The sequence below is a fragment of the Rhizobium favelukesii genome, assembly GCF_000577275.2.
Lineage (GTDB): Bacteria > Pseudomonadota > Alphaproteobacteria > Rhizobiales > Rhizobiaceae > Rhizobium > Rhizobium favelukesii.
In genome coordinates, this window is the sequence record NZ_HG916852.1 from 288,816 (window position 1) to 399,998 (window position 111,183).

Genomic DNA, 111,183 nt, shown 5'->3' on the forward strand with positions numbered 1-111,183 from the left:
CCGCCGTCTTCTAGACAATGCCAAGAAGCTCTGAGTTGGCGCAATTCCGCTGGTGTTATGGTCGTCGCGTTGCAAGGGCGGTCAAACCCGTCTCCGCGCACTGAAAGAAAGTTCTCGCGCGAGCCAGCTTCACGCTCGGTTCGATATCAGGCTTGCCGAGAAGCAGACCCTGCAACTGTTCGCAGCCTTCCTCGATAACGATCTGGCGCTGGAGTTCCGTTTCGACACCTTCGGTCACGACCTGAATCCCCAGGCTGTGACCAAGGCCGATGATGGCACGTACGATGGAACGGGCGGCCGCATCGTGCTCGAGGATGCCTGTGAAGCTCCGGTCCACCTTGATCTTGTCGAAGGGCAGGGCACGCAGGTTCGAAAGTGACGAGAAGCCCGTTCCGAAGTCGTCCATGACGATGCGTGCCAAGCCCGTGCAGACGCATCAGCGTTGCGATGACATTGCTTCGGTCGCGCACGAATGCAGCCTCGGTCATTTCCGGCTCCAGCCTGTGAGGCGCCAGATCTCCTCGAGGATTGCTGCGACCCGTTCGCAGAGGTTCGGAAGCATGAACTGCACCGGCGAGACGTTGACGGCGATCGACAGCGGCTGCGGCCAGCGCGCCGCTTCGGTACAGGCCTGGCGCAGCACCCATTCACCCAGCTGCACGATCACGCCGCTTTCCTAGGCAATGCTGATGAAAACCTCGGGCTCACTCATGCCGTGCCCCAGCCGGTTCCACCGCATCAGCGCTTCATAGCCGTTGATTGAGCCGGTTCTGCTGTCGAGAATCGGCTGGTCATTCACGGATAGCTGGCTGCGCGTCGTCGCGTGCCGCAACTCGGCCTCGATCTGCCGACGGGCGCGGACAGCCCCGTCCATCTCCGCGTCGAGGAAGCAGGCCTTGCTGCGACCAGCATGCTTGGCGCGGTAAAGTGCAGTGTCGGCATTGTCGCTCAGCTGCTGTGCGGTGCTCCCATCCGTGGGATAGATCGCAATGCCGACGCTGGCGCCGACGGCCGTCGGATCGCGGGCGATGTCCATTTCGGCCGCCAGACCGCCAAGGATGAGATCGGCGAGCCTGCGCGCCGCGTCCGGCTGCTGCTTGCCCGTCTGGATGATCGCAAACTCGTTGCCGCCCAGACGGGCAACGGTATCGCCTTCGCCTGCCACGCGCTGCAGGATCGCCGAGGCCTTGCAGAGGATCCGGTCGCCTTCGGCGTGTCCAAAGATGTCGTTGACGGCATTGAAACGGTCGAGGTCCAAACAGAAAACGGCAATCTGCGTGCGCTTGCGCTGTGCCAATTGAAGCGCATGCCGGATACGTGTGTCGAATAGCGAGCGGTTCGGCAATCCGGTCAAAACATCGTGCTGCGCCAGATGTTCGATCATTTTCTCGGCGCGCTTGCGCTCGGTCAGATCGCGAAGCACGAGAACCTCGCAGTTGCGTCCGCGGTAGACCATACGGGGGGCCATGGTTTCCACCGGAATCTCGCGTTCGTCCCTGGTGGTCAGCAGCGTTTCCTGATGGGAGATCGTTGCACGCCCATCCATGCTCATCAGCAAGGAGGTCGCATCAGTCCCGACCAATTCGACCAGTTGCCAGCCTGACATTTCCTGGAAGCGCTCATTGGCGTCGACGATTCTCCCTTCGCGCAGGATGAACAGTCCTTTCGACGCGTTTGCAAGGCCTCGGAGATCGGTCAGATGGCTCTCCAGGAACGCTCCGACGAGCGCAACCAGGATCAGGGCTGTCGATACTGCCATGATGATTGCGGCGAGTGTCTTTGGCTCAACAACCGTTGCCGTCACGTCTCGCCCAGCCTGCGGAACGAGAGCTATAGTGCTCATGGATGTGAAATGCATCGCGGCGATGGCGAGCACCATGGCGATCGCCGACACGCGCAGTCGCTTCGCGCCGGTCAGTTTCTTGAAAGAGAGAAAGGCAAGGCTGGAAAGCACGGCACCTATCGAGAGAGCAACGAGTGTTGTAGACGATGTCGACCTGTGCCTCGATCGCCTCCATCCCCGTCAGGTGCATCGACCCGATGCCCAGCGCCATCAAGACTCCACCCGAGACGAAAGAATAATCGCTCGCTTCCTCGGAGGCGACAAGAATCGCCAACCAGGAAACGCATATGGCGAACACGACGGAGAGCGCCGTCAGGCCGAGCCCGGAGGTGATCGTAAAGCCACCATCGTAGGCGAGCATTGAGATGAAATGTGTGGCCCAGATGCCGACGCCGCAGGCAAATGCCGAAGCCATGATCCAGTTTCGTTGCTGCCCAAGATCGCATTCACGGGCGCGAGACAGAAGCAGTATCGAGGCAAGGTTGCCGATTAGGCAAACGACGACGGCGGCAATGATCACGCGCCAGTCATGGTTGTCGCCAATGCAGGTGACCACAGAGAACATATCTCACTTCGAACAACGATTGGCGACAGATTATTTAGGCTCTCCTGGATTACTGTAAATTGTATCTGCGATTTCATACCCTCATCTTCCGGTATCCCTGAGCTTTGTTCTTTTTCAACCGACACTTTTTTGCCCGGTCTTTTTCGCCTCGAAAGCGATCGACCTTTGGTCTATCGTCCCGCGGAATTTCGAAAGGAGTCGGAAATGACCGAGGTTATGCCAGTGCTTTCGCGCGCGGACCAGAATTTGCCATCAAGCCTCGACAAGCTGTTCGAACTCTTGCGGATCAAATCCATCTCAACCGACCCGGCCTACAGGGCCGAGTGCCGCAAGGCGGCCGAATGGCTGGTTTCCTATCTCAAGACGCTTGGGTTCGATGCTTCTGTGCGCGACACGCCCGGTCATCCCATGGTTGTCGCCCATCACGCCGCTGCGAGCGCCGACGCGCCGCATGTGCTGTTTTATGGTCACTACGACGTGCAGCCGGTCGATCCCATCGAACTCTGGGAGAACGACCCTTTCGAGCCGTCGATCAAAGATCTCGGCAACGGCCGGAAGATCCTCACCGGTCGCGGTACCGCCGACGACAAGGGCCAGTTGATGACCTTCGTCGAGGCCTGCCGTGCATATAAGGAAATCAATGGTGGGTTGCCCTGCCGCATCACCATCCTCTTCGAGGGCGAAGAGGAATCGGGTTCGCCTTCGCTGAAGCCATTCCTTGACGCCAACGCCGTGGAATTGAAGGCGGACTACGCACTCGTTTGCGACACCGGCATGTGGGATCGTGATACACCGGCGATTGCCGCAGCGCTTCGTGGTCTTGTCGGGGAGGAGGTCGTCTTAACCGCGGCCGATCGCGATCTGCATTCCGGCCTCTTCGGCGGTGCGGCGGCAAACCCGATTCACATCCTGACTGCCGCGCTTGCCGGGCTGCATGATGAAACCGGCCGCATCACCCTTGAAGGCTTCTATGACGGCGTCGAGGAAACCCCGGCCAATATCAAGGCATCCTGGGAAACTCTCGGCAAGACGGCGGAGACCTTCCTCGGCGAGGTCGGTCTGTCGATCCCCTCTGGCGAAAAGGGCCGGTCGGTCCTTGAGCTGACATGGGCGCGTCCGACCGCCGAGATCAACGGCATCTGGGGCGGCTATACGGGCGAGGGCTTCAAGACGGTGATTGCAGCCAAGGCCTCTGCCAAGGTTTCCTTTCGCCTCGTCGGCGCGCAGGATCCGGATGCTGTCCGGGAAAGCTTCCGCCGCTACATCAGCTCGAAAGTCCCCGCGGATTGCTCGGTCGAGTTCCATCCGCATGGCGGCTCGCCGGCCATCCACCTCTCCTACGATTCTCCGGTGCTGACGAAGGCCAAGAATGCGCTTTCTGACGAGTGGCCGAAGCCTGCCATTGTGATCGGCATGGGCGGATCGATCCCGATCGTCGGCGACTTCCAGAAGATGCTCGGCATGGAGTCGTTGCTCGTCGGCTTCGGTCTCAGCGACGACCGCATCCACTCGCCGAACGAGAAGTACGAACTCGTCTCCTACCATAAGGGTATCCGCTCCTGGATTCGAATCCTGGACGCGCTGGCCAAGTAACGGGCTGGAAAGGCGTTCTCATTCGAACGCCAGAAAAACAAAAAGGCCGGAACAAACCGGCCTTTCGTCATCCGCTCCACTTCGATGCCAGTACATCCGTGGTCAAGGGGGAAGCGAATGTTGCAGCCAAGGTGATCTGGAAAGGTTAACGATTGGTTAACGGCAGCCACGGCCAGATCGATGGAAGCGGCAACGTTGCTTGCGCGCACAGCTTTCCATCAGCTGCAATATGTTGGCCATCATGTCGCAATGCGGCGGCCGTATTTCAAGTAGGGCAATGCATTTCGAGGCTTTCTCTCGTTCAAGTCGGGTTCATCCGAGCGAACTACAAATCATTGAAAGAAAAAGGTGATTGAGGTGAGATCGGCGCGAGGCGGCGAATGCCTAAACCATGCGCGAGATACGCTGGCACCCTTTCGGAAAACGCGGGCAGCACGGTTGCCTGCGTCGTCAAAGGAGTTGAAACGTGAAGTCCATACTGATGCAGGCCGCCGCGGCGGCCGCGCTTTTACTCGCACCGGCGATTGCTGAGGCAGCCGAGGGATTTGCGACAGCCACCGTCAACATGCGCGCCGGACCGAGCACGCAATATCCCGCCGTAACTGTGATTCCCGCCGGCGAATCGGTAGAGATCCATGGTTGCCTCGCGGATGTGCCGTGGTGCGATGTGGAATTCCATGGCGGTCGTGGCTGGGTCGCCGGTCGCTATGTCCAGGCACTCTATCAGAGCCGGCGCGTCTACGTCGGGCCAGAATACTACCGCCCCCTCGGAATTCCGACCGTGGTCTTCAGCGTCGGAAACTACTGGGATCGCAACTACCGCAATCGCGATTTCTATCGCGACCGCGATCGTTGGCGCCGTAACCCCGTCTATGATCGCCCGCCGGCTGTCGTTCGCCCAGTACGCCCCCCGGAATTCGACCGAAATCCTGCACCCGGTCGCCCACGGCCTGATTTTGACCGGGGACCCGACCCGCGGCCGGACTTCGGTCGCGGCCCGGATCGCAGGCCCGACGGAAGCCGCAGGCCGGACCGTCGCCCGGAGCAAGGCTTATCACCTGCTCGGCAACCAGATTTCGACCGCGGCCCCGGCCGTCAGGATTTTCAGGGACGGCCCAATGACAATCGTCGGGACTTCCAGCGACCGCCGCAGCGAAACGATGACGCAAATCAGCGTCGCGGCGGCGATGGCCGTCGTGGGCCGCCTCCTTGCCAGCCGGGTGATCCGGCCTGCGGCAACCAACAGTGATGAATCCGGGCGGTTGCAAGGCCGCCCTTCTTGCAGCCGACATGAGAAGGCCCGGCGCTCTGGGAGAGACGCCGGGCCTGATCGCGATCGGCACGTTTGAGGGGAGACGGCCGACCCGTAGCGAAACGTGTAGGGCGTGTTTCGCTACGGAATTAATTCACTAGTTCGCTAATAGTTCCCTGCTACCAGAGAGAAACGGAGTTCTGCCGATAGACGAGCAGCTCGCGCATCTCTGCGAACGGGCCGTGCAGCATCTTCAGGCGGCTTTCTTCCATCTTTGTCAGCCGGTAGCGGCGCGCAAACTCATGCACGCTCCAGACTTCGCGCAGCTTGAATTCTTCGATATTGCTAATGTCGATGCTCATAAATGCCTACATTTGCGCGCTCTGCGCTAATCCTAGGCGCAATTCGACGTGCTATATGTCAGATTTGTGACGGTAGCAACGAATGGCAGCTATGCCATAAAAGCGTGGCTTGATAAGCTAAATGAAGCAATGCCCGGGCCGAGTGGGCGCCGGGCTTTGCTTATCTTTATCAGCGCCAATCGCCGTCACGTCCACGATCCCATCCGTAGGATCTCTCATAGCGCCAACCATAGCGGGGCGGGGGACCGCGCCATCCATAGCGGCGGTCGTCGCGCCATCCGTAGCGCGGCGGCGGCGGCCGGTTCCAGTTCGGTCGGCAATTTCCCCACCGAGTGAGATGATAGCCGCGACCGCAAGCATAATCGACAAGTACCGTATTCTCGGCCGCAGCGCCGTTTACCGGCGCGACCGGCATCGCTTCAGCCGCGGAAACACCAAATCCACAAATGGCGATCGCGGCTGCAATCATTCTCATACGCATCTCTGCACCTCTGTTATGCAAGTCCCTTGCACGTGGATTAGAGAGCTCGTTGGGTGAACGGGGGCTGAACCAAATTTGACATTGTTGGGGCAATCGTTGGCCCCGTTCTAACCACGTCTTAACCACCCCTTAAATCGCCGCATTTAAAGTTCAACCGACTGGAGAACCGTTTGGCAAAACGCGGTTTCTGCGATGTTGCAGCTTAGAGCGAAGATGGGGTGCACCGGGTACTAGATGGCGGGCGGAGGCAAATCACGCGACAGGATCGAACCGTCTTTCAGCGGCCGCGACGACCGCGACGATGATGACGATTTCTCGCTCGATGCCGACGACCGTGTGGTGCGTGGACGCTCGAGCAAGCGGGTGGCTCCAAAATCGTCTCGCACACGGCAGCCCGAGAGACGCAAGCGCGGCCGCGGGGAACGCGAAGGTGGAAGCTTCTTCGGCTTCATCCGTCGTATTGTCTACTGGTGTATCGTTTTTGGCATCTGGGCCGGCATCGGCATTACCGGCCTCGTCGTCTACTACGGATCGCGCATGCCAAGCGCCAGCACCTGGGCCATTCCCGAGCGCCCCCGAACGTCAAGATCACTGCGGTCGATGGCAGCGTCATCGCCAATCGCGGCACGACAGGCGGCGAAGCGATCGCGCTCGAAGACATGTCGCCATACATTCCCGAAGCGATCGTGGCCATCGAAGACCGCCGCTTCTATTCGCATTTCGGCGTCGACCCGCTTGGCCTCGCACGCGCCTTCGTCACCAACCTGACGACCGGGCACATGGTCCAGGGCGGCTCGACGCTGACGCAGCAGCTTGCAAAGAACCTCTTCCTGTCACCGGACCGCACGCTCGAGCGCAAGGTGCAGGAAGTCCTGCTCGCGCTTTGGCTCGAGCAGAAATATACCAAGGATCAGATCCTTGCCATGTATCTTAATCGCGTCTTTTTCGGATCGAACGCCTATGGCGTCGAAGCTGCCTCGCGCCGCTACTTCAACAAGTCCGCACGTGATGTGAACCTTGGCGAAGCCGCTCTGCTAGCTGGCCTTGTTAAGGCGCCGTCGCGCCTTTCGCCGGCGCGCGATCCGCAAGCGGCGAACGCCCGTGCGCAGGTCGTGCTGCAGACGATGCGGGATCAGGGCTACATCACCGATGACGAAGTGAAGACCGCGATGTCGCAAACGCCGGCCAAGGCGAAGCGCTATTGGTCGGGCGCCGGGCACTATGTGGCGGATATGGTCATGGACCAGCTGCCCGGCCTGATTGGCGACGTCAAGGAGGACATCGTCGTCGATACGACGATCGACAAGACGCTGGAGAAGCGGGCCGAGCAGTCGCTGAACGACGTGTTGGGCAAGGATGGTGCCAAGCTCGACGCCTCGCAGGCTGCGTTGGTCTCACTCGACGGGACCGGCGCTATCCGCGCGCTCGTCGGCGGCAGGGACTATGCCGACAGCCAGTTCAATCGTGCGGTCACGGCCAAGCGGCAGCCGGGTTCATCCTTCAAGCCTTTCGTGTATGCGGCGGCGCTGGAAAAGGGCCTGACGCCGTTCTCCGTATTCAATGACGCGCCGATCCGCATCGGCGATTGGACGCCCGAGAACTACGAGAAGAAGTATAATGGCGAAGTGACACTTGCGACGGCCCTTGCAAAGTCGCTGAACACCGTCGCCGCCCAGCTCGTCATGTATGATGGGCCGGACCAGGTCATCAAGCTGGCACACCGTCTCGGCATCGAATCGGAACTGCAGCCCAATGCCTCTATTGCGCTCGGCACGTCGGAAGTGTCGTTGACCGAGCTCACAGGCGCCTATGCAGCGTTCATGAACGGCGGCTATAAGGCAACGCCGCACGTGATCCGGCGCGTGACGACGGCTGACGGCAGCAAGGTGCTGTATGAGAACACCTACGACAACCCGCCCCGTGTGCTGTCGGAAGCCATTGCCGCCAACATGAATACGATGATGATGGGCGTCATCAACCAGGGAACGGGAAAAAGTGCCAAGCTTTCCGGTTGGCAGGCAGCCGGCAAGACCGGCACCACCCAGAATTCCCGCGACGCGCTGTTCGTTGGCTTCACCAGCAACCTGACCACCGGCGTGTGGTTCGGCAATGACGATGGCAAGCCGATGAAGAAGGTGACAGGCGGCGGGCTGCCGGCCAAGGCATGGCAGGAGTTCATGGTCGCAGCCCACAAAGGTCTGTCGCCGGCACCGCTGTTCGGCAACGGGCAGTTTATGGCAGACCCGGCCAATTCTGGCTTCGGCGATCAGCCGGTGGCGTCTGCCGAGCCCGGTGTGGCGCCGCCGCTTGAGGAGCCGACGACGATTGGCAGCATCCTTTCTGGTGTCTTTGGCGAATCGGCCGATGTGAGCGGGCGTTATCCACAGGCGCCCGACCGGCCAAAACGGCAGCCGATGGCCCCGACCCATGGCGGCCCGATCCCTCCCGCCGATGTCGCTCAGGATGGTGGCTACGGGGACGGCGATGCCCTTCCGCCGGGCGATATTGGCGAGCCTGAACCATCGCCGGGCGGTCGTCCGAGACGGACGACTCTCCTCGACCTGATTATGGGACAATAGTCAACGAGTTTTGGCCAGGAAAACGCGATCGTCCTATGCCCGTCAAAATTAATTGTTGGGCGCTTGTTTTGCCGGTTTTCTGGCTGGTTCTCGCCTTGCAGTCCCGAAAACCGCTCCTTATATACGCGGCATCACCGCAATCACGATTGCGTTAATCTTAAAGACCCATCCCGTAAGGGGCTGTCAGGGAAATGCCTTCTCGGGGTTCCGACAGCTTGCTTCAAGGAGAGAATGACATGGCAAAAGTAATTGGTATCGACCTCGGAACGACAAATTCCTGCGTCGCGGTCATGGACGGCAAAGACGCAAAGGTCATTGAGAATGCGGAAGGTGCGCGTACGACCCCTTCCATGGTGGCATTTTCTGACGATGGCGAACGCCTCGTCGGCCAGCCGGCCAAGCGCCAGGCGGTCACCAACCCCACGAACACCCTCTTCGCAGTAAAGCGCCTGATTGGCCGCCGCTACGAGGATCCGACCGTTGAGAAGGACAAGAGCCTCGTCCCCTTCCATATCGTCAAGGGCGACAATGGCGACGCATGGGTCGAGGCCCAGAGCAAGTCCTATTCTCCGGCACAAATCTCCGCGATGATCCTTCAGAAGATGAAGGAAACCGCCGAATCCTATCTCGGTGAAAAGGTCGAGAAGGCTGTTATCACCGTTCCCGCATACTTCAACGACGCACAGCGCCAGGCAACCAAGGATGCCGGAAAGATCGCTGGCCTCGAAGTTCTGCGCATCATCAACGAGCCGACGGCGGCTGCACTCGCCTACGGTCTCGACAAGAAGGATGGCAAGACGATTGCCGTTTACGATCTTGGTGGCGGTACCTTCGATATCTCGATCCTCGAAATCGGTGACGGCGTCTTCGAAGTGAAGTCGACCAATGGCGATACCTTCCTCGGCGGTGAAGACTTCGACATGCGTCTCGTCGAATATCTCGTTGCCGAGTTCAAGAAGGACAACGGCATCGACCTCAAGGGCGACAAGCTTGCTCTGCAGCGCCTCAAGGAAGCTGCTGAAAAGGCGAAGATCGAACTGTCGTCCGCCCAGCAGACCGAAATCAACCTGCCGTTCATCACGGCTGATGCGACCGGCCCGAAACACCTGACGCTGAAGCTGACGCGCGCCAAGCTCGAAAGCTTGGTTGATGATCTGGTCCAGCGTACGATCGCACCGTGCAAGGCAGCTCTGAAGGATGCAGGTGTCACGCCTGCTGAAATCGATGAAGTCGTTCTCGTTGGCGGCATGAGCCGCATGCCGAAGGTCCAGGAAGTCGTCAAGCAGCTGTTCGGCAAGGAACCCCACAAGGGCGTCAACCCTGACGAAGTCGTGGCACTCGGCGCAGCCATCCAGGCCGGTGTTCTGCAGGGCGACGTCAAGGACGTTCTGCTTCTCGACGTAACCCCGCTGTCCCTCGGTATCGAGACCCTTGGTGGCGTCTTTACGCGTCTGATCGAGCGTAACACCACGATCCCGACGAAGAAGTCGCAGACCTTCTCGACCGCCGACGACAACCAGCAGGCCGTCACCATCCGCGTTTCGCAGGGCGAGCGTGAAATGGCTGCCGACAACAAGCTGCTCGGCCAGTTCGACCTCGTTGGCCTGCCGCCGGCACCGCGTGGCGTTCCGCAGATCGAAGTCACCTTCGATATCGACGCCAACGGCATCGTCCAGGTTTCGGCCAAGGACAAGGGCACCGGCAAGGAACAGCAGATCCGCATCCAGGCCTCGGGTGGTCTCTCCGACGCCGACATCGAGAAGATGGTCAAGGACGCCGAAGCCAATGCTGAAGCCGACAAGAAGCGTCGCGAAGGCGTAGAAGCCAAGAACCAGGCCGAAAGCCTGATTCACTCCACGGAAAAGTCGCTGAAGGATTACGGCGACAAGGTCTCTGAAGCCGACCGCACTGCGATCTCCGACGCGATCGCTGCTCTGAAGTCTGCCGTCGAAGCAACCGAGCCGGATGCTGAAGACATCAAGGCAAAGACCCAGACCCTCATGGAAGTTTCCATGAAGCTCGGTCAGGCGATCTATGAAGCCCAGCAGGCGGAAGCCGGCTCTGCCGACGCTTCGGCGGAAGGCGGCGATGACAATGTCGTCGATGCCGACTACGAAGAAGTCAAGGACGACGACCGCAAGAAGTCCGCTTAAGCGAGGCGAAGCGGTCAAGCTTGAAACTGACATTCCGGCTGTCTTTGCGGCAGCCGGAAATCCATTTCCGGGGTCTAATCCTTAATGGCAAAAGCCGATTTTTACGAAACGCTGGGTGTCGCCAAGACGGCGGACGAAAAAGAGCTGAAAAGCGCCTTCCGCAAACTCGCCATGAAGTACCATCCGGACAAGAATCCGGGCGACCATGACGCTGAGCGCAAGTTCAAGGAGATCAACGAAGCCTACGAGATGCTCAAGGATCCGCAGAAGCGCGCGGCCTATGACCGTTACGGTCACGCAGCCTTCGAACACGGAGGCATGGGCGGTGGTGGCGGTTTTGGCGGCGGCGGATTCTCCGACATTTTCGAGGATATCTTCGGTGAGATGATGGGCGGCGGCCGTCAGCGCCAGCGCTCTTCCGGCGGCCGCGAGCGTGGCGCCGATCTTCGCTACAACATGGAAATTTCGCTGGAGGAGTCCTTCTCCGGCAAGACGGCGCAAATCCGGGTTCCGACATCGATTACCTGCGACGTCTGTTCCGGCTCGGGCGCAAAGCCCGGCACGCAACCGAAGACCTGCGGCACCTGCCAGGGTTCGGGCCGCGTGCGTGCTGCACAGGGCTTCTTCTCGATCGAGCGCACATGCCCGACCTGCCATGGTCGCGGTACGATCATTCCCGATCCCTGCACGAAGTGCCACGGCCAGGGCCGCGTCACCGAAGAGCGGTCGCTCTCCGTGAATATTCCGGCTGGCATCGAAGACGGCACGCGGATTCGCCTGCAGGGCGAAGGCGAAGCTGGCATGCGCGGCGGTCCGGCGGGTGATCTCTATATCTTTCTGTCGGTCAAGCCGCATGAATTCTACCAGCGTGACGGCGCGGACCTCTACTGCACGATCCCGATCTCGATGACGACGGCCGCTCTCGGCGGTACCTTTGACGTAGCGACGCTCGACGGCACGAAGTCACGCGTGACGGTGCCGGAGGGCACGCAGGCTGGCAAGCAATTCCGCCTGAAGGGCAAGGGTATGCCGGTGCTGCGTTCGCCGCAAACGGGCGACCTCTATATCCAGATCCAGATTGAGACGCCGCAGAAACTGACGAAGCGTCAACGTGAACTTCTTCAGGAGTTCGAGCAGCTTTCCTCGAAGGAGAACAATCCGGAATCGACCGGGTTCTTCGCGCGAATGAAGGAATTCTTCGAGAACTGATCAATCATCGATGAAACGTCGCAAAGGCCCGGTTGTTGTAACCGGGCCTTTGTTATTTGCTGTTCCGGCTCGACTATACACGGTTGTTGCGCTGGCTCGACGTTCACATTCAAAATCGCTTTATTATCCTGGATCAACCAAATGATTGGTGGGACATTGAGATAATAAAAGGTTAAATTGGTGAGCCTAGCAACATCGCAGCGCCGGGGGACACTTGGAACGCCGTCTCGCAGCCATCCTCGCAGCAGACATCGTCGGCTACAGCCGATTGATGGGCTCAGACGAATCCGGGACCCTGAGCGCGGTGAAAAACTGCCGCACGGAGCTTCTCAATCCGAAGATTGCGCAGCATCGCGGCCGCGTCGTCAAGCTGACCGGCGATGGCATGCTGGTCGAATTCTCCAGTATCGTGAATGCCGTCGCCTGCGCCGATCAGGTGCAGCGGGAAGCTGCTCAGCGAAACCTGTCGGTCCTGGAGGACAAGCGCATCGAATTTCGCATCGGCATCCATCTGGGCGATGTGATCGTTGAGGAGGGCGATATCTTCGGGGATGGCGTCAATGTTGCCGCCCGACTGGAAACACTGGCTGAACCCGGTGGCATTGCCGTTTCCGCCTCGGTCAGAGACCATGTCGGTTCACGGCTCGACCTGTCCTTCGAGGATCGCGGTGAACACAGGCTCAAGAACATCAAGGAGCCGGTCCGGGTCTATGCGATCTCCCCGCGGCGGGCATTGCCATTGAAGGTGAACAAGGCCGCGTTGACCGCTGCCAGGGAAAAGCACAAGCAGCTCGTTGCCGTGCTGCCTTTCACCAACATGAGCGGCGACGCCGAGCAGGAGTATTTTTCGGACGGCATCACCGAAGACATCATCACCGATCTCTCCAAGGTTTCGAACCTTTACGTCGTCGCGCGCAATACCGCCTTCACCTACAAGGGCAAATCCGTGCAGGTGAAGCAGGTCGCAGCCGAGCTTGGCGTCGATTTCGTTCTCGAGGGGAGCGTGCGCAAGGTCGGGCAGCGTGTCCGCATCACCGGGCAGCTGATCGATGCGAGGAATGGTGGTCACCTGTGGGCCGATCGGTTTGACCGCGATCTGACCGATATCTTTGCCATCCAGGACGAGATCACCCACGCGATCGTCGATCAACTCAAGATCAAGCTGCTGCCCGAGGAGCGGCGAGCGATCGAAGCCGAACCGACATCCAATGTCGAAGCCTATACCTATTATCTGCGCGGCCGGCAGCTTTCCCACACCTGGACAAGACCTTACCTGCTTCTGGCGCGGCGCATGTTTGCAACGGCGGTCGCGCTGGATCCGGAATATGCGCGTGCCTTTGCCGGCATGGCGGATTGCGAGTCGGCGCTGCGCGACTGGCACGCCGGTGAGTATACGCTGCAGGGGATTCTCAGCCTGAGCGCCAAGGCGCTCGCACTCGATCCAAACCTTGCGGAGGCACATGCCTCGCGAGGCTTGGCCTTGCACCAGGACGGCCGAGACGAGGAGGCGCTTGTCGAGTTCGAGAAGGCTCTCGCTTTGGAACCCGATCTCTATGAGGTCAACTTCCATTACGGACGCTTCCTCTTCATGCAGGGCAAGTTCGAGGGCGCGATCACCTTTTTCACCAGGGCAGCCGAGATACGCCCCGACGACTATCTATCGCCGATCCACCTGATGAGCGCCTGTCGGTCGCTTGGGCTGATGGAGGAACGGGAGCATTGGGCGCGCGTATGCATCGAGCGCGCCGAGCAGGCGTTGGAGCGCCATCCGGAAAATTCGGGACCCGCTCATCGTGGAGCGCTTGCGTTGGCTCACCTGGGCGACGCCGAAGGAGCAAAGGAATGGGTTAAGCGTGCCCAGATGATCGATCCAGACGACATTGTTGCGCAATACAACATCGCGTGCGTCTATGCGCTGCTGAACGAATGCGACGCCGCGCTCGACCTGCTGGAAGCGCTACTGCCGCAGTCGTCTTGCTATCACATCCTGTGGTTCAAGCATGATTCGGACCTCGATTCGGTGCGCGATCATCCGCGATTCGAGAAGATGCTGGATGCGATAGCGGCATGTTCGGCCTCGATGGACTTCAAGGAGGCATCGGAATAGCGTCGTCGCCCGGCCGACTGCTCCATAATGAAACAAGCGCGCCCGCGCTTCTGCCTTGCGTTAACGCAGGCAGTGAATGGCGCTTTGCAAAGATACACAAAGCCACCAGTATCTTCCCGGGGATCAACCAAAAAACCGAGGGCAACTTCCATGACGGCAGCAGCCACTTCTTTGTCTTTCCAGTCTGACGATGTCGATGTTCTTGCCGGCGCGCTCTATGCTTGGTGTGCCGAGCGCAACATCAAGCTGCGCAGCCAGCAGGGACTTTCCATCGCCAGCATCGCGATCGATCTCTATCATGCCGGCCATCAGACACAGGACGATCTGCTTGTCGCGCTTCACGAGTGCGAACTGCACTGACTGACTGCAGAACTCAGCCCAAAGCCTCGGCGTAGCTGTCACCGGTCATGATCGACAGGATGGTTTTTACGGCCTCCTTGCCCGCCGTGGAGCGAAGCTTGTCGTAGTGGAGGGCGAGCTCATAGGCTTCGGGACTCAGCCCCGGTCGCGCTAATCCGTCAGTCGGGTTGGCCCCCTCGAACAACTCCGAAATATCCACGCCGAGAAAGACCGCGATCTGGTGAAGTTTGCTTGCAGATACGCGATTGGTGCCTTTCTCGTATTTCTGAATCTGTTGAAAAGTCAGCCCCAGCGCCTCTCCCAGTTCCAGCTGCGATATGCGTCGTTTGGCCCTGAGTGTCCGTACATTTCTGCCGACAATAATATCTACCGGATCTGGCACTGCTGTGTTCCCTTATAATACAATCAAATGCGCTAGTACTATGCCCGCCTTTTGTAATATCGCAACCTGATAGTTGCAAACTTCATCCTGCTTTTGCTGTGGTTTTTGAGCCTGCAGCCATACACTTTCGGCGTAGGCATAGACTGTAACGTGCACGCTATTTCCGATGCCAGTTAAGGGCGGCAAGCGCGTGCGAATGGCAGGTCATTTTACTTGTCGTGACCGTCCACTGATTCTCTCTCGCTTCCATGCCCTGGCAAACTTGACCGAAGCGTCGGCGACTCTTATTTTAGAACGGTTCTAAAATCGAGGTTGTCATGCTGCGCAAGCTTTTGAGGTTATCCAAGCGTTCGTTCGATTCTTTGTCCGAACAGGAAATACTCGCACTCGCGATTGGGTCCGAGGAGGAGGATGCGCGCATCTATCTCGCCTACGCCGACATGTTGCGCAGCAACTATCCCGCGTCTGCGAAAGTCTTCGACGAGATGGCCGAGGTCGAAGACACGCATCGCAAGTCCCTGATTGCAATCTATCGCCAGCGGTTCGGCGAGCGCATCACGCTCATTCGTCGAGAGCATGTGCAAGGGTTTTATGAACGCAAGCCCGACTGGCTGCGGCGCAGCCTTCCGCTGGAAAAGATCCGGAGCGAAGCCGAAGCGATGGAGCGGCAGGCCTATCGCTTCTATGTCGAAGCGGCCCGGCGCGTCACGGATGCGCAGACCCGACAGTTGCTCGGTGACCTCGCATTGGCGGAGCAGGGCCACGAGGACATTACCCGCATGCTGGGCGACAAGCACACGCCTGCGCAGGTCAAGGCGGAGGAAGATCACGCCGCTCGCCGCCAACTGGTGCTCACCTATGTGCAGCCCGGCCTTGCCGGCCTGATGGACGGCTCGGTGTCGACGTTGGCCCCGATCTTCGCAGCCGCCTTTGCCACTCACGACACCTGGCAGACCTTTCTTGTCGGCATGTCGGCATCCGTGGGCGCCGGCATCTCGATGGGCTTCACGGAAGCGGCGCACGACGACGGTAAGATTTCAGGCCGCGGTTCCCCGATCAAACGCGGTATCGCCTGCGGTGTCATGACCGCGCTTGGCGGTCTCGGTCATACACTGCCCTACCTGATACCGAATTTCTGGACCGCAACGACGATGGCCGTGGTCATTGCGATCTTCGAGCTCTGGGCGATTGCCTTCATCCAGAACAGGTACATGGAAACGCCATTCCTGCGCGCCGCACTGCAGGTGGTCGTTGGCGGCAGCCTTGTTCTCGGTGCCGGCATTCTGATCGGCAATGGGTGAGGCGAGGTCCGACGCAGCCGGAGCAATTCGATCCAGTGAATCGATTGCTACACCTAGCGCCTGAGCCTTAGCGAAGCCCGGGATATGGTGCTGCGAAGTTCCCAACGAGTAAAGGCCGGCATCTCGCCAGCCTTTATTCCTCAATCCGATATCGTCTACTTCAGAGCACCGACGAGAACGTCGCGGCCATTTTCGATAGTGACCCAGCGGCCGGCATTGTTGCTCGACTGGCGCTTGATAAAGGAATAGGGGGTGTCGAACCACGGCTTGACGTTGGATGCCAGGTTGTCGAGCACGAAGTCGCCGTTGCTGGTGCGCAGCGTCAGCACAGCATGGCCCTCGCCGTCTGGCTTGCGGACCACCGTGAGAAGAAGATTAGCCGGCGAAACTCCGCGCTGGATAAGGATGCGACGCTTCAACAAGGCGAAATCCTCGCAATCGCCGGCGGTCGTCGGATAGGCCCAGACCTCATCCCTGCCGTAGATTTCCTTGTCGGTCATCGGCGTGATGCTGTGGTTGACCATGGAGTTGACCGAGCGCACCATTCCCCATTTCGCATCCGACATCTCGGCCGGCGAGACATTGCGGTTCGGGCCGCATTCATTGCGATGGGTCTGGCAGAAGTCGTAATGGCCGATCGGTTGGGAAGTGGCAGCGCCAGTGACCATCGAAAGGTTGTTGGTGGAAGCCGGCGTCGCGGCTGTCGACATAGCAAACACGGCCATCATGGCCACGACGAAACCCTTGATCCGCACGCCCGCTCTTCCCTTGCATCGCCCATGTATTGTTAACAAAAAGTTAACGGACGGAGGCTCGGAGAGTCAATCGTTACTTCTGGGGAGGGGGCTGCTACCCACCAACATGGTTAAAATCCGTTAGGATTTGGCACAGCTGGTATCGTTTGGCTTAGCGGATCAGCCCTTTGACCGCAGCAAACATGCGCGCGATGTCCTGGGGTCGCGACAGCCGGTGATCGCCATCACGCACCAAGGTCAGCACGACGTCGTCGGCGGGAAGATGTTCCACGAGCTTCATGGCGTGCTGATAGGGAACGTCGGGATCCTTCATGCCTTGCAGGATATGCACCGGGCAGTGGGTCTCGATGATGCCCTTGAGCACGCTGTTATCGCGCCCGTCCTCCATGAGCGCCCGCGTATAGATGTTCGGCTCCGGGCTGTAGGCCGATTGCTCTTCGAAGTATCCGTGCTCGACCAGCGAGGCTTTCTCTTTCTTCGTGAGGTTCGGTTCGATCAGATCGGAGGTAAAGTCGGGAGCCGGCGCAATCAGTACCATACCGTCCACCTTCGGCCCGTCCTGCCGCTTGGCGAGCTCCTGGGCGAGCCGCAAGGCAATCCATCCGCCCATCGACGATCCGACGATGAGAATGCGTTCGGGTGCTTTATGGAGGATCACGGCAAGCGCTTCCTCCAGCCAGCGCGAGATCGTCCCGTCGGTAAATTTGCCGCCGGATAGACCATGACCGGAATAGTCGAGGCGCAGGCATGCGAGGCCATTTTCCGCTGCGAACTTGTCCAATTCGACCGCCTTGCTGCCGCTCATGTCGGAGCGGTATCCGGATAGCCAGACGAGGGTTGGGCCACCTGCTTGGCCAGATTGGCTTCGCGCGATATATGCGATCTCGCGCGCAGCTTCGCCCTGTCCGACGGTCAGATATTCTTGGTCATGAGTGAGATTTGCCTCAGACATCGCGGAACTCCAGTTGTTTTGGCCTATAAAACAGATTCTTGACAGGCTGACAGCAGATGATTTTTCCGCTAAAGGATGTTACTGACTCCGTTGCAGCGATGGCGAAACTACGTTTGTACGTCCGTTATTGGAGGTGCCAGGCTGCAGCGATCCGAAACAACGCGAGGAGAATACGACCATTCGCAGACCTTTTAAAAACGACGCGCCCGTTAAGGAAGGGCCGCGCTCGAACAGGGAAATTCGCATTCCCAAAGTTCAGCTGATCGATGCTGAAGGACAGAATTTAGGCGTCGTGGCCACAGACCAGGCCCTGAGAATGGCAGAAGAAGCCGGACTCGACCTGGTGGAAATTTCCCCCAATGCTGAACCGCCTGTGTGCAAGATCCTCGATCTGGGCAAGCTGAAATACGCAAACCAGAAGAAGGCGGCTGAGGCGCGCAAGAAGCAGAAGATCGTCGAAGTCAAAGAAATCAAGATGCGCCCGAACATCGACACCCATGACTATGAGGTGAAGATGAAGGCGATGGGCCGCTTCTTTGAGGAAGGCGACAAAGTCAAAGTGACACTGAAGTTCCGCGGCCGTGAAATGGCGCACCAGGAACTCGGCATGAAGCTGCTGCAGCAAGTGAAGGCCGATACGACCGAGTTCGCAAAGGTCGAAGCCGAGCCCAAGCTCGAAGGCCGCCAGATGATGATGGTGCTTGCGCCGAAGTGAAGCGCACGCCACTCTCGTATCAAAGCCGTCCGTGAGGGCGGCTTTTGTATTTTGGGTTGGTGCTTACCCAATCTGACAGGATGTGCTCAACGGCAGGCTCATGGCGGCCGGCTCGATCTGGCTACCTCGCGGCTGGGTGGGCTTGAGGTGAAACTGACGCTCTCCGCCATGCCCGCCCGCCCGCCGGCAATGGCCTAGAAGATTCATCGGCTGCCCCGTTGCACTTTTATGACGCTGCGGTTATAAGCGCGCGTCCGAACTGACCGGCAGGGCATGCCGTGGCAGTTTCGAATGCTTGCGGAACGGTTCGTCACCGGAGCCGCAGATCAACAACAACGCTCCCGCACCTTGTTGCGACGGCCGGTATCGGGCATCGCGAGAAGGCTTCTTTGGTGAAGCAGCCGGGGGTACAGAAACGGAGTAGCAAAATGCCCAAGATGAAGACGAAGTCCTCCGCCAAGAAGCGGTTCAAGATCACCGCGACCGGAAAGGTCAAGGCTGCAGCTGCTGGCAAGCGCCATGGCATGATCAAGCGTACCAACAAGTTCATCCGCGATGCACGTGGCACCATGGTTCTCGCAGAACCGGATGGCCGCAAGGTCGTGAAGAACTACCTGCCGAACGGTCTCTGAGACTATTCCGCGAACGCTTTAGATTAAGGAGATCATGAAATGGCACGTGTAAAAAGAGGCGTTACCGCCCACGCCAAGCACAAGAAGGTTCTGAAGGCCGCCAAGGGCTTTTATGGCCGCCGCAAGAACACCATCCGCGCCGCGAAGGCTGCCGTCGATCGTTCGAAGCAGTACGCTTATCGCGACCGCAAGATCAACAAGCGCAACTTCCGCGCCCTCTGGATCCAGCGCATCAACGCTGCTGTCCGCGAATTCGGCCTGACCTACGGCCGTTTCATCGACGGCCTGAACAAGGCTGGCATCGAAGTCGACCGCAAGGTTCTCTCCGACATGGCTATCCATGAGCCGGAAGCATTCGGTGCACTCGTTGCTGCCTCCAAGAAGGCGCTCGAGTACCTGAAGGACGCTGGTACGAAGAACGAGTTTGAAGCAGCCGTCAACTAAGCCGGCGCCATTCGAACTTTTGTTTCGATGATTTTGAACCCGCGCTGGCAAGGCTTGCGCGGGTTCTTTTGTTTCTACCGAAAGGCTTCGGGAAGGTTCGGCAGAGGCCCAGCAGGGTCCGGTTGGTGATGTGCCGTTCGAGGCCACGGTCGAACTGGGCAAACACACAGGCTTTCTCGGCCGCTTTTTATGGTGTGCCCGGTTGATTGGCCGCGTGCACATGGGTAGTGATCTGCGACGCTTCATCGTGGCAATCCAGCTATCCGATGCATGTTTTCGTGAATTATCGACAAGACTGACGCCCCGTGAGGCAGGAAAAGATGACCGAACTCGAAACCCTGGAAAAGCAACTTCTGTCTGATGTGGCAGCCGCTGCCGACGAGCCGGCGATCGAAGCCGTGCGTGTCGGCGCGCTCGGCAAGAAGGGTTCGGTCTCCGAGCTCCTGAAGACGCTTGGTTCGATGACGCCGCAAGAGCGCCAGACGCGCGGCGCCGCCATCAACGCGCTGAAGAACGCCGTGATGGATGCGATCACGGCCCGCAAGGCGGAGCTCAAGAAGGCAGCGATCGATGCACGCCTGAAGGCAGAAACTGTCGACGTCAGTCTGCCCGTCCGCTCGTCGCCGGCCGAGCGTGGCCGCATCCATCCGATCAGCCAGATCGTCGACGAGATCACCGCGATCTTCGGCGACATGGGCTTCTCGATCGCCGAGGGCCCCGATATCGAGACCGATTACTATAACTTCACGGCACTGAACTTCCCCGAAGGCCATCCGGCCCGCGAGATGCACGACACCTTCTTCTTCAATCCTGATGAGAACGGTGAGCGCAAGGTGTTGCGCACACACACCTCGCCGGTGCAAGTGCGCACCATGGAAGCGCAGAAGCCGCCGATCCGCATCATCATCCCGGGCAAGACCTACCGCCAGGACAGCGATGCCACCCACTCGCCGATGTTCCATCAGGTCGAAGGCCTGGTCGTCGACAAGAAGGCCGACGTTGCCAATATCCGTTGGGTGTTGGAAGAATTCTGCAAGACCTTCTTCGAGGTCGACAGCGTGACGATGCGTTTCCGCCCGTCCTTCTTCCCCTTCACTGAACCGTCCTTCGAGGTCGACATCCAGTGCGACCGCTCCGGCCCGATCGTCAAGTTTGGCGAAGGCACCGACTGGATGGAAATCCTCGGCTGCGGCATGGTGCACCCGAACGTGCTGCGCGCCGGTGGCCTCGATCCAGACGAGTATCAGGGCTTTGCCTGGGGCATGGGTCTCGACCGCATCGCCATGCTGAAGTACGGCATGCCCGACCTGCGCGACTTCTTCAACGCCGACGTCCGCTGGATGACCCATTACGGCTTCCGCCCGCTCGACATGCCGACGCTGTTCGGTGGTCTGAGCGCGTAAGGGAGGATAGAGATTATGAAGTTCACACTTTCCTGGCTGAAGGATCATCTGGAAACGGATGCCACCCTCGATGAAATCTGCACCCGCCTGACCCAGATCGGGCTCGAGGTCGAGGACGTCGACGACAAGGCGGCGTTCAAGCCCTTCGTCATCGCCAAGGTGCTGTCGGCGGAAAGGCATCCGCAGGCCGATCGCTTGAAGGTCCTGTCGGTCGACACAGGCAACGGTGCTCCCGTCCAGGTGGTCTGCGGTGCGCCGAATGCGCGCGCCGGCCTGATCGGCGCCTTCGCGGCACCCGGCACCTATGTTCCAGGCATCGAGGCGATGCTTGCCGTCGGCAACATCCGCGGCGTCGAGAGCCACGGCATGATGTGCTCCGAGAAGGAACTGATGATCTCCGATAATCACGAAGGGATTATCGACCTGCCGGAAGATGCGCCGGTTGGGCAAAGCTATGCGGCTTATGCCCATCTCGATGATCCGGTGATCGAGATCAATCTGACGCCGAACCGTCCGGATTGTACCTCGATCTACGGCATCGCCCGCGATCTGGCAGCCTCCGGCCTCGGTACGCTAAAGACGCGTTCCGTGGCATCCTTCGCCGTCGACGGCGAAACACCGGTCAAGCTGACGCTCGATCTCGACGACGCCAAGCTCTGCCCGGGCTTTGCGCTGCGTCTGGTGCGCGGCGTCAAGAACGGCCCGAGCCCGAAATGGGTGCAGCAGCGGCTGCTCGCCATCGGCCTTCGCCCGATCAATGCGCTTGTCGACATCACCAACTACATGACCTTCGATCAGGGCCGGCCGATGCACGTCTTCGACGCCGCCAAGGTCACGGGTAACCTGACCGTGCGCCGCGCCAAAGAAGGCGAGACCGTCCTCGCCCTCGATCAGCGGGAATACACGCTCAATGCCAACAACGTCGTCATATCAGACGAAGAGGGTATCGAGTCGATCGGCGGCATCATGGGCGGCGAGCATTCCGGCTGCGATGAAAACACCACCGATGTGCTGCTCGAATCCGCGCTCTGGGATCCGATGAACATCGCCAAGTCTGGCCGTGGCCTCGGCATCATCACCGATGCCCGCTATCGCTTCGAGCGCGGCGTCGATCCGGAATACATGGTTCCGGGCCTCGAGCGCACCACCGAACTGGTCCTCGAATTCTGCGGCGGCACTGCCGCCAGGGCAGAGGTCGTCGGCTACAAGGGCTACGAGCCGAAAATCGTCGATTTCCCCTTCTCCGAGGTGAAGCGGCTGACGGGCCTCGACGTTTCCACTGAGGAAAGCACCGAGATCCTGACGCGTCTCGGCTTCAAGGTTACGGGCTCCGGCGAGCGTGTCTCGGTCGCCGTTCCCTCCTGGCGTCCCGATGTCGATGGCAAGGCCGATCTCGTCGAAGAGGTCATGCGCATTCACGGCGTCGATAACATCAAGCCGGCGCCGCTGGAAAGCCATGCGGCCGTCAACGGCAAGATCCTGACGGCGCTGCAGATCCGCACCCGCATCGCCAAGCGTGCACTTGCCTCGCGTGGCATGCTGGAAGCGGTCAACTGGTCCTTCATTTCCGAAGATCAGGCGAAACTCTTCGGCGGCGGCTCGCCGGCGCTCAAGCTTGCCAACCCGATTGCGTCAGACATGTCCGACATGCGCCCCTCGCTGCTGCCGGGCCTGCTCAGCGCCGCCCAGCGCAATGCCGACAAGGGCTTTGGCGACGTCGCCATCTTCGAAGTGTCCGGTACCTATGAGAACGACCGGCCGGAAGGCCAGCGCCGCGTCGCTGGCGGCATCCGCCGCGGGAGCGCATCGCTGGCCGGCGCTGGCCGCATGTGGTCGAACAATGTCAAGGGCGGCGGCAAGCCGGTCGATGTCTTCGATGCAAAGGCCGATGCGCTCGCCGTGATCGAAGCCTGCGGCCTGCCGATGGGCAACATCCAGATCGAACAGGGCGGGCCTGAATGGTACCACCCCGGCCGCTCCGGCACGATCAAGATGGGTCCGAAGGTCGTGCTTGGCTATTTCGGCGAATTCCATCCCTCGACGCTTGAGGCGCTCGATGTTTCCGGCGCGCTGTGCGGCTTCGAAGTCTATGTCGACGCCATGCCCGAGCCGAAGAAGAAAGCGACCCGCACCAAGCCGGCGCTGGAGCTTTCGCCGTTCCAGGCCGTCAAGCGCGACTTCGCCTTCGTCGTCGACAAGGCGGTGGAAGCTGGCGCGATCATCAAGGCTGCGAGCGGTGCTGACCGCAAGCTGGTCACATCAGTCAATGTCTTCGACGTCTTCGAAGGTGCGTCGCTCGGCGACGGCAAGAAGTCGGTGGCAATTGAGGTGCAGATCCAGCCGGTCGAGCGCACGCTGACGGACGAGGATTTCGAGGCGCTGACCGAGAAGATCGTCGCCAGCGTGACAAAGTTCACCGGCGGCGTCCTCAGAGGTTGAGCGCATCGCACTTCGTAAGATCAAACGCCGGCGATCGTCTCGCCGGCGTTTCTATGTGTGCAGATAGTAGAGCTTGTTGACGATCATCCAGCGGCCTTCGATCTTCAGCATCGACAGATAGTCGGTAAAGAGCATTCCGGCGAAATTGTCGCAGACCTTCACGCTCGCCGCATCGCCGACGACGTCAAGCATCTGGATGTCCATGTGCGGCTGCGTTCCGGGTGGTGCCGAGCCTTCGGCGACGATTGCGGCAATGAATTCTTCCCGGTTCAGCCACTCGACGGCGTTTTCGTAGTGCCCGATGATGGCGCATTGCGGATGAAAGGCCTTCCGCAATGCGGCTTCGTTGGCGAAGGTCATGCCTTCGACGTAGAGATGAACGACTGCTTCGATTGCTTGCTGGTCCGACATGCATCACCTCGCCAGAACATGTCCATAGCATAGTGCAGGGACTGCTTGCGGCAAGGTCGCCGAAGGATGCGGCATGCGTTTGAGGCTTCAAACCTTTCGGTTAGAGGTTGGTCATCGCGAGTGATGCCTCCGTGTAGCGCTTGCCGGCGATCTGATCGAGCGGAATGGCGTCGCTCAGCTCAGCCAGTTCGGATGCGCTGAGTGCGATGTCCGCTGCCGCGGCGTTCTGCTCGAGATGATGGAACTTGCGGGCGCCGGGGATCGGCACGACGTCGTCTCCCTGGTGCAGCACCCAGGCGAGGGCAAGCTGCGCGGCCGTCACGCCCTTTTCCTCCGCGAGCGTTTCGAGTTTGGCCACGAGGGCGGCGTTCGCGTCGAAATTGCCGGACTGGAAGCGGGGCAGCTGACGCCGGAAGTCGTCGACGCCGAGATCCTCCGGCTTCTTTATCGAGCCTGTCAGAAAGCCGCGGCCGAGCGGGCTATAGGGCACGAAGCCGATGCCCAGTTCGCGGCAGGTGTCGAGAACGCCGTCTTCGGGATCGCGGGACCAAAGCGAATATTCGCTCTGCAGGGCCGCGATCGGGTGGACCGCATGCGCACGACGGATCGTGGCGCTTCCGGCCTCCGAGAGACCGAGTGCGCGAACCTTGCCTTCCCGCACCAGCTCCGCCATGGCGCCCACAGTGTCTTCGATCGGCACATCAGGATCCACCCGATGCTGGTAGAAGAGGTCGATCGTCTCGACGCCGAGGCGCTTCAGCGAAGCCTCGGCGACCCGCTTCACGTTTTCCGGGCGGCTGTCGAGACCCGTCATTGCGGCCGGTCCCGATTTCTCCGAATCGAGCTTGAAGCCGAACTTGGTGGCGATGACGAAGCGGTCGCGCACCGGCTTCAACGCCCGGCCGAGAAGCTGTTCATTGGTATAGGGACCGTACACTTCGGCCGTATCGAAGAAGGTGATGCCGAGTTCGACGGCGCGGTGCAGCGTCTTGATCGCCTCGTTCTCGTCGCTTGCGCCATAGGCGAAGCTCATGCCCATGCAGCCGAGGCCGACGGCAGAGACGGTCAGATCGTTTCCGAGTTTGCGGGTTTTCATGCGAAGGCTCCCTTGTCGAGCGAAGTTCAAACCGCGGTCGATACCGGCGGTACCGAAGTAACGTAGCGCCCGATCAATCATCAAAAAATACGTGCAATATATAACAGGCTGTTCTAACTGTTGGATCAATGAACCGGACACAGCTTGCCCAACTCGCCGTTCTTGCCGCCGTTTCCGAACGGCGAAGCTTTCGCGCAGCCGCCAAGGAATTGCAGATCGCGCCTTCTGCTGTCAGCCATGCGATCTCAAGCCTTGAAGAAAGCCTCGGCGTCCGGCTGCTGGCGCGAACGACACGCAGCGTGGCGCCGACCGAGGAGGGACGCCTTCTGCTGCAGCGCCTGAAGCCGGCGCTGGACGAGATCGGGATCGCGCTGGAAGCCGTCACCGAGGCCGGCGGAAGACCGGCCGGCAATCTCCGCATCACCGCCCCGCGCTTTGCCTCGGACATCCTTCTTGCGCCGCGGCTCGGCGAGTTCCTGAACCGCTATCCCGACATCACCCTGGAGATCGCCAATGAGGATGGCTTCACCGATATTGTCAGGGAAGGTTTCGATGCCGGGATCCGGCTGGAGGAGAGCCTTGAGGCGGATATGATCGCAGTGCGGGCCTCGCCCAGCCTGACGACGGTGATTGCGGGTTCTCCCGAGTATTTCGGGCGACACCCCAAGCCTCTGCATCCTTCCGATCTCGTCCATCATCGCTGCATCAAGCGGCGCTTCACCAATGGCACGATCTATCGCTGGGAGTTCGAGAAGGATGGGCAGGAACTCGTCGTTGCAGTCGACGGGCCGTTGATCGTCGCCGAGGACAGGCTCGCGTTGATGGCAGCACTGAACGGCGCCGGGCTCGCTTATCTCTTCGATCTGCGTGTCGAGAACGAACTGGCAAGCGGCAAGCTCGTCCGCGTGCTCGAAGACTGGTGTTCACCCTATCCCGGGCCGTTCATCTACTATCCCAGCCGACGCCAGATGCGGCCCGCTCTGCGCGCCTTCATCGACTTCTTCCGGTATATTGGCTGACGCGGGAGTGACGCCACGGGCATTCACTCCCACCTGATCGACAATCAGGCGGCGACCTTCTGGTTTGCGGCTGTTGTTGCAAGCTGCGACAGCGTCTTGTTCGTTGCCGTTTCTTCCTGCAGCGTCTTGTCGAGCAGGGCGACGACATCCTTCTTGCCGAGCGTCTGCGCCCAGGTCTTCAGCGTGCCGTAGCGGGCGATGTCGTATTGCTCCACCGCCTGCGCCGAGGAAATGAGACCTGCATCGATAGCCGCCGACCCTTTGAATTCTTCGATGATCTCTTCGCCTTCGGCAATGATGCCTTGGATAGCCTCGCAGGTCTTGCCCTGAGCGCGCCTGCCGACCAGTTCGAAAACCTCCTGCAGGCGCTCGACATGTCCCTCGGTCTGCTCCCGATGCTTTTCGAAGCCGGCCTTCGGCTCCTTCGATTGGGCCGCACGGGCCATTTTCGGCAACGCGCGCAGAATCTGCCGTTCGGCAAAGTAGATATCTTTCAAGGTAGCGTAGAATAGATCGTCGAGGGTCTTTTCGGGTGGTGCCGATCACCAATTAAGGCAGACTGAGGCGCGTTCAACCAACGGGAGCTGTTCGTGAAGAAACCAGGATCGCTGAAGGGCTTGGAAGAGCTGGGACGCGCGCGCCTTTCGAAGAATTTCTTCATGCGCGACTTCCTGCATTCGGAAATTGCTGATTTCTATCGCATTCCAAACATCCCGGATAATCCGGAGCTGGCGATCGAAGCCGGAAGGCGGCTTTGCGAGGAACTGCTGGAACCGCTGCAGGCGACCTTCGGCCGGTTGCATATCCGCTCCGGCTATCGCTCCGCTGAGGTCAACCAGTTCGGCAATCGCAATAATCTCAACTGCTCGTCAAACGCGGCGACGACCGCTGACCATATCTGGGATGTTCGCGACTTCGATGGCTGCATGGGCGCCACCGCCTGCGTCGTCGTACCGTGGATGGTCGACAACTACAGGAATGAAGAGGACTGGCAGCGGCTCGCCTGGTGGATTCACGACCATCTGCCCTATGCATCGCTCTGTTTCTTTCCGAAGCTCTGGGCTTTCAATATCCAGTGGCACGAGCGGCCACGGCGCGTGATCCAAAGCTATGTCAGACCGCGCGGCATCCTGACCAAGCCCGGCATGGAGAATTGGGAGGGCAGCCACGCGCACTACTATGAGGGCTTTGCACCGCTCAGAAATTGATGCGGTAGCGAATGTGCCCGTCGCTCTCGACGTAGCTGTCGTAAAGCGCCCGCGCTGTCTTGTTCTGCTCGCTCGTGTGCCAGTAGAGGCGCGACCAGCCGTTTTTCCTGCAGAGCGAAACGAGATCGTCCATCAATGCCCGGCCCACGCCCATGCCGCGGGCGTTAGGATCGACAAACAGGTCCTCGAGGTAGCAATCCTTGCCGCGGATCCAGGTGCCTTCGTGCGTCAGGCAGAGCGTGAAGCCCATGACCCGGCCGTCCACGTCAGCTACGCGCATGAAGATCGCGGACGCCGGATCGAAGACCCGGCGCCACGTCGCATCGGTGATGTCGGCATCGACCGTGACTTCATAGAAGGCGAGGTAGCCGGCCCAAAGCTCGCGCCAGCGCGCCTCGTCCTCGGGTCTCGCGTCGCGGATCGTCACGGTCATCGTCCCTCCCGTCAGGCGCCGGCCTTGTCGAGCAGCGCCATGGCGTCGCCAGACAGCGCAAGCGTCGCCGACCGGGTCAGGCTCTCAAGCTGGGACAGGCTGGTAGCACTGGCGATCGGCGCCGTCACGCCCTTCTTTCTGAGCAGCCAGGCAAGCGCAATCTCGGCCGGCTTGGCGCCCGTCTCCACAGCCACCTTGTCGAGCGCTGCGAGGATCCGCAAGCCCTTGTCGTCGAGGTATTGAGCGACGCGGCCTTCGCGGGCACGGCCTTCCGTGTCGGCCTTCGTGCGGTACTTTCCGGAGAGGAAGCCAGCGGCCAGGCTGAAATAGGTGATGACGCCGATGTCTTCCTTGACGCAGAGATCGGCCAGCGGCCCCTCGAAGCTTGCGCGTTCATAGAGATTGTATTCCGGCTGGATGACGTCATAGCGCGGCGCGCCGGACGTCTCGGCCGCATCGAAGGAGGCCCGGAGCTGCGCAGCGTCCAGGTTAGAGCAGCCGATCGCGCGGATCTTGCCCTGCTGCTTCAGCTTGGCGAACGCGCCGAGCGTTTCCTCGTAGGGCGTGTTCTCGTCCGGCCAGTGCGAGAGGTATAGGTCGATATAGTCCGTCCGCAGCCGGCGCAATGAATCCTCGACTGCTTTCAGGATGTAGCTCTCCTTCAGCGTCTTGCCCTGTCCCATGTCGGAGCCGACCTTGGTGATGATGACGGCCTTGTCGCGGGAAACCTTGCCGCGCTTCAGCCACTTGCCGATGATCTCCTCGGAATCGCCGCCCTTGTTGCCGGGCACCCAGGCCGAATAGACATCAGCCGTGTCGATTGTGTTGAGGCCAGCGTCGAAGAAGGCGTCGAGAATGTCAAAGGAGGTCTTCTCATCGGCGGTCCACCCGAAGACGTTGCCGCCGAAGACGATCGGGGCGATCGAAAGGCCAGTTTTTCCAAGACGGCGCATATCCATGGCGCTCTCCTAAAGTGCTGAATTGATTGAAATCGCTGCCGCGGCAGAACACCGCCGGGGATTAACCTAGCGCGGCGAGGGCCAGATGGAAACCAACTCCGCGAATTGTGATCGCGCCATTGCGCCGCAGTCGTCGCCTCACTAAGGTGCCCGAAAATCGAACCAGGAGAGGACCCAGGCTATGCTGCGTTTTGGTATTCTTTCGACCGCGAAGATCGGCCGCGAACTCGTCGTCCCGGCTATCCAGGATGCGGAAAACTGCGTCGTGACGGCTGTTGCCAGCCGCGATCTGGCGAGAGCGCGCGAGATGGCGGATCGTTTCTCCGTTCCCCACGCCTTCGGCTCCTACGAGGAAATGCTGGCCTCCGACAAGATCGACGCCGTCTATATCCCGCTGCCGACGTCGCAGCACGTCGAGTGGACGATCAAGGCCGCCGATGCCGGCAAGCATGTGCTCTGCGAAAAGCCGATCGCGCTCAAGGCCGATGAGATCGACAGCCTGATCGCCGCCCGCGATCGCAACAAGGTCCTGATCACCGAAGCCTACATGGTCACCTATGCGCCGGTCTGGCGGAAGGTGCGCTCGCTGATCGCAGACGGTGCGATCGGCACGCTTCAGCATGTCCAGGGTGCCTTCACCTATTTCAATCGCGACCCCGGCAACATGCGCAACATTCCGGAGCTCGGCGGCGGCGCGCTTCCCGATATTGGCGTCTACCCGACGATCAGCACGCGCTTCTCGACAGGCAAGGAGCCGCTGCGCGTACAGGCGGTCACCCGACGCGACCCGGAGTTCGGTACAGACATCTATTCCAGCGTCAAGGCCGACTTCGGTGACTTCGAACTGAGCTTCTATATCGCCACCCAGCTTGCCAACCGCCAGGTCATGGTGTTCCACGGCACGGATGGCTTTATCGAGGTCAAGTCGCCGTTCAACGCCGACCGCTGGGGCGCCGAGGAGATCGAGCTCACCAACCGCAGCCACAATGAATCAACGATCTTCCGCTTCCCGGATAGCCGGCAATACAAACGCGAAGCCGAAGCGTTTGCGCGTGCAGCCAAGGGCGAGAAGGAAGAGGTCGTGACGCTGGAGAGCTCGAAGCTCAGCCAAAAATTCATCGACGCGATCTACCGCGCCAGCGAGAAGGACGGCTGGGAGATTGTCTGAGGTTTATTCGCGGCGGAGCACAAATCGCAGGTAGCCGACGCAGCTAAAGCCTAGCGAGGTGACCGAGGCAAATGTCATTGCCGCGAGTGGCTGCAGCAATGGCGAAATCGCGATCAGCGCGGCGAACAGACCGTAGTTCAAGAGGACGGCGATCGTCAGGATGGACGCGACACCAGCGTCACTGACGGCCAATCTGCCGCCAGTGGTCACGTTGCTCCAACGCAAGAGAGTGCGCATTACGATGAGCGCAGCGAGCAGGCTGAGAGCACGCGCGATGAAAGGGCTTAGTGCGGCATGCAGCAAGAGGTAGAGTAGAACGTCGGCTGCCGCGCCGACGATCGACAGTGCAAGGAAGCGCCAAAACAACGCACTGCGCGCGCGCTCAGCCATTGATCGCCAGCATACCCGCAATGATAAAGACTGCACCTATCGCGTAGCGTAGCGTCAGGGCTTCGCCGAGAAAAACCTGCGCCAGCAAAGGCACGAAGCAGAACGTCAATCCCATGAAGGAATAGGCCATGGTCAACGGCACGGCCTTGAGGACATAGATCCAGATGATAGTGCCCAGACCGTAGAGGAGAAGCGCCGCGACCAGCACGGGGTTGAGAAACAGCGCGAGCAGATTGCGTACACTAAGTTCGCCGGCGGTCGCACTTGTCATTTTGAACAGGACCTGGCCGGAGGCGATGAGCAACGGCGTGCCGATAAGGCCGACCCAGTTGCTGATTGAAAGGTTGGAGAGCATGAGGCCGTCTTTCAATTCGTAGCTTGCCTGTCTTCCATATAGAAGATGTCACGCCCGATATCGTCGCAGACGAATGTCGGGGGGACCGGGTGAACGGCTCTCAGAAACGAGTGCGTATACGGGAAGAAGTTGAAATGCGGGTTGAACGTGTAGCGATATTCGCGCTCCCGCGGCACGACGATGATGAGCTGTCGCTTGGCAATACGGCGCAGTTCGGCGATGGCTTGCCGATAGTCGAGAATATGCTCGATGACGTGCGTGCAGATCACGGTATCGAATTCGCCATCGGCGAAAGGCAATCTCTCCACCTTGGCGGCCACGTATTCGATGCCGGCAAGCGACGATGCATCATCGATCACGAAATCCACCCCGACGAGCCGGGTAAGGTTTGGATGTGCCGACTGGATGCGGCTCAGCAAGGCTCCGGTGCCGCAGCCGACGTCACATATGCTTCCGCCTTCGATCGATCCCACAATCCGGTCAATGCATGCTGCGGAATTGTCGGTCCCTTCGTGAACACGCGGATGATTGCGGTAGAGTTCGGCATATTCCTCCGCGGAAAGGAATGGCGCCCGTTCGCGAAATCTCGCAAGGTGACTGATATGATCACCCCAGACACGCTTCGCCGCCCAGCGAAAGACGCCGGAGTCCCGCAAAAATGGCGGCAGAACGTCTTCAAGAACGAAGCGAATTCGGTTCGTGGTTTCTCTGTTCATGAAAATTATACCATGTCACGCTGAGCAATCATGCGATGCGAGCCGTCTTTTTGTGTGGGGTAGTCGTACGCTCGGACGTCGTCGATCCGTTGCTTCTGGCCGCGACGTTCAAATAGAAAATGCGCAGCTGTTCTGAACGCGAGCGCGCGACGGAATCGAGAATGAGACCTGCGGTGAAGACCATGAATGAGATCATCATCAGTGCCATGGACAAGACCCAGGTCGGCATCCGATTGACGAGGCCGGTTTGAAAATACTCCATCAGCACGGGTGCCATGAAAGCCATGCTTGCCAGCATGAAAAAACCGCTGATGATGCCAAAGAAGGCGAAGGGACGTGTCTCCTTCATCAGCATCGCGAACATCCAGAGGATCTTGGCGCCGTCCTTGAACGTGGAAAGCTTCGAATGAGAGCCTTCAGGCCGGCGGCCGTAATCCAGCTCCAGTTCGCTGACAGGCAGCTTCAGCCGTGATGCATGAACCGACATTTCCGTCTCGATCTCGAAGCCTGCCGAGACGGCAGGGAAGCTTTTGACAAAACGACGCGAAAAGACGCGATAGCCCGAGAAGATGTCGGTAAAATCCGTGCCGAAGATTGTTCGGTACAGCATGTTGAAGATCTTGTTGCCGAAGGCATGTCCCTGTCTGCCAGCGTCGGCGTGGACGCCGCGTCGCGTGCCCACCACCATGTCGGCGCGCTCGGTCAGCAGCGTCCGGATGAGCTCCTCGGCGTCCTCGGGTGAGTACGTCCCGTCGCCATCCGCCATGATGTAGATGTCGGCGTCGATGTCGGCGAACATGCGCCGGACAACGTGACCTTTGCCCTGCCGCCGTTCGCGCACGACGTGGGCGCCCGCGAGCATCGCGCGGAGCGCGGTACCATCCGTCGAGTTGTTGTCGTAGACATGAACGGGGGCGCCCGGTAGCGCGGACTTGAAGCCCCGGACAACGGCGCCGATGGTGGCGGCCTCGTTATAGCAGGGTAAGAGCACGGCAATATTCAGATTGTCGATACGCGATCCAGTCATGATCACACCCGTGGCGAAGAAATCCGCACAAGAATAGATGCCGGCCGTTAACAAGTAGCTATGAAGCCCGCGAAAGCCGCCTGTCAGCAAGACTTTTACGGTTTCTTGATAGGAGAGCAGTAGGATCTTGCTACTCAAAACGGTGAGATCCGCTTCATGACGAATGTTGCCCAGATGGTCGATGTTTCCACCTCTCCATCGTCGATCGCAAAGCTGCGCGCCTTGATGTCCGGGCTATGGCCGTCGGTGCTTCTTTACAGCGCCCTCCTTGTTGCCGCGATCCTTGCCCTGAAGCTGCCCGGCGCGACCGATTATGTCGGCGCGGACAATGATGACGGCATGCGGCTCGTTGAAGTGCGCGATTTCCTCAACGGGCAGGGCTGGTTCGACCTGATGCAATACCGTATGGGGCTGGGCGACGGCACCCTGATGCACTGGTCCCGCCTGATTGACCTTCCAATCGCGACCCTGATCAGATTTTTCGACTTCTTTCTGCCGCAGGGGCGGGCAGAGGCGCTTGCGCTGGCCGTCTGGCCGCTTTCACTGACCGTCCCCAGCCTGTGGGCCATGGGGCTTGCCGGCCGCCGCGTCGGCGGCGCGTTCGGAATGCACGTCGCGCTGGGACTGACGGCATTTCTGCTGATCCCCAGCAACCGCTTCCTGCCTGGCGCCATCGACCACCACAATGTCCAGTTCGCACTTGTCGCAATTATGACCGCGATGCTACTCGACGAAGACCATCGACCGCTCAGCCATGCGGCCGCCGGATTGGCGGCGGCCACTGCAATTGCGATCGGGGTTGAGACGACGCCCTTCGTGGCGGCAGTGTGTATCGTCGTCGCTGTCTCATGGGCGTGGGAAGGTGAGCCGTTTGCGCACGCGGCCAAGGCTTTCGGGCTTGCATTGGCTCTATCCATCAGCCTGTTTTTCTTTGGCACCGTCCCGCCGCGCCTCTATTCGGCGGTCACCTGCGATAACCTGTCGCTCGGCTATTACAGCCTCGCGGCGATCGGTGGCGGGCTGTTGCTCTTTGCCGCCACTTTCGCAAGCAGAGGAAGGCGGTTGCTGCGTTTTGTCGCTTTGGGCGGGATCGGCGCGCTCGTCCTCGTCTCCGCCATCACGATCGCTCCGCAATGCCTCCATAATCCGCTCGCTGACCTCGATCCCCTTCTTGTCAAGCTCTGGCTGGACGGCGTTGAGGAGGCGCAGTCGATCCTTGCCCTCAATCGGCAGGACCCGTTTACGCTAGGCTTCTACTATGCGACCGGCGTCTTCGCACTTGCCACCTGCGTGTTCCGCCTCGTTTACGGCGACCGGGTGCGGGTCCATCTGGTCCTGCTTTTCCTCCTCACCGTGAGTTGGGCAATCGCCGCTTTTCAGGTGCGCGGGACTATGTTTGCCAATCTTCTCGCAATTCTGCCGCTGACGTCGCTGATTATCGACATGCGCCGGATATCGGCCAGCGACAGCGACGATGTCGCGGCCGCCTTCTGCTACCTTTCCACCGTTCTCATGAGCGTGGCGACGGTTTGGGGGCTCGCAGGAGGGCTGATCGGTATGCAGGTGGAGAACGGCGAAAGCATTCTGAAGGCGGCGCCCGCAAAGCCGTCCTGCTCATCGAAGTCGTCCCTGGCGCCATTGACCGATGTGCCGGTGGGGCTGGTGGTCGCGCCGTCCGACGTGGGTGTCTCGGTTCTCCGCTTTACGGAAAACCGGATCCTGGCAGCGCCGTACCATCGAAACCAGGGTGGCATGCTCACGGAAATGCACATCGGCCTGGCAGAGCCACAGGAAGCCGAGGCTTTCCTGAAGGGAGCTGGCGTCACGGTTCTCGCCTTCTGCGCCGACAATCCGCAGACCAGGGAACTTGCGAAAATGCAGCCGGATGGTCTCTACGCGCAACTCGCGAAAGGCGTCGTTCCGGCTTACCTGAAGCCCATGCCGACGCCCGAGGGCGCGCCTGTTCGGTTCTTTCGCTACGTGCCCATCGGTTCGTAAGATTTACACGAAACGTCGACGATCGCGGATACGATCGAAAGCGTAGAGGCCGAGAAGGCAGATCAGAAGGCCGGCGTCATAGCAGACGATGGCGGCGGCTAGGTCGAGAAAGGATGTCGACGAGACCCCAGCTGCGCCGGCATAGGCGACGCAGACGAGGCAGCCGACCAGCACCATCGAAAAGATCGAGCGCATCGGCGCGGTAACGAAACCCAATGTTGTGGCCGTCAGAGCGATCATCAGCATCTCCTGATTCACTTCAGTATAGCGTGTCTATCTTGTCGAACAATTAATCGAGCGGTTTCTTACCGTTTTCCCCATGTTCGCAATCGGCACAGTTGGGTCCAACGGGCAATCTAAGTCAGCCCGAGAGTGCTGTCGGCGGTGGTGCCGGTGGCATGGACCCGGGAAATCCGCAGCGGCAACAGCGATCCGTCGCGGACGGAGGCAAAGGAAAGAGCCTGCCCCGACGCCATGGTCACGACCAGGTCTCCGCCGATGCCGATTGTGGTCTCCCCGGGGAAAATGGAGAGGTGATCGATTGTCGGCTTTGCTGCTCTGTCAACCTTTGATGTTGAATGAAAAATAGCTTGACCGCCGATTTTCGTTACGGGAAAGCACAAAAAATCGTGCCCCCTTTGGAGGCTGCTCTTTGCTGCCTCATCGGGTAGAACAGGATTATGAGCAACGTCTTTGAGAATGATTCGCCGAGCAATCTTACCGAGTACTCGGTTTCGGAACTTTCCGGCTCGATCAAGCGCACCGTCGAGACTGCCTTCGACCAGGTACGCGTGCGCGGCGAGATTTCCGGATACAGAGGTCCGCACTCTTCCGGGCACGCCTATTTTGCCTTGAAGGATGATCGTGCCCGCATTGACGCCGTCGTCTGGAAGGGCACCTTTTCCAGGCTGAAATTCCGCCCCGAAGAGGGGATGGAGGTGATCGCCACCGGCAAGGTGACGACCTTTCCGGGCTCGTCGAAGTATCAGATTGTCATCGAGACGCTGGAGCCGGCCGGCGCCGGCGCGCTGATGGCGCTGATCGAAGAGCGCAAGCGCAGGCTTGGCGCCGAAGGCCTCTTCGATCAGTCCCGCAAGCGGCGACTGCCGTTCATGCCCAGGGTGATCGGCGTCGTGACCTCGCCGACGGGCGCCGTCATTCGCGACATTCTCCACCGCATATCCGATCGCTTCCCGGTTCATGTCATCGTCTGGCCGGTAAAGGTGCAGGGTGAGGGCTCCGGCGAGGAAGTCGCCAACGCCATCAGAGGCTTCAACAGTTTCGAGCCACGCGGGGAAATGCCGCGTCCGGACGTCCTGATCGTCGCGCGCGGGGGTGGTAGCCTCGAGGATCTCTGGAGCTTCAACGACGAAATCGTGGTGCGCGCCGCCGCCGAGAGTCAGATTCCGGTGATCTCGGCCGTCGGTCACGAAACCGACTGGACGTTGATCGACTATGCCGCCGACGTGCGCGCGCCGACGCCGACCGGTGCGGCCGAGATGGCGGTTCCCGTAAAGGTCGAATTGGAGGCCCAGACGGCGGGGCTCGCGGCGCGCCTGCAGGGTTGCATGAGCCGCCGCATGGATCATCATCGCCAGTCCCTACGGGCCTTGATCCGCGCTCTGCCCTCGCTGGATCAGCTGTTGGCCCTGCCACGTCGCCGGTTTGATGAGGCCGCCGCCGGTCTCGGCCGCGGCCTCGAACTCAACACGATCAACAAGCGCGGCAGCTTGGAGCGGACGGCCGCACATCTGCGGCCCGATGTTCTATCGAACCGCATTGCAGAGCGTCGCCAGTACCTGAACGAACGAATGACGCGTGCCGAGCGGACGATCGAGCGCCTCATCGATCGCTCGAAATCGCGGGTTGGCCGTGCCGATGCAATCTTCACCACGCTGCCGACGCGCCTGAAGACGCAGACCGCTCGCTTGCGCGATCACCTCACCAATCTGTCGCGTCACGCCGACACAGCGGTGAGGCACCAGCTAACGCGGGCACGCGGCGAGCTCACGGCCCAGGACCGCATGCTGCAGTCGTTGTCTTACAAGAACGTGCTGAAGCGTGGTTACGCCGTTATCAGGGACGACGAGAACAGGCCCGTGTCGCAGGCTGCAACGCTCTCATCCGGCATGAGTATTTCGATCGAGTTTGCGGATGGTCACGTTGGCGCGGTGACCACCGAAGGAGGCCCGTCCTCTTCCACGCAGAGGAAGCGGACGGCGAAGCCGCAAGAGGAGCGCGCGCCGCCGAAACAGGGCAGTCTCTTTTAGGTAGCCGCTGGCGTTTCGATTCGGGCGATGACATCATTGAAATGCAACATATGCGTGTTATTCTACCGGTAAATGGGAGGGAGTGACATGAGGCTTGCATCGTTCATGTCGAAAGCCTGTTCGCCGCGCAAAGGCAATCAATCTGGAAACCTGGGCGGAGGGTCGGGCTTGCTCGAGCGCTGTGCCGGACTGGAGAAATTGCTGCGTCAGGTGACCTATAGCGAAGCCGACAAGGCGCGCATGGCGATGCTGATCATCGACCAGGCGTGGAGAAGAGCGATACGGGCCCTTTCGTCATTCTTCGCCGCAACCGGGGCAATCTTCTGAAACGGCCGGGGACCGGCGGTGCGGTCCTGACTGCGAACGGTCGCATCGATTGGGTGGGATCGCTGGAATTGCGTGACGAGCCGATCAACAAAATCGCCATGCAAAACACGGCGCGGGTGATGACCGATGTCGGGGCCGATATCTTGGGCGTCGTGGAGGTCGAAAGCCGGCCTGTCCTTTCCGCTTTCAACAGGCAGGTGTTGCCAGCCGTGGGCGGTACTCCTTCGACCAAGTCATGGTCATCGACGGCAATGATGAGCGTGGGATCGATGTCGGGGTGATGACCCGAAAGAGCTTCCTGCTCGATATCATGCGCAGCCACGTCGATGATCGGGATGCGGCCCGCGATCCGATTTTCTGACGCGATTGCCCTGAATACTACGTGACGACCTCAGCCGGAGCGACGCTGCTCGTCATGGTCAACCATTTTAAGAGCAAAGGCTTCGGCAGCGCCCAGTCCTCGGATGCGCGAGACATCGCCGACAAGCGCATCGCCGAAGGGCTGGAGTATATCGCGCTGATCGGCGACTTGAACGACACGCCCGACAGCGCGCCTCTGGCGCCGCTGAAGGGGAGCACGCTTCGGGATGCTTTTGCTCATCCGGATTTCGACGACGGTGGCTTTCCCGGCACCTTCGGTCTCGGCAATGCTGGAAACAGGGATAGACGACCTGTTTCTGTCGCTGAAGCTTTTGCAGAAAATCGAGCGTGGCGGTGTTTTCGGCAGGGGAGCCTGGCCCGGGAGCCGTCCGAAGCGCTGGGACACCTATCCGCAGCTGAAACACGCGGCATCGGACCATGCTGCAATCTGGGTCGACCTGGACATCTAACGAGGCGTCGCGCAGCCCGAACCATCGGCCGGCGTGCGCGTGGGACATATTCTTCAGCTATTCGAAGGTCGCTAGAAACTTGCGCAGCAGCGCGTCGAGTTCGGCTTTTTCCTCGGCGCTGAAGGCCTGCATCAAACGTTGCTGATTGGCCACGTGGGCGCCGGCGGCGCCCTCCACCGCAACAAGCCCGACCTCGGTCAGGGCGATGAGCACACTTCGCCGATCGTCAGGATTGAGGACGCGTTCGACCAGGCCCGCCTTCTCCAACTGGTCGATCCGGTTCGTCATCGTACCGGAACTGACCATCGTCATCGACAGCAGATCGCCGGGCGAGAGCCGATAGGGCACGCCCGAGCGTCTGAGGGTCGCAAGCACGTCGAAGGCGGAGGAGGAAAGCCCGTGCCGCTGCAACACCTGCTCGACCTCGCGGGCGAGATGCGTCGTCAGCCGTTTCAACCGGCCCATGATGCCCATCGCCTCTGTGTCGAGGTCGGGACGCTCCTTGCGCCATTGCGCAAGTATCTTGTCGACGCGATCCATCCGGCAGCTCGTTCTCCTGAGGAACTGTTATCATCGTGTATCTTGACGTCAAGATAAATGATGATAAGCTCTATTTATCTTGATATAGAGATTCTTGAGATGCAGAAATATCCTGCGCCTCTGTCCGATGTGCTGATCACTGCGTTGGCTCCGACTATCTGGGGCAGCACATATTTCGTGACCACATCCTTTCTTCCGCACGGATATCCGCTGACGGTGGCTTTCCTGCGTGCTTTCCCGGCCGGGCTGCTGCTACTTGCGATCGTGCGGAAACTGCCGCAGGGCGTCTGGTGGTTCCGCGCCTTCGTGCTTGGCGGCCTCAATTTCTCGTTCTTCTGGGCGATGTTGTTTGTGTCGGCCTATCGGTTGCCGGGCGGTGTCGCCGCGACCGTTGGCGCCATTCAGCCGCTTGTCGTCATCCTGCTGTCGCGCCTCTTCCTCGCCAGGCCGATCCAGGCTCTTGCCGTTAGTGCTGGGCTCTTTGGGATGATGGGTGTCGCGCTATTGGTCCTCACGCCGAATGCGGCGCTGGATCCGATTGGCGTTGCTGCCGGTCTCGCCGGCGCGGTCTCGATGGCCTTCGGCACGGTGCTGACGAGGCGTTGGGTGACGCCCGTTTCGAACCTTGCTTTTACTGCATGGCAGCTGACGGCCGGCGGTATCCTGCTCGCGCCCGTCGCATTTCTCTTCGAACCCGCGTTCCCGGCGCCAACTGCGGCCAATATCCTCGGCATAGCCTATCTCGGCCTGATCGGCGCGGCGTTTACCTATCTGCTGTGGTTCCGGGGGCTCGCGCGCATTGAGCCCTCCGCTGCGGCCCCACTGGGTTTCCTAAGCCCGGTCACCGCCACCCTTCTCGGTTGGCTGGGTCTCGGACAAAGCCTGACGCCCGCGCAGCTTTTCGGCTTTGCAATGGTGCTCGCAAGCGTCTGGCTCAGTCAGCGTACGATGTCCGTCAGGCCCATTCGCCCTGACGCATCACCGGAGCGCGCGAGCCGTCCGGCTTAATGCCGTCGATATCGACTTGGCCCGAGCCGATCATCCAGTCGATGTGGATCAGGCTCGAGTTGCCTCCTTGAGCCTTAATCTGTTCCTGTGTCAGGCTGGCGCCATCGATGAAGCACTTCGAGTAGCACTGGCCGAGCGCGATGTGGCACGAGGCGTTTTCGTCGAACAGCGTGTTGTAGAAGAGAATGCCGCTGGCCGAGATCGGCGACGAATGCGGCACCAGTGCCACCTCGCCGAGCCGGCGCGCACCCTCGTCGGTGTCCAGCACCTTGTTCAGCACTTCCTCGCCGCGCGAGGCCTTCGCCTCGACGATTCGGCCGCCTTCAAAGCGGACCTGGATATTGTCGATCAGCGTGCCCTGATGCGACAACGGCTTGGTGCTCGAGACGTGGCCCTCGACGCGCAGCGCATGCGGCGTCGTGAAGACTTCCTCGGTCGGGATATTCGGATTGCAGGTAATGCCGTTCTTGGCAACAGACGAGCCGCCATGCCACTCGTGACCGTCAGCGAGGCCGACCGTCAAATCGGTGCCGGGACCTGTGAAATGCAGCGAGGCGAAGCGTGCACCATTCAGCCAGCTTGAGCGTTTGGCAAGGTTGGCGTTGTGCTCGGCCCACGCGGCGATCGGGTCTTCGACGTCGACGCGCGATGCGGCGAAGATCGCCTTGGCGAGCTTGGCGACCGCAATCGCCTCCGGATCGTCGGGAAAGACGAGCGCTGCCCAGGACGGGTTGGGATAGGATACGATGTTCCAGTTGATGTCGAAATTCGAGATCTTTTCCAGCGCGGGCTTGTAGGCGGCAGAGTTCGCCCGGTTGGCACGGCCCACCTTGGCGGGATCCTGCTCAGACAGCAGCATCGGGTTGTCGCCGGAAACGGCAAGGCGGGCGGCACCCTTGGCATAGGCCTTCGCCATACCATCGTAAAGCCAGTCGGAGGCGCGGTCGAAGCTCTGGTCGTTGCCGTACCGATAGCGTGCGAGTGTCACTTCCTCGTCGGAATAGAATACCGTCACCAGGCCAGCGCCCGCCATATAGGCATGCTTCGTGATCAGACGGACAAGGGGGAGGGCGACCACAGGAGCTGTGATTACCAGATCCTGACCCGTCTGCAGCTGCAGGCCGACCTTGATGGCCACTTCCGCAAGCTTCTCAAGCTTTGCCGGATCCACGGAGGTCTGGCTTTGGGGCATAAAATTCATGATCGGTCACTCCTCGAACGAAACGGACTGACCGGTAGACTTAGACCCCTTTGCGGCGAAATTGAAGCTCCCTTGTCAGCCGATGGTTGCTCGTTGCCGCCATCGGTTTTGTTGGGACTAGGCCGCCGACCCGGATGGTTGCTGCAGCAGGGCCGCGTCGTGACGTTTCAGAAAGGCCATCAGCCGGTCAGCGTAGTCAGGCGCAACCGCGACCTTGACGCTCGGCCGGTCGGAGAGTGCTGCTCGCCAGGCCTGTACGCGTGATAGGCCGGCGAAAATACCGCTGTCACCGATTGTGTCGAACACGTCGAAGTAGCGGAAAATCGGCGCAAATACGGCATCGACCAGACTGAAGCTGGCGCCCGCGAAATAGGGGCCGCTGTTCAGTTCCGCTTCAATGGTCGCGAATTTCGACGCGACGACTTTCCGTTTGGCCTCGAGCTGCGCTCGATCCTGTGTCGTCTCATAGACCCAGAGATCGGACAGGATCGAAGAGCCGAACTCCATCCAGCCGCGGTGGCGGGCGCGAGTGATGGCATCCGCCAGGTGAAGGCGAGGCCCGTCTTGGGTCTCTTCCAGATATTCGCAAATCACGCTGCTCTCGAAGAGTATCTCTTGGCTGCCGTCGCTGTTGCGAACGCAAAGCAGAGGCACCTTGCCGAGCGGCGAAATCTCGAGAAACCAGTCGGGCTTGTCTGCGAGATCGATGTTGATCCGCTCGAAGGGGACTCCCTTCTCCGCAAGCGCGATCGCGGCGCGCTGTACGTAAGGGCAGAGATGATGGCTGACAAGCAAAAGAACGGAACCGGACGGTTCGGTGCGCAAAGGATCCATGGCGCAGTCTCCATTGTAGATGTAAGTGCATGTAATGTTTCTTGCGTCGCAGTTCAAGATAAATGTAAATGCATCTATGCATGAAGAACGAGATAAAGTGAGTCCGTCGGACGCCGCGATCAATGCCTGGATCAGGCTTATGCGTGCGCAGCAACGGCTGCTCGGCCGGATCGAAGCGGATCTCAAGTCGGCCGGATTGCCCTCGCTTGGTTGGTACGATGTGCTCTGGGAATTGGTGCGGTCGCCGCAAGGCAGATTGCGACCGTTCGAGATCGAAGAGCGCACGCTGCTTGCCCAGTACAATCTCTCGCGCCTGATCGATCGCCTTGAGAAAGAAGGCCTGGTCCAGCGCGAAACCTTCGATCAGGATGGGCGCGGGCGGTGGGTGGTTGTCACCGAAAGCGGCCGCGCGCTGCAGAAGCGCATGTGGCAGGTCTATGCCAAGGCCATCGAAGACAATCTCGGTTCGAAGTTGAGCGAGGCCGATGCCGTCGCGCTTGCGTCTCTGCTGGCACGCTTCAGCTGAGTTCAGGCGATGAGAGGTGCGGCCGAGGCCTTCAGCGTCCTCAACGCGTCCTTCGGATCGAGCCGAACCTGCAGCCCGCGCTGTCCGCCATTGATGTAGACCTGCGTTTCGACAAGTGCCGCCTCTTCGATCGCGGTCGGGACGAACTTCCGCTGCCCGAAAGGGCTGATGCCGCCGACGTGGTAGCCTGTCAGGCGCTCGGCATCGGCGGGCTTCATCATGTTGGCGGACTTGCCGCCGAAGACGTTTGCCACCTTCTTCATACTGACCTCGCGATTGGAGGGAACGACAACGCAGACTGCCTTGCCGTCGACCTCCGCCATTAGCGTCTTCAACACGCGATGCGGCTCCTCGCCAAGCGCCTCGGCAGCCTGCAGGCCGACACGCTCTGCATTCGGGTCGTAGTCATAGGTGTGAACCGTAAAGGTAACCCCTGCCTTGCTGAGGACTTGTGTGGCGCGCGTCGTTTTGGACATCGATCACGCCTCGAAGAAGCTGCCGTAGATCTCGGGCTTGAAGCCGATCAGCAGCCTGCCGTGCGCCTCGATAACGGGACGCTTGATCATTGACGGCTGCGCCAGCATCAACGCGATCGCCTTGCCCTCGTCGAGATTGTCGCGGTCGGCCTCCGGCAGCTTGCGAAAGGTCGTGCCTGCGCGGTTGAGCACGGTCTCCCAGCCTGCGTCCTTCGTCCATGCTTGCAGATGCGCGCGATCGATTCCGACTGCCTTGTAGTCGTGAAACTGGTAGGCGATATCGTGCTCCTCCAGCCAGTTGCGCGCCTTCTTCATCGTGTCGCAGTTCTTGATGCCGTAGATCGTGACGGTCACTTAGTCCTCCAGCGTTCCGGGTTTGCGCATCGCCTTGCTGGCGGTCTTGCAAGCAATCTTCATCAGGTCGGCGCGGCGGCGAACGAGCCGTTCGGAACTGCGCGTAACGATCAGCCCGGCCTGCGGCGCCCGAATCTCGATGCTGCCATCAGCCATACCGGGCCGGGTGATCAACGTGGCAAGAATGTCGCCTTCGACAACCTGCTCGCCGATGTTGCGGTGGAACAGAACCGTACCGGCCTCCGGCGCACGGACCATCTCGATATTGTCGAGCGGTACCGCTGGTCCTTCGAAGGCGGGCAGTGAAACAGCGGCGTCGATGGCGCCGCGGCTTGCCAGAAACGTCCAAAGCCCCTCGGCATCCTTCATCGCCATCCCGGGATAGACATCGCGGCGGCCGCGAAGCTCGACGGTCACAGACAGCTTGCCGGGCAGGCGCGATCGCTTCTCCGGCGTCTCGTACTTCCAGGCAAAACCGACGGCTTCTTCAAACGCCGAACTCTCGCCATCCGATAGAAGAACCGCCTCCATCTCCATCGCCGATGCGAGATCGGCCGCCTCCGGCCAGAAAGCCTCATCGATATAAGCATATTGCAGCGACTCATCATCGCAATGCAGATCGATCACCAGATCGCATCCAAGCGCCATGTGCAGCAACTGGCGTTTCAGTTTGTCGACTGCCGCAAGACGCTCGAGCTTCTCAAGAAGCCCGTCGCGATCCTTCACCGAAATCAGCGGAAATTCCCGATTGAAGTTGGTGCGCGATCCAAGATCGAAGCGGCCCTGAAGTTCGCCGAAATGAGACTGGGCCGCACCGATCGGGTTGGCATGCGGGACGACGATAATGTCGCTCTTGATCTGGCCGGCACTTTCGGACTGGCGCAAACTTTCGCACAGATAATGCACCAAAGCGGTGCCAGGCAGTTCGTCGGCGTGCAGGGCTGCCTGAATATAAACCTTCGGCGCCGCGGGATCGCTGCCCTTGAAGCGAAGAACGGGAAGCCGCCATTCGATACCCGCCGTGTCGCCCGCAATGATGATTTCGGACGTATTCATATCGCTCTCCCCGTCATGCCGTCGTCGCAGGAGCTTTAAGCGACTCTCATAGCCCTCGGCAAGTCGTTATCCTCGCACCTGCAGCGGCCAACGATCGACATACTCGTAGCCACGTTCGCGCGGACGATTGCGGAGCAGTACGAATTCGCGCGGCGACGACCACGGGTCTCAGCAGAGCGACGCGCGGCATCTCGTCGCTGTCGTAGAGTAGTGTGGCATGAGGATGAAGGTTGCGAGTTATTCTGGCGTCTTCGCCGAGATTGTGCATCTCGATGCCGATCTGCACATGCAGTTACCGCAGCAGCTCGCGGTCACCGTTGCCGCTGGGGACGATGGCGTTTCGTGGAGACGTCCTGAAGGTCGCGACATGATCAAATGACAGTTCGAACTGGCAGGCGTCGATGGCACTGGCGGCCCGACGGCTGCGAAGATCACCGCATCTGAAATCCGCGTGCTCTAGTCCACGTTAGCGAGACATGCAGAAGCTCGGTTGGATGCGGTGATGCGAAGGGAAGGTGAGCCAGCTGGAGCCGCCTTTGGGCCTCCAGGGATTCACTGAGCGATTGCCCGTCCGGCAAAATCGCAAAGAAACGTTTCTCATTGTCGAAGCGTGATGCGCGCGGGCTGATTTTCGGGGAAGTCGAAGGATGCCTGTCGGCTCTGTTCGTGCATGACCAGCTACCGGGGCATCTGCCCGCCTTTCGTTCTCCAGGGAATGCAGGGATCGTAATACCTGATCTTGAAATGAAGAAAAGAAAAAGAGCATTGAATCATGATTCGCGGCATGGCGTTTGGTGCCGCGCAAGAAACGGGTTGAATTCAGCGCTCGGCTACACGATTTTCAGGGTGATCCAGCATGGAGGCAGTGACCATGAAACAGGCAACGCACCACTATCTGATCTTCGAAACCGCCGCCGGCTTTTGCGGTCTTGCCTGGAGCGATGTCGGCGTCACGCGTTTCCAATTGCCGACGTCGAGCGCCGAGGCGACGGAGCGCCTTCTCCTGCGTCGCATCCCAGGCGCCGAACCCACAGCGCCACCTCCTGCAGTCACCGAGGCGGTGGCGGCGGTAAAGCGCTATTTCCACGGAGAGCCGACGGATTTCTCGGCCATCAAGCTTGACCTCACTGGCCAGGACGCCTTCTTCAAACAGATCTACGATGCCGCCCGGCAGGTCGGCTGGGGTCACACGACCACCTATGGCGCACTCGCAAAGCAACTCGGCGCGGGGCCGGAGGCGGCGCGCGATGTCGGCCAGGCGATGGCGAAAAATCCGGTGGCGTTGATCATCCCTTGCCATCGTGTTCTTGCGGCCGGAAACAAGATCGGCGGCTTTTCCGCACCGGGAGGTTCGTCGTCCAAGCAGAAGATGCTCGAACTCGAGGGCGTCAGCCTGGCGCCGCCGAAACCGGCGCAGCAATCCCTCGATTTATGATAGGGTTTGGAGGTCGCATAAGGCGATTGCGACCGGTAATCGTTGCCACTCGATGGTTAAACGGCTTATAACCAATTGAAATTGCTTGCAAATATTTCGTGGCGTCGAGAAAGACCCGACACCGAGGCCGTCAAAAAGTTAGGCTTATGATTTTAAAGGGAAAATGGCCGAAAAACTATTTTTGAGGTGTCGCCGACTATCAGAGCCTATTGACCCTTGGGATAGAATTTTTGACCGGCCATCGCTTCGCCGTTGGCGATAAAAAGTACCGTCGCGTCACATAGCAGACCCGCTATGCCATCCATCGAGGAAAATCTTTCCGCTGACGACGAAGAACCGTATCCCGGATCCGTCAGAAATTCTGGCTCTTGAATTCAAAGGAGAATTTCGGCGATCCGCGATTTGCTCGGTTTCAAAGACGATCGATATCGGTTGGTCTATTTTCCTCGGAGTTCTCCGCAGAAGCGGCGTCTCCAGCCTGCCAAAAAGACCGTCAGCGATGGTGAAGTCCGTCGCCGTCAGTAGTGTGGCTCTCGCGCCGGTTGCGATACGGCGCAATATTCGCAGATTGAACGACGCCGCTTCAAGCGATCGCAGCTCGGCTTCCGACCGGATCACGGCAAGCGTCGCCGGCGACCTGCCGGGCGTCAGTCGCGCGATATGGACAGCCCCGCGAGAAGCGGACCGTACGCGGCGAGCCTGCGGGATACGAACTCCGTGAAGAGCCGCACGCGCTTCGTCTTGCGTGTCTCCCCCTGTGTGAGAAGCCAGAGCGTTCCGTACATGTGCAGGTCGGTGCCCGGCACCCTCACCAGTAGGGGGTCGGCATCTCCGAAGAAGCACGGCAGTGTCGTGATCCCGAGCCCTTGCCGTACAGCAACGATCTGCGCCTCGGCGTCCGTGGTCCTGAATGGAACCCCCGTGGTGCGAACGTCACCCTCGCTGGCCCAATCCGGAATTCCATGAATGCTTATGACGATCCACCGGATGGGATCAGGCGCGCCCACACGCCATGCGGCTAGTCGATCGCAGGACATGTAGACGCCGCCGAACAGCTCCGGTCCCTTCAGGCCGTGAAGATTGAGCGGCAGGGTTTTGCGGTCGTAGACGACGCGGATCGCCACGTCGGCCTCTCGGTTGGTCAGATTTGCCAGCTCGCCGGACGACAAGATTTCCATCTCGATGTCCGGATGCAGACGCGCGAAATCGGCGAAGTCCGGCATGAGCAGGTGTGTCGCGAGGGGCGGAGCCAACGTCACCCGCAGAAGCCCGCGCACGCTCTGGTCGCGCCCGAAGACGCGCGTCTCCAGCTGGTGCGACGACGCTTCCATCTGGTTCGCGAGCTCGAGGACCTCCTCGCCCGCAGCCGTCAGGCGGTACCCCGAAGGCAGCTTTTCGAACATCTGCGCCCCGAGGCGTTCCTCGAGCTGTGCGATGCGTCGCAGCACGGTCGAGTGATACACCCCGAGGCCCTCGGCGGCGGCTCGGACCGAGCCCCCGCGCGCGACGGCAAGAAAGTAGCGAACGTCATCCCAGTCGATCATGGTGCAATCCCGCACCGTGCGGTGCGCCTTCCAAAGCCCGTATCTAACACATCGAACAGCAGTACTGGCGGTCATCATAGCCTATGTCGACGAGTGCTGCCCAATTCCGAACGGCGGACACCGATCGTCGCGGCTGGCGTCAGTCGTCCAGCCGGATCGATTTCGCACCACCGATGTGCGCGCTTCCGCACTCAACAACTGACGCCCGCGGACCCATTTCGAAGTTCTCGGAGGCAGACGCTGTCCGATACGACGAAAGGAGAAGTCATGGGAAAGCTTGAGGGTAAGGTTGCTGTCATCACGGGTGGATCGAGCGGCATGGCGCTGGCGAGCGCCAAGCGGTTCGTTGAAGAAGGCGCCTATGTTTTCATCACGGGCCGGAGACAGGAGCCGCTCGATGAGGCCGTCAAGCTGATCGGCCGGAACGTGACCGGCGTGCGCGGCGACGCGTCCAATCTCGACGACCTCGACCGCCTGTTCGATACAGTCAACCGGGAAAAGGGCAAGATCGACATCCTGTACGCGAGCGCCGGCATGGGCGAAGCCGTCCCCCTGGGCGAGATTACCGAGCAGCACTTCGATGCGGCCTTCGGCCTGAATGCGCGCGGCACGCTGTTTACGGTTCAGAAGGCGTTGCCGCTGTTCAACGATGGTGGATCGATCTTCATGACCGGGTCAATTGCTTCGATCAAAGGGTTTCCTGGTTTCAGCGTGTATGCGGCGAGCAAGGCGACGTTGCTCGCATTCGCACGCGGGTGGCTCAACGAACTGAAGGGCAGGAAAATCCGGGTGAACGTGCTGAGCCCGGGGCAGATCGCCACACCCATTCAGGAGCAACTCTTCGACGAGGAGACGAAGCGGTATTTCGAATCCCTGGTCCCGCGGGGAAAGATGGGTGGTCCTGAGGAAATTGCGACGGTCGCGCTGTTTCTTGCTTCAGACGATTCGAGCTTCGTGAATGGGGTGGAATTGTATGTCGACGGCGGCACCTCGGCCATCTGAATCGCGCCGGATCGCGGGAAGCGGCTGACCGTCCGGCCGCGCGGAAGTCGTTCACGGCAGGACGTCTACGCGTCAATTCAGGAATTCGAACCGATGACGCGCATCGCTTGGGGTGGTGGTCCGAAGATCTCGCGAAGGTCGCCATGCAGCGAAACGGATAACCCAGCGCCGTTGAGGGCCGGGGAATCAATATCAACACGGATCGGAGAAGTATTATGAGCTATGCGATTGTAGGATTCGGTGCGGTAGGCCAGGCTCTCGCCCACGCCTTCGCCCGTAAAAACATCGACGTGACCGTCGCGAGCCGCCGGCCGCCCGAGGCGTTGGCGCCGCAGGCTCGGGCGATTGGACCCAGGGTCGTCGCCAAGTCGCTGCGGGACGCAGTCGAGGCCGACACGATCATCTTGGCGGTCCCGTTCGGGGAGCATCGTGAGCTTGCGAAGGCCCTGCCGAGCTGGGAAGGCAAGACAGTCATCGACGCGACGAACGCGTTTGGAGTTCTCCTTGAAGAGCTGGACGGCCTCCCGTCCTCCGCCTTCGTCGCGAAGGCGTTCACCGGCGCCAAGCTCGTGAAAGGTTTCAATCACCTGGTTGCGGCCAGCCTGGCTGCCGATCCGATCGTCGAGGGCGGGCACCGGGTCGTCTTTCTGTCGAGCGACGACGAGGACGCGATCGCTCCCGTGGCGGCCTTGGCCAAACAACTCGGGTTCGCACCCGTCAAGCTGGGAAAGCTCAACGAGGGTGGCGCGCTGGTGCACGCACGCGGCCGCACTTGGGGCCAGCTCATCTTCCAGGATTTGTTCAAGAAGGAGCAGTAGTCGATCTACGACCGTGTGATCGACGCCAAGAACTGGTCACGCGCGCTAACTTCTTCGAGCAGCGCGCGACCGAATATTTGAAGGCCGCAAAGTCGCGAAGGTTGGGGTGGGCCTGACGGTCGAAGCTTCCTCCGGGAAATCCCGGACGATGTCTTCGGATCGCTCCGCGGCGATGACGATGGCTCGCTGCGAGAAGATTGATGGTCTCAATCTGTCGCCGATCAGGCTCAGACAGTCGGGACCGTTCCACCGTCAACGACATATTCGGTGCCCGTTATTGAACCGGCGCGATCTGACACGAGGAACGCGATCAAATCCGCCACCTCTTTCGGCTTTGCCGGACGTCCAAGAGGGATGCCGCCAAGCGATTTCATGATGATCTGCTTGCCGCCTTCATAGTCCGTGCCCTCGTGCTCCGCGAGCCGTTTCGCCAAGTTCACCGCCGCCTCAGTCTCGATCCAGCCCGGTGACACACGCACCACACGGATGCCCTTGGGCGTGACCTCTTTCGACAAACTCTTGCTGTAGGTCGAAAGCGCCGCCTTTGCGGCCGCATAGGCGGTCGTGGATTCCGGTAGCGGCAGTTCGCGCTGGATTGAGGTGACGTGAATAATAACGCCCGATCCCCGTTCGATCATCGATGGCAACAGCGCGCGATCGATCCGAACGGCCGCCATCAGATTCTGATCCAACGCCTTTGACCATTGATAGTCATCGAGCGCAGCGAAACCGCCGCCTGGCGCGCTCGACCCGCCGAGCACGTTGACGATGATATCGATCCCGCCAAGTTGCTCCGTGACCGCCTTCGCAACAGCAGAGCATCCATCGGCCGTCGAAAGGTCAGCGGCCACGAAATGGACGCCATCGGACGAGGTTTCGGGGATCGAACGCGCGGTCGTCAGGACCCTGACACCAGCGTCGAGAAGCACCGACACCACCGCTTCGCCGAGGCCCTTTGTGCCGCCCGTTACCAGCGCCCGACGACCTTCAAGTTCTAGGCTGAAGCTCATGGGATGATCTCCAGCGATGCGATCTTGTCGCCGTCAAGCTCGAAAAAATAGCGGAGATCAACTGGGCTTCCGGGGAAGTTTCCGACCAAGTGGCTGGCGATGACGGTCTTTCCATCCTTGTCTTCGGATGCGAACGGCTCGCTCGTATATTGATACTTCGTCGTGGAATTCTCCTTCCACTGCTTGACGGTAACGCGGCCGATGTAGACCTGGCCTTCGTCTTTCACGACGGCATCTTCAGTGAAACACCGTGCGACGGCCTCACGATCAGCTTTGTCCGCGTCCGCGGTGAAATAGTCGGCGATCGGTTTTGCTAGGTCGATAGACATGATTGTTCTCCTTCTCGGAATGACCAGATCGCCCTGGGCGATGCGAATTGATCCCTCAGAAGATTGGGTTTAAGCTTCCCAAATGACAAGAACGCACGAAAAAGTAGGGTACTTACCAGAAAGTAAGGGCGATGGCCTAACACCAACCTCGGCAGCCCATGGGGTCGAACAGGCGCTCAAGATTCTCGAAGGCCGCTGGAAGCTCGTGATCCTCTTCCACTTGTTCGGCGGCAAGCTGCTGAGGTTTTCGGATCTGGAACGCGCCATTCCGGCCATCTCGCAGAAGATGCTGATCCAGCAGCTTCGACAGATGGAGAAGGACGGCATTGTTCGCCGTATCGTGCATCACCAGGTGCCGCCGAAGGTCGAATATGGTCTTACGGCCTGGGGACAGGCGCTGTGTCCGGCGCTCGACGCGCTGCTGACGTGGGCCGCCGAGCGCGAGTTCGCTGATGACACCAAAGATCTGGATGGCACTGCGTCTCGTTGAGAGACTCGTGCAGGCATTCTATTGGATCGATGATGTTGTCCACTTATCGCCGATCATGCAGATTCCGAGGCAATCCGCCCCCGCATTCCGAAATAATGCCGCCCCCCAATTCCGAGAATTAACCGCCCCCTTGTTCCGAGATGATGCCGCCCTCTGATTGGGGTGTTTGTCGGGGTGTTCTGCTGGTGAGACGTTCGTCCTTTCAGTTGCCTGAGAGGAAGGAACGCGATGCCAGCGGAGAGACTGAAGATGCGGCGTGTCCGCGAGATACTGAGATACAGATTTGAGGAAGGCCTTGGCCACAAGTCGATTGCGGTGCGCGTTGGTGCGGCGCCGTCGACGGTGCGTGAGACGCTGCGCCGTGTGGACATTGCTGGGCTTTCCTGGCCGTTGGGCGAGGACGTCAGCGATGCGATGTTGGAAGCGGCTCTCTACAAGGCTGCCGGCACGAAGACCGGTCATCGCCGCAGCGCTGAGCCGGATTGGGCTCTTGTTCACCGGGAACTGAAGCGCAAGCATGTGACGCTGCAGATCCTCTGGGACGAGTATATCGGCCTTCATCCCGAGGGATATCGCTACAGCCGTTACTGTGATTTGTATCGCGGCTGGGCGCTGAAGCTGCCGGTGACAACGCGCCAAAACCATGCGGCCGGCGAAAAGCTGTTCGTCGATTATGCCGGCGACACGGTCACGGTGGTCGTCGACAGATTGTCGGGAAAGACGCGGCAAGCCCACCTGTTCGTCGCAGTGCTCGGCGCATCGAGCCTTTCATTTGCACATGCTCGCTGGAGCGAAACGTTGCCCGACTGGATCGAATGTCACCTGCTTGCGCTTGAGGCGTTCGGTGGCGCACCGGCGTTGCTGGTTCCCGACAACGCCAAGGTCGCCGTCATCAAGGCCTGCCATTTTGATCCGCAGGTCAATCGCACCTATGCCGGGATGGCGGCTCATTACGGAAGCGCTGTTCTTCCGGCACGACCGCGCCGCCCGCGCGACAAGGAGCGGACATCACGATGCACCTTGTTGGATTTGTTGAGCGCCAATCAACCGGGGTTGGCGGCTACCATAGCGACCGCCGACGCCTTTTGCGAGTCTGACGTTGCCTGGAGGCTCATACAGGTAACGATGGTTGGTAGCGTAGCGGTGGCGCTTGAGAACGCCATCGCGTCCGAGTTGGTGGACGGTTGTGGTGCTGACGCCAAGCTGGCGGGCGACTTCCTCGCCGGTAAGCATGCCGCTCTCGCGCAACCGTTCGAACCGGGTCTTCAGCCCATAGGCTCGACGAACGAGCATGACCTTCTTCAGCGTAAAAGGCTCACCGCGCCAGTTACGATGCCCGAGCGTATTGAGACGACTGGCAATCTGCTGGTCGTTGTCGGTCTCCAGCAGTTCGTTGATCAACGCTACGACCGCTTCCGGGGTCTTGCGGATCACTGCCATGGGCCGGGGACGAGCGACTGCCAGGCTTTGCGTGCGCCCTCCGCGCCAGCGTATGTGCATGTTGATCTGCTCGTCGACCAGCAGCGTCACGTCTTCGATGAGGAGACCAAGCATGCGTTTGCGCTCGACAGCGCTTGTATGTTCGTGGTTCCAGATGCGAGGAAAATCGGCGGCCAGCGCCCGAATCCGTTCCTGCGTAGGGCCATTCAACAATAACTGGTCTGTCTCGTTTTGACGCTCATGTTCGCGCTGAAGCGCATCGAGGTCGCGTAGTTTGCCATTCCAGTCCGCTTCGAGTGCGTCGACAACCAAGCGGTTGTCGGGATCGACCTTCAGATAGCGGCGACGTGCGAGTTCAGCCTCATACCGGGCGCGCTGTAGCTGCTTGTCGCGCAGCGAGGCGGCTTGCTCGACACGTTGTGAGATCTCCTGCTGTACCGCCAGCGCGACTTCTATCGCCGTCGGTGCCATTGCTTCAAGCAGCAACGCGCTGACCGCTTCATCGATCGCAGGTCCTCTTGCCCATTGGCAGGTCTTTCCAGCGTGACGAACGACGGCCTCGTTGCAGACGTAATAGGGACGAAGCTTGTCCTCGAACTGTTCATAATGGACCCGCATGCGGGCGCCGCATCGACCGCACAAAACTCGACCTTGCAACAAGCCGCTGCCCTGGCGAGGCATACGACCCCGCAGGCCCGGAGAAAAACCGACTGCATTTTGTTCCAGGCTTGATTGATTACGCTCGAACTCATCCCATGAGATATAGCCTTCGTGGGCCTGAGGGATGAGCACCTGCCAGTCGGACCTCGGCATCTTCTGCTGTACGGACTTCAGCTTGGCATTGTAGACAGTGCGTGTGCGTCCGTACGCGAAAGCGCCAGCGTATCGGGGATTGTGCAAAATCTGAAGCAGACGGGAGTGGTCTATCTCGCTCCAAAGGACATCACCCTTGCCGAGACCGCGCCGAATGCGCCGAGGAAACAGGATCTTCTCGCTACGCAGGCGGCGCACGACCGCACAAGCTGAGCCCGCCTCCCGGAAGGTATCGAACAGCATGCGCACCGTGTCCTGGATCTGGCGATCCGGATCGAGCACCACGCGCGTATCAGGCGTGTAAACGAATCCGATCGGCAACGGTAACTCGAGCTCCCCACGACGCGCCTTATTAAGAATGCCACCTTGCAGTCGAGACTTCAGGATGTGCAGTTCGGCCTCACTCATCGTGCCCTTCAATCCGAGCAACATACGATCGTTGAAGGACGCCGCGTCGTAGACGCCATCTTCATCCATGATGAGCGTGCGCGACATGGCGGCCAACTCAAGAAGGCGATGCCAGTCAGCATTGTTGCGAGCCAGGCGAGATACTTCCAGTCCCAGCACGATCCCTGCGTGCCCCATCGCGACCTCGCTCACCAAGCGCTGAAATCCGTCGCGGTCCTGCGACTGTGCACCGGAAAGGCCGAGGTCGTTGTCGATGACGTGGACGCGCTCAATCGGCCAACCCAGCGCCACCGCCCTGTCCCGCAATGCATATTGTCGCTTCGTGCTCTCGGTGTTCTCGAACACCTGACGAAGGGAGGACTGGCGGACGTAGAGAAATGCATCGCGCCGCAGGTGATCGGCACTAATCTTCATGGCGTTATCAGTAGACATGGCTTCCTCCTGTCTCTGCTGCCAGCACCATATTGGCGAGCATGTGCACGAGCTGGCGATCGTGCGCGACCACTGAAGTTGTCGTGGACCGAGGCGCCGACTGCTGTCGCGCTATCGTGGACTGCTCTGGCGTGATCAGCACGGCCAGGCCGCGCCATAGTCCGTGAAAGACGATGGCGCCCATCCGCCTTGCGCAAGCCGTGCCGCAAACAACATCGGCGCGGAGCGCTTCGTAAATCTCCTTGCCGTTCGCCGGCATGGTGATTGCGTGCGTCCGCCCGTCATCGTTTTTTTTTACGCGCCACCGCGCGTTCGATACTGCGAGGATGGACGCTGATGCCCAGTCTCGAATGCACCAGTTCCGCCAGCGAACGGGCCTGCAGTTGGCCGTTCGCATCGAGATGCTCCTCGACGAGACGCATGACCTCGCCAGTAAGCTTGTGGGCTGACTTCGGCCCGCGGGTGCGCGGCAAGAGGCCGGCAATGCCATCGCGCTCGAACGCGGCCTCCGCTTGATAATAGGTCTGCCGGGACAGCCCGAAAAGCGCGGCCGCATCGGCTTTGTTAGTGCCGTCTTGGCGGGCGTGACGAAGCATCTCGTACTTCACTTGCACGAGATCGAGCGGATCAAAGAAACCTGCTTCCCGGAACCAGGACGCGTGGACGCCCTCGGGTCTGGGGTTGAGAGCGCCCATCTGGCGCAGGCGATCGGGCTTGCTTTCTTTGGTCATAGGCGCCTCCTGCATGTAACGTAAAATATGCCGCTGCCGACTTTAGTGTCAATTGAATTATATCGAGCTATTAGCCAAAGCGCTTGCATTATAATGATACTTCACATAAGGAAGCCGTCGCAAACATCGTAGTCGCGGCATAATTACCTTGACATTTGCGGCGTAATTTACTTGACGCATCTTCAATCTCCATGGTGGTCCTTGATGTGAGCAATCAATGACGCCAGCGCCGACAGATCGTCTGGGCGCGAGAAGGACCGACCTGCGGCTATCTGGCGGAATGCGTCGATCTCATCGACATCCGTCCACGAGGCCGGCAGCGAACGCAGTCGTCCTTGAACGTCATAGAACATGACGCGGTCTTCGCCCCAATTCTGCTTGCGCGTCGCCAGAACGAAACGCTGGCCACGCCAGGGATGAAAGGGGTGCGTTACTTCAAACTCTATGCGCGCTTGGCTAGTTGCACGAGCTGCAGTCCTGGACTTGAAAGAAGGCGAAGGTCGAAGCCGCGGTTCGCATTGTCGAGCGCTGGCTGCTGGGTCGACTACGCCACCGCGTCTTTTACAGCCTTGCCGACGTGAATGCGGCGATTGCTGAATTGCTCGCTGATCTCAACGACAGGCGCGTCCTGCGTCGCGTCGGGCGCACGCGACGGCAATTGTTCGAAGAGCTGGATTATCCCGCCCTGCGTCCGCTGCCTGTGGAACGATACGTCTTTGCGGAATGGAAGATACGCAGGGCCGGTCTCGATTATCATGTCGATATCGACAAGCACTATTACTCGGTGCCCTACCGCTTTGCGCGTGAGCAGGTCGAGGCCCGCATCACCGCCAATACCATCGAGATCTTCCACAAAGGTGAGCGGATTGCCGCCCACAGGCGTTCGAGTGGCAATGGCAAGCACACGACAACGCCCGAGCACATGCCGTCATCGCATCGCCGCTTTGCCGACTGGACGATCGAACGTATCAGCCGCGAAGCCTCCGCGATCGGCTCAGACGTTGCATTGCTCTGCGAGCGTATTCTTGCCGATCGACCGCATCCCGAACAGGGCTACAGAGCCTGTCTGGGCATTATCCGCCTCGTCAAAGCGTTTGAGCGCGAGAGGGTCAATGCAGCCTGCGGCCGGGCATTGGAAATCGGCGCTCGAACCTATGGCTCGGTGCGTTCCATTCTCGACAATCACCTTGACCGACCGTCGGCGTCATCAGGCGCATCATCACCCGAGCCGATCAACCACTCCAACATCCGCGGTCCCCGCTATTACCACTGAGGAGACGACATATGCTTGCACATCCTACCCTTGATAAATTGAATGCCATGGGCCTGACTGGCATGGCCAAGGCGTTCAACGAACTGCTGACCAACGGTGAGAGCGAACAACTCTCCCATGCCGAATGGCTCGGGCTACTGCTGGAGCGAGAATGGAGTTCGCGCCACGATCGCAAGCTTGCCGCCCGGCTGCGGTTTGCCAAGCTTCGCCATCATGCTGTGCCTGAGGATGTCGATTACCGCAGCGACCGCGGTCTCGATCGTGCGCTGTTCATGAAGCTGATCGGCGGCGACTGGATTGATGCCCACGACAACCTCGCGATTTGCGGGCCATCTGGCGTTGGCAAAAGCTGGTTAGCCTGTGCACTCGGGCACAAGGCCTGCCGCGACGATCGCTCAGTTCTTTATCAACGCGTGCCACGCTTGTTTGCCAATCTCGCTCTTGCCCACGGCGACGGCCGCTATGCAAGGCTGCAGCGAACCCTCGGCCACGTCCAGCTCTTGATCCTTGATGACTGGGGTCTGGAACCGCTCAATGAGCAGGCACGCCACGACCTCCTGGAGATCCTCGAAGATCGCTACGGACGCCGCTCGACGATTATCACCAGCCAGCTTCCGGTATCAGCCTGGCACGAGATCATCGGCAACCCAACCTACGCCGATGCCATCCTCGATCGCCTCGTTCACAACGCCCACCGCATCGACCTATCCGGCGAAAGCTTGCGGCGAAATCAGCGCCGGAAATCTTGACTCGTTACACGAATGAACTGACAACAATCACAGCCAGCAGGACCCCAGCCTCAAGGGGGCGAGATCATCCCGGAATCCGGGGGCGCAATCATCTCGGAACAAGGGGCGGCTTCATCGGAATCGGCACCGATCAAGTCGGAGCCGATTCCGCCGTTCTCCTGTATTTGCCCGCCAGGCTACTATCTGGCGGCGCGCGGGACCCCCGCGTTCCCGCAGGATCTGCTCGCCCACGAGGCCATTCAGATGTCGAACGTGGCGGGAAGTGACACGCTCGCTTTGCAGGGGCCTGGCGATGAGCGCCATACGGTGCCCTTCGGAGGACGTTTTCGGGTCGACCATGGGATCGCCGCGCGCGAGGCCTCGTCGCCGGGCGCGGCATTGCACCCGCCCATCGGTGGCTTGTCGACGATCTCTTGGTGGTTAGCCGACTCGAGGTGATCCTGCCGGATTATTCCCTGCCACCCGTCCCGCTGAGCATGCTGATTGCCCCCGAGCGCGCGCAAATCGCTCGGGTCCGGCTGCTAGTCGACTTTCCTGCTGAGCAGATTGTCGCTATTCCGGGGATCGAGAAGCCAAAGCCAGATCGCTAGCCACCGAACCTCAGTTCCAAGTCGTTGCGTTGCATGCCCGCTCCTCAGTCGCACGTTCGAGGAGGCCCCAATCCGCTAAGCCGCGCGTCGCTTTCGTCATCGGCCAGGGCAGCCATTTATGTGTGCGCCATCAGCGACGCAATAGCCTCCCGAATCCAGCGTTGGCCGCCGTGTCCGTGACTGCGCTCGTGCCACACCATTCCCACTGCGAAACCTTCGACGGGAAATGGGCAGTCTATTACCATGAGCTTGTCGGCACGGTCGCGTACGAGACGTTCTGGAACAAGGGCAACGAAGTCCGAGTAAGACACGATCTCAGGAACGAACAAGAATGAGGCTGCCGATAACACCGCATTGCGTCTGTGTCCGAGGTCAGCCAAAGCGCTGTCCACTGGCGTCACAAAGCCACCGCCGTCCAAGGAAACAATTACCTGGTCCATCTCAGCAAACTCCTCGACCGTGATTCCCTTTCGTAGTCTCGGATGTTTCCGTCGGCCAATGAGCACATAGCGCTCGTTAAACAGGTGTCGAGTACGAAGACTCGGCGAAGCGGCCTGCGGCGTCATGAGCGCCAGATCCACATCACCCCGCACCATCTGCGCGTCCAACTGCGCCACGTCGAGATTGCGCAGCGCGACACGAACTCCGGGTGCCCGCATCCTGAGTTCCACGACGAGCGGCTTGACCACCGCCGCCTGCAGATAATCTGTACAGGCGATAGAGACGGTTAGCTTGGCTTCAGCCGGGTCGAAGTTCCTATGGGAAACAACCGTGGCTCGAACCTGGTCAAGGGCCTGGCGCAAAGGCTCGAGCAACTCCATTGCTTTAGCGGTCGGTGTCATTCCTCGCTGTGCAGGTATTAGCAGTGGGTCGTCGAACTCATGCCTGAGGCGGTTTAGCTGGGCACTGACCGCTGGTTGGCTCAGATTCAGGCGCGCGGCCGCCTTCGTCACGTTCTGCTCCACGAGCAACGTCTCGAGAGTGACCAGCAGATTGAGATCCAGGCGCTTGGTATCCATTGAATGGATAGTAGCTGAACATTCCTATGATTTCAAACATAGCTCGAAACAGGCGAGACTTCCCGGCCTGAGGTCCGACCTTTCCCGCGGTCGCTGTTCACGAGCACCTGGTGGACAGCGACCGGGCGACTACGGTTCAAGACCTCAAGGTCAGGAATCTCAAGACTAGGAGAAGTTGCATGATCCAAGCCGATACCTCCACACCTCTGATCACTGTTGTCGGTGCCTCGAGCAAGCAAGGCCGCAGTGTCGCCGAGGCCCTGCTCGACAGTGGGCGCTACCGGGTGCGTGCCCTGACGCGCCGCCGCGATAGCCAGCCCGCGCAAATCTTGGCGCAGAAGGGCGCCGAGGTCGTGGTGGCACCCCTTGAACTCGGCATGGAGGCCGAGCTAACCGCGGCCATGAGCGGCTCGTACGGAGCGTTCTTGATGACGCCGCCCATCGTCAAGGTGCCGCCGGAGGAACACGAGCTTACCCTCGGCATGGAATTGGCTAACGCGGCGGTGGCCGCTGGCGTCGAACATGTGGTTTTCAGCGGGCTCGAAAATGTCGAAGCGCGTACCGGCGGCACTAAGTGGGCGCCGCACTTCACCGACAAGGCGAAGGTGGAGGACTACATTCGCAGCTTGCCCGTTCGCAGTTCGTTCGTGTACCTGGCGTTTTACTACACCAATTTCCTAGAATACTATGTGCCGCAGCGCGGGGCGGACGGCATAACGTTCCCCATATACTTGCCGCCACATATTCCCATGCCGTTCTGTGATCCGCTCACTGCCGCCGGACCGGCGGTGCGCGAGATTTTCGATCACCCCACGCAATACGCCGGCAAAACCCTCCCAGTGATCGGCGAATTTCTCTCGGCGCAAGAAATGGTGGACACTTTTGTGCGGGTCACCGGACAGCGGGCGCACTACGCCTCCGCTTTCTCGCGCGAAGAATTGTTGCACCACTTTCCGAGTTTTGCCGCCGACGAGCATCTCGTGCGCGAATTGGTGGGCATGGTGGAATACGCCGTCGAGTATGGCTATTACGCCCCCGACCGCGACCTGACGTGGAGTCGGAAAATCGATCCGCATGCGTTGACTTGGGAGCAGTTCCTGAAACGCAGCAATTGGCAAGGCGACCTGCTGTCCTATGGCGCCACCTCAGAGGCCGACCTTTTGTCGACGTAACAGAGGCGTCAGTCGGAACCGCCTTGCTCCGCTCACCGTCCAACTGGATCGACATGATGTTATTTCCTCGATTACGCCGCGCGGCGGCTCTGTTTCATGGCTTTTGAAATGGCCGCGTCGGTTTAGCCCAGGCAGCGGGATCGGGCCGGCGGTTAGGCCGGGAAACGGTTGCCGAACATAGGCAGACCGCTCTTGGATTCGGCTTGCGTTGCTTCGTCCTGCAGCACGTCCCAATGCTCGGCGAGTTGACCATCCTCGGACCTGACCACATCGGCCGCGACCCAGGCGGCCGGCCGGCCGTTGCCCGAGAAACGCCCGTGCACGATGACGAAATCGCTTTCGGCCAGGATCGGGCCGTGCTCGTAGCGGAGCGTGACGGGTGCACTGCGGATAAGGTTGATAATCCGTCACGACCCGGCTCGATATGGGCGCTGTGCTGGATGTAGTGATCGGACCAGAACGCTTCGGCCGCTTCGTAGTCGCGCTTGCTGAAGAGCGTATCGAATGCTTCCAGCACGAGCACCTTGTTCCGGTCGGGGGTTGTGTCAGTGATCGTATCCCTCCTTTCTTGGGGTAATGGCCGCTACCACATCGTGTCTTCCAGCCACGCGCTCATCAGCGCCGGGGCCTTGCGGACGAGGTCGGGTCGTGGTACCAGCCAAGCGCGGCCTTATGCGTCCAGGAACAGGATCGTGGGGTTACGAACGTCTCGGGGTACTGGAACAGCGATCCGTGGCTGGCGTCCGGGTACAGGATCAGCGTCGCGTTCGGCAGGTTCTGCTGCAAGATGAACGAGTTCACGGTGTAGATAATTACGTCGTACTGGCGTTCACGACCAGAGTCGGCTGCCTGATGTCCTTCAGATAAGCATAGGAGTCGGGCTTCGGCGCGCCGTAGATCGCCAGCGCCGCCACCTGCGCCGGAGCGACCTTCTCGCCGACAAGGGGATCGCGATCCTCGATGCGCCGATGCGTACGCTCAAGAAACGCGCGGCCAGCCGCTTGGCTTGCTTCACTCGGCGTGAAGTGTACCCGCAGCCAGAGTTGGTCGGCGCTGTCATATGTGGCGCCAAAGATCTCGTGCGCTTCGGGCGTCAGCGACGCCATGCCCTCGCCCCCCTGGGACCGGAGCCGACCAGAACGACCTCGGCGTTCCCCACGATAAGTCCCCGGCGCTCAGGGCGGTGACCGATGCCTACGGCGCGAAACTCGGCATCGATCTCACGCCCGACCATTATGTCGACAACCTGTCGATGGCGATGTCGCTGGTCGCGTCAACGGGCCGCTCGCCGGCGTGCCGCCGACGATCGACCTGTCGCTCGGATACAATGAAGCCAACACGTCCTCACTCCTCAAGGCCATCGTGTCGAGGATCGGCAATCTGAAATTCGCTAATTCGTGATCTTCCGCGCCGGTAGAATAGTATTTTGGAGTTGCGCGCGCCCTCAATTGACGGAGCGCTCACTCCGACGAACGAGGCTCTCAAACGTGAACGCCGCATCGAGAATGATGATGGTGCGGGCAGTTTGAATCGAACCGCCACTCCTTTTGGAACCGGATGTAAATGCCGTCACATCTGAGGCTGCGCAGGCATCTACTGGAGTCGGGAGCTGAAGCAATCGTACTCTCCGCGATCCCACCTATGCGGCACCTAGCTGACGCAGAGTGTTATTATCCGATTTGCACGCCAGAGCCCACTCGCCCCCTCGAGCAGTGTGACGCCCGGAGCGGCGGATCTACGGGTTGCTTAGCATCTATCGACTATACGTCGCGGCGGCTCCCAGCTCTCGGCAACGACGATTCAGTTCAACGATCAGAGAAGACGCGATGCCTCGCCTCAACCAGCCGTCGCCGATAACGACTTCCAATGCGTACTTGCCGTACTGCATGCGACGAGCGAGACCTAACCCTGCCGTGATCTCGCCAACCCGCGCTTTGATGAACACGAGTCGAGACGGTTCATTGCCAGATATCTCCAAATTGCTGGCAACTGTGCGTTCAATGATCTCACGCTCCACCACTTCAGGCATCGCTGCTTGCACGTGCTCGCCGGAGAGGATTTCGACCAATCTAGCGCGGTCGACCGACGTCGCGTCGGCAATGCTAATCGACCCGTCACCAAGCATGCACGATAGATCCGTCGCTTCCCACCGTACAATCGCGCCAAGTACGAACCCGATGTTGCGTACCATCTTTGATGCTCGCTTCAACTTCTGGGCTGAGAGCAATAAACGTATTGAGGAACAACAACGACCGCAGCTCAGAAAGATATACGTGGTACGGAAGGCATGAGAGATCCAAGTCTCTGGAATTCATCGAGCTCCGGTAGCCCTCGAGAAATGAATGCCACAACTCGGATTTGCGTTGCGGCGTCTGGTCAATTCCCGTCAACCACCACGCTACATTGGCAATGTCCCTGGTCGGATCCCCGACGGAAGTATGTTCGAAATCGAACAACGTCGCACTAGATGATTGGAACCGTGCATTTCCCGGCCATGCGTCACCATGCAGGATCGCTTTTGCCCCCGAATGTGTGGGTGTTTCGTCTGTAATCCATGCGTGAACCGATGTCCGAGCCGTCGAAACTGACTCTGCCAATGGTCCGGTTGCCGCCGCGTCAGATAGCGCTCCGGCGCCCGAGCTTTCCTGAACTTCCAATGCCTCAAGAACGGGAATTGAATGGAGTTTTGCCAGGACCGAGCCGAACAACGACATCTGCTTATTCGAGTTGTCGAACGGACTCCCCATCGCGACCGTTGTTGCAATGCCGTGGTACGTTTCGCCGCTCCATTTGAATGCTGCTCCCGCATGGGAATCCTCGAAGAACGGCCGCGTCGCGACGATGGCGTCATGACCAGCGATAAACGCCAGCGTGCGTGCCTCGGATTTCACCGCGTCAGCCGTATGAAGCTCTGCCGGCGAGAGCCGCAGATAAAAGTCGCCACGCTTACATTGCCCTGTGAGGGTCTTGTTGACCCCGTCGACGATGACCTCGAGCCGCACATCAGTTAGCCCGGTAACGCCCGACAGGGTCCGCTCAGCGGCCTTCAGGTTCAGCGAGTGATCCATTCGCGCTCTCCCTGAGAAAGCCTTCGAGGTGTAGAATTGAGCAAATGTGATGGAGAAGCTCCAGCGACCTAGAGCCGTAGAAGGTTTCGACATCTGTGCGGAATCGTTCGGGCGAAACTATGTCTAGGTCGTAGGCGATCATCTCCTGCGTAAGAGACTTTATGCCGGCCTCGTCCCTCATTAAACCGACTATGTCGCCATCCGAGAAGTTCTCCTTCTCGTAATCGCTGAACATCGAGGCATCCGGCAGCGAATGCTCAATATGGGAAAGGAGCAGCGCCTTTTCGAAACGGAGGGCGAATGGCAAGGATCTGCAAAAACGTACGATCTCCGTGTTGCAGAGCGGGTAAACCGGCCAAAGTCCCTCTTGCAATACGAGTGGTGTGTGACGGGCCATCGCACCGAGTGCGGTTATCCTGCTCGGCGGCACGACCGATGAACTCCAAAGCGGCGCCTCAGCCAGTTCTCTGGCAGAGGGTGTCAGGCACTTCAGAAATTGAGGCGGTCATCCTGCACAGTTTCGTCGAGAAAGGTAGGAAACAATTCGTCTCCACCATGACCCACTGAGAATAGTGTTCGCACCGACCTTCACTGCCTCTCTCCAAAGCGCATGAAACGCCGAATAATAGGACTCGCTTTGATAGTAGAGGCTCTGGAATCGGTTGAGGCTGGTATAGGATGGCAGATGAGCTGCCATCGACATGGATCGGCCGCGAGCTCCACACTCCGAAACAGCCGCCGCGTCGAAAAGTCTTTTTATTTCAACGCATTACCGAGAAAAAGTACCGTCACGAGTCTCATTCCTCGTGACGGTACTTTCAAAAATCGGGTCAGACAATATGGGGAAGGTCCGTCCGAGGTACCGCTAGGTCCAATCTCTACGCAGCGAAGGCTACCGATAGATGCTGAGATAATTTTTATTTGATATCAGCAGCTTATGTCGAATCCCGGCGCACTTTTGGATACGTTCGGATGGACCTGAATCATTCCCACTCGATCGTGCCGGGCGGCTTCGAGGTGACGTCGTAGACGACACGATTGATGCCGCGCACCTCGTTGATGATGCGGGTCGCGGCGCGGCCCAGGAATTCCATGTCGTAGTGATAGAAATCCGCGGTCATGCCGTCGACGGAGGTCACGGCACGCAGCGCGCAGACGAATTCGTAGGTGCGCCCGTCGCCCATGACGCCGACGGTCTGCACCGGCAGCAGCACGGCAAACGCCTGCCAGATCGCGTCATAGAGACCGGCCTTACGGATCTCATCGAGATAGATCGCGTCAGCCTCGCGCAGGATCTCCAGCTTCTCGCGGGTAATGCCGCCCGGGCAGCGGATCGCGAGGCCGGGACCCGGGAAGGGGTGGCGGCCAATGAAGCTGTCGGGCAGGCCGAGCTCCTTGCCGAGCACGCGCACCTCGTCCTTGAAGAGTTCGCGCAGCGGCTCGACGAGCTGCATGTTCATGCGCTCGGGAAGACCGCCGACATTGTGGTGCGACTTGATCGTCACCGATGGACCGCCCGTGAAGGAAACGCTTTCGATCACGTCGGGGTAGAGCGTGCCCTGGCCGAGGAATTCGGCGCCGCCGAGCTTCTTGGCCTCTTCCTCGAAGGTCTCGATGAACAGCCGGCCGATGATCTTGCGCTTGGTCTCGGGATCGCTGACGCCTTCAAGTTCGCCGATGAACTTGTCGACGGCATCGACGTGGATCAGGTGCAGATTGTAGTGTTCGCGGAACATGGCGACGACGTTGGCCGCCTCGTCCTTGCGCATCAAGCCGTGATCGACGAGCACGCAGGTGAGCTGCTCGCCGACGGCTTCGTGGATCAGGAGCGCCGCAACCGAGCTGTCGACGCCGCCCGAAAGGGCGCAGATGACGCGCTTGTCGCCCACCTCTTCGCGAATCTGCTCGACCGCCTTCTGGCGATAGGCCGACATCGACCAGTCGCCCTTGATGCCGGCGATGTTGTGAATGAAGTTGCCGATCAGCTTGGCGCCGTCGGGCGTGTGCACGACCTCCGGGTGGAACTGCACGCCGTAATACTTGCGCTTCTCGTCGGCAATGAAGGCGTAAGGCGCGTTCGGTGAGGTCGCCACGACCTCGAAGCCTTCAGGCAGCGCCGTGACGCGGTCGCCGTGGCTCATCCAGACCTGATGGCGCGAGCCCTTCGACCACAGGCCCTCGAACAACTGGCTGTCTTCATCGACTTCGAGAAAGGCGCGGCCGAATTCGCGGTGATGGCCGCTCTCGACCTTGCCGCCGAGCTGCATGCACATTGTCTGCTGTCCATAGCAGATGCCGAAGACGGGCAGGCCGCTGTCGAAGATGATCTGCGGTGCGCGGGGCGAGCCTTCGTCGACTGTCGAGGCCGGGCTGCCGGATAGGATCACGGCCTTCGGCTGCAGGCGCTTGAAGCCGTCTTCGGCGGACTGGAAGGGAACGATCTCGCAGTAGACACCCGTTTCGCGCACACGACGTGCGATCAGCTGGGTTACCTGGCTGCCGAAATCGACGATGAGAACGCTATCTGGATGTGCTGTCTGGGTCATGGCGAGCCTTTAATGAAAAGCACCCGGTCTTGCAATGCGCGAAATCCTTCGCTGGAGGATTTTATTGTCCTGATTGTCCCTGTTTTGCAGGGGCTAGAACCAGAATACGCCATCCTCCAGCGCCGTAAACAGGCTGTCGACGGCATAAGACAGCTTGCGGTCGACGACATGAAGGTATTCCGTCCAGCCGGAAATGTGCTGCAGATCCTCCACGCCGTCGGAAATCCCGCGCAGACCGATCAGCGGCAGCTTGTAGGCCTGGCAGGCACGCAATATCGCGAAGGTCTCCATATCGACCATGTCAGCGGCAATTCCGTTGTAGGCCTGCCCGGATACAACGTTGCCACCGGTCGACAGGCTCGCCTCCGGAATACCAGGGATCCTGAGCGGCAGATCGACGATGGCGGGCAAGTCGAGGAACGGCGTGCGCCCCTTCTCGAAGCCGAGCGGCGATGCGTCCATGTCGCGATACGACACGGAGGTGGCCTGATAGACCTCGGTCTGTTCGAGCTTTGCCGATCCGGCCGAGCCGAGCGAGACGACCAACTGCGGCAACTCGTCGGCCTGTTCCAATTGCGCCAGCGCCCGGGTGAGCACGATGGCTGCCTCAACCGGACCGACGCCCGTCATCAGCGGCTCGAAGCGAGAGCGCAGGAACGGGCCGTACTCGGCCTCCGCCGCCATCACGAAGAGAATGGACTTGCCGGCGACCGATTTCGGCTCAAACTTCATCCCGAAATGCCCTCTCTGCCACGGATGATCATCATGGTGCTTGTCATGGAAGCGATGAGCTTTGCCGGTCCGTCGCCGATCGCGTAGCCGCGCCCGTCCGCAACGATGATGTTCGATCCCGGCTTGGTGATCTCGCCCCGAAACAGGAAGCGATCGCCACGCCCCGGCGACAGCAGATTGACCTTGAATTCGATCGTCAGAATGGATGCCTCGGCGTCGATGACGCTGTAGGCAGCAAAACCGCAGGCGGAATCGAGAGCAGCGGAGATCACGCCGGCATGCAGGATCCCGTGCTGCTGGGTGAGCTTGACGTCGAACGGCAGTTCGATCTCTACCATTGCCCGCTCGATACGGGTCAATTCGGCCCCGAGGCTATGCAGTGCCGCCTGGCGGGCAAAATTCTGGTGGATTCGCTCGTGGAAATCGCCGCTATCGTTGTCAGTCATCGGTTCGCCTTTCTTACGAGCGCGAAAGTGGCATGGTGCGCCGCATCAGACAAGCGGTTCCCGGAAATCAGTTGGCGGAATGCTCCCGCGCGATTTGCTGCCGCCCATCGTTTGACAGCGCGTGCCAGCGCCGGGCGTAAAGATTGGATTCAGTCTTTTTTGGTAAATCTCTGTTAGCCATTGCTTTTCAATGGGTCTTTGGTGGCAGCGACCCTGCCGTCGACAGTTGTTTTGCGTGCGGGTTCTTAATGCGTCTATCGGCTGCGTCAGTTTTCTTCCTTGCCTGCCTTGCTTTGTCAGGCTGCACATCCAGTTTGGGACCGGACAGCCTCGCCGCAGGAGTGCCGTCGCGCGAGACGACAAGCTCGGTCACGCGCCCAAGCGCCCCCGTGCCAGAAACGGCTGTGCCGTCTGCCGATGTGGGTGAGGCCCTGCCGGTCGCGCCGAGACAGGAGGAATTGGCCTGGGCAGGTCCGGTTCCTCAGCCGCAAGCCTTCACGCCGCAGGCAAGCGTGGCCGCAGCCCCGTCACCATCGGAAAGGCCGGTTGCAGCACCAGCGCCGATGGCCCCGGAAATCGATCCGGCGCCGCGCACACGCTCCCAGATCTACGGTCATCGTTTCCGTGACGTCAAACCCATCAACTTCGGATCGTCTTCGCCGCGAAAGCTCGCCGTTCATGGCGTCGACGTTTCGCGCTGGCAGGGTGCCATCGACTGGCAGAAGCTGAGGACGCAGGGCGCGAACTTCGTCTACATCAAGGCAACCGATGGCGGCGATCATCTCGATCCGATGTTCCGAAAGAACTGGCGGGATGCCAAGCAGGCCGGAATAAAGCGCGGCGCCTATCACTTCTTCTATTGGTGCCGCACGGCCGGCGAACAGGCGGACTGGTTCATCCGCAACGTTCCCAGGGAAGCCGGCGCTCTGCCGCCGGTCATCGACGTCGAGTGGAACGGCGAGTCCAGCTGCAAGCGACGGATCTCTCCCGAGAGGGTTCGCGAGAAGATGCAGGTCTTCATGGACAAGCTGGAGAAGCACTACGGGCAGCGGCCGATTATTTACACCGCACCGGACTTCTACCGTGATAACCTCAAGGGCGCGTTCCTGAATTATCCCTTCTGGCTGCGTTCGGTTGCAGCACATCCCTCGAAAGTTTATCCCGGACGCCGGTGGGTATTCTGGCAGTATTCGGGCTCCGGCATCTCGCATGGCGTCGATGGCCGGATCGACCTGAATGTCTTCCACGGCAGCGAGGATGACTGGCACGACTGGGTCAGCAGCGCCGGCTGAGACGCTGCCGGTGCGGCTTGCTTGAAACAATCGGGAGGCTAGCTTAGCTATGGCGGAAGTCGTGCTTTTTCATCATGCACAGGGTTTGACGCAAGGTGTCGTTGCCCTTGCCGCAGACCTGCGAGCCTGCGGACACGTCGTTCATACGCCCGACCTTTTTGCCGGTCGGACGTTCGACACCTTGGAGCAGGGTGTGCAGCATGCTCAGGAGATCGGCTTCGGGGAAATTGTCCAACGCGGAGCGCGCGCAGTGGATGGGCTTATGACCGAGCTCGTCTATGTCGGTTTTTCCCTGGGGGTGCTGCCCGCGCGGTATCTGGCCCAAACGCGTTCCGGCGCGCGGGGCGCGATTTTTCTTCACGCCTGCTTGCCGCGTTCGGAATTCGGTTCGGCCTGGCCGGAGGGGCTGCCGGCGCAGATCCATGCGATGGATGCCGACCCATTCTTCGTCGCAGACGGTGATATCGAGTCAGCTCAGGCGCTCGTTGACGAATCGGCTGACGTCAGGCTTTTCCTCTACCCGGGCGACTCGCATATCTTTTCTGACCGGTCGCTCGCGGCCTACGATCCAGCCGCCGCCGCCGTTTTCGAACGACGGTTGCTCGACTTTCTCGCCGATCGATAGCGGTTCAACCGGGTCGCGCTGGCAGGCTATGCCCTCAGTTCAGATAGACGATCGAGGCGTTGAGCAGCGTCGCGAAACCGACCCAGACGGCATAGGGAACGAAGAGCAGCGCGGAAATGCGGTCCGAGTTCCAGCGGTTTACGGCAAAGGCAAGGATCAGCCCCAGCAACAGGACGATGACGACCAGAGACGCCGACAGCATCCGCAAGCCGAAGAAGAACGGCGACCACAGAAAATTGAGCACCATCTGCCAGGCCCAGATGAGCATGCCGATGGAAAGATGCCCGCGCAGCCACGTCCGCGCCCCGGCAATACCGATCAGGACGTAGAGAGCGAACCAGACGGGCCCGAAGATCCAGTCAGGTGGATTGAATGCCGGTTTTGCAAGAGATTGATACCATTCCCCAGGCAGATTATTGACGCCGATAGCCAGACCCCCGCCCAGCGCGATGGCGACGAAGACGACGTAGGTCAGGGCTTTGCTCATGCGGCGGAGATAGTGCAGCCATACCCTCCAACCAGATCGCTAGCGATCTTTTGCGCACAATTCAGACGGCCGCAACGCGCACGATATGCTGGTCCCAGGCAACATCGCTCTGCGTTGATAAAAATCCGCCTTCATAGGACGACACGGCGAAGCCGTCCTTGGCCGCTGCAATCCCTGCCGCATCAGGCACGACGTCCTCACGAAGCACCCGGCCGCTCTTCGCATCGATCGTCACGGAGGCTCCGCGCTTGGGTGAGGTGACGCCGACCAGCCCTCCTGCTCGATTGATTGCGATCGCACCGACATAGTTGGCAAGCCGGCGTGTCGTCTCTTCCGGCAGTTCGACGAAGCGCAGGTCTTCTCCTTTCGCAAAGGAGCCGACGAGCGGCGGCAGGTCGTTGCGGTGTCCTTCATATTGGCAGGCAAACCAGATGCGGCCGTTCGCATCGACATCGACGTGTCGGGTAGAGAGTTGCGCCCACTGCGATGGCAGGGAGTGTTTCTCGATCAGTATCCCCGTTGCTGCATCGATCAGCGTTAGAGACGGCTGCATGCTGGAGAGATTGAGCTTCGTGCGGCCGAAATCCGGATGCGTTTCGATCCCGCCATTGGCAACGATCAGCATTCGCCCGTCGTCGGATACCGTCATGTCATGCGGACCGACGCCGTAGGTCTCGAACTCGCCGATGCGCTCAAAACGGCTGGTCGCATCGTAAAGGCCGATCACGCCGCGGTTGGTGTCGAAGGCGTTCTCGCTGGCATAGAGCAGCCGGCCGTCAGGCGAGAAGGCGCCATGGCCATAGAAGTGACGACCTTCGGCGGCCGTGACGATGATCGGTTCCTTTTTGCCGCGAGGGTTGAAGATCATCGCATAGGTGCCGGGACGACGGGCAAACGCGACGGTCTTTCCCGTCACTTGGCTGCAGGCCATGCCATGGGCGCGCGCCGGAAGCGTGACTTGGTCAACAATTTCACCGCGCTCAGAGACCGTGGCAACGGCGTACGATCCGTTTGCCGTCCGCATGCCCGATGCATAGACCGCGTCCGCGCGGTCCAGTGCCATGAGCGCTCGCGGCTGGAGCGGGGCCAGGAATGTCAGTCCGGCAGCCTTGACGAAACTGCGCCGGTCGATCGCCGAACTATTCCACATGGCTTCAATCGCCGTCCGAGAAGGAGAAGCCAGCCGACAGGCCGATCGCGGCGCCGTAGTCATCGCTGATCTTGGTGATCAGTTCGCGCGTGCTGACGAGAAGGGCATCGAGCTTTGCCCTTTCCGCGGTGCTTGTCGCAACCTCGATATCGGGGTTGAGTTTCGGCACGGTGTCGAGCAGCGACTTGAAGCTGGCATCGATCGCGTCGGCGATCGGCTTTTTGTCCGCAGGTAGCAACGCGGCCATGCCGGCCTTTTGCCAGAGCGTCCGCAGTCCCTCTAGGTTGGCCGTCATCGACTTCCAAGTGTTGTTGGAGCGCCAGTAGATCGCCATGCGTGGACGCGGCGTGGTGTCCTTGCCCTTATAGAACTGCTCGAGCCGCTGATCGCGGACGGTTTCCGCGCCGTGAACAAGAATACCAAGCAGGGCGGTCACGGCCTCCTTGTTATCCATGAAGTCTTCGCTTTGCGGGCCGGGATGCTTCCAGCTTGCCTGCACGCCGTCGGGCTTTTCCCAAGCCGCGATGACTTCGCCGGCCTCGCGCTGGATGTTGCCGGCAACCGCCGCGCCATAGAGGCATCGGAAGCTGTTCTTCTGCTTCGTCAGGTCTTCGGAGCCGGTGCCGTGGAGTACGTATTCAAGCGCAGTCAGCCCCTGTAGCGCCACGCTTTTGCCGGCGATCGCGTCGACCGTTGCGTCCTTCGGATCGGCTTTGGCGATCAGAGCCTGAACCTGCTTCAGGCCGACGCCCTTGCGATCAGGATAGAACAGGATGTGCTCGAAGAGATTGTCTTGGATAACTGGTCCGGTCTGAACGATCTCAATGACCGACCAATATCGGATCGTATCGTCGAAGGCCGACTTCGCCTTGTCCAGCGTCTGCTGCGTAGCGTCATCGCAGAGGTCCTTCATCGCCGTCGTCAGGCGCGCTGCCGATTGCTGGGCGTTGCGGTAGCCGGGGCGGATCACCTCATCGACTGCCCGCTGCATGACTGCGGATACCGCTTCCTCGTTCAGGCCGGCCTGCGGTGCAGAGGTCTGGGCGGCAGCGGAAGAAACAAGGGCAAGGGAGAGGAGAAGAGGTTGCCAAAGGCGCATCAAAGGGACTCCAGGAATGTAATCAATGCCTGCCGGTCATCCTTGGGCAGGGATGTAAACGCGTCACGCGCCTTTTGCGCCTCGCCGCCATGCCAGAGAATCGCTTCGGTGAGATTTCTGGCGCGGCCGTCATGGAGGAAAAAGCTGTGCCGGCTGACAGTCTGGGTGAGACCTATACCCCATAGCGGTGGCGTGCGCCATTCACGTCCGCTCGCGCTCCCGACTTGTTGTCCGTCCGCAAGACCCTCGCCCATGTCATGCAGCAGGAAGTCGGAATAGGGCCAGATCAGTTGGAATGATTGGGCCTTGTCGAGGCTGTCGCGGCGCGTGACGAACTTCGGCACGTGGCAGGAAATGCAGCCGCTTTCGTAAAAGATCTTCTTGCCCAGCAGGGTTACCGGAAAGCTCGCCTCACGCCGTGCGGGGACCGCAAGGTTTGCCGAATAGAAAGTGACAAGATCGAGGATCGGACCGGGAGCCTCCTCCCTGCCTAGGCGCTTCTGGACGCCCGTCGGCATCTCCTGGCACTTGGCTTCGGCTTTTGTGCAATCGCCGTGCGGGTCAGGCCGGTCGGGGTTCGAAATGCCAATATCGTTGGAAAAAGCATCGGCGCTCTGATCGCGCACGCTTGCATTCTGGGCCTTCCAGCCGAAGCGCCCGAGCGCAACCTTGCCCGTACGGTGGTCGCGCACGATCGCCGCTTTGCCATGGACGCCGTCGCCGTTCGCATCGTCCGGATCGGCATGCGCGAGGATATCCGCCTCGGGAATAGCCTCGATCAGGCCCAGCCCGATCATTGCCGGCGCAACGCGTGGCGAGAGCGTCGTGGCGGGGTCAAGCGGCCCGTAACCAAGGTCGGTCACCTCGTAGGTCGGCCGACGCAGCAAGACCGTCTCGCCGTCGCCAAGCGCAACAGGTTCCTCGGTGTAACGGATCGCCATCTTCCCTTCGGAGGGAAGGCCGGGCACCGCGAGATCCTGCAGCTGGTGGCCATAGATGAGATCGGGGAAGTTGACGATCTGGGCCTCGGTAATCCCGCGCTGCTCCTCGGGCGTTGCCGCCGGGCGCGATAGGCGCAGGACCATCGAGGTGGCGCTGACGCCGCCCTCCGGCGGCTTTCCGCGACCGTCGTTCAGGTGACAGCTCATGCAGGAGCGGGCATTGAAGAGCGGCCCTAGGCCATCCGAAGCCTGCGTCGAGGACGGCGCGGAGACCCAGAGCTTCTTGAAGAGCGCGTTCCCGAGCCGGAACGGCTGCTCTTCCTCGAAGGGGATCGTCGCAGAGATATGCGAGAAGGAATCCTGGGTGATCGGATCGATCGATGTGGCACCGCCTGCCTGCATCGCTTCGTATTGTTCGGCCTTGGAAAAATCGTTGGTCGGTGGCGTCACATCGGCGACGCGTTTCATATCTGCGTCGGAAAGGTCAGCTCGCTTTGGCGGGAAATCGAAACCAGACGCCAGGGCGACGGAAAATCCGGCGATCGCAGCGCAAAATGCTGCGCTACCGAGAAGACGACGAGCCGGTATGGGAGGCATTTTCGGAGTTCGGGCCGCTCCGCCAGACGAAGCGGCCCGCCTTTTCACTTATTGGAAGACCGCGCCAGGATTATCCAAGCTGTCGGAACCTTCAAGCTTCACCGTGCCGAGATCGAGTGCGGCAATAACGCGCTGCACCGACTTTGTCTGGTCGACGAGGCCATCGATAGCTGCCTGAACGACAGCGTTGCCCTTCTTGTTGCCTTCGCCAATCATCTGGTCGTACTTCTCGACGTTCTGACCACGCTTGGCCATGACCTGCATTGCGTCGAGCGTCTTCTTCAGCTTGGCCTGCATTTCCTTGTCGACCTTCTTGTCCTTGGCTGCGACAAGATCATGCAGCGACGGACCGGCCATCTTCGTGCCGTCAACGCGGGTGTAATCGCCCGTGTAAGCGGCGGCGATGCCGATCGCGTCGTTGAGGTGCGAGTTGTAGGTGTTGTCGGAGAAGCAATCGTGCTCTTCTTCCGGATCATGCAGCAGCAGGCCGAGCTTCATGCGCTCACCGGCCAGCTCGCCGTAGGAGAGCGAACCCATGCCGGTCAGGATCGCAACGAGGCCAGCCTTCGGATCGACTTCCACATGCTTGGTGGCTTCGCCGTCCGGAGCCCAATTGTTGGTCATTTCCTGAAGGTCGGAAACGAGCAGCGTCGAGGCGGACTTCAGATATTCGGCGCGGCGATCGCAATTGCCGTGCGTGCAATTCTTGAGGTCGTAGTCGGTGGCAGGGCGGTTGCCGGCACCGGGGCCGGTTCCGGTCAGATCCTGGCCCCAGAGAAGGAACTCGATGGCGTGGTAGCCCGTTGCGACGTTGGCTTCGACGCCGCCGGCTTCTGCCAGCGTGCCGGACAGGAACTCAGGCGTCAGCTTGGACGCGTCGACATCCTTGCCGTCGATTTTGATGGTCTTGTTGGCAATGACATTGGCGACGTAGAGCGAGTTTTCGTCGCTCTCGGTGCCGTAGGAGGCGTCGACATAATCGATCAGGCCTTCATCGAGTGGCCAGGCGTTAACCTTGCCTTCCCAGTCGTCAACGATCGGGTTGCCGAAACGATAGACTTCCGTCTGCTGATAGGGCACGCGGGCCTTGATCCAGGCGGCGCGAGCGGCCTTCAGCGTTTCGTCTGTCGGATTCTTGAGCATGGCGTCGATTGCAGCGTCGATGGCCTTGGCCGTCGCCAGCGAGTCTTCGTACTTCGCATGCGCAACTTCGGCGTAATGCTTGACGACTGCAGCAGCATCCGGTGCCGCATAGGCGGGAATGGCGAGCAGGGCGGTTGGGGCTACGGCCAGCGCCACGGCTGCGCAGAAATTCTTGTTGAGTTTCATGATCCTCTCCTGTGCGGACATTCCGTCTGAGGTCCGACGAAAAATCTCTTCGCCCAAAAGCAAACTGGTGTCAAACACTCTAGTTTGGAATGATTTTAAGTATATTTCGCCACCATCGCCGACCGGCTGAAGTGAGGGTCAGCCCTTACGCTGCATGCGGCAGAAAAAGAAACCGTCCGTATCCGTGGAGGCGGGCGTGAGGGTGATGGTCTTGTCGTCGGACGAGCGGGGACGCGGTCTGTCCTTTCCGAACAAGCCGTCCCACGCCGGCAGGGCGCTGACGATGTCGTAGTCGCCATTTTCGGCAGTGAACCGCCGAACCTGGTCCTCGTTCTCCTGCGGCAGCACCGAGCAGGTCACATAGATCAGCTCGCCGCCCGGGCGGACAAAGGCGCTGGCCTGTTTGAGAGCGTCTTGCTGTTGGGCAGTGCGCTCGTCGAGATTCTTGGCGGTCAGACGCCATTTGGTATCGGGTCGCCGCCGCCATGTGCCGGTTCCGGTGCAAGGCGCGTCGACAAGCACCTTGTCGCAGCGCTCGCTGAGGCCCTTCAGCGCCTTGGCGTCGTCATGCACTTGGACATTCCGCGTTCCCGCGCGCCTCAGCCGTTCGATGATCGGGGCAAGCCGCTTGCGATCCGCATCATAGGCGTGGACCTGGCCCTTGTTGTGCATGGCCGCCGACATGGCGAGTGTCTTGCCGCCGCCGCCCGCGCAATAGTCGAGAACCTGTTCGCCATCTTTGGGAAGCACGAGATCGGCAACGATCTGCGATCCCTCGTCCTGCACTTCGAACCAGCCTTTTTGGAACGAAAGCTCGGCCGTCACGTTTGGAAGCCGGGAGGCGCCTTCGCCGGCGGGAATCCGGATGCCGTACCGGGCGATCGTCGCCTCCTGTGCCCCGGCTCTTTCGAGCGCCTTGACCGTCTTGTCGCGGGTGGCTTTCAGGATGTTGGCGCGCAAGTCGAGCGTGGGACGCCCGGCAAGCGCCTGCGCCTCGGCAAGCCAGTGATCGCCGAAGGCGCTTTCAAAGGAGGACTGGACCCATTCGGGAATATCGCCCTGAACATGAGCGGGGGCATCGGCCAGCATGCGGTTGTTGAAGGCGGATAGCGCCGCTTCCGAAAGCGGGCTGGGTGCGAACTTGTCGTCCATAAGTTCCGCGGCAAGGGTTTCCGGCGTGAAGCTCCACTGCCGGAACATCACCGCATAGGCGATCGCGGATGCACGGTCATCGTCCATCAGCCAGGCGTGGGAGAGGCGCATACGAAGCGCATCATAGACAATATTGCCGATCGCCGCGCGATCCCCGGATCCGGCAAACCGATGGGCGAGGCCCCAGTCCTTCAATGCATCGGCGACAGGCCGTCTGCGGGCATCGATATCTGCAAGAACCGAAATCGCCCCTTCGAGCCGTCCGCCCAAACGCATTCACACAGCTCCTAGTGGCCTCGGGTCAAAACTCCAGGCTTGTGAACAATCTGCAGGAAGCGCGACAGACGCAGCAGATTGTACACAAGTCTTCAATCGCGTCGTACTCGCGATTGGCGGCAAGAGCAAGCGGACGGCGTCGGGCCGACCGATGTTTTAGCCTATGACCTCGTAGCAGACCTTCGCAGTGCCGCTGCTGACCATACCAATGTTCTGGGCGGCGGCACGGGAGAGATCGAGGACGCGGCCACGAATGAATGGGCCACGATCGTTGACGCGGACGACGACACTGCGTCCGTTTCTGCGGTTGGTAACTTTCAGCTTCGTGCCAAATGCCAGTGAACGATGTGCTGCAGTATTGATGGTCGGGTTCATACGTTCCCCGGAAGCGGTTTTGGAGCGAAGTGCGTACCATGATGCGCCACCGCAACCATTTGCAGCAAATCCTTCAACGGGAAGGATGGTAGAACAGGCTGCAATCGTTGCTGCTGCGATAACAGAACGGCAAATTTTCTTCAAAACGGATTGTCCCCTCAACTGTTGAACTCGCGCCTTGTGGGCGGTGGGAGGGTTGAATCCGGCCAAGTGTGGCGAAAAAGTGCCTCCATATATCACGGAATATTACAAAGTGTAATATTTGTGATGACTGAATGCGCGACATGGAGCCGCAGAAAATCAAGAACATGGGAAAAAAGATAATGAAATCAAGTAAAATTAGAACGATTCTTGCCAGACGAAATCCACGCAACCCATGATCACAAAATTAACGAAAATAATTTTGCGCGATTGCCATAATTAATGCCTCATTTGAGCAAATTCAGGGGCCGTTAACCATAAGCCAGTGCAGGATTATGTGCGCCGAGCAAGCGAGGTAGGAATTTTCTACCCTTCACAGATCCGTTCGTGGCCGCAGGTTAACAACCATAGGAAGTAAATTCTGCCGCCTGCTCTCCCTGGCAGGCAGGGTCGTGATGCGTAGACCGACGCTGACCGCTGCAGCATCATCTAAAATGCGATGGGCGTTGTCGAAAACACGGATAATCAAACGTCTTTACCTTGCAAGCGCGCAAAGCGGTAGCTGTGGGCGCGGCTCGTTCGATTTGGGAAGGGGAGGCTGCGAAGTCATGAGCATATCCTATCGTTGGATTATTGTTGCTGCGGGGGCATTGATGACCTGCGTTGCGCTTGGCGCGATGTTCTCACTGGCGATCTTCCAGGAGCCCATCGCAATCGAGACCGGATGGTCACACGCGGGCATCGCGACTGCGATGACGCTCAATTTCATTGTTATGGGGATTGGCGGCTTTCTCTGGGGCACCGCAAGCGATCGCTTTGGTCCGCGCGTTGTCGTTCTGATCGGCGCCGGAGGCCTCGGGCTGGCGCTTGTGTTGGCGAGCCGCGCCGAAACCCTTCTGCAATTTCAGCTGACCTACGGCATTCTGGTGGGGTTTGCCGCCAGCACGTTCTTTGCACCGATGATTGCGACCACGACAGGTTGGTTCGAGGAGAACCGCAGCCTTGCCGTCTCATTGGTTTCTGCCGGCATGGGTGTCGCGCCGATGACGATCTCGCCCTTCGCGCGCTGGCTCATTTCCGCCTACGATTGGCGAACCGCGATGCTGCTGATCGGTATCGCTGCCTGGGTCCTGTTGATACCGGCAGCCCTGCTCGTTCGGCGTCCGCCGGCGGAAGCCGGCGACGGCGCAGCCACCGCTACCGCCAGCGGCGAGCAACCTTCACTCTCGCGGGTGTTCCGGTCGCCGCAATTCATGGTCCTCGGCCTGACGTTCTTCGCCTGCTGCGCGGCGCATTCCGGCCCGATCTTCCACATGGTCAGCTATGCCACGATCTGCGGCATAGCGCCGATGGCCGCCGTCAGTATCTACAGCGTCGAGGGGCTTGCGGGGCTCGGCGGCCGACTTCTCTATGGTGGGCTTGCCGACAGGATCGGGGTGAAGCCCGTCCTCGTCGCCGGCCTGTTCGTCCAGGCGATCGCGCTGGCAACCTATCTCTTCGTCAGCCGGCTCGGCGAATTCTACGTTCTCGCGATTATCTTCGGCAGTGCCTATGGCGGCGTGATGCCGCTTTATGCCGTGCTTGCTCGGGAATATTTCGGGCCGCGCATCATCGGTACTGTGTTTGGCGCAGCGACGATGCTCTCCAGCCTCGGCATGGCCTTTGGCCCTCTGATCGGTGGCTGGATCTTCGACACGTTCGCCAACTACTCTTGGCTTTTCATCGGATCCGCGCTGGTCGGGCTGGGGGCAGCGGCGATAGCACTGGCATTCCCGCCGCTCGCCCAGGCAAAGGCCGAGCCGGCCCTTGGCATATCCGCATGAAGCGTCAGCTAGCCGCGCCAGCTGTTGCTCTGCATCAGCTGCGCGAGCGAGGCGGGATAGATCGGGAAGGAGAACGTAAAGCCCGCTGCCTTCAGCTTTGCGTTCGAGACCCGTTTGTTCTCGCCGTAGAAGGACCGCGCCATCGACGTCAGTTCAGCCGTCTCGAAGGGCTGCTCCGGCGGCGGCGCGACGCCCATCAGGCGTGCGGCCTCGACAATGACGTCCTGAGGCGGGCCGGGCAGGTCGTCCGTCACATTATATATGCCGCCGAGCCCGCGCTCGGCGAGGAACCGCGTGGCCGCCCCGATATCCTCCACCCGGATCCGGTTGAAGACCTGATCCTTCTTGATCAGCCGTCGGGCCGTGCCGCGTTTCAGATTGCAAAAGGCATTGCGGCCCGGGCCATAGATGCCGGATAGGCGCAGAACTGCCGCCGGGACATGGGCCTCAGCGCCGATCGCCATCCAGCTGTCTTCCGCTTCCAGTCGCTCCTTCGACCGTCCGGAAACTGGCGTGCACGACGTTTCTTCGGTTACCCAACCGCCCTTGTGATCTCCGTAGACGCCCACCGTCGAGAGGTAGCCGATCCACTGAAGCTTAGGCATCATCTCCCGCAAGCGATCGCTCGCCAGCCTGATCAGCGGATCGCCATTCTCCCGCGGCGCAATGGATTGGACGAGGTGGGTCGCGTCCTGCATTGCCTCGCTCAATTCCTTGTCGAGCACCTCGCCGTCGAAAACGAAAGCGTCGATCCCCTGCCCACGCAGGGCAGCTGCCTTGTCGTTCGAGCGTGTCGTACCGGAGACGCGCACGCCGTCAGCCATGAAAGCCTTTGCGATTGCCGTGCCCGAATAGCCGCAGCCGAAAATCATCACATGCATCAAACTGCTCCCGCCAAGCGCCACTCGTCCAGGACATCGCTGTCCGACTCATCCGGCTTTTGTGCCGCAAAGGCAGAAAATTCTCCAGCCTCGAGAAGGCGCGAGAGCGCCCAAACCGCCATGCCACGCACGACGGGCGAGGCATCCCGCGACAATGCCCGACATCGGTCGACAAATCGGCGATCGCCCGAATTGCCGGCGGCGATGAGCACATTCCGGATGAACCGATCGCGGCCAATGCGCTTGACCGGCGAGCCGCTGAAGAAGGCGCGGAAGCTGGCGTCGTCGAGGCTCAGCAGGTCCTCGATTGATGGTTCCTTCAAGTCCTCTCGGGCCTGCAGCTTCATTTCGGAAGCCTCATGGGCAAATTTGTTCCATGGGCACGCGGCAAGGCAATCGTCGCAACCATAGATTCGATTGCCAATCAGTGGCCGCAACGCCGGATCGATCGGTCCCTTGTGTTCTATAGTGAGGTAGGAGATGCAGCGCCGCGCGTCGATCTGGTAGGGACCGGGAAAGGCATTGGTCGGACAGATATCGAGACAGGCGCGGCAGGAGCCGCAGTGATCTATCTCTGGCGCGTCCGTGTTCAGGTCCGCGGTCGTGAACATAGAACCGAGGAAAAGCCAGGAGCCGTGCTCGCGGCTGACGAGGTTCGTGTGCTTGCCCTGCCAGCCGAGGCCGGCCGCGGCCGCTAAGGGCTTCTCCATCACCGGGGCTGTGTCGACAAAGACCTTCACGTCTGCGCCGGCGCGCGCGACAAAGCGCGTCGCAATCTCCTTCAATCGCCCCTTGATGACATCGTGATAGTCGCGATTGCGCGCGTAGACCGAGATCGCAGCCTTGTCGGACTTTGCCAGAATCTCGCGGGGATCGTCCTCTGGCCCATAATTGAGGCCGAAGACGACGATCGAGCGGACATCGTTCCAGAGAGTGCGCGGATCGCCTCGCCTGTCGCGGGTCTGCGCCATCCACTCCATCGTTCCATGCCGCCCGGCGTCGATGAACTCGCCAAGCCGCTCCTTGGCCTCCGGGATAGCGTCCGGTCGCGTGACGCGACAGAGGTCGAAACCCAACGCCTTTGCCTCCGCCCGAACGAAGGCAGTGAGGGTATCGCGGCGTCTCTGTTCCTTGTTTTCTGTGGCCATCGAAGGCCCTCGTCAGAAATCCAGATCGGCGTAGTGCGAAACCGGTGTCAGACCCCGCACGCGCTCGGTAAGCAGCGGTCGGAAGGATGGACGCGACTTCAGGCGCTGATACCAATCCTTGACAACAGGAGCTTCCGACCAGTCGATTTCGCCGAGATAATCGAGAATGGAAACTGCTGAGGCAGCAGCCAGGTCGGCATAGCTCATTCGGTCACCCGCCAGCCACTGGCGTGAGCCTGCGAGCCATGTCAGGTATTTCATGTGCTGGCGGATATTCGCCCGTGCCGTGCGAAGGATCTTAGAATCCGGCGCACCACCACCCTGATCCGCCGTCATCTGCAGTTTATAAACGCGCTCGCGGGCAAGCGGCTTGGTCACGTCGGTTTCCATCTTCTGCATGAACCACTCTGTCAGCCGACGAATTTCGGCGCGCTGGAATGGATCTTCGGCCAGCAGCCGGCGATCGCGCTTCAGGACGCCGTGCGTCTCGTCGAGATACTCGGAGATCACAGCGGCGCCACACAGTGCCCGCATGCTGTCATCGACGTAGACCGGCAATGTTCCGGCTGGGTTCAGCGCGAGGAAATCCCGGCGCTTCTCCCATGTCTGCTCCTCGATCAGGTCCGTCTGATAGCCGTATTCCGTCAGGATCAACCGAACGAAGCGTGATGCGGATGACATGGGGTGATGGTAGAGCGTGGGCATCGATTCTCGGATTTTTTGATGGGTGTGGTGCGTTGCGGAAGCGCGATAATCATAGCGCCCTAGTCATGACTCATTCGTTGAAGCTATAGGAGCTTGGACCTTCCAATACAAGCGAGTCGGATTGCGGACCGCCTGACAAAGGACGTGGACGTGCCCGAAAAACTGATTTTTGCTTCTCGCCCTGTCTTCGTCACTTCCAGACGCCATAACCCCAACGAAAGCCCGACCAAACTCCACGGAGAGAATTCATGGATCATGTAAACTCTATAATTCTAGGCATAATAGAGGGAATTACCGAGTTTCTGCCGATTTCGAGCACCGGCCACCTCATCATTGCGGAGCAATGGCTCGGCCACCGGTCGGATATGTTCAATATCGTTATTCAGGCAGGCGCCATCCTCGCCGTCACGATCATTTACTGGCGTCGGCTATTGGACCTGGTGCTCGGATGGCGGGATCCGCGGAACCGCACCTACGCCGCCAAGCTGATCGTCGCGTTTCTCATCACGGCGATCCTCGGACTTGTCGTCAAGAAGCTCGGCTTTCAGCTGCCTGAGACTGCGACGCCGATCGCCTGGGCGCTGATCATCGGCGGTGTCTGGATGATGTTTGCCGAATGGGCAGCTGCCCGCCGGCCGCCCCACAAGGAGATAACCTGGCTCGTTGCCATCTTGGTCGGCATTGCCCAGGTGGTTGCCGGCGTCTTCCCGGGAACCTCACGCTCCGGCGCCACGATTTTCGTCGCCATGCTGGCAGGCACGGGCAATCGGGCCGCGGCGACAGAATTCGCTTTTCTCGTCGGTATCCCGACCATGTATGCCGCGAGTGCCTTTGAATTGCTGAAGACGTTCAAGGATGGTGGAGCAGCAAACGAGGATTGGACCGGCCTCGGGATCGCCTTCGTCGTTTCCACGGTGGTCGCGTTCATCGCCGTGAAATGGCTGCTATCCTATATCCGGAGCAACCGGTTTACAGTGTTTGCGATCTACCGCATCATTCTCGGAGTTATTCTGCTCGGCATGGCAGCGTCCGGCATGATTGCCTGATACGATTGCCGCATTCGCGCAATCCATGGCGCGAATGCGGATTTAATCCGCCATCGTTTCCCGCAAGCCGGAAACAGCGAACTCACAGCTTAAAGCGCTATGCTTCAGGCGTTCTGTTCGGGTAATGCCGGCGCCGAGGCGCCGGTCTTTCGTCACCGACTGATGGAGCCGGTCTCGCAGGGATCAACGCCGTAGGCTGGCGAGCACTCGCCCTTCACCGCTGCAACCGAACCGGGTGCGATGAAGGAGCCTGCCAGAATTACCAGCGCCGCACACGCAAACAGGAGCGCGATTGACCTACCCATCGAAGAAAGCCTTTCAAAAGTCGTTGGCGCGCCGTCAAAGGCGCTGAGTCCATTGGGAGACGCGCGGGGTGTGTAGTCAGTGGAGTGACAAATAGCAATAAATGTTCCTGCTAAATTTGGTGTTAATTCCGCTAATTTTTACGTGCGGCTTTTATGCAACTTATGCCCGTTCGGCGCCGGGAAAAAGCGTGCACAACTTGCGCGATTCTGAAAAAACTTTCCACGAAAAACGCCGCCCGCGAAGATCGCGTGCGGCGTGGTATGTTGGGGAGTAGGATGCCCTCAGGCGGCCTTGCCTGATCCGGTATACTGACCGTGCGGACGATACTGCACGAGGTACGAACCAATGACCGAACTCACCAGGGTTGGTGTGACGCCGATGCCCTTCAAGGTACGGTCTTCGGCTTCCGCGTCCTTCGAAACAATATTGTCCTTCTTCAGCAGGCGCACCTGGTCGGCCGTGATCGGCGGTGTGATGAACGGAACGAGCGAGGCGATGCTGCCGATGAGCGACGCGATGCCGAAGGGGATCGAAACCAAACGATTCTTGCGCCAGGTTGCCTTGAGCATGATCTCGAGACATTCACGGAACGTCAGCACTTCAGGTCCGCCAAGCTCATAGACTTCGCCCACGGCGACCTTGCCCTCCACAGCCTTGGCAACGGCTTCGGCAACGTCCACGACGTAGACCGGCTGGAATTTCGTTTTGCCGCCGCCGATCAGTGGCAGAACGGGTGCGATGCGCGCCATGTCGGCAAACTTGTTGAAGAAGCTGTCCTCGGGACCGAAGACGACTGATGGACGGTAGATGATGGCATCCGGCTTGATCGCGTGGATCGCTGCTTCGGCGCGACCCTTGGTGCGGGCGTATCCGGAGTCGGAATGCGCGTGCGCGCCGATCGCCGAGATGTGGATCAGCTTGGCGCCGACGGCGCGGGCCGCTTCAGCGACGGCACGCGCGCCGAATTCCTGAACCGCCTCGAACGAGTTGCGGCCCGCTTCGTGCAGGATGCCGACGCAGTTGACGACGTAGTCGGCGCCTTCGACGGCGCGATCGACGGAGTTGCGGTAGCGCAGGTTCGCCTGGACGAAGGATATCTGCCCGACATTGCCGAGCGGCTGCAGGAAGCCGGCGAGATCCGGGCGGCGAACGGCAACGCGGATGCGGTAGCCGCGCTTTGCGAGCGTGCGCACGATATGCCTGCCGATGAAGCCGGACCCTCCGAACACGGTGACGAGTGGCGGCAGGTTGGCAAGGGTCATGACAGGCTCCTCGAAAGGCTCAGTTGTGTGATCGATCTGGTTTCGTCTTAGACCAATCGCGGCGCGACGAAAAGGGCCATCACGCCGCAGTTCTCAGGGCCGAAAATTTGCCTCAGATGCCTTCGACGACGACCATCTCGGCATCGGCGATTTCCTGGCGGATTTTGGCGGCGATCTGGTATTCGGGCGAATTGTAGCAATCGACGGCGTGCTGCATGGAGGGGAACTCGATTACGACGTTGCGCGCCCGCGCCTTGCCCTCGAGCTCGGTGATCGCGCCGCCGCGGGCGAGAAAGTTGGCGCCATACTTCTCGAAGGCCGGCTTGGCGGCCGCAACATAGTCCTTGTAGCGCTCGGTCTCGCGAACGTCGACGCGTGCGATCCAGTATCCTTTTGCCATCTCAACGCTCCCTGGCTTGGTTGATTATTGAAGGGCCGCCGACATTTCGGCGAGGATTGCCCGAGCCGCTTCCTTGGGATCAGCAGCCTTGACGATCGGGCGGGCGACGACGAGATGGGTGGAGCCGGCCTTCACTGCCGCGGCCGGCGTCATCACGCGTTTCTGGTCGCCCTTGTCGCTGCCGGCCGGGCGAATGCCCGGTGTGACGAGCGCCATATCGGGGCCGATGATCTTGCGGACGGCGGACGCTTCCTCGGCGGAGCAGACGATGCCGCCCATGCCGGCAAGGTGCGCTTGTTCGGCGCGGCGCAGTACGAGGGTATGGGGATCATACTCGTAACCAGCCGCGATCAGGTCCTGCTCATCCATCGACGTCAGCACGGTCACGCCGAGCAAGCAGAGGTCGGATCCCTTCGCGGCCTCGACCGCAGCTTTCATCGCCTTCGGATAGGCGTGCAGCGTCAGCATCGACATCCCCATCTTGACGATGTTCTCGACGCCTGAGGCGACTGTGTTGTCGATGTCGAGCAGCTTCATGTCGAGGAAGATCTTCTTGCCGCTCTTGGCAAGGTCGCGCGCAAATTCCAGGCCGCCGGCAAAGGCAAGCTGATAGCCGATCTTGTAGAAAACGACGTCGTCGCCAAGCATAGTGACGATCTTCTCAGCCTCGCCAAGCGTTGGAACATCCAGCCCGACGATCAGCCGCTCGCGTGCATCCATGTCACATCCATCCCTGCCACTCTTCGATAGGCGTCCAGTCGCACGATGGGCGCCGATCCGCAAGGCTGAAACAGTAGAGATTGCCGCCGCCTCCCGGCTGGTCGCCGTCGCGCCGGATCGGCCGGCCCTGCAAATGGCACTTCAGCAAGGTTCCCACGCCTCCGTGGCCCACGAATGCAATGGGCAAGGCGGGATCATGCGAAGCGAGGACATCGGTGACGGCCGAAACGATCCGCCGTTGCGCATCGATCGCCCGTTCCCAACCTCTGAAGCTCTCTTCGGGATGCGCAAAGAACCAGTCGGCCGCCTTCTCGAATTCCGGCGGCGGCAGGAAACCGGTGGCCGAGCGGTCGTTCTCGTGCATGCCGTGGACGATCTCGACGGGCACCCCTGCAGCGGCGGCAAGGATCTCCGCGGTCTCGATCGCTTTCGTCTCGTGGCTGGAAACGATGCGCCGCAGCTGCCGCACCCAACTGCTTTCGGCTGCCTTGCGGGTGCGCGCGGCACCCGTCTCCGACAATCCCCATTTGGGCACGGGAACGGCTGGATCGATCTTCACTTGCGGATGGGTGATGTAGAGGCCAAACACCGGGTTCAGCTGCGCCGGTAGATCCAGAGCTGCGCCGGCGGGATGTTGCGAACGATGAAGTCGAAGTGCTGGATGTGATAGCGATCCGGCCGGGCAATGATTGGCGACACCGGGCCGTAGGAAATCTGCACGACGGGCCGGCCTGCCGGCAGGCGGTCGAGCAGGCTTTCCAAAAGCGCGATGCGCGCCTGCATCGGGAAGTTCAGGAGCGGAACGGCGGAAACGACGGAATCGAAAGTCTGACCCTTCAGGTCACCGAGCGTCTTGTCGAGGTTGAACGCATCGCCATTGATGAAGTTCACGCCCGGATAGAGCCGGACCAGGTGCTCGTAGAAATCCGTCGAATACTCGACGGCGACCAGATTTTCCGGCTTTACCCCGCGCCCGAGGATTGCCTTGGTGATCGCCCCGGTGCCCGGTCCAAGCTCGAGAACCGGCAAGCCGGAGTGCAGGTTGACGACGCTCGCCATCTTGCGCGCGGTGATGGAGGACGTGGGAACGATCGAACCGACGGTCTTCGGCCCCTGCATCATTCCCTTGAAGAAGCGGATCTCCTCATCGAACTTCTTGCCCAGCCGTTCCTTCAGGCGCAACGCCATGCCGTCCTCCTAGATATGCAACCAGCAGCCCGGTCCCTAATTGCGGCCAGTCGGCACGAAAAACAAGACCCGACGTCGCAATTGACAAAATTTGCGTAGTAAATGCGACGCGCGCCTAGACGCGCATCGGCATCAGCACATAGAGAGCGTCGTCACCGGCCGTGTCGCGAATGAGCGTTGGCGAGCCGGCATCGGCGAGCAGGAAGATCGCTTCGTCGCCCGAAAGCTGCGCCGTGATGTCGAGCAGGTACTTCGCGTTGAAGCCGATTTCCATGGCATCTGTATCGTAGCCGACCGCGACTTCTTCGGTTGCACTGCCGGAATCCGGGTTGTTGACGGTGAGTAGTAGCTGGCCGTCGGAGAGGGCGAGCTTGACCGCGCGGCCACGCTCGGAGGAGATCGTCGAGACGCGGTCGACGGCCTGCGCGAAGGTCGTGCAGTCGACCCGCATTTCCTTGTCATTGTTGGTCGGGATGACGCGTTGGTAGTCCGGGAACGTGCCGTCGATCAGCTTCGAGGTGATGACGATCGAGCCGATGCTGAGACGGATTTTGGCGTCGGAAACTTCGACGGTCACAATCGCGTCGGGTACATCGACAAGCTTCTGCAACTCGCCCACGGTCTTGCGCGGGATGATGATGCCGGGCATGCCTTCCGAGCCTGAGGGCGCATCCACGTCGGCCCGGGCGAGGCGGTGGCCGTCGGTTGCAACGGCGCGCAACTTCAGGTCGCCCTTGCTTTCGATGGTGTGGAAGAAAATGCCGTTCAGATAGTAGCGGGTTTCCTCGGTCGAGATCGCGAACTGCGTGCGATCGATCAGCATCTTGAGGTCGGTCGCCTTCAGCTTGAAGGTATGGCTGAAGGTGCCGGCGGTGAGATCGGGGAAGTCGGATTCCGGCAGGCACTGCAGCGAGAACTTGGAGCGGCCTGACTGAACCGACATCGAGCCGCCGTCGGTGCTGGTCGCAAGCAGCACTTCAGAACCGTCCGGCAGCTTACGCACGATGTCGTAAAGAAGATGTGCGGGAACGGTCGTTGCGCCCGCCTGTTCGACGTTGGCAGGCGTCGCCTCGGTCACCTCGAGGTCTAGGTCGGTTGCCTTCATGTCCAGGTTCTGGCCGTCGGCACGCAGCAGGATGTTTGACAGGATCGGGATTGTGTTCCGGCGTTCGACCACGCGATGCACGTGGTTCAGCGACTTCAAAAGGTTGGACCGCTCAATTGTAATACGCATGGGATGCTACCGCTTTCGACCGTTACTGCTTGGGCGCGCATGTCGCGCGCCGCAAGGAATGCTTTTGCCCAAAAGGGACCGGAGAGTGGACAGGCAAAATGGCAGAATTTTGCGACGGATTGCAAGAGGCGCAAACGGAAGCGTCGATGCAATTGCCGTTTTCCCGCGCAATGCTCACAGAAATTGCAGCGGCCTTGCCGAACTGCAAGGTCTCGCCCATAAAGGCGCGAAGCCAAAGAAAGCAGAAGTACCTTGAGCAACGACGATGTGATGGCCGAAGGCGGCAGGCAACGCAGCTTCCGCCTGCACAATATGTCCATTCCGGCACGGCCATTGGAGTCGGCGCTGTATCTCGTCGCAACGCCGATCGGCAATCTCGGCGACATCACCCTGCGCGCACTGGAAACGCTCGCCGGTGCCGATGTGCTGGCCTGCGAGGACACGCGCGTCACCCGCGTGCTGCTGGACCGCTACGGCATTCAGAACCGCCCCTACGCCTATCACGAGCACAATGCCGAGGAGGCTGGCCCGCGACTGATGCAGGCGCTGGAGGCCGGCAAATCCGTCGCTCTTGTATCTGATGCCGGGACGCCCCTGGTCTCAGACCCCGGCTATCGTCTCGCACAGAGCGCCATCGAGGCAGGTTATCGCGTCGTGCCCATTCCCGGTGCGTCCGCCCCGCTTGCCGCTCTGGTTGGCTCCGGCCTGCCCAACGCTGCCTTTCTCTTCGCCGGTTTTCTGCCGACCAAGGACAAGGCGCGTCGCGATCGTCTGGCTGAGTTCGTAGCCGTTTCCGCAACACTGATGTTCTTTGAATCGCCGCATCGCATAGCGGCAACGCTGGCCGCTGCCGCCGATGTGCTCGGCGGTGATCGCGTGGCCTCCGTCTGTCGCGAATTGACCAAGACGTACGAGGAGTTTCGCCGCGGTACGCTGGCGGAGCTTGCTGCACATTATGCCGATGTCGACAGCGTCAAAGGCGAGATCGTGCTTGTCATTGGTCCGCCGCCGGAGCGCCCGGTCGAAGCCGCGGATGTCGATGCGATCCTGACCGACCTAGCCAGGATCCTTCCGACCTCCAAGGCCGCCGCGGAAGCGTCGCGGCTGACGGGTCTTTCCAAGAAGGGACTCTACCAACGGCTTCTCGACATGAAGGGCGGCGATGGGCGATAGGGCTGCCGCGACCGACCGCCGTAAGGCGCTTGGCGGGTGCCATGTCTCCGAGTATTTGGCTGCTCTCCATCTCATGCTGAAGGGTTGTCGCATCGTCGCCCTGCGCTATCGCACCAAGCTTGGTGAGATCGACATTGTTGCACGCAAGCGCAATCTGGCGATATTCGTGGAAGTGAAGGCGGGTCGCGAGGAGATGAGCGCCATCGACGCCGTGCCGCCCACGGCACAAAATCGGATCAGAGCGGCCAGCGATCTGTGGTTGGCGCGCCAACGCGATTATGCTGTGCTTTCGAAGCGTTACGATATCGTGGCCATCCTGCCGGGCCGCTTGCCTCGCCATCTTCCGAACGCCTTCTGATGTCGATTGCAATCGTGTGCAAAAAGCTATCGATGTAACACTCCTGTCATCAAACCATTAAGGAGGCGTCATGGAAGGCCTCTATTGCACTCCTCACCCCAATAACTGGTGGAGAGGGATTAGCCATGTTCAAGAAAATTTCGATGGCGGCCATGGCCGTAAGCTTTTCGGCATCGTCGTCCTTTGCTGCGACCAACATCACGTGGTGGCACGGCATGGGCGGCCGCAACGGCGAAGTCATCAATGAGGTTGCACAGAAGTTCAACGCTTCGCAGTCTGCCTGCGCCATGACCCCGGTCAGCAAGGGCACCTACGAAGAAGCTCTTGCAGCTGGCATCGCCGCATTCCGCTCCGGCGAGCAGCCGAACATTCTGCAGGTCTTCGACGCAGGTGCTGCCACCATCATCAACGCCAAGGGCGCGGTCGTTCCGGCCGAAGATCTGATCAAGAACGCCGGCTACAAGTTCGACCGCAATGCCTTCATTCCGGGTGTTCGCTATTTCTACGCTGCTGCTGACGGCAAATTCGTCGGCATGCCCTTCAACTCTTCCGCTCCGATCATGTACACCAACCCGGAAGCGCTGAAAAAGGCAGGCGTCGAAGCCCCGAAGACCTGGGAAGAGTTCGAGGCGATCGCGCCGAAGCTCAAGGCCGCCGGCTACATCCCGCTCGTCCAGTCGCAGCTGACCTGGGAGTTCACCGAGAACTTCTTCTCGCGCAACAACATCCAGTTCGCCACCAACAACAACGGCTACGACAGCGTCGTCGACACCAAGCTCAAGGTCACCGACCCGAACCTCATCATGATGTTCGACAAGCTGAAGGCCTGGTCTGACGAAGGCTACTTCAAGTACTACGGCGCCGGCTGGAGCGACAACCAGAAGCCCTTCGAAGAAGGCAAGGTCGCTCTCTGGGTCGGTTCCTCGGGTTCCTTCGGCGGCCTGAAGAAGACGGCAACGATGCCCTTCTCGGCAACCTTCCTGCCGTACTGGGGTTCGATCAAGGGCGCTGGCACCCATAGCTTCATCGGCGGCGCTGCACTCTTTGCCATGTCGGGCAAGTCGGCTGAAGAGAACAAGTGCGTTGCGGACTTCTTCCAGTTCCTGACCTCGCCCGAGATCCAGAAGTTCTACCACCAGGCAACCGGCTACGTCGCAATCACCGAGGCAGCTTACGAGCTCGCCAAGAAGGAAGGCTACTACGACAAGGAGCCGGTGGCTGAAGTCGGCATCAAGCAGCTGAAGATGGAAGACGGCGAATGGTCGAAGGGCTATCGCCTCGGTTTCTACCCGCAGATCCGCGAAATCATGGAACGCGAATATGGCCGTATTTTCTCGGGCGAAACCTCCGTCAAGGACGCTTTCGACACGATCGAGAATGAAGGCAACCAGCTGCTCGACCGTTTCGCCAAGACCGCCGGCTGATCTCGTCCATCGCTGACAACAACGGTTCCGGAGGCGCTCGCCGTCTCCGGAACCGCTTTGCAAAGGTCCCGCCATGAAGCGCGTGCAGTTTTCGTCGCCAACGCTGCCTTATCTCTTCCTGCTGCCGCAGATGGCGGTCATTTTCGTTTTCTTCTACTGGCCGTCCATTCAGGCGGTGAAGTCGTCGTTCTTCCTCGAAGACCCGTTTGGTTTCGGCTCCAGCTTCGTCGGCCTGGAGAATTATAGAGGTATTCTCGAAAGCGCCGAATACCGCTCGATCGCCGGCTTCACGGCGGTCTTCACGGCGCTCGTCACTTTCTTCTCGCTGTCGTTCGGCCTGCTCTTGGCGGTCAAGGCGGATGCCGTCATTCGCGGCAATTCAACCTACAAGACATTGCTGATCTCGGTTTATGCGATCGCCCCGCCGGTGGCCGGCCTGATCGGCATGATGTTCTTCGACCAGCATATCGGTCCCTTCGTCCGCTTTGCCGCCCTGTTCGGTTGGGACATGAAGGTCGGTCTCAATTATTTCGATACGGCTTTTGCGATGGTGGTCGTCTCCGTCTGGAAGCAGATCCCCTATAATTTCATCTTCTTTCTGTCGGGCCTCCAGGGGATTTCGGTCTCCGTTCGCGAAGCCGCGGCGCTCGACTGCCGCTCGGGCTTTCGCCGGTTCTGGACGGTCATCTTGCCGCTTCTGGCGCCGACGGCCTTCTTCCTCTTCGTGATCAACGTCACCTATTCGCTCTTCGACACCTTCGGCATTGTCGATGTGATGGTGAAGGACAAGGCGGCTAACAACCCGATCACGCTGGTCTACAAGGTCTATATGGATGGCTTCCGCGGCAACGACCTCGGCGGCTCATCGGCCCAGTCGGTGATATTGATGATCGTCGTTTTCGTGCTGACCGTCTTCCAGTTCCGCTTCATTGAGCGGCGCGTTCACTATAATTGAGGAGCGCGGGAATGTACCGTCTCAAGATAGTCGATCACATCATCCTGCTCCTCGGCGTCTTCGTCATGATGGCGCCCGTCGTCGTTGCCTTCTTCACCTCAACCCACGACGCCGCCGAAATCCACCGGCAAGGTCTGACGCTGACCTGGGGCAATCATTTCGCTGAAACCTACAACACAGTCCTGAACCGCGAGGGAGGCTTTACAGGCCAGGTCACCGGCACGCGCATGCTGATGAACTCGCTGATCCTCGGGATCGGCTTTGCCGTCGGCAAGATCGTTTTGTCGATGCTGGCTGCCTATGCCATCGTCTACTTCCGCTTCCGTCTGGGAACGCTGTTTTTCTGGATGATCTTCACGACGCTGCTGCTGCCGCTCGAAGTCCGCATCCTTCCCTCCTATGAGGTGATGCACCAGTTGCACCTCATCAACACTTATACCGGCATGATCGTGCCGCTGCTGGCGTCGGCGACGGGCACCTTCTATTTTCGGCAGTTCTTCAAATCGATCCCGGACGAGTTGCTCGAAGCCGCGCGCATCGATGGCGCCGGCCCGATCAAGTTCTTCTTCGACGTGATCGTGCCGCTCTCGAAGACGATGGTTGCAGCGATCTTCATCATCATGTTCGTCTACGGCTGGAACCAATATCTCTGGCCGATGCTGATGACCAATGACGAGAGCTTCTACACGCTGGTGCGCGGCATCAAGCAGATCCTGCTGGTCTGGGTCGGCGCGCAGATCCCTGATTACAACGAAGCATTCGCCATCGCGATCCTCGCGATGCTGCCGCCTGTCATCATCGTCGTGGTGTTCCAGCGCTGGTTCATCAAGGGCCTCACGGAAAGCGACAAGTAAAGGAAACGCCGATGGCCGCCATCGAAATCAATCAGGTCTCCAAGATCTATACCGGGGACGTGCATGCGGTGAAGTCCGTGAACATCGACATCAAGGACGGCGAGTTTATCGTTCTTGTCGGCCCGTCCGGCTGCGGGAAGTCGACACTTCTGCGCATGGTCGCCGGCCTAGAGGAAATCTCCAAGGGCGATGTGAAAATCGGCAACCGTGTCGTCAACCGGGTTGATCCCGCCGAGCGCGACATCGCCATGGTCTTCCAGAACTACGCGCTTTACCCGCATATGACGGTCTATGAAAATCTTGCTTACGGCCTGCGCAACCGCAAGACGCCAAAGGCCGAGATCGATGCCCGCGTTGCGGAGGCGGCTCGTATGCTGCAGCTGGAGGCCTATCTCGAGCGTAAGCCGCGCGCCCTTTCGGGCGGCCAGCGTCAGCGCGTCGCAATGGGCCGTGCCATCGTCCGCAAGCCGGCCGCCTTCCTGTTCGATGAGCCCCTGTCGAATCTCGATGCCAAGCTGCGCGTGTCGATGCGCGGCGAAATCAAGCGTTTGCAGCGCCGGCTTGGCACGACGTCGATCTACGTCACTCACGACCAGCTCGAAGCCATGACCTTGGCCGATCGGCTGGTCGTTCTGAATGGCGGCGAAATCGAGCAGATCGGCGCCCCGCTCGACGTCTATCACACGCCAGCCTCGACCTTTGTTGCGAGCTTCATCGGGTCCCCGGCGATGAATCTGCTGCAGGGCGAGCTGCATGGCGACAAGCTTGCACTGGCCACGAACCTGATCGACCTTGGCGGTCATGCACCCACATCCGGGCCCGTCACCGTCGGCATTCGCGCCGAGGACCTGCGCCTCGCCAGGCCCGGCGAACATGCCATGACTGTTGTGGTGGATTATGTGGAAGAGCTCGGCTCGCAGCGTCTCGTGCATGGAAGTCTTGGCGATCAGCCGCTGACGGCAGTTCTGTCTCCGGAGACGGAACTAACGTCCGAACTGCGGCTGGCCGTGGGTGCCGAAAGACTGCATTTCTTCAGTCACGACACCGCAAAGCGTATCGGCGGAACGGCTTTTTCACAGGCCGTGGCGACGAAAACGGAAATTGCCTAGCACCTTGGACGTGGTGATCGTTCAAATTGTAGGCACTGCTTGTACGGTACCTTTACAACTCTCTGCTATCCCGGCAAGGATTTGATAACAACGGGGTTGTTCATGGGTATGCAGATGATGCTGGCGAGCATGGTCGCAATGGCCGCGCGGGTCGTCCCTTTTCCGAGTCTGCCGGAAGCGACGCCTAAGCTCGACTTTGTACATTATGCAGCGAAGCAAAGTGCTTGTGTCATCCGCTTGAGGCGGCTTGGTTGAGTTTCAGGAATGTCCGGGTCTGGCGGGTGCTGTCGATAAATATCCTGATCCCACAGGATCATGCGAACCGCACCGATGGCATCGGAGAAGGTGAACTCTGTTTTCTTGTACCAGGCGGCGGCATAGGGAAGGACGCCATGACCGAGCAGATCGCATGCCCAGAGTGTGACGAGGCTGTAGAGCGCCAGCAGCGACGGGGTCGTGCGCATGATGGCTTTGTCGTTCCACTGCCGTTGGGTTTCCACGCCAAGATGCGCTCGCGTTTCGGCGAAGGTGACCTCGATCTGCCAGCGCCGAACGAAATAGGCAATGATCTGAGCGGGCTCAAGGTTGACGTTGGTGCTCATGAACGCCTGGGGTTCACGACGGCCTGATGGATCGCGAACGAGAACCCAGCGAATTGGTCTTGGGGGCGTTCCACGCCGATACCAGAGGCCGGTTCCTGATGTGACATCAAGGGTTTTGTCGGTTTGCTTGCCGTACCAGGACGATGCGACGATGCGCTGCCACTCGGTCTTTGCGTCTTTGAGGAGCGTTTTCAGTTTCGGCAATGGCCTGCCTTTTTGCGCCGGTCGCCCGAGCGTATGTTCGTGCCGTTGATCTGGTGGAGCAAAGAGACTGGCATCCAGACGCAACCGCGTGATGAGAGTGGCCGTGTCGGGAAGAGCCGCAGCCAGTGTATGAACGGCAAAGCTGCTATCGCCGACAAAGATGATTTCGCGGCCCGGCAGCCAGCGGCAAAGCTGCAAGACGCCTTGCCTTGCCCAATCAGTCAGCAGCTTGTGCTTTCGGCCCTTCTTCTGATCATGGCGCTCAGAGGGACACAGGATCGTCAGCACCGGCAGGGCTTTAATACATTTTGCCCATGGGACAGGTGAAAGAACCATGAAGCTCAACCATCTCAAGCCGCTGGCCTTGACAAAGTGGCCATGGCTGGAGCGCACCGGGTCACGATAAATTCCACGCGCGGCGATGCGTTGGCCCCAACGCCGTTCGATTGTATCATCCATGCCAATCACGACAGGGCCCTCGGGCACGAGCCGGGCAACAATGATGGACAGCAGACGGGCCGCCAACGTGCGAGGGTTCCAGCGGGCTCGGTTGAGGAGTTGATGATAGGCGGCAAAATTACTTACCTCCGCGCGTCCGGTGATGCGCAGGCAGGCCGTCACCGTTCGCTTGCCAGGCGAAAGGAGCGCACCCATCACCAGGACCAGCAGATGCTCCCAGCTTGGCGCGGTAAACCAGAAACGAAACGGCGACAGCCATTTGCGAAGGATGTGGGGGACCGCGTCTCCCGGCTCACGGCTACAATCATGTTGTTCGCTCATCCATTCGTTCGAATCCGATCAAACGAATGGCGCAAGGCCGGGACCCTGCGGCGAATTGATTCACCCAGGGCTGCTCAGATGCCCCCGAAATCACCACCGATTTTGTACAAAGTCGAGCTAAGAGGTTCGTGGCGAAATCAGGTGATAATTTTGTCATGCGTTCGACCCCGATCAATCCCGACTGGATCATCAGCGGCAACCCGCAGGCGCGCACAGCAGAGCATTCGCGCAGCGATGACGATGCAGCCGTGAGCGCAATCTGGGACTGCACGGCGGGCGAATTCCGTTGGTTCTTCTACTGGGAAGAGACGGTGATGATCCTCGAAGGCGAAGTTCATATCCTCGCCGGGGACGGCACGGAGCGCACGCTCGGTGCCGGCGATGTCGCCTTCTTTGCCGCCGGCACCTGGGCGAGCTGGCGCGTGGACAATTACGTGCGCAAAGTTGCGTTCCTGAGGAAGCCGTTCCCGAAGCCGGTTGCGCTTGCCTATCGGCTCCGCAGCCTGCTGCGCGGCGACGCTCCCAAGAGCGGCATCGCGGCCTGAAGATTTCGTCTCGCGACGCGAGCACGGCGTTGCTTTCGGGGCATCTGCAGCCTACATCTGTCCGGCATCAGCTAAGGGACGGAAATGGCCAAGATCAAGAATGTAGCGGTCCAGATGGACCATGTTGCCGGCATCAATATTGCGGGCGATTCCACCTTCGCGATGAGCCTCGAAGCGCAGGCTCGCGGCTACAAGCTCTTCCACTACACGCCCGACCGCCTGAGCTTTCGGGACGGAAAGCTCTTCGCTACCGTGGAGCCGATGGTGCTGCGCGACGTCAAGGGCGACCATTTCGAGCTCGGAACGTCGGAACGTGTCGATCTGTCGACGATGGATGTGATCCTGCTGCGCCAGGACCCGCCCTTCGACATGGCCTATATCACCTCAACACACTTGCTGGAGCGGATCCACCCGAAGACGCTCGTCGTCAATGATCCGGCCTGGGTTCGGAACTCCCCCGAGAAGATCTTCGTCACTGAATTTGCCGATCTGATGCCGAAGACGCTGATCACCAAGGACGCGGGCGAAATCCGCCGTTTCCGCGACGAGATGGGCGACATCATCTTGAAGCCGCTCTACGGCAATGGCGGCGCGGGCGTTTTCCACTCGACCAAGGACGACCGCAACCTGTCGTCGCTGCTCGAAATGTTCGGCCAGCTGTTCCGCGAACCCTTCATCGCACAGCAATACCTGCCTGACGTGCGCAAGGGCGACAAGCGCATCCTGCTTGTCGATGGCGAGCCGGCCGGCGCCATAAATCGCGTCCCTGCTGAGCACGACAGTCGTTCCAATATGCATGTCGGCGGACGTGCCGAGGCAACCGAACTGACGGCACGTGAAATCGAAATCTGCAGGCGGATCGGCCCTGCGCTCAAGGAACGCGGTTTCCTCTTCGTCGGCATCGACGTCATCGGCGACTATATGACGGAGATCAATGTGACGTCGCCGACAGGCATTCGTGAGGTGCGCAAGTTCGGCGGCGCCGATATTGCTGCCCTGCTTTGGGACGCGATCGAGCGGAAGCGTTGAACGTCTTGACCGCGTGCGACGAGGCGCGCGGACGCTTGTTCCCGGATGGCAATTTGCCCTCAAGACCACTCCGCCACTGCCCGGTCCGGACAATCCGCTTGCTTTGTTCTCCGCTTACAACCTCATACAACCTGGCGACAGCGCAGGCTTGAATCTGTTCCTTTATTGTTCTTCTTCACTCCGCTTTCTATGCAAGATTGCAATTTGCGACAATGATACGTCGTTAAACTGCGGTGCTATGGTTGCGGCACCGTGGGGCATAGTCGCACGCGTCAGCACGGTTGCATTTCAGGGCACCGAGGCTGTTCCGGTCGAGGTTCAGCTCATGGTACGCGCCCGGGCGGGTCGTGACGCAGATCGTCGGACTTCCTGACAAGGCGGTGGCGGAAAGCGGCGAGCGCTGCTGGCGGCAGGCTGCTCTAGCTCCCGCCCTACAGTCCCGACTTCAACACCATCGAAATGGCCTTTTCCAAACTTAAAGCGCTTCTGGGCGCAAGAGCGGAGCGCTCCGGTGACGCCGTGTGGGATACGAGCCGCTGGCGAGCGGCTGACCACCGCCGCTGAAACGAAAAGGGGCGCCGAAGCGCCCCAGGTTCCTTTAGCAGATGAGGCCTTTCAGTTCCCGAGGCCGTCGAACAGTGCGGTCGAGAGATAGCGTTCGGCAAAGGACGGAATGATCACGACGAGATTCTTTCCCGCATTCTCCTCGCGGCTGCCGACCTCGATAGCCGCGGCCAGTGCTGCACCGGAGGAAATGCCCACCGGCACGCCTTCGAGCTTGGCAACCTCGCGGGCAAGTTCCAGCGCCTCCTGGCTGCTCACCGTGATGATTTCGTCGTAGATGTGCGTATCGAGGATTGCCGGCGCAAAGCCGGCGCCGATGCCCTGAATCTTGTGCGGTCCCGGCTGGCCGCCCGAAAGAACCGGGGATTCCGCCGGCTCGACGGCGACCACCTTGATGCCAGGCTTCTTCGACTTCAGCACCTGGCCCGCACCGGTGATGGTGCCGCCGGTGCCGATGCCGGCAACCAGGATGTCGACCGTACCGTCGGTATCGTTCCAGATCTCTTCGGCCGTGGTGCGGCGATGGATTTCCGGGTTGGCCGGGTTTTCGAACTGCTGCGGGATGATGGCATCCGGGAGCGTCGCAGCCAGTTCCTCGGCCTTCGCGATCGCGCCCTTCATGCCCTTCGGGCCTTCGGTCAGGACAAGTTCGGCGCCGAGCAGCGCCAGCATCTTGCGGCGCTCGATGGACATCGTTTCCGGCATCGTCAGGATCAGCTTGTATCCCTTCGCCGCAGCGGCGAAGGCGAGCGCAATACCGGTATTGCCCGATGTCGGCTCGATCAGGGTCGTTTTGCCAGGCGAGATCTTACCCTGCGACTCCAGCGACTCGATCATTGCAACGCCGATACGGTCCTTCACGGAAGCAATCGGATTGAAGAATTCCAGCTTGGCCAGGAGGTTTGCCTTGACGCCCTTCGCCTTGGCGAGCTTGTCGAGCCGCACGATCGGCGTGTCGCCGATGGTTTCGGTGATCGAGGAATAGATGCGGCCACGGCCCGGTTTCTTCGACATTACGCTCTCCCTGGATGAAATGTGCGGAGACAATAGGGTCAAAGGCGGACGGAGACCAGTGTGGCTTCACCCACCCGAAGGGACTAGGATAGAAAAAATCCTTTAAGAACCGAGCTTTGCCGAATGAATTTTTCAGGCCGCGCGGGTGGCGATGAAGGCTGCTGTGCCCGCCAGAATGCCGGCCGCCGTCTTGTTCAGCGCCTGCAGCGCACGCGGTTGCTTGAGCATCATTCGCGCACGTGCGGCAAGCAGCATGTAGGGCACCAGAACAACGAGCAGGACAACGAAGGTGGTTGCGAGCAGAATGCCGTATTCGCGAAGCCCGATGGTGTTGAGGTCGATCAGCGTCGGCACCAGCGCGACGTAGAAAAGCATGGTTTTGGGGTTGCCAAGCGTCACCAGCAGGCCGGACAGGAAGCTCATCCCGACATTGCTCGCCTTCTTCGCGGCGACATCCTGCGGCAGCAGCCCGGCCGTCCAGAGTTTATAGGCGATGTAGCCGAGATAAAGCGCCCCGGCGATCTTGATGACAATGAACACTTCGGTGAAGGTTTGCGCCACGAAGGCCAGCCCGAGGATGACCGCCGTCAGATAGGTCATGTCGCCCAGCACGAGGCCGAGGCCCATGAAAAACGTCTCGCGAAAGTTCGAGCCGAGCGCGCGGGCAACGATAGCCGTGATGCCCGGTCCGGGGATTACCGCCGCGATGAAGAGTGCCACTGCGTAAGCGAAAAGGGCGGTGAATGACATGCCGTGAGCTCCTGCTGCAATCGCCTTCTACGCCTGCGGCCCGTTGCTTTCAAGGATCTGACGTCTTGTCATCATGCTGCGGTAGGTTGCCGCTATTGACGCTGGCGATCGTGGTTCTAGTTCCAAGGCGGTGATTGATGGCTGGTCGACGCCGGCGTCGCCCCAACCGTCAAATCCGGGAACGACAAGCCACTCCCGCACCTGCCATTGCCTGACCCGCCGCTCGCCAGAGGAGACACCCGATGAGCCCCACCGCAGCCGAAAAGCGCAAACTCGCCCCCCTCGCTACCCCCACGGACCTGAAAAGCAATGCCATTCAGGATATCTCGGCCGCCCTGGCTGCGCTGCTGGCGGATGTCTTTGCGCTCTACATCAAGACCAAGAATTTCCATTGGCATATGTCCGGACCACATTTTCGCGACTATCACCTGATGCTCGACGAGCAGGCCGAGCAGATCTTCGCCACGACCGATGCGATTGCCGAGCGCGCCCGCAAGATCGGCGGCACGACGCTGCGCTCCATCGGCCATATCAGCCGCCTGCAACGCATCAACGACAACGATGCCGAGTACGTCACGCCCGAAGACATGCTGGCGGAACTGCGCGACGACAACAGACAGCTCGTCTCGCTGTTGCGCGAGACCCATGATGTCTGCTCCGAGCATAATGACGTCGCTACGACGAGCCTGCTGGAAGTGTGGATCGACGAGGCCGAGCGCCGCACTTGGTTCCTGTTCGAAACGACCCGGCAGCAGAAGTAGTCTCGTTCGCTTCTCGGATCATCAGCCCGCCCGCGCGCGCAAAAACTGCGCGGGCGTCCAGCCAAGGTTCATGCCGGCCGCGGCGACAAGGATGACGGCTGCGCCAATGAGTTGCAACGGCTGCAATGCGTGTCCGAAGGCCAGTCGATCCACGAGGATCGCGGCGATCGGATAGATGAATGACAACGCCCCGGTCAGATGGATCGGCAGCTTCTGGATCGCGCCGTAGAGCAGCACATACATCAGCCCCGTATGTACGACGCCCATGGTAATCAGGATTGACCACGACTGGCCATCCGTGGGTAGGTCCGAGAAATTCATGGTCGGCAGCAGCATCAGCACGCCGGTCGCGACCTGGATCAGGGCGATAAGATGCGGCGGCGTTCCCTTCAGCGACTTCGCTGCGAGCGCCGCGAGGGCGTAGAAGAACGCGGCTCCGAGTGCCAGCAGGATGCCGAGGCCGTACCCGTCGTGTCCGCCGGCCGTGGCCGGCTTGGCCTCGACGATGGCCGCCATGCCGGCAAAGGCAAGCGTCAGCCAGAACAGCTTTGCGGCGGTTATCTTTTCGCCGAGAAACAGCGCGCCGAGCGCAAGCAGCATGAAAGGTTGCGTATTGTAGACGGTCGTCGCGATCGAAATCGATGCATGGCCGTACGACGCAAAAAGCAGGAGCCAGTTGAGAACAATGGCCACGCCGCCGAAGACAGCGATACCAGTCGACTTCAAGCTGATGATGCCGGGTCGCAGCAATCCCAAGCCGGCGCAGACGGCAAGCAGGCTGATCGCGCCAAAAAAGCAGCGCCAGAACACCACGCCGCTCACCGGCTGGCCTGACATGACCACGAACCAGCCAATTGTTCCCGATATCAGCATTGCTGCGGTCATTTGGGCGGTGCCGGTGCGGATTTCGCTATGCATCTCGTCTCTCCATATCGATGGGTGAAGATTATTGCGGTCCCGCCTTTCGTTATATAGTTTGCATTAGGCTGATTGTGCTACTCTCCTATCATTGTGAGGAATGATGTCTGTTTCGGCTAATGATAATGGGATCGATGATGTCGATCAGAAAATACTGGAGGCGCTGGCGGAAAATGCCCGCATCTCGTTGAAGGAGCTGGCACAGGCTGCCGGGCTTTCTTCGCCCAGCGCCGCCGAACGCCTTCGTCGCCTGGAAGAGCGGGGGATCATCGCCGCTTTCACCATCGACATCGACCCTGCGGCACTCGGATATCCGCTGCAGGCGATCGTGCGCGTTCGGCCGCTGCCCGGGCAGTTGCATGTCGTTCAGCGGATCATCCAGGACACACCTCAGTTCGTGGAATGCGACAAGGTGACGGGAGACGACTGTTTCATTGCCCGGCTTGTCGTTCGCTCGATGGCGGAGCTCGACACGATCCTGGACAAGGTGGCGGAGAAGGCCGAAACGAGTACCTCGATGGTCAAGGCATCGCCGGTAAAGCGTCGCCTGCCACCGCTCTCGCGGCAGCGATAGATCAGAAGTCGGCCATCGGGGACAGCATGGCCGGTCGATCAAATGCGATCGTGCCAGGCGCACGGACCATGAATTGCGTGTGGCTGTCGAGGGACTTTGCCTGTCCGCTCCACCCGAGCTTGTCGGGGCAAAACAGCACGTCGACAGCTTCAACGTCGATGTCGAGTGCTCCAATGATCGAGGCGAGCGAAGGGATATCGGCGCAAACGACATCGAGCAGCTTGAAATGGCCTGGCACTTCCATCTTCCACGCGACTGCGGTCCGTTCCCGTTCCAGCCAGTTGATCGTGACGCCAGGATCGAGTTGGGTGTTGATGAGAAACATCGCGGCGCTCTCACGAACGGCGAGACCGGCCGAGACCGGCGCACGTGCCTTCAATGCGGTGCTTAAGAGCTTGAGGTCAGCGGGTTCCAAAGGATTCAGGCGCCGGGCCGGCGTTCGCACCTTTAGCGCGGCCGGCGCGTTGCCGGAAATAGGCATGCAGCGGCAGGGCGCGAAAGCCGTAAGGCTCATAGAGCGCCGGCTTGTCCGTGTAGAGCACGATCGCTTCGAAGCCCTTCTCCTCGCACCAGGCGAGCGCCTTTTGGGTCAGGTCGCGATACAATCCACGCCCACGCCATGCCGGACGAACGGCACCCGACTGAAACGCGGCGGCATTCACAGTGCGACCGTTGATCATGAGTGGCATTGCGAAAGCCGAAAGATTGGCGGCAAGCCGGCCGTTACAGGCAAACCAGCCGAAGGGCATGCTGCTCGCATCAGGCCCGCCCATTTGCTGCAATGGACCGATATCGACATCGAATGTGTCCTTCAGGAGGTCGACCAACGCGCCCCATGCCTTGCGGTCGCCGAAATAGTCTCGGCGAAAGGTGAGGCCGGAATGATCGATACTCTTGGACATCATGCTCCGGTCGATCCGAAACCGCCGGCGCCACGTGCGGTCGCGCTCGCCTCGGAAATCTCGCAGATATGGGCCTGGATCGCCGGCGCAATCACCATCTGGGCGATGCGCATGCCCCTGGTGATCTCAAACGGCTCTTCGCCGAGGTTGATCAGCAGGACCTTAACCTCGCCGCGATAGTCGCTGTCGATTGTTCCGGGCGTGTTCAGGCAGGTAAGGCCGTGCTTGAAGGCGAGGCCGGAGCGTGGGCGCACCTGGCCTTCGAAACCGTCCGGAATCTCGAAGATGAAGCCGGTCGGCACCAGGGCGCGCTTTCCGGGCTCGAGCGTCATCGGTGCGGCGCCATCGACGGCGGCGCGCAGGTCCATGCCTGCCGCCCCCTTGCTTTCGTAGGAGGGCAGATCGAGATCCTGGCCGTTGGCGAGGCGGATGATATTGAGCGTCGGGCGCGTATCTGTATGGATTGTCATGGGTCATTAGTTTGCGCCCGATGCGCCAAGGTCAATTGCAATGCCGGTCTTTAATCGCTAGATACGCCGCAATTCCACAGGATTCACATCATGGCCGAAAGTCTCGCCGAGGCGGTCTCCCGCCGCCGCACATTCGCTATTATCGCGCACCCGGACGCTGGTAAGACCACGCTCACCGAAAAACTGCTGTTGTTCGGCGGCGCCATCCAGCTTGCCGGTGAAGTCAAGGCAAAGAAGGACCGCATGCAGACGCGCTCCGACTGGATGAAGATCGAGCGCGAGCGCGGCATCTCCGTCGTTACCTCTGTGATGACGTTTGAATATAAAGACAACGTCTTCAACATCCTCGATACGCCCGGCCACGAAGACTTTGCGGATGACACCTATCGCACACTGACAGCCGTCGATGCTGCGGTCATGGTTATCGACGCCGCCAAGGGTATCGAGCCGCGGACGCTGAAGCTGTTCGAAGTCTGCCGCATGCGTGACATTCCGATCATGACCTTCATCAACAAGATGGACCGCGAAAGCCGCGACCCGTTCGAAATCCTTGATGAAGTTGAGGAGAAGCTGGCGCTGGATTGTGCGCCGGTGACGTGGCCGATTGGCCGCTCGAAGACCTTCTGCGGCACCTACCATCTGGCGAACAACGAGGTGCGCGCCTCCGATACCCAGGAAATCATGACCAAGGTCACCGATCCTGAAATGGTCGCCCATCGCTTGCCAGAGAACGAGCGTGGCGCTTTTGTCGAGGAGACGACGCTGGCGATAGAGGCTTGCAAACCCTTCGACAAGAAAGCTTTCCTAGAGGGGCATCTGACGCCGGTCTTCTTTGGCTCGGCGCTTCGCAATTTCGGGGTGCGCGATCTTATCGATGCGCTCGGCGAGTTTGCGCCGCCGCCGCGCGATCAGGTCGCCGATATCCGTACCGTGCATGCGACCGACAACAAGATGACGGCCTTCGTGTTCAAGATCCAGGCGAACATGGACCCGAACCATCGCGACCGCATTGCGTTTGCCCGTATCTGCTCTGGCAAGCTCGAGCGCGGCATGAAGGCGCGGCTGTCGCGTACCGGGAAGCAGCTTGGCCTCACTGCGCCGCAGTTCTTCTTCGCCTCGCAGCGGCAGCTTGCCGATACGGCCTATGCCGGCGATGTTGTCGGTATCCCCAACCACGGAACGCTTCGCATCGGCGACACGCTGACGGAGGGCGAGTCCCTCGTGTTCCAAGGCGTGCCGAATTTCTCGCCGGAGATCCTGCGCCGGGTGCGCCTGGAAGACGCCATGAAGGCGAAGAAGCTCAAGGAAGCGCTGCAGCAGATGGCGGAAGAGGGCGTCGTCCAGCTGTTTTCCCCGGAAGATGGTTCGCCGGCTATCGTCGGTGTCGTCGGTGCGCTGCAGCTCGACGTTCTCAAGGAGCGTCTGATGGCCGAATACGGCCTGCCGGTCTCCTTTGAAATGTCGCGCTTCTCCGTCTGCCGTTGGATCTCGGCCGATCAGCCGGGTGAGCTCGAGAAATTCGTCACTGCCCGTCGCGGCGATATCGCGCGAGACCTGGACCATGATCCGGTGTTCCTGGCGCAGGACAGCTTCTCGCTGCGCTATGAATCAGAGCGCTATCCTGCGATCAAGATGGCTGCTCTCAAGGAATATCACGCCGTCAAAGCGGCGTGAAATTGGATCGGATATAACGATCTGCCATGATGCCCGGTGAAGAGGAGCGTGCCATGGTTGGAGAGAATGGAATCAGAGAAAATGAAGTCGCCGTCGAATTGCCGCCGGCGACGGACGCCGGGCTGGTGTTCATCGGGCGCATCCTCACGCCCTGGAGCACGCGCATGGAGACACCGCGCCAGGGACGGCACGACGGTCCGCTCTGCAGGATCGAGATATACGAGCCGTGGCGACAGGCCCTCCAAGGTGTGGAGGCTTTCGAGCGGCTGGAAGTGCTCTATTGGTTGGATCGGTCACGACGCGATCTCGTCCTCCAGAGTCCGGCCAATAGCGGAAAGCTGCATGGCACGTTTTCTCTTCGCTCGCCCGTACGCCCGAACCCGATCGCGACGTCCATCGTCAAGCTGGAGGGGGTTGAAGGTGCCACCTTGATGGTTCGGGGAATGGATTGCCTTGACGGCACACCGCTTCTCGATCTGAAGCCCGATCGCGCGCTGTTCAAGCCGAGCGCGCCGCCGCAACCTAGAGATTTCCAGACCGGCGACGACGTGGCGCATTCTTGCAAGAAGGCCTGGTGATCAGTCGACGGCGATCATGACGTCAGAGGCCTTGACGACCGCATAGGCGTCGCCACCAACGGCGAGCCCCGGTTCGTCGACCGCTTCGTTGGTGATGGAGGCCGTGACGATTGACCCGCCGCCGATATCGATTCGGACATGCGCCGTGGTCGCACCCTTCTTCGGCTCAACGATCTTTCTGTTCAGTCGATTCCGTGCGCTCGCCTCATAGGCTGCCTCCTGGTTCCTGACTGTATCGGCGCAGATCTGCCGCCGCAATCTTACTCGCCGCGCGGATACCGCTGGCTTTCTTCCAGCACGTTCAGGTCCATGTGATTGCGCATGTAGCGTTCGGAAGCTTTCTGCAGCGGCTGATAGTCCCAGGGATAGTACGCCCCGTTCCGAAGCGCCTCGTAGACGACCCACCGACGCGCCTGGCTTTCGCGCACTGCGGCATCGAAGCTCTGCAGGTTCCAGCGTTTGTCGGCCTCAGCCTTCAGTCTCGCCAGGACCTCGGCATGTCCTGCATCGCCCGCAAGGTTGGTCAGTTCCCTGGGATCGGCCTGAAGATCAAACAGCATCGGCGGGTCCTTGTCGCAAAGGGTCAGCTTGAAGCGACCGTCACGCAAGCAGACGAGGGGGGCTTCGGAGCCTTCGGCGGCGTACTCCATCGCCACTGGACCACGCGCCCCGGTCCCTGTCGCGAGTGGCGCAAGGTCTTCGCCATCCGTCCATGGTGCGAGCTTGGTCATGTCGATACCCGCCAGCGCTGCCAGCGTCGGGGTCACATCGAGCGTCGAGACAGGCTGCTGGATGCAGGCGGCATTCCAGCCCGGAGCCGCGATCGTCAACGGCACACGCGAGGAGCCGTCAAAGAAGCACATCTTGAACCAGAGGCCGCGTTCGCCGAGCATGTCGCCGTGATCGGAAACGAATAGAACGATCGTGTTGTCTGCCATCCGCCCGCGCTCGAGGACGTCGAGGAGCTCGCCGATCTTGTCGTCGATATAGGAGATGCTGGCGAAGTAGCCCTGGCGTGCTCGCCTGATTTGTTCTCGCGTGATCTCGAACGCATCGTAATCGCAGGCCTTCAAGAGGCGCTGTGAATGCGGATCCTGCTGGTCGAACGGAAGCGCATCAACATCAGGATCAAGGGCAGGGCAATTCTCGTACAGATCCCAATACTTGCGCCGTGCGACATAGGGATCGTGCGGATGGGTGAAGCTCACGGTCAGGCACCACGGGCGGTCGTCGTGACGGCGCGAGAGATCGTAGAGTTTGCGGGTCGCGTTGTAGGCGACCTCGTCGTCGTATTCCATCTGGTTGGTGATCTCGGCGACGCCTGCACCGGTGACCGAGCCCAGGTTGTGGTACCACCAGTCGATGCGCTCGCCCGGCTTGGTGTAGTCAGGCGTCCAGCCGAAATCGGCAGGATAGATATCGGTCGTCAGGCGCTCCTCGAAACCGTGCAATTGGTCGGGGCCGACGAAATGCATCTTTCCGGAGAGGGCGGTATGGTAGCCTGCCGCACGCAGATGGTGCGCGAACGTCGGGATATCAGACGCGAACTCGGCGGCATTGTCATAGACGCGGGTTCTGCTCGGCAGCTGCCCCGACATGAAGGAAGCCCGCGCTGGCGCACAAAGGGGACTTGCAGTGTATGTGTTGGCGAAGCGCACCGAACGCTTTGCCAGGGCCTTCAGGTGAGGCGCGTGTAGAAATTCGGCCGGCCCGTCGGGAAACAGCGTCCCATTGAGCTGATCGACCATCAGGATGAGGATATTCGGGCGCGCCATGCGTAGTGTGTCCTTCGGTTCTCAGGGAGCGGAAACTTAGCCGCGTCTGCAGAGGTCTTCCAGTCCGCATCGACTGCAATGCACCGCAGAGATTTCGGCATCATCTCTCGTTTGCCATTTGATGGCTTTATAGATTATCAATATCGCATGAGCTGTGAAGCGGGCATTTTCTGATGTCATCTCTAAGGATTTTTTATGAAAAGCCGCCGCGTCGATCTTGGATGGATGCGCATCTTTGCTGAAATCGGCAAGGCGGGAAGTCTGTCGGCGGCGGCGAGCGCCCTTGGCCTGACGCAGCCGGCAGTGAGCTATCAAATTCGCCGTCTGGAGGAGCAGCTCGGCGTCAGCCTGTTGAAGCGGCAGCATCGGGGCGTGGAATTGACGCCGGAAGGCCAGCGTCTCTTCGACGTCGTGGCAAAGAGCGTCAGCGAGATCGACCAGCTGGCGCGACGCTTCCGCAATGAAGCCGATCGGCCAACCATAAGGCTGCGCACGGACTATGCTTTTTCTGCTCTCTGGCTGATCCCGCGCATGCATGTGTTCCGCATGCTTTACCCGAACGTCGATATTCAGATTGTTGCGACGCAGCGAACGCAGGGGAACCGTTCGGACGACGGGGATGTTGCCGTTGTCTTTGGTAGGCAAACGGAGTTCGAGCGCCAAGCAGTTCTGCTCTTGCCGGAGAGGGTTGCACCCGTCTGCACCCAAGGCTTCCTCGATCGCTACGGTGCCATCTCCGCGCCAACGGACCTTGCACGCGCTCGCCTGATCCACCTCGATGCCGCAGAGCCTTCGCCCTGGTTCGACTGGCGGCGCTACCTCGCGGAACTGGGTGTCAGCCGCGATAGTCACGCCGGGCAGGGCGATGTGAGCTTTAATACATACTCGCTGGTCGTGCAGGCCGCGATCGGCGAGCAGGGCGTTGCCATCGGATGGATGGGCCTCGTCGAACCGCTACTCGCGTCGGGGATGCTGAAAACTGCAGGCCCAACGCTGGAGGCGCCGGACCGGGGCTATTGGCTGTTGCCACCGCGAACACGCGACGCCCAAAGCGATCTGCTGGCGGCTTGGCTCACGGCGGAAGCCGGTATCGTCAGTCGACCAGATCCTTGAGAAAATCGTCGCACCAACGCGACACATCGTACTCCAGCAGATAGTCCATCATCCGCTGCCAACGCTCGCGGCGTTCTTCCAGGGGCATATTCAAGGCACGTGCCAGCGCGTTGGCGGTTCCTTCGATGTCATAGGGATTGACCAGCAACGCCCCCCTCTTCAATTCGCGTGCTGCGCCGGCAAAGCGCGAGAGCACCAGCACACCGGGATCCTCGGGATCCTGCGCGGCGACATATTCCTTTGCCACGAGGTTCATGCCGTCGCGAAGCGGCGTGACGAGCCCGACCTTGGCCAGCCGGTAGAGACCGGCAAGGACCGGACGGCTGACGGAGCGGTTGATATAGCGGATCGGCACCCAGTCCACCGTCCCCAACGCGCCGTTGACCCGGCCTGCCTGCTCCGCGACGGTACGCTGCATCTGTTCGTATTCCGGGACTTCCGAGCGTGATTTCGGCGTGATCTGCAGATAGGTGACGTTTCGCTGGTGGGCCGGATTGTTGACGACGAAGCGCTCGAAAGCGTCCAGCCGCTGGGTGATGCCCTTGGAGTAATCCAGCCGGTCGACGCCGATGATAAGGTCGCGGCCCTTAATGCTCTGTCGCGCTCTCTGCACCAGATGGTGGCTGCCGGCCTTCTTGGCGAATTCGGCGAAGGCGGCGGTCTCGATGCTGATGCCGTAGGCTCCGCCCTTGAAAACCTTGTCATTCGCCGTGAAGCGGCCGTCACCGATCGCGTCGCCCATATCCTCGCGGCGAAGGCAACCGGCAAAGTTTTCGAGATCATGGTCTGTCTGAAAGCCGACGAGATCATAGGCCGCAAGTCCGTGCATGATCTCTTCGTGAACCGGCATGGTATAGAGCACATCGGCCGGCGGCCAGGGAATGTGCAGAAAAAAGCCGATGCGGTTCTTGAAGCCCATTTGCCGCAATTCCGCGGCGAGCGGGATCAGATGGTAGTCATGGACCCAGACGACGTCGTCGGGCCGCAGCAGCGGTGCAAGCCGGTGCGCGAAGAAGCGATTGACGCGGAAATACCCCGCCATTTCCTTGCGGCCGTACTCCGCGAGGTCCAGGCGGTAGTGACAGATCGGCCAGAGCACACGATTGGCGAAGCCGTAATAGTACTCTTCGACATCCTTGCCGGTGAGGTCCGTCAAGGCAAAGGTGATCTTGCCTTCTTCCGTCAGCGCGAGTGCCCCGGGCTCGTCGTTCTCGCTCGACTTGCCGGACCAGCCCATCCAGATGCCACCGCGCTCTTCCAGCGCCGCTTTGAGCGCCACCGCCAACCCGCCGGCGGAGGCCGCGCCCTCCTTCGCGGGAGCTGGCACGCGATTGGAGACGATGACAAGACGGGTCACGGAGCTTCCTTTCATCGGGAGGGCAGCACATCGTGCGTGGATCAAACGGCAAACTGCCCAATCAGTTCCCGTACCGCCGATGCGGAAGGCAGTGCCAGAGCGGCGGCAGTGTCCGAAGACGGTCCGACACGAACGGAATGGCCGCCAAAGCGATTGGCAACACGGAACATCGCCTCGTCCGTGACGTCGTCACCGATGGCAATCGGACGCCTGCCGGCAAAGGGCGGCATCGACAGAAACGCCTCTACGGCGTGACCTTTGTCGGCGCCGGCGGGTCGGATTTCGAGCACCATCTTGCCTCGCTGCAAGGTCCAGTTCGGTCCAGCCTTGGACCGCAGCCTCTCCATGATCGGCTCCACGTCCGCCTGCCTTTGCGGCGCAAGGCGATAGTGCGCGGCAACTGCAGCCCCCTTGTCCTCCACGAGGACGCCTTGCAGATTTTCGGTTGCGGCGCGGAGCTCCGCCTTCAATGCCTCGAATGCGGCGGTGGTCTCGGCTGTCACGATGCTGCCGTCCGGTCGGCGCAGTTCGGCGCCGTGCAGACCGGCGATCGGAAATCGGAAAGGCGTGAACAGCTCGTCGGCATAGGCGAGCGCTCGTCCTGTTACCAAGGCGAGCGCCCCGCCGAGCCTTTGCGACACGGCATCGAGCGCTGTCGGCAGCCACGGTGGCATGACGATCGCATCCGGCTGCTCGGCTAGATCAAGCAATGTGCCATCGATATCGAGAAAAAGAGCGCAATCTTGAGGGGAGGATAGAAGGGCGCTTAGCAATTCCGTCTGCCCTGAGGCCGATTGCGGCATCGTGGCAGGAAATGGCTCACTGGGGTATGACATGGTGACTTACCTATGTCGGCATCCGCCGAAGGCAACCCGTCTTGGCTCAATAATGCGAGGAAATCTCAGATTTTGCCGTGGAATCCGTGCGTTGATCAGTCGTTCATTCAGCCGGCATTGCGCCGGAATGCTCGGTGAAGAAGGCTCTGGCATCGGCAGTAAAGGCTGCGCGCTGGTCGGCCCGCGTGTAGAACATGTGGCCGCCTCTATAGACCTTCAGCGCCACCCGCTCGCCTGCGAGCGAAGACGGCAGGTGGTCAACGACATAGCGGCTGACGCCGTAGGGTGTGACGAGATCACTGTAGCCGTGGGCGATCAGCAGGCGGAATTTCGGGTTGGAGGCAAGCAACTGGCGGATGTCGTCGGTAACGCTCGCCTGCAGCCTGGATCCACCGCCGCGCCCGCCCCATTCCCACCTGCGGCTTACATCGCTGTCGAGCAGCGAATAGGTCATCTCGGTCTTGAAGCCGAGCTCATTGCGGGCATAGTCGGCGAAAGCCCCGCCATAGGCGCGTGTGAAGCCGTCGAGAATGGCGTCGGCGCCACGGTCCGAGTCCGACTCCGGGTAAGGATCGGGCGTCGAAAACGCCGCATCATAGGGGCTGACCACTTGGCCGCCTTGCCCGCCTGACCGCTTGACATAGGCATTTCCGAGGAAACCGCGATTCCTCGCCACGACATCTTCGGGAATGCCGGTCATGCCGGCCACCTTCCCATAGAAGGCCTCGGCCGCCTCGCCGGTCGGCGCCGGGCCGGCAAGTGTCGTGAGATAGTCGCCAAGCGCAAATTTCTCCGCATCGCTTTGCTGCGCCTCATCGAAGGCGTTGCGTCTGTCCATGTTCGCTGCCGCAAGCGACGGAAATTCGAGTGCCGCGCCCAGGGCAAACTGATCGGCATTGAACATCAGTTGTCCTTCGAGCAACGGCGAAAGCATGATCGCGCCCGAGACGATGATGCCTTGGCTATCCTTCAGCGCGCCGGCCACCTTGGCGGCGCGGAAGCCGCCGTAGCTCTCGCCGAGAAGGTATTTGGGCGAACCGGACCGACTGTTGTGGGCCACATAGAGAGCGATCGCCTTGGCAATGCTCTCCGCGTCGGAGTTGACGTTGTAGTATTTGGAGGCGTCGTCGGCCTTGGCGGTTCGGCTCCAGCCGGTTCCGATCGGGTCGATGAGAACAAGGTCGGTAAAGTCGAGCCAGGTCTGCAGGTTGTCGGTCAATCTTGCGTCGGCCCCATCGTCGCCCTTCGGGCCGAAGTCCAGGATACGCGGCCCCACGAGGCCGAGATGCAGGAACGCCGATGCGGCGCCGGGGCCGCCGTTGAAGGCAAAGGTCAGGGGCCGGTCCGGCCTCCCGTTCTTGGCGACATAGGCCGTATAGAACACGGCGCCGGCCTTGGTGCCGTCTTGTGCAAAGAGATCCAACGTGCCGGCCGTGGCTACGTAGTCGAGGGTCCGATCGCCGATCGTCATTGAATGCCGGGTGACCGAGTCGCCCGGCAACAGCTTCAACACGCCGTCTCCCGAGGAACCCTGTGTGGCAGCTTCGCCTCGCGTTTCCTGGGAAAAAGCGGGCGTCAGCGGGGCAAGCAAGGCTGTTGTGAGCAGGATGGCGGATAGGAAACGCAAGACTTCTCCTCCGAGGGAAGCGGCATTGGGAGGCGTCAGCCTAGCATCGCCTCGTGGTGGGAGAAATCAACAGATGGTGAGGCGGACATCAGTCCGCCGTCACGATCGTCCGCGCATTCACATATTGCGCCCGACCGGCGTTCCAGCCGTTGACCGCAGCGCCGGCGCCAAGCACGACGAAAAGCACTGCCGACCATGCAAAGCTGCCGGTCCAGCCGCGAATGAGCCCGACCACGAGCGGGCCGATCGCGGCAAGAAGGTAGCCCACGCATTGTGCCATGCCGGAAAGGTGCGCCGCCACGTGCGGATCGCGCGACCGCAGCACGATCGTCGTCATAGCCACAGCGATCAGGCCACCCTGGCCGATGCCCTGCAACACGGCCCAGACCCAGACGGTGGAGAGTGGCGCAAACAGCAGACCGAATAACGGTACGACCGCGACGACGCAGAGCGACACATTGACCAGTCGCTGGTCTTTGCCCCTTACGGCGATCTGCGGAGCTACAAGGCATGCCGCAGCCTGAACCATCACCGATACCGAAACGATCGCTCCGGCGGTGACGCCGTCAAGGCCGCGCTCGCGCAGGATGGGAACAAGCCAACCGAACACGCAGTAAGCCAGAGCCGATTGTAGGCCCATGAAGAGCGTAACCTGCCATGCCAAGCGGTCCCGCCAGAGGCCTTGGACGGAAAAGCCACGGCGCCTGACTTGGTTCGTGGTGGATAGCACTTGCGGCAACCAGATGACGGCGACAATCACCGCAGGTAGCCCCCAGGCGGCCAGTGCGCCGGAGAGCGAGCCACCGAGGATGCGCTCGAGCGGCAGCGTGAAGCCCGCGGCGCTTGCTGCGCCGGCGCATAGCGCCATCGTGTAAAAACCGGTCATCAGCGCGGCTCGATCGGCAAAGTCACGCTTGACCAAGCCAGGCAGCAGCACGTTCCCGACCGCGATGCAGGCGCCCGCAAGCGCAGTGCCGACGAAGAGCAGTGGAACGGATGAAAGGCCGCGCAGGCCCGTCCCGAGCGCCAAAAGGACGAGGACCGCCAGAAGCGTCCGCTCCGCTCCGATCCGCTGGGCAAGCCGCGGCGCCAACGGCGAAAAGGCGCCGAGGCAGACGACGGGCAGGGTGGTCAGCAGGCTGGCGCCGAGGGACGAAATGCCGAGTTCGGTCTTGATTTCGGGCAGCAGTGCCGAGGCGCTGGAGAAGACAGGACGCAAATTGAAGGCGATCAGGACGAGGCTGACCCCGAGGAGAAAGCGTACCGCGGCGCGGCTGCCCGCCG

Annotated in this window: 113 protein-coding genes and 8 pseudogenes (2 of these 121 running past the window's edge); 52 read left to right on the forward strand and 69 right to left on the reverse strand. The window is 60.4% G+C overall.

Annotated elements, in window-relative coordinates:
• On the forward strand, nt 1-34 hold the 3' end of the coding sequence (locus LPU83_RS39705; RefSeq protein WP_016552356.1) for a MarR family winged helix-turn-helix transcriptional regulator. It extends 383 nt beyond the left edge of the window; 34 of the gene's 417 nt are visible here — the last part of the coding sequence; the start codon falls outside the window, past its left edge; it ends in the stop codon at nt 32-34.
• 21 nt (nt 35-55) lie between these two features.
• Here the strand turns inward: LPU83_RS39705 and LPU83_RS39710 are convergent.
• Nucleotides 56-2,408: pseudogene (locus LPU83_RS39710) on the reverse strand (bifunctional diguanylate cyclase/phosphodiesterase).
• Between the two features lie 204 nt (nt 2,409-2,612).
• Here LPU83_RS39710 and LPU83_RS39715 point away from each other — a divergent pair.
• Both LPU83_RS39715 and LPU83_RS39720 read left to right on the forward strand, forming a co-directional pair.
• The gene (locus LPU83_RS39715; RefSeq protein ID WP_024313475.1) at nt 2,613-4,001 is read left to right on the forward strand and encodes a M20/M25/M40 family metallo-hydrolase; all 1,389 of its coding nucleotides are present in this window, start codon (nt 2,613-2,615) and stop codon (nt 3,999-4,001) included.
• Nucleotides 4,002-4,467: 466 nt separating this feature from the next.
• A complete protein-coding gene (locus tag LPU83_RS39720; protein WP_024313476.1) occupies nt 4,468-5,250 on the forward strand; it encodes an SH3 domain-containing protein in 783 nt (260 codons plus the stop codon).
• 182 nt (nt 5,251-5,432) lie between these two features.
• Here LPU83_RS39720 and LPU83_RS39725 read toward each other — a convergent pair whose 3' ends face one another.
• Nucleotides 5,433-5,615: a hypothetical protein gene (locus tag LPU83_RS39725; RefSeq protein ID WP_024313477.1), complete on the reverse strand. Its 183-nt coding sequence runs from the start codon at nt 5,613-5,615 to the stop codon at nt 5,433-5,435.
• Nucleotides 5,616-5,784: 169 nt separating this feature from the next.
• The gene (locus tag LPU83_RS39730; RefSeq protein ID WP_024313478.1) at nt 5,785-6,096 is read right to left on the reverse strand and encodes a GCG_CRPN prefix-to-repeats domain-containing protein; all 312 of its coding nucleotides are present in this window, start codon (nt 6,094-6,096) and stop codon (nt 5,785-5,787) included.
• Between the two features lie 234 nt (nt 6,097-6,330).
• Between LPU83_RS39730 and LPU83_RS39735 the strand changes: the two are divergent.
• The 5 genes and pseudogenes from LPU83_RS39735 (at nt 6,331) to LPU83_RS39755 (ending at nt 14,504) form a co-directional block, all read left to right on the forward strand.
• Nucleotides 6,331-8,675: pseudogene (locus LPU83_RS39735) on the forward strand (transglycosylase domain-containing protein).
• Nucleotides 8,676-8,911: 236 nt separating this feature from the next.
• A complete protein-coding gene (gene dnaK, locus LPU83_RS39740) occupies nt 8,912-10,828 on the forward strand; it encodes a molecular chaperone DnaK (protein WP_024313480.1) in 1,917 nt (638 codons plus the stop codon).
• Nucleotides 10,829-10,912: 84 nt separating this feature from the next.
• Nucleotides 10,913-12,037 (forward strand): molecular chaperone DnaJ, encoded by a 1,125-nt coding sequence (gene dnaJ / locus LPU83_RS39745; RefSeq protein WP_024313481.1) that lies wholly within the window; start codon nt 10,913-10,915, stop codon nt 12,035-12,037.
• A 271-nt stretch (nt 12,038-12,308) separates the two neighbouring features.
• A complete protein-coding gene (locus LPU83_RS39750; protein ID WP_231052307.1) occupies nt 12,309-14,144 on the forward strand; it encodes a TPR end-of-group domain-containing protein in 1,836 nt (611 codons plus the stop codon).
• A 150-nt stretch (nt 14,145-14,294) separates the two neighbouring features.
• Nucleotides 14,295-14,504: a hypothetical protein gene (locus LPU83_RS39755; protein WP_024313483.1), complete on the forward strand. Its 210-nt coding sequence runs from the start codon at nt 14,295-14,297 to the stop codon at nt 14,502-14,504.
• Nucleotides 14,505-14,517: 13 nt separating this feature from the next.
• Here the strand turns inward: LPU83_RS39755 and LPU83_RS39760 are convergent, their stop codons facing one another.
• Entirely contained in the window at nt 14,518-14,886 is a 369-nt protein-coding gene (locus tag LPU83_RS39760; protein WP_024313484.1) for a helix-turn-helix domain-containing protein, read from the reverse strand.
• Nucleotides 14,887-15,203: 317 nt separating this feature from the next.
• Here LPU83_RS39760 and mbfA point away from each other — a divergent pair, with 317 nt between their 5' ends.
• On the forward strand, nt 15,204-16,187 hold the full coding sequence (mbfA, locus tag LPU83_RS39765) for an iron exporter MbfA (protein WP_024313485.1): 984 nt from the start codon (nt 15,204-15,206) through the stop codon (nt 16,185-16,187).
• 155 nt (nt 16,188-16,342) lie between these two features.
• Here mbfA and LPU83_RS39770 read toward each other — a convergent pair whose 3' ends face one another.
• Both LPU83_RS39770 and LPU83_RS39775 read right to left on the reverse strand, forming a co-directional pair.
• A complete protein-coding gene (locus LPU83_RS39770) occupies nt 16,343-16,942 on the reverse strand; it encodes a transglutaminase-like cysteine peptidase (RefSeq protein WP_024313486.1) in 600 nt (199 codons plus the stop codon).
• Between the two features lie 151 nt (nt 16,943-17,093).
• Nucleotides 17,094-17,894 (reverse strand): alpha/beta hydrolase, encoded by an 801-nt coding sequence (locus LPU83_RS39775; RefSeq protein WP_024313487.1) that lies wholly within the window; start codon nt 17,892-17,894, stop codon nt 17,094-17,096.
• Nucleotides 17,895-18,072: 178 nt separating this feature from the next.
• Here LPU83_RS39775 and infC point away from each other — a divergent pair, with 178 nt between their 5' ends.
• The 5 genes from infC (at nt 18,073) to pheT (ending at nt 23,527) form a co-directional block, all read left to right on the forward strand.
• Complete coding sequence (gene infC, locus LPU83_RS39780; RefSeq protein ID WP_024313488.1) at nt 18,073-18,609, forward strand: translation initiation factor IF-3; 537 nt, start codon at nt 18,073-18,075, stop codon at nt 18,607-18,609.
• 428 nt (nt 18,610-19,037) lie between these two features.
• On the forward strand, nt 19,038-19,241 hold the full coding sequence (rpmI, locus tag LPU83_RS39785) for a 50S ribosomal protein L35 (RefSeq protein ID WP_004108077.1): 204 nt from the start codon (nt 19,038-19,040) through the stop codon (nt 19,239-19,241).
• Between the two features lie 39 nt (nt 19,242-19,280).
• Complete coding sequence (gene rplT, locus LPU83_RS39790) at nt 19,281-19,685, forward strand: 50S ribosomal protein L20 (protein WP_007798644.1); 405 nt, start codon at nt 19,281-19,283, stop codon at nt 19,683-19,685.
• A 320-nt stretch (nt 19,686-20,005) separates the two neighbouring features.
• Nucleotides 20,006-21,088, forward strand: coding sequence for a phenylalanine--tRNA ligase subunit alpha (gene pheS / locus LPU83_RS39795; RefSeq protein ID WP_024313489.1), 1,083 nt, complete (start codon nt 20,006-20,008; stop codon nt 21,086-21,088).
• 15 nt (nt 21,089-21,103) lie between these two features.
• Nucleotides 21,104-23,527, forward strand: a complete 2,424-nt coding sequence (gene pheT, locus LPU83_RS39800; protein ID WP_024313490.1) for a phenylalanine--tRNA ligase subunit beta — start codon at nt 21,104-21,106, stop codon at nt 23,525-23,527.
• A gap of 51 nt (nt 23,528-23,578) precedes the next feature.
• On the opposite strand, the gene LPU83_RS39805 is transcribed toward pheT, so the two are convergent.
• Both LPU83_RS39805 and LPU83_RS39810 read right to left on the reverse strand, forming a co-directional pair.
• Complete coding sequence (locus tag LPU83_RS39805; protein WP_024313491.1) at nt 23,579-23,938, reverse strand: nuclear transport factor 2 family protein; 360 nt, start codon at nt 23,936-23,938, stop codon at nt 23,579-23,581.
• A gap of 100 nt (nt 23,939-24,038) precedes the next feature.
• Nucleotides 24,039-25,034 (reverse strand): aldo/keto reductase, encoded by a 996-nt coding sequence (locus tag LPU83_RS39810; protein WP_024313492.1) that lies wholly within the window; start codon nt 25,032-25,034, stop codon nt 24,039-24,041.
• Between the two features lie 128 nt (nt 25,035-25,162).
• Here LPU83_RS39810 and LPU83_RS39815 point away from each other — a divergent pair, with 128 nt between their 5' ends.
• A complete protein-coding gene (locus LPU83_RS39815; RefSeq protein ID WP_024313493.1) occupies nt 25,163-26,053 on the forward strand; it encodes a LysR family transcriptional regulator in 891 nt (296 codons plus the stop codon).
• A 44-nt stretch (nt 26,054-26,097) separates the two neighbouring features.
• On the opposite strand, the pseudogene LPU83_RS39820 reads toward LPU83_RS39815, so the two are convergent.
• Nucleotides 26,098-26,583: pseudogene (locus LPU83_RS39820) on the reverse strand (YciE/YciF ferroxidase family protein); the annotation flags it as partial.
• Between the two features lie 60 nt (nt 26,584-26,643).
• Here LPU83_RS39820 and LPU83_RS39825 point away from each other — a divergent pair.
• On the forward strand, nt 26,644-27,261 hold the full coding sequence (locus tag LPU83_RS39825) for a hypothetical protein (protein WP_024313495.1): 618 nt from the start codon (nt 26,644-26,646) through the stop codon (nt 27,259-27,261).
• Here the strand turns inward: LPU83_RS39825 and LPU83_RS39830 are convergent.
• Nucleotides 27,251-27,694 (reverse strand): GNAT family N-acetyltransferase, encoded by a 444-nt coding sequence (locus tag LPU83_RS39830; protein ID WP_024313496.1) that lies wholly within the window; start codon nt 27,692-27,694, stop codon nt 27,251-27,253. The genes LPU83_RS39825 and LPU83_RS39830 overlap by 11 nt on opposite strands.
• Before the next feature lie 11 nt (nt 27,695-27,705).
• Nucleotides 27,706-28,653, reverse strand: a complete 948-nt coding sequence (locus LPU83_RS39835) for an aldo/keto reductase (protein WP_024313497.1) — start codon at nt 28,651-28,653, stop codon at nt 27,706-27,708.
• Between the two features lie 181 nt (nt 28,654-28,834).
• Between LPU83_RS39835 and LPU83_RS39840 the strand changes: the two genes are divergently transcribed.
• Nucleotides 28,835-29,821: a Gfo/Idh/MocA family protein gene (locus tag LPU83_RS39840; RefSeq protein WP_024313498.1), complete on the forward strand. Its 987-nt coding sequence runs from the start codon at nt 28,835-28,837 to the stop codon at nt 29,819-29,821.
• 3 nt (nt 29,822-29,824) lie between these two features.
• Here the strand turns inward: LPU83_RS39840 and LPU83_RS39845 are convergent, their stop codons facing one another.
• The 4 genes from LPU83_RS39845 to LPU83_RS39860 are packed head-to-tail and all read right to left on the reverse strand — an operon-like array spanning nt 29,825 to nt 32,309.
• Entirely contained in the window at nt 29,825-30,211 is a 387-nt protein-coding gene (locus LPU83_RS39845; protein WP_024313499.1) for a hypothetical protein, read from the reverse strand.
• On the reverse strand, nt 30,204-30,566 hold the full coding sequence (locus tag LPU83_RS39850; protein ID WP_024313500.1) for a DMT family transporter: 363 nt from the start codon (nt 30,564-30,566) through the stop codon (nt 30,204-30,206). The genes LPU83_RS39845 and LPU83_RS39850 overlap by 8 nt, the downstream gene beginning before the upstream one ends.
• Before the next feature lie 11 nt (nt 30,567-30,577).
• Nucleotides 30,578-31,282, reverse strand: a complete 705-nt coding sequence (locus tag LPU83_RS39855) for a class I SAM-dependent methyltransferase (protein WP_024313501.1) — start codon at nt 31,280-31,282, stop codon at nt 30,578-30,580.
• A gap of 28 nt (nt 31,283-31,310) precedes the next feature.
• The gene (locus LPU83_RS39860; protein WP_024313502.1) at nt 31,311-32,309 is read right to left on the reverse strand and encodes a glycosyltransferase; all 999 of its coding nucleotides are present in this window, start codon (nt 32,307-32,309) and stop codon (nt 31,311-31,313) included.
• A gap of 156 nt (nt 32,310-32,465) precedes the next feature.
• Here LPU83_RS39860 and LPU83_RS39865 point away from each other — a divergent pair, with 156 nt between their 5' ends.
• Complete coding sequence (locus LPU83_RS39865; RefSeq protein WP_024313503.1) at nt 32,466-34,307, forward strand: hypothetical protein; 1,842 nt, start codon at nt 32,466-32,468, stop codon at nt 34,305-34,307.
• A gap of 3 nt (nt 34,308-34,310) precedes the next feature.
• Here LPU83_RS39865 and LPU83_RS39870 read toward each other — a convergent pair whose 3' ends face one another.
• Entirely contained in the window at nt 34,311-34,547 is a 237-nt protein-coding gene (locus tag LPU83_RS39870; RefSeq protein WP_024313504.1) for a hypothetical protein, read from the reverse strand.
• Nucleotides 34,548-34,663: 116 nt separating this feature from the next.
• A complete protein-coding gene (locus LPU83_RS75715) occupies nt 34,664-34,930 on the reverse strand; it encodes a spike base protein, RCAP_Rcc01079 family (RefSeq protein ID WP_024313505.1) in 267 nt (88 codons plus the stop codon).
• A gap of 57 nt (nt 34,931-34,987) precedes the next feature.
• Here LPU83_RS75715 and xseA point away from each other — a divergent pair, with 57 nt between their 5' ends.
• From xseA to LPU83_RS75085, 3 genes are all read left to right on the forward strand, one after another.
• Nucleotides 34,988-36,577 (forward strand): exodeoxyribonuclease VII large subunit, encoded by a 1,590-nt coding sequence (gene xseA, locus LPU83_RS39875; RefSeq protein ID WP_024313506.1) that lies wholly within the window; start codon nt 34,988-34,990, stop codon nt 36,575-36,577.
• Between the two features lie 87 nt (nt 36,578-36,664).
• Entirely contained in the window at nt 36,665-36,904 is a 240-nt protein-coding gene (locus LPU83_RS73970) for a hypothetical protein (RefSeq protein WP_024313507.1), read from the forward strand.
• A 235-nt stretch (nt 36,905-37,139) separates the two neighbouring features.
• Nucleotides 37,140-37,265 carry a hypothetical protein gene (locus LPU83_RS75085; RefSeq protein WP_258579682.1) on the forward strand — a complete coding sequence of 42 codons (126 nt, stop codon included), beginning with the start codon at nt 37,140-37,142 and terminating at the stop codon, nt 37,263-37,265.
• Nucleotides 37,266-37,295: 30 nt separating this feature from the next.
• On the opposite strand, the gene LPU83_RS73975 is transcribed toward LPU83_RS75085, so the two are convergent.
• Nucleotides 37,296-37,505, reverse strand: coding sequence for a hypothetical protein (locus LPU83_RS73975; RefSeq protein WP_024313509.1), 210 nt, complete (start codon nt 37,503-37,505; stop codon nt 37,296-37,298).
• Between LPU83_RS73975 and LPU83_RS73980 the strand changes: the two genes are divergently transcribed.
• Nucleotides 37,492-37,734, forward strand: a complete 243-nt coding sequence (locus LPU83_RS73980; protein ID WP_024313510.1) for a hypothetical protein — start codon at nt 37,492-37,494, stop codon at nt 37,732-37,734. The two genes, LPU83_RS73975 and LPU83_RS73980, sit on opposite strands and share 14 nt — an antisense overlap.
• Before the next feature lie 57 nt (nt 37,735-37,791).
• Here LPU83_RS73980 and LPU83_RS39885 read toward each other — a convergent pair whose 3' ends face one another.
• On the reverse strand, nt 37,792-38,274 hold the full coding sequence (locus LPU83_RS39885; protein WP_024313511.1) for a MarR family winged helix-turn-helix transcriptional regulator: 483 nt from the start codon (nt 38,272-38,274) through the stop codon (nt 37,792-37,794).
• Between the two features lie 99 nt (nt 38,275-38,373).
• Here LPU83_RS39885 and LPU83_RS39890 point away from each other — a divergent pair, with 99 nt between their 5' ends.
• Nucleotides 38,374-39,282 (forward strand): EamA family transporter, encoded by a 909-nt coding sequence (locus tag LPU83_RS39890; RefSeq protein WP_029709912.1) that lies wholly within the window; start codon nt 38,374-38,376, stop codon nt 39,280-39,282.
• Here the strand turns inward: LPU83_RS39890 and LPU83_RS39895 are convergent.
• Together LPU83_RS39895 and LPU83_RS39900 are read right to left on the reverse strand one after the other, a co-directional pair.
• A complete protein-coding gene (locus LPU83_RS39895) occupies nt 39,230-40,483 on the reverse strand; it encodes an aminopeptidase (protein WP_024313513.1) in 1,254 nt (417 codons plus the stop codon). The two genes, LPU83_RS39890 and LPU83_RS39895, sit on opposite strands and share 53 nt — an antisense overlap.
• 117 nt (nt 40,484-40,600) lie before the next feature.
• The gene (locus LPU83_RS39900; RefSeq protein ID WP_024313514.1) at nt 40,601-41,317 is read right to left on the reverse strand and encodes a glutathione S-transferase family protein; all 717 of its coding nucleotides are present in this window, start codon (nt 41,315-41,317) and stop codon (nt 40,601-40,603) included.
• 76 nt (nt 41,318-41,393) lie between these two features.
• Between LPU83_RS39900 and LPU83_RS39905 the strand changes: the two genes are divergently transcribed.
• A complete protein-coding gene (locus LPU83_RS39905) occupies nt 41,394-41,843 on the forward strand; it encodes a MarR family winged helix-turn-helix transcriptional regulator (protein ID WP_051166632.1) in 450 nt (149 codons plus the stop codon).
• 2 nt (nt 41,844-41,845) lie between these two features.
• On the opposite strand, the gene ybaK is transcribed toward LPU83_RS39905, so the two are convergent.
• From ybaK to LPU83_RS39920, 3 genes are read right to left on the reverse strand one after another with little or no spacing between them, the layout of a single operon-like run.
• The gene (gene ybaK, locus LPU83_RS39910; RefSeq protein WP_024313516.1) at nt 41,846-42,319 is read right to left on the reverse strand and encodes a Cys-tRNA(Pro) deacylase; all 474 of its coding nucleotides are present in this window, start codon (nt 42,317-42,319) and stop codon (nt 41,846-41,848) included.
• Between the two features lie 3 nt (nt 42,320-42,322).
• Nucleotides 42,323-42,673, reverse strand: a complete 351-nt coding sequence (locus LPU83_RS39915; RefSeq protein ID WP_024313517.1) for an ArsC family reductase — start codon at nt 42,671-42,673, stop codon at nt 42,323-42,325.
• Entirely contained in the window at nt 42,674-43,729 is a 1,056-nt protein-coding gene (locus LPU83_RS39920; protein ID WP_024313518.1) for a M14 family zinc carboxypeptidase, read from the reverse strand.
• A 217-nt stretch (nt 43,730-43,946) separates the two neighbouring features.
• Between LPU83_RS39920 and LPU83_RS39925 the strand changes: the two genes are divergently transcribed.
• Together LPU83_RS39925 and LPU83_RS39930 are read left to right on the forward strand one after the other, a co-directional pair.
• Nucleotides 43,947-44,108 (forward strand): hypothetical protein, encoded by a 162-nt coding sequence (locus tag LPU83_RS39925; RefSeq protein WP_157997325.1) that lies wholly within the window; start codon nt 43,947-43,949, stop codon nt 44,106-44,108.
• 492 nt (nt 44,109-44,600) lie between these two features.
• On the forward strand, nt 44,601-45,164 hold the full coding sequence (locus LPU83_RS39930) for a methylated-DNA--[protein]-cysteine S-methyltransferase (RefSeq protein ID WP_024313519.1): 564 nt from the start codon (nt 44,601-44,603) through the stop codon (nt 45,162-45,164).
• A 647-nt stretch (nt 45,165-45,811) separates the two neighbouring features.
• On the opposite strand, the gene LPU83_RS39935 is transcribed toward LPU83_RS39930, so the two are convergent.
• A complete protein-coding gene (locus LPU83_RS39935; RefSeq protein WP_037068922.1) occupies nt 45,812-46,708 on the reverse strand; it encodes a LysR family transcriptional regulator in 897 nt (298 codons plus the stop codon).
• A gap of 267 nt (nt 46,709-46,975) precedes the next feature.
• On the opposite strand from LPU83_RS39935, the gene LPU83_RS39940 reads away from it, so the two are divergent.
• On the forward strand, nt 46,976-47,710 hold the full coding sequence (locus LPU83_RS39940) for an SDR family NAD(P)-dependent oxidoreductase (protein ID WP_024313521.1): 735 nt from the start codon (nt 46,976-46,978) through the stop codon (nt 47,708-47,710).
• 215 nt (nt 47,711-47,925) lie between these two features.
• Entirely contained in the window at nt 47,926-48,528 is a 603-nt protein-coding gene (locus LPU83_RS39945) for an NADPH-dependent F420 reductase (RefSeq protein WP_024313522.1), read from the forward strand.
• A 227-nt stretch (nt 48,529-48,755) separates the two neighbouring features.
• On the opposite strand, the gene LPU83_RS39950 is transcribed toward LPU83_RS39945, so the two are convergent.
• Both LPU83_RS39950 and LPU83_RS39955 read right to left on the reverse strand, forming a co-directional pair.
• Nucleotides 48,756-49,538, reverse strand: coding sequence for an SDR family oxidoreductase (locus tag LPU83_RS39950; protein ID WP_024313523.1), 783 nt, complete (start codon nt 49,536-49,538; stop codon nt 48,756-48,758).
• On the reverse strand, nt 49,535-49,867 hold the full coding sequence (locus LPU83_RS39955; RefSeq protein WP_024313524.1) for a nuclear transport factor 2-like protein: 333 nt from the start codon (nt 49,865-49,867) through the stop codon (nt 49,535-49,537). The genes LPU83_RS39950 and LPU83_RS39955 overlap by 4 nt, the downstream gene beginning before the upstream one ends.
• Before the next feature lie 82 nt (nt 49,868-49,949).
• On the opposite strand from LPU83_RS39955, the gene LPU83_RS39960 reads away from it, so the two are divergent.
• Both LPU83_RS39960 and istA read left to right on the forward strand, forming a co-directional pair.
• On the forward strand, nt 49,950-50,357 hold the full coding sequence (locus LPU83_RS39960) for a winged helix-turn-helix transcriptional regulator (RefSeq protein WP_024313525.1): 408 nt from the start codon (nt 49,950-49,952) through the stop codon (nt 50,355-50,357).
• 249 nt (nt 50,358-50,606) lie between these two features.
• A pseudogene (gene istA / locus LPU83_RS39965) lies at nt 50,607-51,362 on the forward strand (IS21 family transposase); the annotation flags it as partial.
• Between the two features lie 3 nt (nt 51,363-51,365).
• Here istA and LPU83_RS39970 read toward each other — a convergent pair.
• The 4 genes from LPU83_RS39970 to LPU83_RS39985 all read right to left on the reverse strand — a co-directional run bounded on the left by LPU83_RS39970 (nt 51,366) and on the right by LPU83_RS39985 (nt 54,627).
• On the reverse strand, nt 51,366-53,450 hold the full coding sequence (locus LPU83_RS39970) for a recombinase family protein (RefSeq protein ID WP_037068928.1): 2,085 nt from the start codon (nt 53,448-53,450) through the stop codon (nt 51,366-51,368).
• Nucleotides 53,440-53,709: a hypothetical protein gene (locus LPU83_RS73985; protein WP_024319304.1), complete on the reverse strand. Its 270-nt coding sequence runs from the start codon at nt 53,707-53,709 to the stop codon at nt 53,440-53,442. Before LPU83_RS73985 ends, LPU83_RS39970 begins: the two co-directional genes overlap by 11 nt.
• 22 nt (nt 53,710-53,731) lie before the next feature.
• A complete protein-coding gene (locus LPU83_RS73990) occupies nt 53,732-54,181 on the reverse strand; it encodes a helix-turn-helix domain-containing protein (protein ID WP_037068933.1) in 450 nt (149 codons plus the stop codon).
• Between the two features lie 182 nt (nt 54,182-54,363).
• Entirely contained in the window at nt 54,364-54,627 is a 264-nt protein-coding gene (locus LPU83_RS39985; RefSeq protein WP_112334063.1) for a DUF5372 family protein, read from the reverse strand.
• A gap of 44 nt (nt 54,628-54,671) precedes the next feature.
• On the opposite strand from LPU83_RS39985, the pseudogene LPU83_RS39990 reads away from it, so the two are divergent.
• The 3 genes and pseudogenes from LPU83_RS39990 to LPU83_RS73995 all read left to right on the forward strand — a co-directional run.
• Nucleotides 54,672-55,454 (forward strand): annotated as a pseudogene (locus LPU83_RS39990) (Mu transposase domain-containing protein); the annotation flags it as partial.
• Nucleotides 55,455-55,465: 11 nt separating this feature from the next.
• Nucleotides 55,466-56,203 (forward strand): IS21-like element ISRel16 family helper ATPase IstB, encoded by a 738-nt coding sequence (istB, locus tag LPU83_RS39995; protein ID WP_024317380.1) that lies wholly within the window; start codon nt 55,466-55,468, stop codon nt 56,201-56,203.
• A 180-nt stretch (nt 56,204-56,383) separates the two neighbouring features.
• Nucleotides 56,384-56,793: pseudogene (locus LPU83_RS73995) on the forward strand (LysR substrate-binding domain-containing protein); the annotation flags it as partial.
• Nucleotides 56,794-56,909: 116 nt separating this feature from the next.
• Here the strand turns inward: LPU83_RS73995 and LPU83_RS40005 are convergent.
• Nucleotides 56,910-57,812 carry a LysR family transcriptional regulator gene (locus LPU83_RS40005; RefSeq protein ID WP_024317726.1) on the reverse strand — a complete coding sequence of 301 codons (903 nt, stop codon included), beginning with the start codon at nt 57,810-57,812 and terminating at the stop codon, nt 56,910-56,912.
• A gap of 179 nt (nt 57,813-57,991) precedes the next feature.
• Between LPU83_RS40005 and LPU83_RS40010 the strand changes: the two genes are divergently transcribed.
• Nucleotides 57,992-58,984 (forward strand): NmrA/HSCARG family protein, encoded by a 993-nt coding sequence (locus LPU83_RS40010; protein ID WP_024317727.1) that lies wholly within the window; start codon nt 57,992-57,994, stop codon nt 58,982-58,984.
• 152 nt (nt 58,985-59,136) lie between these two features.
• Here LPU83_RS40010 and LPU83_RS73385 read toward each other — a convergent pair whose 3' ends face one another.
• The 8 genes from LPU83_RS73385 to LPU83_RS40050 all read right to left on the reverse strand — a co-directional run bounded on the left by LPU83_RS73385 (nt 59,137) and on the right by LPU83_RS40050 (nt 65,776).
• The gene (locus tag LPU83_RS73385) at nt 59,137-59,307 is read right to left on the reverse strand and encodes a hypothetical protein (protein WP_197901943.1); all 171 of its coding nucleotides are present in this window, start codon (nt 59,305-59,307) and stop codon (nt 59,137-59,139) included.
• Nucleotides 59,308-59,796: 489 nt separating this feature from the next.
• On the reverse strand, nt 59,797-60,090 hold the full coding sequence (locus tag LPU83_RS40020; protein WP_024317728.1) for a hypothetical protein: 294 nt from the start codon (nt 60,088-60,090) through the stop codon (nt 59,797-59,799).
• Nucleotides 60,091-60,737: 647 nt separating this feature from the next.
• Nucleotides 60,738-61,109, reverse strand: a complete 372-nt coding sequence (locus LPU83_RS40025; RefSeq protein WP_024317729.1) for a hypothetical protein — start codon at nt 61,107-61,109, stop codon at nt 60,738-60,740.
• The gene (locus tag LPU83_RS40030) at nt 61,099-62,052 is read right to left on the reverse strand and encodes a phosphotransferase family protein (protein WP_024317730.1); all 954 of its coding nucleotides are present in this window, start codon (nt 62,050-62,052) and stop codon (nt 61,099-61,101) included. Before LPU83_RS40030 ends, LPU83_RS40025 begins: the two co-directional genes overlap by 11 nt.
• The gene (locus tag LPU83_RS40035) at nt 62,021-62,287 is read right to left on the reverse strand and encodes a hypothetical protein (protein ID WP_157997326.1); all 267 of its coding nucleotides are present in this window, start codon (nt 62,285-62,287) and stop codon (nt 62,021-62,023) included. The genes LPU83_RS40030 and LPU83_RS40035 overlap by 32 nt, the downstream gene beginning before the upstream one ends.
• Nucleotides 62,288-63,035: 748 nt before the next feature.
• Nucleotides 63,036-64,598, reverse strand: a complete 1,563-nt coding sequence (guaA, locus tag LPU83_RS40040) for a glutamine-hydrolyzing GMP synthase (RefSeq protein ID WP_024317732.1) — start codon at nt 64,596-64,598, stop codon at nt 63,036-63,038.
• Nucleotides 64,599-64,691: 93 nt separating this feature from the next.
• Nucleotides 64,692-65,330: a 5'-methylthioadenosine/S-adenosylhomocysteine nucleosidase gene (locus tag LPU83_RS40045; RefSeq protein WP_024317733.1), complete on the reverse strand. Its 639-nt coding sequence runs from the start codon at nt 65,328-65,330 to the stop codon at nt 64,692-64,694.
• Complete coding sequence (locus tag LPU83_RS40050; protein ID WP_024317734.1) at nt 65,327-65,776, reverse strand: PaaI family thioesterase; 450 nt, start codon at nt 65,774-65,776, stop codon at nt 65,327-65,329. Before LPU83_RS40050 ends, LPU83_RS40045 begins: the two co-directional genes overlap by 4 nt.
• 248 nt (nt 65,777-66,024) lie before the next feature.
• Between LPU83_RS40050 and LPU83_RS40055 the strand changes: the two genes are divergently transcribed.
• Nucleotides 66,025-67,068, forward strand: a complete 1,044-nt coding sequence (locus tag LPU83_RS40055; protein ID WP_024317735.1) for a glycoside hydrolase family 25 protein — start codon at nt 66,025-66,027, stop codon at nt 67,066-67,068.
• Nucleotides 67,069-67,117: 49 nt separating this feature from the next.
• Nucleotides 67,118-67,693, forward strand: a complete 576-nt coding sequence (locus LPU83_RS40060) for a dienelactone hydrolase family protein (protein WP_024317736.1) — start codon at nt 67,118-67,120, stop codon at nt 67,691-67,693.
• A 34-nt stretch (nt 67,694-67,727) separates the two neighbouring features.
• On the opposite strand, the gene LPU83_RS40065 is transcribed toward LPU83_RS40060, so the two are convergent.
• The 7 genes from LPU83_RS40065 to LPU83_RS40095 form a co-directional block, all read right to left on the reverse strand.
• Nucleotides 67,728-68,180 (reverse strand): TspO/MBR family protein, encoded by a 453-nt coding sequence (locus LPU83_RS40065; protein WP_024317737.1) that lies wholly within the window; start codon nt 68,178-68,180, stop codon nt 67,728-67,730.
• Nucleotides 68,181-68,241: 61 nt separating this feature from the next.
• Nucleotides 68,242-69,330 (reverse strand): DUF1513 domain-containing protein, encoded by a 1,089-nt coding sequence (locus tag LPU83_RS40070; RefSeq protein WP_024317738.1) that lies wholly within the window; start codon nt 69,328-69,330, stop codon nt 68,242-68,244.
• A gap of 4 nt (nt 69,331-69,334) precedes the next feature.
• Nucleotides 69,335-70,429, reverse strand: a complete 1,095-nt coding sequence (locus LPU83_RS40075; protein ID WP_024317739.1) for an imelysin family protein — start codon at nt 70,427-70,429, stop codon at nt 69,335-69,337.
• Nucleotides 70,429-71,967: a di-heme oxidoreductase family protein gene (locus LPU83_RS40080; protein ID WP_024317740.1), complete on the reverse strand. Its 1,539-nt coding sequence runs from the start codon at nt 71,965-71,967 to the stop codon at nt 70,429-70,431. Before LPU83_RS40080 ends, LPU83_RS40075 begins: the two co-directional genes overlap by 1 nt.
• 48 nt (nt 71,968-72,015) lie before the next feature.
• Nucleotides 72,016-73,296 (reverse strand): imelysin family protein, encoded by a 1,281-nt coding sequence (locus LPU83_RS40085; RefSeq protein WP_024317741.1) that lies wholly within the window; start codon nt 73,294-73,296, stop codon nt 72,016-72,018.
• A gap of 138 nt (nt 73,297-73,434) precedes the next feature.
• Nucleotides 73,435-74,724 carry an RsmB/NOP family class I SAM-dependent RNA methyltransferase gene (locus tag LPU83_RS40090; RefSeq protein WP_024317742.1) on the reverse strand — a complete coding sequence of 430 codons (1,290 nt, stop codon included), beginning with the start codon at nt 74,722-74,724 and terminating at the stop codon, nt 73,435-73,437.
• A gap of 156 nt (nt 74,725-74,880) precedes the next feature.
• Nucleotides 74,881-75,243 (reverse strand): septal ring lytic transglycosylase RlpA family protein, encoded by a 363-nt coding sequence (locus LPU83_RS40095; protein ID WP_024317743.1) that lies wholly within the window; start codon nt 75,241-75,243, stop codon nt 74,881-74,883.
• Nucleotides 75,244-75,848: 605 nt separating this feature from the next.
• On the opposite strand from LPU83_RS40095, the gene LPU83_RS40100 reads away from it, so the two are divergent.
• Complete coding sequence (locus tag LPU83_RS40100; RefSeq protein ID WP_024317744.1) at nt 75,849-77,063, forward strand: MFS transporter; 1,215 nt, start codon at nt 75,849-75,851, stop codon at nt 77,061-77,063.
• A gap of 8 nt (nt 77,064-77,071) precedes the next feature.
• Here LPU83_RS40100 and LPU83_RS40105 read toward each other — a convergent pair whose 3' ends face one another.
• From LPU83_RS40105 to LPU83_RS40115, 3 genes are read right to left on the reverse strand one after another with little or no spacing between them, the layout of a single operon-like run.
• Complete coding sequence (locus tag LPU83_RS40105) at nt 77,072-77,944, reverse strand: SDR family oxidoreductase (protein ID WP_024317745.1); 873 nt, start codon at nt 77,942-77,944, stop codon at nt 77,072-77,074.
• Nucleotides 77,944-79,092 (reverse strand): tRNA epoxyqueuosine(34) reductase QueG, encoded by a 1,149-nt coding sequence (gene queG / locus LPU83_RS40110; RefSeq protein ID WP_024317746.1) that lies wholly within the window; start codon nt 79,090-79,092, stop codon nt 77,944-77,946. The genes LPU83_RS40105 and queG overlap by 1 nt, the downstream gene beginning before the upstream one ends.
• Nucleotides 79,093-79,104: 12 nt before the next feature.
• On the reverse strand, nt 79,105-79,797 hold the full coding sequence (locus LPU83_RS40115; protein WP_024317747.1) for a glutathione S-transferase family protein: 693 nt from the start codon (nt 79,795-79,797) through the stop codon (nt 79,105-79,107).
• 248 nt (nt 79,798-80,045) lie between these two features.
• Here LPU83_RS40115 and LPU83_RS40120 point away from each other — a divergent pair, with 248 nt between their 5' ends.
• Nucleotides 80,046-80,843 (forward strand): undecaprenyl-diphosphate phosphatase, encoded by a 798-nt coding sequence (locus LPU83_RS40120; protein WP_024317748.1) that lies wholly within the window; start codon nt 80,046-80,048, stop codon nt 80,841-80,843.
• A gap of 152 nt (nt 80,844-80,995) precedes the next feature.
• Here LPU83_RS40120 and LPU83_RS72955 read toward each other — a convergent pair whose 3' ends face one another.
• The 7 genes from LPU83_RS72955 to dnaN all read right to left on the reverse strand — a co-directional run bounded on the left by LPU83_RS72955 (nt 80,996) and on the right by dnaN (nt 85,953).
• Nucleotides 80,996-81,148, reverse strand: coding sequence for a hypothetical protein (locus LPU83_RS72955; protein ID WP_007799501.1), 153 nt, complete (start codon nt 81,146-81,148; stop codon nt 80,996-80,998).
• A 282-nt stretch (nt 81,149-81,430) separates the two neighbouring features.
• Entirely contained in the window at nt 81,431-82,411 is a 981-nt protein-coding gene (locus LPU83_RS40125; RefSeq protein WP_024317749.1) for a complex I NDUFA9 subunit family protein, read from the reverse strand.
• A gap of 112 nt (nt 82,412-82,523) precedes the next feature.
• A complete protein-coding gene (locus tag LPU83_RS40130; RefSeq protein ID WP_024317750.1) occupies nt 82,524-82,811 on the reverse strand; it encodes a DUF1330 domain-containing protein in 288 nt (95 codons plus the stop codon).
• 24 nt (nt 82,812-82,835) lie between these two features.
• Complete coding sequence (gene pyrF, locus LPU83_RS40135) at nt 82,836-83,531, reverse strand: orotidine-5'-phosphate decarboxylase (protein WP_024317751.1); 696 nt, start codon at nt 83,529-83,531, stop codon at nt 82,836-82,838.
• A gap of 1 nt (nt 83,532) precedes the next feature.
• Nucleotides 83,533-84,120, reverse strand: coding sequence for a histidine phosphatase family protein (locus LPU83_RS40140; RefSeq protein WP_024317752.1), 588 nt, complete (start codon nt 84,118-84,120; stop codon nt 83,533-83,535).
• 5 nt (nt 84,121-84,125) lie between these two features.
• Nucleotides 84,126-84,719: a phospholipid N-methyltransferase PmtA gene (pmtA, locus tag LPU83_RS40145; protein WP_024317753.1), complete on the reverse strand. Its 594-nt coding sequence runs from the start codon at nt 84,717-84,719 to the stop codon at nt 84,126-84,128.
• 115 nt (nt 84,720-84,834) lie between these two features.
• Nucleotides 84,835-85,953 carry a DNA polymerase III subunit beta gene (gene dnaN / locus LPU83_RS40150; RefSeq protein ID WP_024317754.1) on the reverse strand — a complete coding sequence of 373 codons (1,119 nt, stop codon included), beginning with the start codon at nt 85,951-85,953 and terminating at the stop codon, nt 84,835-84,837.
• A 270-nt stretch (nt 85,954-86,223) separates the two neighbouring features.
• Here dnaN and rsmI point away from each other — a divergent pair, with 270 nt between their 5' ends.
• From rsmI to LPU83_RS40180, 6 genes are all read left to right on the forward strand, one after another.
• On the forward strand, nt 86,224-87,126 hold the full coding sequence (gene rsmI / locus LPU83_RS40155) for a 16S rRNA (cytidine(1402)-2'-O)-methyltransferase (protein WP_029710339.1): 903 nt from the start codon (nt 86,224-86,226) through the stop codon (nt 87,124-87,126).
• Complete coding sequence (locus LPU83_RS40160) at nt 87,116-87,484, forward strand: YraN family protein (protein WP_024317756.1); 369 nt, start codon at nt 87,116-87,118, stop codon at nt 87,482-87,484. Before rsmI ends, LPU83_RS40160 begins: the two co-directional genes overlap by 11 nt.
• Before the next feature lie 125 nt (nt 87,485-87,609).
• Nucleotides 87,610-88,908 carry an extracellular solute-binding protein gene (locus LPU83_RS40165; RefSeq protein WP_024317757.1) on the forward strand — a complete coding sequence of 433 codons (1,299 nt, stop codon included), beginning with the start codon at nt 87,610-87,612 and terminating at the stop codon, nt 88,906-88,908.
• A 73-nt stretch (nt 88,909-88,981) separates the two neighbouring features.
• The gene (locus tag LPU83_RS40170) at nt 88,982-89,863 is read left to right on the forward strand and encodes an ABC transporter permease subunit (RefSeq protein ID WP_024317758.1); all 882 of its coding nucleotides are present in this window, start codon (nt 88,982-88,984) and stop codon (nt 89,861-89,863) included.
• A gap of 11 nt (nt 89,864-89,874) precedes the next feature.
• Nucleotides 89,875-90,717 (forward strand): sn-glycerol-3-phosphate ABC transporter permease UgpE, encoded by an 843-nt coding sequence (gene ugpE, locus LPU83_RS40175; protein WP_024317759.1) that lies wholly within the window; start codon nt 89,875-89,877, stop codon nt 90,715-90,717.
• 11 nt (nt 90,718-90,728) lie between these two features.
• The gene (locus LPU83_RS40180; protein WP_024317760.1) at nt 90,729-91,826 is read left to right on the forward strand and encodes an ABC transporter ATP-binding protein; all 1,098 of its coding nucleotides are present in this window, start codon (nt 90,729-90,731) and stop codon (nt 91,824-91,826) included.
• Nucleotides 91,827-92,029: 203 nt separating this feature from the next.
• Here LPU83_RS40180 and LPU83_RS40190 read toward each other — a convergent pair whose 3' ends face one another.
• Entirely contained in the window at nt 92,030-93,412 is a 1,383-nt protein-coding gene (locus tag LPU83_RS40190) for an IS701 family transposase (protein ID WP_037068948.1), read from the reverse strand.
• Between the two features lie 89 nt (nt 93,413-93,501).
• Between LPU83_RS40190 and LPU83_RS40195 the strand changes: the two genes are divergently transcribed.
• The 3 genes and pseudogenes from LPU83_RS40195 to LPU83_RS73390 all read left to right on the forward strand — a co-directional run.
• Nucleotides 93,502-93,957, forward strand: a complete 456-nt coding sequence (locus tag LPU83_RS40195) for a cupin domain-containing protein (RefSeq protein WP_029709977.1) — start codon at nt 93,502-93,504, stop codon at nt 93,955-93,957.
• 84 nt (nt 93,958-94,041) lie between these two features.
• Nucleotides 94,042-94,986, forward strand: a complete 945-nt coding sequence (gshB, locus tag LPU83_RS40200; RefSeq protein WP_024314453.1) for a glutathione synthase — start codon at nt 94,042-94,044, stop codon at nt 94,984-94,986.
• Nucleotides 94,987-95,370: 384 nt separating this feature from the next.
• A pseudogene (locus tag LPU83_RS73390) lies at nt 95,371-95,514 on the forward strand (IS630 family transposase); the annotation flags it as partial.
• Nucleotides 95,515-95,601: 87 nt separating this feature from the next.
• On the opposite strand, the gene cysK reads toward LPU83_RS73390, so the two are convergent.
• Nucleotides 95,602-96,564: a cysteine synthase A gene (cysK, locus tag LPU83_RS40205; RefSeq protein WP_024314454.1), complete on the reverse strand. Its 963-nt coding sequence runs from the start codon at nt 96,562-96,564 to the stop codon at nt 95,602-95,604.
• 132 nt (nt 96,565-96,696) lie between these two features.
• Nucleotides 96,697-97,314, reverse strand: a complete 618-nt coding sequence (locus LPU83_RS40210) for a LysE family translocator (RefSeq protein WP_024314455.1) — start codon at nt 97,312-97,314, stop codon at nt 96,697-96,699.
• A gap of 242 nt (nt 97,315-97,556) precedes the next feature.
• Between LPU83_RS40210 and LPU83_RS40215 the strand changes: the two genes are divergently transcribed.
• Nucleotides 97,557-98,075 (forward strand): Dps family protein, encoded by a 519-nt coding sequence (locus LPU83_RS40215; RefSeq protein ID WP_024314456.1) that lies wholly within the window; start codon nt 97,557-97,559, stop codon nt 98,073-98,075.
• Between the two features lie 21 nt (nt 98,076-98,096).
• On the opposite strand, the gene LPU83_RS40220 is transcribed toward LPU83_RS40215, so the two are convergent.
• Entirely contained in the window at nt 98,097-98,993 is an 897-nt protein-coding gene (locus LPU83_RS40220) for a DMT family transporter (RefSeq protein WP_024314457.1), read from the reverse strand.
• A gap of 103 nt (nt 98,994-99,096) precedes the next feature.
• Between LPU83_RS40220 and LPU83_RS40225 the strand changes: the two genes are divergently transcribed.
• A complete protein-coding gene (locus LPU83_RS40225; protein ID WP_024314458.1) occupies nt 99,097-99,567 on the forward strand; it encodes an Lrp/AsnC family transcriptional regulator in 471 nt (156 codons plus the stop codon).
• Nucleotide 99,568: 1 nt separating this feature from the next.
• On the opposite strand, the pseudogene LPU83_RS40230 reads toward LPU83_RS40225, so the two are convergent.
• Together LPU83_RS40230 and dut are read right to left on the reverse strand one after the other, a co-directional pair.
• Nucleotides 99,569-100,469: pseudogene (locus LPU83_RS40230) on the reverse strand (GNAT family N-acetyltransferase).
• Nucleotides 100,469-100,939, reverse strand: a complete 471-nt coding sequence (dut, locus tag LPU83_RS40235) for a dUTP diphosphatase (protein WP_024314459.1) — start codon at nt 100,937-100,939, stop codon at nt 100,469-100,471. The pseudogene LPU83_RS40230 and the gene dut overlap by 1 nt, the downstream one beginning before the upstream one ends.
• A gap of 90 nt (nt 100,940-101,029) precedes the next feature.
• Between dut and LPU83_RS40240 the strand changes: the two genes are divergently transcribed.
• Nucleotides 101,030-102,613: a peptide chain release factor 3 gene (locus LPU83_RS40240; RefSeq protein ID WP_024314460.1), complete on the forward strand. Its 1,584-nt coding sequence runs from the start codon at nt 101,030-101,032 to the stop codon at nt 102,611-102,613.
• Nucleotides 102,614-102,666: 53 nt separating this feature from the next.
• Nucleotides 102,667-103,191, forward strand: coding sequence for a tRNA (N6-threonylcarbamoyladenosine(37)-N6)-methyltransferase TrmO (gene tsaA, locus LPU83_RS40245; RefSeq protein WP_024314461.1), 525 nt, complete (start codon nt 102,667-102,669; stop codon nt 103,189-103,191).
• Here tsaA and LPU83_RS40250 read toward each other — a convergent pair whose 3' ends face one another.
• Nucleotides 103,192-103,437 carry a TOBE domain-containing protein gene (locus LPU83_RS40250; RefSeq protein WP_051166649.1) on the reverse strand — a complete coding sequence of 82 codons (246 nt, stop codon included), beginning with the start codon at nt 103,435-103,437 and terminating at the stop codon, nt 103,192-103,194. It abuts the gene before it with no gap.
• A gap of 14 nt (nt 103,438-103,451) precedes the next feature.
• A complete protein-coding gene (gene betC, locus LPU83_RS40255; RefSeq protein ID WP_024314463.1) occupies nt 103,452-104,966 on the reverse strand; it encodes a choline-sulfatase in 1,515 nt (504 codons plus the stop codon).
• Between the two features lie 195 nt (nt 104,967-105,161).
• Between betC and LPU83_RS40260 the strand changes: the two genes are divergently transcribed.
• Nucleotides 105,162-106,079, forward strand: coding sequence for a choline sulfate utilization transcriptional regulator (locus tag LPU83_RS40260; protein WP_024314464.1), 918 nt, complete (start codon nt 105,162-105,164; stop codon nt 106,077-106,079).
• Here the strand turns inward: LPU83_RS40260 and otsA are convergent.
• The 4 genes from otsA to LPU83_RS40280 all read right to left on the reverse strand — a co-directional run.
• Nucleotides 106,060-107,436: an alpha,alpha-trehalose-phosphate synthase (UDP-forming) gene (gene otsA, locus LPU83_RS40265; RefSeq protein WP_024314465.1), complete on the reverse strand. Its 1,377-nt coding sequence runs from the start codon at nt 107,434-107,436 to the stop codon at nt 106,060-106,062. The genes LPU83_RS40260 and otsA overlap by 20 nt on opposite strands.
• A gap of 41 nt (nt 107,437-107,477) precedes the next feature.
• Nucleotides 107,478-108,272, reverse strand: coding sequence for a trehalose-phosphatase (otsB, locus tag LPU83_RS40270; RefSeq protein ID WP_024314466.1), 795 nt, complete (start codon nt 108,270-108,272; stop codon nt 107,478-107,480).
• Between the two features lie 103 nt (nt 108,273-108,375).
• Complete coding sequence (locus LPU83_RS40275; RefSeq protein ID WP_024314467.1) at nt 108,376-109,899, reverse strand: S10 family peptidase; 1,524 nt, start codon at nt 109,897-109,899, stop codon at nt 108,376-108,378.
• Nucleotides 109,900-109,987: 88 nt separating this feature from the next.
• Nucleotides 109,988-111,183 carry the 3' portion of a CynX/NimT family MFS transporter gene (locus tag LPU83_RS40280; RefSeq protein ID WP_024314468.1) on the reverse strand. 97 nt of this gene lie beyond the right edge of the window, so the window shows 1,196 of its 1,293 coding nt (coding positions 98-1,293); its start codon lies off the right edge, out of view — the gene reads right to left on this strand; its stop codon occupies nt 109,988-109,990.

Bases quoted from the DNA above. Each gene is read 5' to 3' on its own strand.
- LPU83_RS39715 (WP_024313475.1), top strand. From the start codon at position 2,613: ATGACCGAGGTTATGCCAGTGCTTTCGCGCGCGGACCAGAATTTGCCA.
- LPU83_RS39725 (WP_024313477.1), bottom strand. From the start codon at position 5,615: ATGAGCATCGACATTAGCAATATCGAAGAATTCAAGCTGCGCGAAGTC.
- LPU83_RS39730 (WP_024313478.1), bottom strand. From the start codon at position 6,096: ATGCGTATGAGAATGATTGCAGCCGCGATCGCCATTTGTGGATTTGGT.
- dnaK (WP_024313480.1), top strand. From the start codon at position 8,912: ATGGCAAAAGTAATTGGTATCGACCTCGGAACGACAAATTCCTGCGTC.
- dnaJ (WP_024313481.1), top strand. From the start codon at position 10,913: ATGGCAAAAGCCGATTTTTACGAAACGCTGGGTGTCGCCAAGACGGCG.
- LPU83_RS39750 (WP_231052307.1), top strand. From the start codon at position 12,309: ATGGGCTCAGACGAATCCGGGACCCTGAGCGCGGTGAAAAACTGCCGC.
- LPU83_RS39755 (WP_024313483.1), top strand. From the start codon at position 14,295: ATGACGGCAGCAGCCACTTCTTTGTCTTTCCAGTCTGACGATGTCGAT.
- mbfA (WP_024313485.1), top strand. From the start codon at position 15,204: ATGCTGCGCAAGCTTTTGAGGTTATCCAAGCGTTCGTTCGATTCTTTG.
- LPU83_RS39775 (WP_024313487.1), bottom strand. From the start codon at position 17,894: ATGTCTGAGGCAAATCTCACTCATGACCAAGAATATCTGACCGTCGGA.
- rpmI (WP_004108077.1), top strand. From the start codon at position 19,038: ATGCCCAAGATGAAGACGAAGTCCTCCGCCAAGAAGCGGTTCAAGATC.
- rplT (WP_007798644.1), top strand. From the start codon at position 19,281: ATGGCACGTGTAAAAAGAGGCGTTACCGCCCACGCCAAGCACAAGAAG.
- pheS (WP_024313489.1), top strand. From the start codon at position 20,006: ATGACCGAACTCGAAACCCTGGAAAAGCAACTTCTGTCTGATGTGGCA.
- pheT (WP_024313490.1), top strand. From the start codon at position 21,104: ATGAAGTTCACACTTTCCTGGCTGAAGGATCATCTGGAAACGGATGCC.
- LPU83_RS39805 (WP_024313491.1), bottom strand. From the start codon at position 23,938: ATGTCGGACCAGCAAGCAATCGAAGCAGTCGTTCATCTCTACGTCGAA.
- LPU83_RS39810 (WP_024313492.1), bottom strand. From the start codon at position 25,034: ATGAAAACCCGCAAACTCGGAAACGATCTGACCGTCTCTGCCGTCGGC.
- LPU83_RS39815 (WP_024313493.1), top strand. From the start codon at position 25,163: ATGAACCGGACACAGCTTGCCCAACTCGCCGTTCTTGCCGCCGTTTCC.
- LPU83_RS39830 (WP_024313496.1), bottom strand. From the start codon at position 27,694: ATGACCGTGACGATCCGCGACGCGAGACCCGAGGACGAGGCGCGCTGG.
- LPU83_RS39835 (WP_024313497.1), bottom strand. From the start codon at position 28,653: ATGGATATGCGCCGTCTTGGAAAAACTGGCCTTTCGATCGCCCCGATC.
- LPU83_RS39840 (WP_024313498.1), top strand. From the start codon at position 28,835: ATGCTGCGTTTTGGTATTCTTTCGACCGCGAAGATCGGCCGCGAACTC.
- LPU83_RS39845 (WP_024313499.1), bottom strand. From the start codon at position 30,211: ATGGCTGAGCGCGCGCGCAGTGCGTTGTTTTGGCGCTTCCTTGCACTG.
- LPU83_RS39850 (WP_024313500.1), bottom strand. From the start codon at position 30,566: ATGCTCTCCAACCTTTCAATCAGCAACTGGGTCGGCCTTATCGGCACG.
- LPU83_RS39855 (WP_024313501.1), bottom strand. From the start codon at position 31,282: ATGAACAGAGAAACCACGAACCGAATTCGCTTCGTTCTTGAAGACGTT.
- LPU83_RS39860 (WP_024313502.1), bottom strand. From the start codon at position 32,309: ATGACTGGATCGCGTATCGACAATCTGAATATTGCCGTGCTCTTACCC.
- LPU83_RS39865 (WP_024313503.1), top strand. From the start codon at position 32,466: ATGACGAATGTTGCCCAGATGGTCGATGTTTCCACCTCTCCATCGTCG.
- LPU83_RS39870 (WP_024313504.1), bottom strand. From the start codon at position 34,547: ATGATCGCTCTGACGGCCACAACATTGGGTTTCGTTACCGCGCCGATG.
- xseA (WP_024313506.1), top strand. From the start codon at position 34,988: ATGAGCAACGTCTTTGAGAATGATTCGCCGAGCAATCTTACCGAGTAC.
- LPU83_RS73970 (WP_024313507.1), top strand. From the start codon at position 36,665: ATGAGGCTTGCATCGTTCATGTCGAAAGCCTGTTCGCCGCGCAAAGGC.
- LPU83_RS75085 (WP_258579682.1), top strand. From the start codon at position 37,140: ATGGTCATCGACGGCAATGATGAGCGTGGGATCGATGTCGGGGTGATG.
- LPU83_RS73980 (WP_024313510.1), top strand. From the start codon at position 37,492: ATGCTTTTGCTCATCCGGATTTCGACGACGGTGGCTTTCCCGGCACCT.
- LPU83_RS73975 (WP_024313509.1), bottom strand. From the start codon at position 37,505: ATGAGCAAAAGCATCCCGAAGCGTGCTCCCCTTCAGCGGCGCCAGAGG.
- LPU83_RS39885 (WP_024313511.1), bottom strand. From the start codon at position 38,274: ATGGATCGCGTCGACAAGATACTTGCGCAATGGCGCAAGGAGCGTCCC.
- LPU83_RS39890 (WP_029709912.1), top strand. From the start codon at position 38,374: ATGCAGAAATATCCTGCGCCTCTGTCCGATGTGCTGATCACTGCGTTG.
- LPU83_RS39895 (WP_024313513.1), bottom strand. From the start codon at position 40,483: ATGAATTTTATGCCCCAAAGCCAGACCTCCGTGGATCCGGCAAAGCTT.
- LPU83_RS39900 (WP_024313514.1), bottom strand. From the start codon at position 41,317: ATGGATCCTTTGCGCACCGAACCGTCCGGTTCCGTTCTTTTGCTTGTC.
- LPU83_RS39905 (WP_051166632.1), top strand. From the start codon at position 41,394: ATGCATGAAGAACGAGATAAAGTGAGTCCGTCGGACGCCGCGATCAAT.
- ybaK (WP_024313516.1), bottom strand. From the start codon at position 42,319: ATGTCCAAAACGACGCGCGCCACACAAGTCCTCAGCAAGGCAGGGGTT.
- LPU83_RS39920 (WP_024313518.1), bottom strand. From the start codon at position 43,729: ATGAATACGTCCGAAATCATCATTGCGGGCGACACGGCGGGTATCGAA.
- LPU83_RS39925 (WP_157997325.1), top strand. From the start codon at position 43,947: ATGAGGATGAAGGTTGCGAGTTATTCTGGCGTCTTCGCCGAGATTGTG.
- LPU83_RS39930 (WP_024313519.1), top strand. From the start codon at position 44,601: ATGAAACAGGCAACGCACCACTATCTGATCTTCGAAACCGCCGCCGGC.
- LPU83_RS39935 (WP_037068922.1), bottom strand. From the start codon at position 46,708: ATGATCGACTGGGATGACGTTCGCTACTTTCTTGCCGTCGCGCGCGGG.
- LPU83_RS39940 (WP_024313521.1), top strand. From the start codon at position 46,976: ATGGGAAAGCTTGAGGGTAAGGTTGCTGTCATCACGGGTGGATCGAGC.
- LPU83_RS39945 (WP_024313522.1), top strand. From the start codon at position 47,926: ATGAGCTATGCGATTGTAGGATTCGGTGCGGTAGGCCAGGCTCTCGCC.
- LPU83_RS39950 (WP_024313523.1), bottom strand. From the start codon at position 49,538: ATGAGCTTCAGCCTAGAACTTGAAGGTCGTCGGGCGCTGGTAACGGGC.
- LPU83_RS39955 (WP_024313524.1), bottom strand. From the start codon at position 49,867: ATGTCTATCGACCTAGCAAAACCGATCGCCGACTATTTCACCGCGGAC.
- LPU83_RS39960 (WP_024313525.1), top strand. From the start codon at position 49,950: ATGACAAGAACGCACGAAAAAGTAGGGTACTTACCAGAAAGTAAGGGC.
- LPU83_RS39970 (WP_037068928.1), bottom strand. From the start codon at position 53,450: ATGTCTACTGATAACGCCATGAAGATTAGTGCCGATCACCTGCGGCGC.
- LPU83_RS73985 (WP_024319304.1), bottom strand. From the start codon at position 53,709: ATGCCGGCGAACGGCAAGGAGATTTACGAAGCGCTCCGCGCCGATGTT.
- LPU83_RS73990 (WP_037068933.1), bottom strand. From the start codon at position 54,181: ATGACCAAAGAAAGCAAGCCCGATCGCCTGCGCCAGATGGGCGCTCTC.
- istB (WP_024317380.1), top strand. From the start codon at position 55,466: ATGCTTGCACATCCTACCCTTGATAAATTGAATGCCATGGGCCTGACT.
- LPU83_RS40005 (WP_024317726.1), bottom strand. From the start codon at position 57,812: ATGGATACCAAGCGCCTGGATCTCAATCTGCTGGTCACTCTCGAGACG.
- LPU83_RS40010 (WP_024317727.1), top strand. From the start codon at position 57,992: ATGATCCAAGCCGATACCTCCACACCTCTGATCACTGTTGTCGGTGCC.
- LPU83_RS40020 (WP_024317728.1), bottom strand. From the start codon at position 60,090: ATGGCGTCGCTGACGCCCGAAGCGCACGAGATCTTTGGCGCCACATAT.
- LPU83_RS40025 (WP_024317729.1), bottom strand. From the start codon at position 61,109: ATGCTTGGTGACGGGTCGATTAGCATTGCCGACGCGACGTCGGTCGAC.
- LPU83_RS40030 (WP_024317730.1), bottom strand. From the start codon at position 62,052: ATGGATCACTCGCTGAACCTGAAGGCCGCTGAGCGGACCCTGTCGGGC.
- LPU83_RS40035 (WP_157997326.1), bottom strand. From the start codon at position 62,287: ATGTTCAGCGATTACGAGAAGGAGAACTTCTCGGATGGCGACATAGTC.
- guaA (WP_024317732.1), bottom strand. From the start codon at position 64,598: ATGACCCAGACAGCACATCCAGATAGCGTTCTCATCGTCGATTTCGGC.
- LPU83_RS40045 (WP_024317733.1), bottom strand. From the start codon at position 65,330: ATGAAGTTTGAGCCGAAATCGGTCGCCGGCAAGTCCATTCTCTTCGTG.
- LPU83_RS40050 (WP_024317734.1), bottom strand. From the start codon at position 65,776: ATGACTGACAACGATAGCGGCGATTTCCACGAGCGAATCCACCAGAAT.
- LPU83_RS40055 (WP_024317735.1), top strand. From the start codon at position 66,025: ATGCGTCTATCGGCTGCGTCAGTTTTCTTCCTTGCCTGCCTTGCTTTG.
- LPU83_RS40060 (WP_024317736.1), top strand. From the start codon at position 67,118: ATGGCGGAAGTCGTGCTTTTTCATCATGCACAGGGTTTGACGCAAGGT.
- LPU83_RS40065 (WP_024317737.1), bottom strand. From the start codon at position 68,180: ATGAGCAAAGCCCTGACCTACGTCGTCTTCGTCGCCATCGCGCTGGGC.
- LPU83_RS40070 (WP_024317738.1), bottom strand. From the start codon at position 69,330: ATGTGGAATAGTTCGGCGATCGACCGGCGCAGTTTCGTCAAGGCTGCC.
- LPU83_RS40075 (WP_024317739.1), bottom strand. From the start codon at position 70,429: ATGCGCCTTTGGCAACCTCTTCTCCTCTCCCTTGCCCTTGTTTCTTCC.
- LPU83_RS40080 (WP_024317740.1), bottom strand. From the start codon at position 71,967: ATGCCTCCCATACCGGCTCGTCGTCTTCTCGGTAGCGCAGCATTTTGC.
- LPU83_RS40085 (WP_024317741.1), bottom strand. From the start codon at position 73,296: ATGAAACTCAACAAGAATTTCTGCGCAGCCGTGGCGCTGGCCGTAGCC.
- LPU83_RS40090 (WP_024317742.1), bottom strand. From the start codon at position 74,724: ATGCGTTTGGGCGGACGGCTCGAAGGGGCGATTTCGGTTCTTGCAGAT.
- LPU83_RS40100 (WP_024317744.1), top strand. From the start codon at position 75,849: ATGAGCATATCCTATCGTTGGATTATTGTTGCTGCGGGGGCATTGATG.
- LPU83_RS40105 (WP_024317745.1), bottom strand. From the start codon at position 77,944: ATGCATGTGATGATTTTCGGCTGCGGCTATTCGGGCACGGCAATCGCA.
- queG (WP_024317746.1), bottom strand. From the start codon at position 79,092: ATGGCCACAGAAAACAAGGAACAGAGACGCCGCGATACCCTCACTGCC.
- LPU83_RS40115 (WP_024317747.1), bottom strand. From the start codon at position 79,797: ATGCCCACGCTCTACCATCACCCCATGTCATCCGCATCACGCTTCGTT.
- LPU83_RS40120 (WP_024317748.1), top strand. From the start codon at position 80,046: ATGGATCATGTAAACTCTATAATTCTAGGCATAATAGAGGGAATTACC.
- LPU83_RS72955 (WP_007799501.1), bottom strand. From the start codon at position 81,148: ATGGGTAGGTCAATCGCGCTCCTGTTTGCGTGTGCGGCGCTGGTAATT.
- LPU83_RS40125 (WP_024317749.1), bottom strand. From the start codon at position 82,411: ATGACCCTTGCCAACCTGCCGCCACTCGTCACCGTGTTCGGAGGGTCC.
- LPU83_RS40130 (WP_024317750.1), bottom strand. From the start codon at position 82,811: ATGGCAAAAGGATACTGGATCGCACGCGTCGACGTTCGCGAGACCGAG.
- pyrF (WP_024317751.1), bottom strand. From the start codon at position 83,531: ATGGATGCACGCGAGCGGCTGATCGTCGGGCTGGATGTTCCAACGCTT.
- pmtA (WP_024317753.1), bottom strand. From the start codon at position 84,719: ATGGCGTTGCGCCTGAAGGAACGGCTGGGCAAGAAGTTCGATGAGGAG.
- dnaN (WP_024317754.1), bottom strand. From the start codon at position 85,953: ATGCGTATTACAATTGAGCGGTCCAACCTTTTGAAGTCGCTGAACCAC.
- rsmI (WP_029710339.1), top strand. From the start codon at position 86,224: ATGGCCGAAGGCGGCAGGCAACGCAGCTTCCGCCTGCACAATATGTCC.
- LPU83_RS40160 (WP_024317756.1), top strand. From the start codon at position 87,116: ATGGGCGATAGGGCTGCCGCGACCGACCGCCGTAAGGCGCTTGGCGGG.
- LPU83_RS40165 (WP_024317757.1), top strand. From the start codon at position 87,610: ATGTTCAAGAAAATTTCGATGGCGGCCATGGCCGTAAGCTTTTCGGCA.
- LPU83_RS40170 (WP_024317758.1), top strand. From the start codon at position 88,982: ATGAAGCGCGTGCAGTTTTCGTCGCCAACGCTGCCTTATCTCTTCCTG.
- ugpE (WP_024317759.1), top strand. From the start codon at position 89,875: ATGTACCGTCTCAAGATAGTCGATCACATCATCCTGCTCCTCGGCGTC.
- LPU83_RS40180 (WP_024317760.1), top strand. From the start codon at position 90,729: ATGGCCGCCATCGAAATCAATCAGGTCTCCAAGATCTATACCGGGGAC.
- LPU83_RS40190 (WP_037068948.1), bottom strand. From the start codon at position 93,412: ATGAGCGAACAACATGATTGTAGCCGTGAGCCGGGAGACGCGGTCCCC.
- gshB (WP_024314453.1), top strand. From the start codon at position 94,042: ATGGCCAAGATCAAGAATGTAGCGGTCCAGATGGACCATGTTGCCGGC.
- cysK (WP_024314454.1), bottom strand. From the start codon at position 96,564: ATGTCGAAGAAACCGGGCCGTGGCCGCATCTATTCCTCGATCACCGAA.
- LPU83_RS40210 (WP_024314455.1), bottom strand. From the start codon at position 97,314: ATGTCATTCACCGCCCTTTTCGCTTACGCAGTGGCACTCTTCATCGCG.
- LPU83_RS40215 (WP_024314456.1), top strand. From the start codon at position 97,557: ATGAGCCCCACCGCAGCCGAAAAGCGCAAACTCGCCCCCCTCGCTACC.
- LPU83_RS40220 (WP_024314457.1), bottom strand. From the start codon at position 98,993: ATGCATAGCGAAATCCGCACCGGCACCGCCCAAATGACCGCAGCAATG.
- LPU83_RS40225 (WP_024314458.1), top strand. From the start codon at position 99,097: ATGTCTGTTTCGGCTAATGATAATGGGATCGATGATGTCGATCAGAAA.
- dut (WP_024314459.1), bottom strand. From the start codon at position 100,939: ATGACAATCCATACAGATACGCGCCCGACGCTCAATATCATCCGCCTC.
- LPU83_RS40240 (WP_024314460.1), top strand. From the start codon at position 101,030: ATGGCCGAAAGTCTCGCCGAGGCGGTCTCCCGCCGCCGCACATTCGCT.
- tsaA (WP_024314461.1), top strand. From the start codon at position 102,667: ATGGTTGGAGAGAATGGAATCAGAGAAAATGAAGTCGCCGTCGAATTG.
- betC (WP_024314463.1), bottom strand. From the start codon at position 104,966: ATGGCGCGCCCGAATATCCTCATCCTGATGGTCGATCAGCTCAATGGG.
- LPU83_RS40260 (WP_024314464.1), top strand. From the start codon at position 105,162: ATGAAAAGCCGCCGCGTCGATCTTGGATGGATGCGCATCTTTGCTGAA.
- otsB (WP_024314466.1), bottom strand. From the start codon at position 108,272: ATGTCATACCCCAGTGAGCCATTTCCTGCCACGATGCCGCAATCGGCC.